We start from the raw sequence: 114,279 nt of genomic DNA, 5'->3' as shown, positions 1-114,279 counted from the left end.
TCTATTTGTTTTGTTCCCTCTTGTCGCACTGATCTTCCGTTTTAACTACTTCGAAGTGTTGAAAATGATTTGGGATTTGTTTTTAGTGGCCTTTTCTACTACAAGTACAGAAACTGTTCTTCCCCAGCTCATGTCACGGATGGAGAAATACGGCTGCCCAAAAAGAATCGTTTCCTTCGTCATCCCGTCAGGTCTTTCTCTTAATTGTGATGGTTCAAGTTTATATTTATCGGTTTCCTGTGTGTTTCTTGCACAAGCGTTTGGTGTCGATATGAGTTTATCACAGCAGCTCCTCATGATGCTTGTCCTTGTTTTAACAAGTAAAGGCATTGCAGCTGTCCCGTCTGGGTCACTTGTCGTTCTTTTGGCAACAGCTCATGCAGTAGGTCTGCCAGCAGAAGGTGTCGCTATTATCGCCGGTGTTGATCGGATTATGGATATGGCTCGAACAGGCGTGAATGTTCCTGGACATGCGGTTGCCTGTATTGTCGTTTCTAAATGGGAAAAAGTATTCCGAGAGTCTGCATGGGAAGTTCCAAAAGCAGGTGAAGAAACAAAAGGAATGTAATGTTTTTTATGAAGGAAAGGGGTCGCCCTTTCCTTTTTTTATGGCAAAAATGTCTGCTTCAGCACGGCTTTACCTTCTTGTTGCAACTGCACCTCCGCGTATGCTCCGTTAATGAGGGTCATTTGCGGTGGTACGTGTCCACAATCAATATCGTAAACAATCGGTATGTGTAATTCCTTATGCAATTCTTCATATAGATCCGTATATTCATATCCTTCCACAGGAGTGTCCACTGCACTCCTGCCAAACATGATGCCAGAGCAATGATCAAACCAGCCTGCTAGTTTTAATTGAACAAGAGACCTCTTCATGCTCGCAGCATTTAATTCACAGTTTTCAAAATACCATAGAATGGGTTCACCTTTCAGGTATGTTTCTTGAAAAGCTTTGACATCTCCAAAAGGCGTGCCAGCTAAGTGCCGGATCACATCAATACAGCCACCCATCAGTCTTCCCTTCATCGTCGTCTCTAAGTGATCAACAGTACGCCATGCGGTTGGCTCGGTTAAATGAAAGACATGAATGCTTGGATGGTCATACTGCCATTCCTTTTGATACATATCAGAAGAAAATTGAGTAACGTCCTTTTTCTCTGGAGTGGAAAGTATTTGTTCCCACATAGCCGTCACCTGATCAAGCTCTTCCCCCTGAAGATCCACCAGGTTCGGTCCATGCGCTGTTGCAATGCCTGTGTTTAATGTCAAAGCTAATAGAAGGAGACTTGTATCTGAATAACCAAGAATCCACTTTTTTTGCATCACTGAGAAATCAAGATGCTCTAACACTTCAATAAGCAGCTGTCCGCCCCATGGCGGGATGATGTGGTCAATCTCATGACAAGTCATCATCCGCTGTAACTCATTTGCTCGCTTGATTGCAGGAGCTGATTTCGCTTTTTCCTGTTGCCATACTGTCTCTCCACATATGACTTCATATCCTCTTTTTTTCATCCGATCGCAAGACAGTTGAAACATATCATGCAAAGAGGGCTGCACACCTGAGGAAGGTGCTGTCACCCCAATCGTTTGTCCTTTTTGCAAAAATGGATACTGGATCATCCCTGCTCACCTCCACCTTCTATGAAACTCTCATCTATTCATTGTAAAGAAAATTCCCCTTCTTCAAGGGGAATCTCATCTTACTCTCTCTGACGCAGGACAGTATATACACCTGCGAAAATACACAAAATCCCAACAAACGAACGTAAGCCCATCTCTTCACCTAGAAGCAGCCATCCAAGGACCGTGCCAACGATTGGTTGAAAGAAGAAAAATAGACCACCGCTTGAAGCGTCCATCAGTTGAAGCCCTCTATTCCACAAAAAGAAAGCAAGGGCCGTTGAGATGATACCTAGATACAGAATGCCGCCCCATATTTCCGGTCTTGCCATTTGATGCACATCAAGATGAGGCAAACGAAACAAGACAGGTGGTGTTAATACGATAAAGGCCACAATGATCGCATATGTTGTCGTCACTACTTGAGGATACTTTCCTGGAACTCGTTTCAAAAGAACAGACATCAGCGCCCATGTTAATGCAGCAATAACCAGTGAAAGACCGCCAACAAACTCATCCGTTTGAACAGCGACAGGCCCAATCATCGTCAGCACACCTACTGTAGCAAGCAGAATGGAGACACACTTTCTCATTGTGAAAGATTCTTTTAATAGAAAGAAAGCGAAAAGCACCATAAAAGCAGGTGTGGCCGATGTGATGACGGCACCCATTTGTGCAGACGTATACATTGTGCCAATTTCTTGGGTCACGATCGATAGAAAGTTGCCAATCAATCCAATCGACACAATCAGCGGGATATCCTTTTTGTCTAACCGAAAAGAGTAGCCCAAACGCCAAATCGTGAACACAAGAACGACTCCAGCTACTGCATATCTCATCCAGACGAGCTCAAGTGGCGGGACAACCGCAACTGTTACTTTGACCACTACATACATACCGCCCCAAATACTAGCAGCTAACGCTAAGTAGAGGGCTCCTATATATTTTCCATTCATTTTTTCCCCTCCGTTACTGGATATATTCACTGCGATATCCACAAACGGAGATCACTCTCCGTTATGGACGGAGGTGATTTGGTACATCATGTTCAAATAAAGGCTTCCATTGCATATCAGTCACCCCAATTGTGTTTATTTTCTGATTACTTTATAACAAAATCTGGTTCACTTCAATCCTTTTTATCGCCATGTTTCTTCATATAATAGAAGTTCAATAGGATTGACATGATGAATTCGTTTTCTTATAGTAAGTAAAACAATTGATGTTTACATAGAAAAGGAGTAGAGGTATTTGGATGTTGAAGCTAGGAAACACATTCCCACTGCCGGAAACGAACCGTTTCTTGAGGGAATAAAAGATTGTGTGCCAACCTTGCTTGGTTATATGAGCATTGGGTTTGCCTTTGGAATTGTTGGCATTAGTTCGCAGTTAAGTATATGGGAAATCGCGCTGTTATCTATCTTTATTTATGCTGGCGCTTCACAGTTTATCATCTGTGCATTACTTGTGACAGGAAGCCCTCTTTCCGCTATTATTTTCACCACGTTCATTGTCAATTTACGGCATTTGTTACTCAGCCTTACGCTTGCCCCCCATTTTACACGCTACTCTGTAAAGCAGAACATCGGGTTTGGTCTTCTGCTTACTGATGAATCCTTTGGCGTAGCGATGAATAAATTAGCACAGCAAGGAAAATTGAATAACAGATGGATGCATGGACTGAACATTACAGCTTATTTATGCTGGATTGCTGCGTGTACACTTGGCGGAATATTCGGACACTGGATTTCAAATCCAGAGGCGCTTGGTCTTGATTTTGCCCTATCCGCGATGTTTGCTGCGCTGCTCATTCTTTCTTTACAGACGGTGCCAAAAAATAAGCTCACCCATCGCTTATCACTTGTTTTATATATGTTTGTTGCGATGTTTGTGCTGCTTCATTTTGTTCCTTCACACGTGGCTGTTTTGTTGGCAACTGTGCTTGTTGCCACTATTGGGGTGGTGACAGATAAATGATTAGCAGTTTTATGTTATGGCTCATTCTTGGCTGTATGATTGTGACCATCATCCCAAGAGTCGTTCCATTTTTATTTGTAAGGAGTATCCAGATGCCAGAAGTGGTGCTCAAATGGTTATCATTTATCCCCATTTGTATATTTACTGCTTTGATTGCAGAGCATCTATTCATACATACTACAGCAGGCGTCACCATTCACTGGATGTATCTTGCTGTCTTGGTTCCAACTGTGTTAATCGCTGTTTGGACAAAAAGCTTGTCCCTCACCGTTCTAGTAGGCGTCATGCTGATGGGCACAGCTAGATGGTTTTTCTAATAGAAAAAGCTTAACCGGATGCGGTTAAGCTTTTTTTCATTTTACGATACCGTATACAAAGCCGTCATAGCCTTTTTCGCCAACAGTTTGAATAGCGGTTGCCTCAATTCTCGACTCTTGTTTGAGTAAATCGAAGAATTCACGAGTTCCCTTCACTCGCTCATCTTGATCAGAGGCATGAAGAACTGCTCCATTTCTGACCACATTGTCTGCAATAATGACTGTTCCCTTTTTTGAGAAGTGTAACGCCCACTTCAAATATTGCGGGTTGTTTGGTTTGTCTGCATCAATGAAAATCAAATCGAACGGGAGCGTATCCTGCTCTTTTAACTGAGATAAAGTATCTAACGCTTTTCCTTGTAAAATGGTGACACGTTCTGCTAGGCCTGCTCTGTCTATGTTTTGCTGTGCTGTTTCTGCATGATGACTGACAGCCTCTAATGTCATGAGTTCTCCATCCGCTTCAAGTGCACGGGCAAGCCAAATGGTACTATAACCGCCAAGTGTACCGATTTCTAAAATGCGCTTTGCACCCTTGGTTTTTGCTAACAAATAAAGCAGTTTTCCTTGGGCCGGCGACACATCTATTTCTGGTAATCCGGCTTGCTTATTCTTGATAAGAGTTTGCTCCAATACGTCATCTTTAGCCATCAATTTGTCTTTGATATACTCGTCAACTTTCCCCCATACTTGCTCCAAGTCATCCATCTCCCTTGTTCATGTCTTCTATTTAAAGTCTACATGACGGAAGCGAGAATTTATAATCAATTCTTTTCACACACCTATTCATTTTATTGATGAAAGGAATGTGATGATGGATACATGGGGCGAGTGTAAGTATACGCAAACTACTGATTCAGCTTATTTTTCACCTCACCTTTTTTATCTTGAAGCTTTCCTTTTACTTGATCTTTCTTTCCTTCTGCTTTCAGGTTTTCATGATCTGTCGCTTCGCCAAGTTTTTCTTTCACTTGACCTTTGACTTGATTTGTTTTTCCTTTCGCTTTATCCATATGTCCATTTTGTTCACTCATTTTGTTCCACCTCCACGTTTGATACTGTTTATTTATCCTTTTTGCACATGACAAAACATCTGAGTGTGCTGTGTGCGCGTTTCAGGTATGATAGACATAATGGAATGAAAGGTTGGTGGTCTGTTCAATGATCATTTCTGAAAGTATGTTCACTGTACGTGGTGTGACCTATCGTATTCGCTCTGCTGCATCAGCAGATGCCAAACAGTTATCAGCTCTCAGACTGAAAATCGATGGCGAAACCGAATATTTAGATCGTGAACCGGGTGAAGCTTTTATTGATGAGAAAGGGTTCGAGACGTTGATTCAAGAGGATTCCAAGGAATGCCGTCATCTCTTTTTAGTTGCAGATATTGAAGGAGACATTGTCGGTTTTTCAAGATGCGAAGGGCATTCTCTTAAGCGCTCTGCTCACAAAGTAATGTTTGGCGTCGCCGTACAGAAGGCCGCTTGGGGCTATCACATCGGGAAAGAACTTTTAGCTGCATCGATCGACTGGGCAGATCAGCAAGGCATTCAAAAGATGTCACTTCAAGTAATGGAAACCAATCAAAAAGCCATTCGTTTATATGAACACTATGGCTTTGAGATTGAAGGCTTGTTAAAAAAAGATAAACGGCTGGCGGACGGCATGTATTATGATACGGTTGTGATGGGCAGGCAGCGGCCAGTCTCCTGACCGCTTACATGACATAACTCCAGATCATCGAAATCGCACTATACATAAGCAGCAGCCCCATGACGAACTGGAACGGCCGCTGATAAAGAGTCAAAAAACGCTTGAATACAGAGCCAAATAAACTCCAGCTAAATGTGCCTAAAAAACCAATGATGGCGAGAATCAACGTCAACAACATGTATTGCATATTGGACTGTCCATACGGCAGAACAAAAGTGGAAATGACGGTTAACCCATACAAGATGGCTTTCGGATTAATAAATTGCAGCAGCATCCCTGGGATAAAATGATTATAGCGGTCTAGCGTTTCGTCATCTCCGCCTTTACTTTTCATGATTTTGACAGCTAAATAGATCATGTAACCGGCTCCGATGAAAGCCATAACCCAGCCGATTTTCGGCATGACTTGATAAAGAATCATATTGAAAAAACCGCTCAAACATAAAATGACCAAAAATCCGATCCCAACCCCTAAACAAAATCGAAATGTTTGCTTGACCCCATATTTATTCGTAAAGACCATCGCCATGATATTATTCGGCCCAGGGGTGAAGCTGGTAACAAAAGCATAAATCAACATGGAAACAATCAAATCGTTACCTCCTTTTCATACGTTATTTAGACTAAAAAGTCTTTATTGCGTATATTACGTTTCATTGTACTATTCGGTCGTTATAAAGTAAATAAAAGAAAGGAGTTTTTTGATGGAGGATGTACAATCAATTATTGCTAGAAATGTCAAACTGCTAAGAGAGCAAAAGAAATTAAGCCTAGAAAAGATGGCTGAGGTAACAAGTGTGAGTAAAACGATGATTGGGCAAATCGAAAGAGGAGAATCCACACCGACCATCACCACTCTGTGGAAAATCGCCAATGGGTTGAAGGTGTCTTTTAGTGAACTCATATACGCACCGCAGCCTGAGATTAAGTTTGTGCGAAAAGAAGACGGACAAGTTTTAACCGAGGACGAGGGAAGGTATCGGGTATATACGACGTTCCCATTTGATGACCTGAGAAAATTTGAAGTCTATCAGGTAGAAATTGATCCTCATGGGTCGTTAAGTACGGAAGAACATATCGGCGGTACAGAGGAATTGATTACCGTATTTGAGGGAGCACTTGATTTATCAATCGGTGATGAGCAATACACATTACAAGCTGGCGACTCGATTCGGTTTAAAGCTGACCGTGCCCATGAGTATAAACAATCAGGAGAACAGATGGTACGGATGCAAATGATTCTTTATTATCCCCATTAAAAAAAGCTGACAGGCTTGTCCACCTGTCAGCTTTACATTTTATTTAATTAAATCCTGGATCGCGTACAACCGTTCCAGTAAAGGTAACTCTATATTTTCCTAAACCTAACTCTTCAATTGACGATTGATAGAGAATACCGACCCATCCATCCTTTGCATATGTAATACTTGATGGGATGTTTGACGTCGTATATGTTCTCGTTTCCGAGACGGTTCGACTTGCTTGTACCGTAACTTCACTGTTTACTTTCCCCTTCGCTTCTACCGGGACAGCGGTGACACCCGCACCCGTTAAAACAATTGCTCCAACCAAAACAGAAGTTATGACCTTTTTCATACAAAAATCCCTCCCTTTTTTTGTTGAACATATTAACCATACCATAATTTAGAACTTTCGTAAGTTATTTTTTCATTTTTTTGAAAATTATGATATGATTGTCTTATGCTGGATAGAGGGTGTTACATACTTCTATGCTTTTATCCTCACCTCGTTCTAGTGAAGCAATTGATAACGGAGGTGATTTCATGAAAAAATGGCTTATCTGTTTTCAACTTGTTTTCCTCTTCACCTTGACGGCCACACCATTTGCTTCTGCTGCTTCATGCCCTACAGTGAAACCATGTGTTATTGATCCTTAAGCATAAGAAAAAGTCGATCAAGCCTATTCACTTGATCGACTTTTTTGTTATGCTTGTTCAGCTTCCCAGCGGGCAACCTCTTCTCTTACTTTAGGAGCCACTTCTTTTCCAAATAACTCAATAGCTTTCAGCACTTGATCATGCGGCATCGAACCGACCGGTACGTGCAGCATGAAGCGCGTAATGCCTACATTTTTTCGCAGATGTATCACTTTCTCTGCCACGGCATCTGGATCTCCTACATACAATGCACCTTCTAATGTTCTTGCTGCATCGAATGTAGAACGGGTATAAGGTCCCCAGCCTCGTTCTCTTGCTAATGTATTCATGACATGCTGTGTAGAAGGGAAGAATTGATCTGCTGCCAATTCTGTTTCCTCCGCAACAAATCCATGTGAATGGGATGCCACCGTTAATTTCTCAGGGTCATGTCCAGCGTGAATCGCAGCTTGCTTGTAGAGCTGCACGAGCGGTGCGAACTGTCTAGGGCTGCCGCCAATAATGGCAAGGACAAGTGGTAATCCTAATAATCCAGCACGTACGACAGATTCTCTGTTTCCTCCACTGCCAATCCAGATCGGAAGCGGATCTTGAACAGGTCTTGGGTATACGCCGACATCCTGAATGGAAGGACGATGCTTACCGCTCCATGTCACACGCTCTGACTGCTGTAATTTCAATAGTAAATCTAGTTTTTCTTCAAATAATTCTTCATAATCATCTAAGTCATAGCCAAAAAGCGGGAACGATTCAATAAATGATCCACGGCCAGCCATGATCTCTGCACGCCCGTTAGAAAGGCCATCTAATGTCGCAAAATCTTGAAACACACGAACAGGATCTGCCGATGAAAGAACAGTTACGGCACTTGTCAGACGAATATTCTTTGTTTGCGTTGCCGCAGCTGCTAATACGACTGCTGGATTTGATGCGGCGAAATCTTCACGATGATGCTCTCCTACACCAAAAACGTCGAGACCCACTTGATCTGCTAAAATAATTTCTTCTACTACTTCACGAATGCGCTGTGCGTGGCTGACTGTTTTTCCTGTTTGAAAATCAGGTGTTGTTTCTACAAATGTACTAATTCCTAGTTCCATGAATGGAACCCCCTATCTTATAAATATGTCACAAATTCAGAGACCGGCTTGCGGTAGCCTCTCGCTTGTCTGCTCTCTACTTTTTCTTTTCCAAGTGTAATCATTAATACAGGAACCAAATCTGATTCGATGTTTAACACCTTTTTCATTGCTTCGGGGTCAAAGCCGATCATTGGGCAAGTATCCCATCCCTTGTTTTTGGCGGCAAGCATAAATAGCATGGCAGATAATGAAGCATTTCGAATCGCCTCTTCTTTCTGAAAGTCTGATCCTCTCTGCACATAAAAACTCATCGTCTCTCTGACCATTTCCTCATATTGTTGCGCATTTAAGATGCCGAGCATTTTTAGGCCTTCATAAATGTTTCCTGCTTGCTCATAAGCTTTCGGATCGCCGAGCACAATGATCGCTGCTGAAGCGGAATGCACCTTATATTGTCCAAATGCAGCATCTCTTACTTGCTCTTTAAGCGCTTCTGATTGGACGACGACATATTGCGTATGCTGTAAATTAAAGGCTGAAGGTGCCAGCTTCACTTCTTCAAAGATACTATTAAGCTCTTCTCTCGAAATCGAGATATTTGGCAAAAAATTTGATGCTGATCGTCTTTCACGTACCAATGTATCAAAGCTGCGTGTCATCTTGTTTCCCCTTTTCGTGAAGTTGTTTTGCACCTAAACCGATTTTTTTCAACCATTCGATGAGCTGCTCTTTTTCCTCTGTTTCGATAAAGGACAGATTTTGTGAAATGACATCTGTATGTTTTGGGAAAATATCGTCAAATAGCTGCTTCCCTTTATCTGTCAGTAATACATGGAATACACGTTTATCAGAAGGTGCACATTGTCTTTTGACTAATTCTTGTTTTTCTAATTTGTTGACCACATAGGTGATGCTCCCACTTGGAATGGATAAAATCTCACTAATTTTTTGAACGGGATGCGGTCCCTTACTATACAGTAATTCAAGAATTTGAAAGTTTTCAAATCCGATATCATAACGTTCAATGTCTTTTTGGATGTTTGCAAAAAGGGCATGATAGGCTTTCATCCACACTCGGAAAAGCCTTAAGTCTAATTCCTGTTCTTGCTGCACCATGGCAACTACTCCTTTTTCAATAAATCCTAAAACTAGGATAAATTTATCCTAACACTAGGATATTTTCTTGTCAACGTGTTTGTTTGATTAAAAAAAAGACCCCTGTGAATTAGTGGTCTTCTTTTAACACAAAATGCATTTCAGCAATTTGTTTGTATTGATTCACTTGTTGTAATGAAAATCTAGATTCCTGTTCAGTTGGAGGGAAAAGAGGGATTCCTTTTCCAATCATGACAGGTGCGATTTGGAGATACAGCTCATCGACTAATTTTTCTTTTAATAATGCTTGAAGCAGTTCCCCGCCTCCTACTATCCAGATATGCTGGCCTTTTTCATTTTTTAAATTTTTGATAAACGAGAGAACATCTTCACGAACGATGTGGGTTCCTGTATGACTGTCTTGTAAAGTGCGAGAAACGATATAACACGTCTTGTCTTCATAAGGAAACTCATCAGGTGAAAGTTTGAGAACCTGTTCGTATGTGTTCCGTCCCATGATCAGCGTATCGACTGTTGCATAAAATTCCTCATATCTCGTATCCTCTTCGCCCTCTGTGCCTATGAGCCAATCTAAACGGTGATCATCCCTTGCTAAATATCCATCAATGCTCATTGCCCCATAAAATAGTAATTTCCTTTTCAATCTCACCACTCCCCGCCTCAAATAAGAACGTATATTCCCATTTTAACAGAATGAATAGAAAAATGATATATGATCAATTCGTTTCTTACGATTCCTGTTCTACCTTCATAAGAAGCTTGTACAAGATGTGCGCAAGCTGCCCCGCTTCGACTGTCATCCCTTCATGAATCCATTCCTCCAGTACACCAACAACACCAGACACAACAAATGAAGCCTCAATCTGTTCACGTTCCGTAATCTGACGCTGATCAAGTTGCCACTCTTTCATGATTTTTTCTTTAAAAAACGCTTTAAATTGATTCGTCGTTGGGCTATTCGGTTTGACAAATAACGTCATCATGAATTGTTTTTCTTTTAAATACTCAGTTGTTTTGTTTAAAAAGGACAGCATATCAAGCGGGTCCTGGCTTGGAAACGATTCATCGTATAGTCCGCCAAGCTGATTAAATAGTTCCTTCTCAAGCTGTTCATGCAAATCAAATACATCTTGGTAGTGCAAATAAAAGGTCCCTCTTCCTAAATCCGCTCTTCTAGATAGCTCTGATACTGTAATTTGTTGAACATCTTTTTCCTTTAAAAGCTCAAGAAAGCTTTCCCGTATCGCCTTTTTGGTTTTGATTGTTCGTCTGTCCTTCATCAAACACCCTCCATTTTTGAACAATCTGGCTATACCTGTCTATTTATGAACAAGAGATCATTCATTGCCGATGTTCGGTTTATTTTCCTCTTATTATAATGGACACATGTTCAATAATCTATATCTGTTCAAAAAAAGGAGGACCATCATATGTTTCAATTCAGACTTGCTAGAGAGGATGAACTGCCTCAAGTGGCAGCGTTGTTAGATGATTCATTTCAGAACTATTCATTTTTTGATTTATTATGCGAAAAGGTGACCAATCGTTCTGCTTTCGCCCGTCAGTTGCATTTGATCAATACAAAGGTATATTTTCAGCATCAAATCTGTTTGGTCGGGGTTGAGAACGAGAAAATTGTGTCTGCCGCCCTGTTAAAACATCCCCGTCTTCCTGAACCAGGACTCATGGATTATGTGTTATCTGGTGGGTTAAAGCTACTCTTTACTGGTGGCATATCGGCGATTCAGCATGTGTTCCGTATGTTAAAGGAGGCAAAAAAAGCGTGTTCTTCCTTAAAGAAACCTTACTGGTATTTAGAAGCTCTTGTCGTTGCAAAAGACCAACAAGGAAAAAAACTTGGAAGCCGTATGCTAAAGCAATGTCTTTTCCCCTTTATCGCCCGGCAAGGCGGCGGACTGTTCACACTGATTACACACAACGAGGCCAATCGTCATTTCTATCGAAAAAATGGGTGGACGGAGTTTGATGAGAGAGTACTGCACGGAGAAAACATGTCCCTAGAAAGCTGGAGTTATAAAACCGTGATCAAATAAGGTATCTTCTTCAAGGGATGATATAATAGAAGCAGTTCAAACAATGATCATACTTGGAGGAGAGACTGATGATACGACGACTTGATCATATCGTGTTGACTGTACAACATATGGAGGAAACCATTCGCTTTTATACAAACGTATTAGGAATGAAGGAAGAAACTTTTGGAGAAGGCCGTAAAGCCCTTCGTTTTGGCTTACAAAAGATCAACCTTCATGAAGCGGGTCATGAATTTGAACCAAAAGCTGCTCATCCCCAGCCTGGATCTGCTGACTTGTGTTTTATCACCGATTTAGATATAGACAGTTTATTGCTTCATCTTCGAAAGCAGGTTGTTCCAATTGAAGAAGGTCCGGTCAGACGTTCTGGTGCATTAGGTCCGATTGAATCCATTTATATCCGTGATCCTGATATGAACTTAATTGAAATCTCCCGATATATAGAGGAGGCTGATCCATCATGACTCGATTATTTTTGAGACCGATTGAAGAAAAAGATTATCCTGGTATTCATAGAGGATGCCAGCATGCAGAAACACTTTATATGACTGGCACACGCAAAACGTTCACACTAGAAGAAATTCGTTCAGCCTATACCCGTTTTCTGCAGGATGACAGTAGACGAGACTTTGCTATTTGTCTGCTAGACACGAAAGAAATGATCGGGGATGCGGCGATTGTGGATATTGATCCGATAAACCATACGGCAAGTTTCCGCATTGCGCTACATGGTCCAGAGCATTTTCACAAAGGATATGGCACTGAGGCTGTTCGGATGGTTCAAACATTTGCCTTTGAGACGTTAGAACTCAATCGGCTTGAGCTTGAAGTTTTTTCCCATAACCCACGAGCCTTTCGAAGCTATGAGAAAGCCGGATTTCAATATGAAGGAAAAAGACGTCAAGCGCTCTATTTCAACGGTGCTTATTCGGATGTCATCATGATGGGCATCCTTCGTGAGGAATACGATAGAATCAAATCATAAAGATGTCCCAGCCTACGAAGGGTCATCTTTTTTTAACAAATGAAGCCCTGTAACGATGATCAAACAAATGATAGAAGAGAGAACGATAGAGACGCTTGATATGCTGAGCGCCATCCCTTCCCATCTGCCAATGAAGAAACTGCCGATCAATAAGAGCAATCCAAACATAGTGATACATATCGGGACAATCAGCCTGGCATGGCGATGCCTACGTCTTTTTCCTGCCCACCACGAGAGACAGAGCACAATGACAGTAAAAATAGCGGTTTGCAGCCAGAACATATCGCATCCACTCCTTTTCTTTTTTATCCTATGACAACGGAGGTTTTTACAATGAATATTAGACCGATTCAAAAGCAGGACAATCCTTTTATCGCGGCCATTATCCGCCAGTCATTAGAATCAGCGAATCTTGCGATTGAAGGTACAGCCTACACAGACCCACACCTTGATCAGCTTTTCGAATACTATCAATCATTGACTCATGCAGCCTATTGGATTGCCGAAGAACATGGTGAAATTGTTGGTGGCGTTGGCATTGCCCCTTTCACAGATGGCATTTGTGAGCTACAAAAGCTTTATTTAAGCCCAAAAGCACAAGGCAAAGGTGCGGGCAAGAAACTGATGGATACGGCCCTCCAATATGCTGCTACATACTACGATGCTTGTTATTTAGAAACCCGCAGTGAATTAACAGCTGCTACTGGCCTTTATCAACGGTATGACTTTTCTCTTCTTCCTGCACCGATTGAAGGCTCAGAGCATTCTGCCATGGATGCTTGGTATCTCAAAACCTTTTCAGCGTGAGGCATAAAATAAGCGATACGTCTTTGTCCACTGAAAACCTAGCTTCTCTGCCAATTTGGCCGAGGTTGCATGATGGACATCGCAATCCCAATGCGGTGTCTTCCCTTTTTCAACACAGATGCTGATCATTTGCTGAGCTGCTAACAAAGCCAACCCTTTTCCACGGCAGGCTTCATCTGTCCAAATATCGATCTCCACACGTTTTTCACTTGAAAAAATAGAGATACATTCACTGACCACGTCTTCACCGTTTAAGATGGCAACTCCGACGCCATTAGATAAAAAGTGATCTACTCCTCCCCAATATGCTTCATAATAGCTGGATGGGAATACTTTGCTTGCGGCAATGACTTGTTCATTCGTGCGTTTAATCATTTCGTCTTGATCAGGCACAATCAGATCAGGAGAGGTCAAATCATAAGAATACGCATGTCTTTGCATTTCATTCAGTTGGGAAACGAAGCATTTTTTCATCATCTCATCTGATGCAGGATTTGCTGAAAACAAAGTGAACCGTCTGTTCTCTCTTTTCTGCTTTTTATAAACATCCACAATGAACGTTGAACATAATGAGAGTGCTGCTTCTGTCTTGCCTGCGACATAATAAATGCCGGTTGTTGTCCCTGCAAAATAGACACACGGGTGATCTCGGTGATCCACATATAAATCTCCTTGTATCACCCCATCGAGTATCGCATCTACGAACACTGGATAGGCAGGATCAATCCGCCGAATTTCCTCTTTTACCGCTCCTGTCCTTTGTTGATCTACAAGATACAACATCATTCCTCCATTCACGAACGAGTATCTTTTCATTATAAAGGAAAGCCGCAGACACGCGGTGAATCTTTGCAACAAAAAGAATTCTTCTGCATAAAAGTAACATTCCATCGCATTCGCTTTCATCTATTGCTATGCTCATTGTAAGAGGAGGTTTATGAATGAAATTTCGTTTTTTCTGGAATCAAGAAAAGGATGTGACGGAAGTAGACGTCATCAGCCATCCACATAATCAAGAACGTTTACAAAAAATTGTATCAATGCTGGAGACTAGTACATCTCTAACGGTCAAAGATCCAAAAAATGATCGGCAGTCTCTTTTACCATTAGAACAAATTGAAGCGATCTCTGCGCTTGGACATCTGTCAAAGGTGATCACGACTCAGGGAACGACGTATTTTCTCAGTAAACGGCTGAAGGATCTGAAGTCGTTAGAGCGTGAACATTTCTATCGTATCAACAATGCAGTCATTCTCAATTTAGCGCAAGTCGACAGCTTTGTCGCTGGTACGTACGCTCGCTTAGAGGTCGAAACCATCTCGAAAAACAGCTACACCGTCAGTCGTCATTACGCCAAATATATAAAGGAGCGATTCAAATGATCAAGGAACTAAAACATCAATTTATGCAAACAGCTTTTGTCTCTATCGTATGGCTGACACTCATCCTGTCCATCACTCAATGGTCATCCTCTATCCCTTTTCATTACGTGTGGCACATCATTGCCATCGGTACTTTGGCAGGCATCGTCTTTGGGGTCATGTATCCTTTACTATGGAACTACTTTACCTTTCCAGCACCCATCAACATTCTCATCTCCACTGTCGTCAATTTAGGGTTTCAAGTAGGAGCCGTCGCTTTATATTCGACTACACTGCTCGAATGGATCATGCCTTATTTTATCGGTATAGCCTTTCTCACATTAGTAGGCCATATCATCGCCTTTCTATTTTACAAAAAGCAACAAAATCAAAAACTGGCGCAGGCACTGAATCACCTGAAGCCGCAGCCTTAAAAAAAAGAGACCTTATTTGAAAGGTCTCTTGTCTATTATTCTGCTGCTAACTCATTCTCTCTAAAAATGAATCACCCCTAATTCCACTGCTGCTTTAATTGCCTCCGCTCTTGAAGTGACCTCCAGCTTTTGATAAATATTTGTTAAATGAGCTTTGACAGTTCTCTCGGAAATCCCCATATCAAATGCAATTTCCTTACTTCGATATCCTCTAGCCACTGCTTGCAAGACAAGCATCTCTTTTTCAGTCAGCATGTTTATTTCTTTTTTCAAATGGGTCGGAGTCACTTGATGCTCTGTTGATTCAAATACTTTAGCAGCGACGTTTGCTTGAAGAAGAATATCCCCTCTGATAGCTGCTTCAATTGTATAAAATAAATTTTCTCTGCTGGCATCCTTTAAAAGATAGCCCTTTGCTCCAAGTTGCAGCCCTTCAATCATTAATTTCTCTTCGTTATAGGTAGTGAGAATCAGGACCGGTACTTTTAATTGAAGAGACTGCATCTCTTTTAACATCTCAAGCCCACTCATGTTAGGCATGTTGAGGTCAAGTAATACAAGGTCTGGAGCCTTCTCTTTCAAGATATCTAAACCCTTTGCTCCATCTTCTGCTTCACCAACAACATCAAATCGTTGATCTGTCTCAAGAATTAATTTTAATCCTTCTCTAACAACAAAATGATCATCGACAATCACAATTTGATAAGACATTATTTTTTACTCCTTTTTCAAAGGTATGGTTACCGTCACTTGTGTACCTTCATTTTTTTCGCTTTTCAAGTGTAGCTGTGCATCAAGCAGTCGGGCACGTTCTGACATACCAATTAGACCGTAATGCCCGGAAGTGGATTCTTGTTTTTTCTCATCAAAACCCACTCCATTGTCTGTGATTTGCAAGGAGATGTGATCATCTTGTTGCTTCATCATCAATTCGACCTTACTTGCTTTGGCATGCTTGGCAATATTCGTCAAACATTCACTGACAATGTATACAGTATGTTCGATGAGGAAAGGGGACACTTGATAAGAGACAGCCACTTTTGTATGAACTGGAATATTCGTCGCCGTCATAAACCGATTCACTTCATCTTTCACAGAATCAGCTAAGTCATATTGATCCTGGCTGTATGTTCGAAGGTCGTCAATGACCAATCTCGCCTCACCTAATGTCGTCCGCGCATGGCTCATTGAACCTTTAATAATGCTTTGAGCACGCTCAACATTCTGATTCTCTAAATGGGCATGGACCGCTTCTAGCTGCATAATAATACCTGCCAGCCCTTGTGCAAGGGTATCATGTAAATCTCTCGCCATTCTTTGACGCTCATTTGCAAGTGTCAGCTCTTCCACTTGTTGATGTGCCAATTCAAGTTCCTTTAAAAATGTTTGTGTACGAATTCTAGCTTTGACTTGTCTAAAAAATAAAATGGAGTATGCGATGACTACAATCAGAATCAAAAACAAAATAGGAATGTATACGGTCAAATCATCTGTATCATTGACCAAAATAAGGGCAAGAAAAAAAAGAACATAAAAACTAAGACCTGTCAAAATCACCTTCAATGTATGATAATATACCCCAATACTTTGCGCTATTAGTACCGGTAACAGACCAATTAAGATCACAGGGGAAGCCGCCTGCATGACTGAAACACAAAGTAGAATCACTATTCCTTGAATCAGAAAATATACCCATGGATTCTGCTGAAACCAGTAAAATGACCACCAATGCAGAATCAGATGTATAGCAATAAGTGCAGAAAAAAACAGGCCAGAAAGTGCTAATGGGGTGGTTATAAACTGAAATATCATTGCTGCAATATAAACAAGAATGACCCATAATAAGGTTGGAATTCGCGAATAGATCATTTCATTAAAAGGGTCTACCCGTCGTTTCGCCATAAATATCACCATCCGAGCCTCATATTCACTCAAAAAATACCGCCCACCCTTTATCGAGGTAATGGCGGTATCATCAATCATACCATGTAAGACTATCAGTGACTAAATCACCTTCTCTTCTTTCTCATCCTTCTGAGAAATAGACTCACCTTCAATGTCTATACGTGGAAGCCAGCTTTCAAACCATTTGGGTAAGTACCAAGCAGCTCGTTCGATCAGCATCATACACGCTGGGATAAAAGTCATTCTTATGACAAATGCATCAAACAGAACACCGAATGCCAACGTTAACCCCATTGTTTTGATAATCAAGTCATCTGCAAAGATAAAACTAGCAAAGACGAGGATCATGATTAAGCCTGCGGCAGTCACTACTCTTCCACTATGCTTCAAACCTGATACAACGGACTTTTTCGCATCACCTGATAGAAGGAAATCTTCTCTCATTCGACTGACTAAAAAGACCTCATAATCCATTGCAAGACCAAATAATATTCCTGTCACTAGTACAGGCATAAAGTTTAACAATGGGCCATTTGCTGGTATTCCAAACAATGGCGCAAGGTGTCCATCCTGTAAAACAAAGACTGAAAAACCTAGTGTAGCGGTCAATGTCATAAGGAATCCTAAAACCGCTTTTAATGGAACAAGGAATGACCTAAACACAAGAATCATCAAAATCAAAGCAAATCCAATAATGACTCCTGCAAATTTCGGTAACGCTTCACTGAGTCTATCTGAAATATCTATATTAACTGCCGTAGACCCAGTAACAAGTAATTTCGTATCATACTTTGCAGCAGTCTGACTAGATTCATTTCGTATATCTTTGACTAATTGCTTTGTCGCCTTATCTTCTGGACCGCTTTTCGGTAAGATGGTCAGCATGGCGTACTTACCCGATGGATTAGGAACAGGCGGTGCCATTTGTTTGATGCCATCCATCTTCTCTAATACTGTTGTTGTTTTCTCAATAGATTTCATTGCGTTATTTGCATGGGAGGCATCAATGATAACAACCAGTGGCCCATTAAACCCTTTACCAAACCCTTCTGCTAACAGGTCATAGCCCTTACGTTCAGTTGTTTCCTTCCCCTTCATGCCGTTATCAGGAAGACCCAACTCCATATGAAGTGCTGGCCAACTGAGTAGACCAGTCAATACAATGACACCTAGGATGATCTTACCTGGATACTTCTTGATAAACCTTCCCCAAGCTGTGGCTTCTTCTTTTTGTTGAGATTGTAATTTAGAGAACAATTTATTCTTTCTTGAAGGGCTTACTTTATCACCAAGAATCCCTAGTATGGCAGGAACAATTGTGAGAGACACAAGCATAACTGATAGTACCATGAATGCAGCTACAAGACCCATAACGCCTAAAAATGGTATACCGACTAATACAAGTCCGCATAGTGCAATTACGACGGTAACACCTGCAAACAATACAGCGCTGCCTGCTGTAGCAACAGCTCTAGCAGCTGCTTCTTTCAATTCGTAACCCTCTGCTAATAACTGTCGATAACGAGAAATAATAAATAATGCATAATCAATTCCTACTGCAAGTCCAATCATCACAGCTAATGTAAGACTAAATGCAGACATCTCAACAAAATTTGAGGTAATTAATATGACCATCACGCCGATTATTAACCCAATGACAGCCGTCAAGATCGGTAGTCCTGCAATCAATAGTGAAGCGAAGGTAAAAGCTAAAATAAAGAAGGCCATGACAATACCTATGACTTCCGAAATCCCGCCCACCTCAATTTCTGAGAATGTGACGGAGCCGCCTAATTCTGTTTGGATGCCAGCTTTTCTTGAAATCTTAATACTATCTAATACTTTCTCTTTTGAGGATGTTTTTACCTCATCCGCCTTTACCCGGTATGTAATATCCGCATACCCTATTTTCTTATCCTTACTAATAGCAAATGTCTGATATAAATCCGTCACTTGCTTGACTGCTTTATCCTTTTTGACTTCTTTGATCGTTTCGTTCAATTTGTTTCTTACTTTTTTTGTTTCTAATGTTTCACCCTTAGGTGCTTTAAAGATCAGACGAATCGTCCCGCCATCATCACCTGCTGGGAACTTTTTCTCCAAGAGATCCATTGCCTTTTCTGACTTTGTTCCTGGAATCGACATATCGCCATTAAATGAAACACCTGTCCCTATTGTTGCCGCCACAACAGCTACTAAAACAAGTAACCAACCGATAATCATCCGTTTCGGCTTAGAAAAAGCACTTTTTCCTAAATGATATAAAAATTTTGCCATTCACTTACTCCTTTTTCTTCAACTTCGTGAACTTCATCTTTTTATTCTAAGCAATGAGATGGTCGATTGAAATTGTACTTTCGGGCAAGAAGCATTGTACTTTTAGGCAACAAAAAAAGGGCATCTTCTTAAGATACCCTTTAAAACGTTTATGAAGCGACTGTTTTTCGCCTCGTTCTGTTGATTTTACCGACAAACATATAGCCATATTTATAATGATTTGCTATCCGTGACAATAGGATAGGTCCAGCAATTGCAAGTGCTGATATGATGATTGTCCCTACAAAGAATGGATAATCTTTTAATTGTCCCCATAGTAACACAGAGATACCTAGAAAATACCCGTGAAGCAAATAGATGGTGAATGAATATTGACTAATGACAGCTACGAAAGGTGGAACGCTTTTCACTTTAGAAAACAAGAGAAAACATAAGAAGACAATACTGACTGTATAAAGAACAACGTCTGGTCTCTTAGAAGAAGACTCGAAAAAGCCTACATATGAATTACTTAGAAGGGTCGCTGCTGAAATCAAAACAAGTCCATACACGGCATACTTAAAACGATGAAGTCTTGTGATAAACTGCTGATAATTCGCTCCACAATAATAGGCTAAACAAAAATAGAACAACCACCCTGGAAATGGAATCCATTCTAAGCCGAACATTGGATTAGGTAATTGAGGTTGTGGGATTTTGACGAGGTTCATGACACTTAAATAACCAACTGTGATGATAAAAGAGATCGGCAATACCCATTTGGCTGAGGTACGCTTAGCCATTTTGTGAAAAAACATGTGCAAAAAGTAAAATTGAAAAATAATCAGAACAAAATAACCAATATAATTTCCCAATAAGACATTTGCTGAAGCTCTTTTAAAAAATTCAGCTGCCCCTCCATTTAACGATGCCGAATGCAAAAAACCATCGACAATCCCAATAAAAGCAAATGGGAAAAAGATGGCTTTCACCCTCTTCCACATAAATCCTTTAGGGGTACCATTCGGATAAGCATGAGCCAATAAAAACTCAGAAATGAAAATAAAACTCGGGGTACTGAACATGAGTAATGCTACAAGAATAGATGATGAATGGGGGCTAGATAAAATGGCTATTGCATGAATGAGCACAACACTCAAACACGAGATACACCGAATATAAAAAATCTCTTTAATTTGCATTGAACATCCTCCTCCTGCATTTTGGTAAAACATGTATTAGATTAACATGTATAACACCTTATCAACAGGGACCTTGTGATTATTTTTCAATCATCTATCCAAAAGGAACAAAAAAAAGAGCCCTAGTTAGAGCCCTTTATCTAATCAGATTCAACCGTCGCCTTCCCCTTCCAAATAAGGGTTAAGCCCAATCCAAGAAATAAGACAACACCTGCAAACAGGAATGGGAAATGAATATTTTGATCGAATAAAATGCCGCCAAGTGCCGGACCAAAAATCGTACCAAGGCTTGTGTAGGTAGAGTTCATCCCTGCGACAAATCCTTGCTGATTGCCAGCGATTTTTGATAAGAAGGTCGTGAGTGCAGGGCGCAATAAATCGAACGCAAGGAAAATCACACACGTCACGATCAGCACAACCATAAAGCCTGACACGACTGTAGAAACAAAAGCGAGAACTGCTCCAACAATCAAGCATAGTTGAATAACTCGTTTCTCCCCAAGCGCATTCACCATTTTACCAAACACGAGGACTTGGATGATGACGGCTACAATTGAACTGACGGTAATGATAATCGCAATATCCTTCGGACCAAATCCAAACTTGTGATTTGTAAACAAGCTAAAGACCGTTTCATATGCAGATAGTCCAAACGCCAGCACAAAGACAATGATGAAGGCGATGAGATAGCTTGGATGAATCGATTTTTTCAAGTCTTTAAAGAAGGTCGAATCCTTCACTTGATCCATTTGTTTCTCTCGCTCTTCTTTTGTTAATGGTTCCTTCAGCATAAACATAGATGAAATCACAGCAATAAATGCAATCCCTGCTGCAAAGAAAAACGGCAGGCGAACGCCATATTCTGCAATAAATCCGCCAATTCCCGGGCCGATGATAAATCCGGTACTAATAGCAGCGGATACATACCCCATTGCCTTGGATCTTTCTTGAACAGTCGTGATATCGGCGACATAAGCGGTGACAGCCGGCATAATAAATGCCGCACTAATACCACCTAGAAGCCTTGCAACATACAGGACGTACACGTGTGTTCCAAGACCAAAAACGAGTTCTGATAACGCGAATAGAAACAGCCCAGACACAATCATAATCTTTCTTCCGTAGCGGTCTACCCATCTCCCTGCAATAGGTGATGCGATGAGCTGGGCAACGGCAAACGCCGCCACAAGGTATCCCATCGTACTCCCTGTTAGATGCATGACATTCATGAATAGCGGCATGACAGGAATAATGAGACCAATGCCTAAAAACGCAATAAATATATTACTTAATAAAATCACGAGTACTGCTTTTTGCTCACGAATCGGTTTTTGCATGATGTTTGTTTCCCCTTTACTGACTCACTTGTTACTCATGATGGTTGATTCCGTGAATAAACAATGAGATCGCCTCTTTTTGTAATTCCTTTTTCTGCTGCATCGTGTCATTTTTATATAACACGTCTAATCCATAGAATACAGAAAGTAATATTTTCACTTTTGATTCAACATGCTGAATCGACCAGCTGCCATCTTCGTTTCCTTCAAGCAGGATGTCTCTCATCACATCATCAAAGTCTACATCAATCTTGTTCAGCCGCTCCATGACTTCATCTGATGTAAATGCACTGGCACAGAATTCTTCACTTGCTCTCATTAAAGGATAGTTAATCCCCATTTGACTAAGCAGCTCTGCAAACCCTGCGAGCTTATCAATGGCCCGGTGCAGCGTTTGTTTCTCTTCATGCCATGTCTCCATCATGAATCGATGATCCTCTTCCATAATATGAAGGAACAAAAACTCTTTTCCTTTAAAATGATGATAAAGGTTGCCTTTACTAATCTCAGCCGCCTCTAGAATATCTCGCACGGATGTTTCGGAATATCCTTTTTTCGCAAATAAATCACGTGAAGCGGTGACAATTTTCTGCTTCGTCTTTTCACTTTTTCCAGCCCCGCTCTGTGCACTTGTCATCTATGAACAATCCCTTCTACCTTACTTTTCATTGCATAGATAAATCAAAACCGACCAGTTGGTTTATTTTTTTATTATAAATGGAGATCGCCCATAATACAATGAAAAAGGCATCGACTTCCTAAGGAGTGAATCTAAATGAAAACAAACAAAATGATCATTTATGCCATCACCAAAAAGGACGTATACTTATTTTTCTTTTATGACCTATTCATTGCCACCTTAGCCTACTACCTGTTCAAAATCAAACCAACTATGTTGTATGAATGCTTAGGGATAACAGGAAGTATTCTTTGTCCATTGTTGATGAGAAAGTGGAGATAGAGGTCATTTTCTCATCAAGTCTATCCCTATTTTATTTAATTTTTCTTAACATTTAACTTCACTTAAATATTAAGATCGCATATAATATAGGAGAAAAGAGGTGATGTCATTGGATGAGGATATCATTCATTACAGCAAAAAAATCATTGAGTACTCAAACGCACTAGGTTCTATCTATGTAGAAGAGTATCAACGATTCTTAAAAAATGAGTATGCAGATTTAACAAGCAAACAAGAACTGACACTTGAATTGCTGCGGTCGAAGACGAGAACAATCAATGAACTGGCTGATTATTTCTCCATTTCATCTAGTGCCGCTAGCCAGCTCATATCAAAGCTTGAACAGCTTGGATATGTGAAAAGAGAGATTAATCCACATAACCGTAGAGAAATCATTGTTGATTTTGCTCAAAAGGGCCATGACTATCATAAAGATATTGAAAAAATTCAGCTGCATCTTATTCAAAAATACTATGCCCAGCTTTCAAAAGAAGATCTAAAAACATTATTATCGCTTTACGAAAAAATCTATCAAATTGCGAAAGAAACGCCTTAACCCGGCGTTTCATGCATGAATATGTAAGTTAGATAAACGATGAAAGGGATGATCAAATGGACAGGATTCATTTGCAAGATGGACGTCATATTGGTTTGTCTCAATACGGTGATCTTGAAGGATTCCCAGTATTCTTTTTTCATGGGACACCTGGATCGAGAGTGATGTTTTTAGATGATGATCCAATCTCAAAAGAGCTTGGCATTCGTCTCATTTCTTTAGACAGACCTGGTTTTGGTTTATCTGATCCGCAACCGAACCGCACTATTTTAGACTGGGCAAAAGACGTACAGGAAGTGGCCGATCATCTTGACATCTCCCATTTTTCAGTGATTGGTGTCTCTGGAGGCGGGGCATTCGCTGCTGGTTGTGCCTATCAATTGCCAGACCGCATTCTTTCAGCTGCTCTCGTCTCAAGTACCACCCCATTTCAGGATGGTAAACCGCCTAAAAGTATGCTAAAGGAGAACAAGATTGCCTTTTTCCTCAGTAAAAGAATGCCTTGGCTCTTAAAGGCAAGCTATCGCGCTCAGAAAAAACTCATTGAAAAGAAACCAGAGAAATTCAAGAAACTAACGAAAAAAGGGAACAAACATTTACATCCATCGGATCGGCAATTTCTTCAAACCGATGAGCAACTGGAGCTGATGATGCGGCATTTATACGAAGCTACTCGTCAATCGGTTGATGAATGTATTCATGAACCAGATTTACTCTCACGGTCATGGAAATTCGATATGAAAGATATACAAATCCCTGTGGATGTCTGGCATGGAAAAGAGGATCAGATGGCCCCTTTTGAAGAGATAGAAAGCATTGCTCCCAACATTCCAAACGCCAAAACGCACTATATCGAGCAAGCAGGACATTTTCTGACTGATATAGATGATGTTTGGAGAGACATTTTACTCTCTTTAAAAAAACGGGCTGAAGATCAGGTACACATATAAAAAAAGACCCAATGATACGTCGGGTCTTCTTCTTTTTAATACTGCTCGTAATAGGATTGAATTTTATCTGGATCTTTTGTTTTCGTCAGAGCCAGCATGAGTAAAATGCGTGCTTTTTGTGGATTTAATGAATCCGATGAGACAAAATGATGTTCATCATCCATTTTTTCATGTGTGACAATGCCATTTCCTGCACGGCTTGACCTCACGATCACCACGTCTTTCTTCACTGCATCTGTTGCCCCATTGATCGCTTCTGTTGACATCGTTCCATTTCCTGCGGCGGCAACGACAATGCCTTCCGCTCCTTCTTTAACCGCAGCATCATACACATACTTTTGATCATTTTGATAGCCGTATAAGATATCCACTTGCGGCAGCTCTTTTAGCTTGGAAATATCGAATTCACTGTCAGCTGTATGTTTTCTTGTCGGTTCGTTATAGAAAGAGACAACTTCACCCGCCACTTCTCCAATGTACCCTTGCTCAAGAGACTTGAACGAATCGGTTGTGGTGGTATTTGTCTTCGTAATAAAACGAGCAGAGGCAATTCGGTCATTTAATGTCACCATTACACCTTTGCCTTTGGCTTCTTTTGTCGAAGCAATTTTCACTGCATGATACAGGTTAAGCGGGCCATCCGCACTAATGGCAGATGCCGGCCTCATTGAACCCACAACCACCACTGGCTTATCACTTTTTACAACCAAATGTAAAAAATAGGCCGTTTCTTCTAATGTATCTGTACCATGTGTCACCACAATGCCATCCACTTGATCATCATTTAAAAGCTGATTGACTCGTTTCGCTAATTTTAAAAGCAGAGCGTTATCCACATTTTCACTGCCGACGTTCGCTACTTGCTCACCCGTGACATTTGCAATATCCTTCAGCTGTGGTACGGAAGCAATGACTTTATCGATTCCAAGTGCACCAGATTTATATCCAGTCGTATCTGTATTGCTGTCTGAACTACCGGCAATCGTTCCGCCTGTTGCCAGCACCTTAATATTGGATAAAGATTTATTCCCTGTCTCAACAGCCGTGTTTTTTTCTTTTGTTTCACTGGTAGTGCTTTCTTGATTACTTTGATTATTCTCTTGAGTGCTATCGTTCGCACAAGCTGCGGTCACCAATAGTGAAACAGTAAGAAGGGCAGCACCAAACCATTTTGTTACGTTCATAAGATCATCTCTTTTCTTAAATGTGATGAATAATTATCTGTCTATAGGGTTTACTTTATACCATTCCTTCATTCATCAGCATGAGGTGAAAGTCACAGAACCAAATAAAGGAAAAAGGACACTATTATCAAAATTTATTTATATCTTAATACCTAAATTGACTTCAGAAATTGTTCTCGACCCATTTATGATAAAATATAGGAAATCTTACAAAAAAGGAGTACATACAGTGCGTTCCGTTCAACCATTTTACAAAATCCTACTCACACTATTCTTCAGTTCCATTTTACTCAGCTTGTTCGTATGTTTATATCCACCGATTCAGGGCGAGCCTGCGTTTATGATGTTTTACACTCCCATCTTTTTTGTTTATTATTTCATCTTTGCGGTACCTTTACAGTTGTTGTTTTCTTTACAGCCCAAGGCTTTTCATCCTCTTTATTTAGCGGCTTACTTACTGATAGCAATGATTGTCATGCTTTTTGTTATGGATGGAATTGAGAGCTCAACATCCCTCCCGATCATAATTGTCAGCAGTCTCATCTACTGGACCTGCGATTCTTTCATTCATCAAAGAATGCATAAAAAAAACACCTAATGTGTAGGTGTTTTTATCTATTCTAGTATGTGTTGACAGTGCTCCACATTATCCAAGACATCTTTCAGCTCGGTGACCTGCTGATCACTAAGAGAATCTATCCTCAGTGATTGGAACTTTTTATTTCATGCTTGTGCCAGCGTGTGAAAAAATGGGGTCCTTCAATTCAAAATCAAATGTCTTCCCATCAACGATACCAACTGTTTTTGAACTGTCGTAAAGTTCAAGCAAGCACGCTGCCATTTCTTTTGATGTGTGATATTTCTTGATAGTGCCTTCATATTCGAATTGATCGACATCTAATGAACGCTTTGCAAATTCCGACTCTGTCGCAGCAGGCGCTAATACTTTTGCCTGTAATTTGGCTCCTTTTTCTTTCAATTCTAGGGCCAGCCCTTCTGTAAAGGCGCTCACATAAAATTTCGTTGCTGAATAAGTGACAGCATTTCCGACGACGGTATAACCCGCTCTTGAAGAGATATTGATTAGCTGCGTCCCCTCTTTTTGCTCATAATCACGGACATACAGAGTGGATAAAATTGTTAACGCTTCAATATTGAGATGAAGCATGTCCCCGATTTTTTTCACATCCTGCTCTCCTATTGAACCAAAATGGCCAAACCCAGCATTATTAATGAACGTATCCAGCTCATCACCAGCTAATGACTCATAGAAAGAATACACTTGCTCTCTGTCTGTTAAATCAACAGACTGGACTTTCACTTGAATATCGGGATATGTTTCTAGAATCTTTTCTTTCAGTTCTTGGAGTTTATCAAGCCGGCGTGCAGCTAAGATCAGATTTTTTCTCTTGCTGCAAAGACCAAAGCCGTTTCATATCCAATACCTGAACTTGCCCCTGTAATGACTGTATAGCCCATTGTATATCCCCCTATTCGTATCTTCTAGCTGTTTAAAGTATAGCGAGAGCATGTGACTCTAGTCAATTTTGAAGAGATTCAAAGAGACATGAACAACTGAACGTTCAGCATTTAATCGGTTTCTTTTGAATTATGTTGGAGGATAGCCTGCTGAGCTTTTTTTGTTAATTTGTGAAAAACCAGTTGATAGGAATGTTCAATTAGCTCTTCGACAAATGAAGATGGAATATCTGCATCAAGATAAATAGAATTCCAATGCGTCTTATTCATGTAATAGCCGGGAATAATTCCTTCATGCATTTCTCTTAATTCTTCAGCACGTTGCGGATCACATTTTAAAGTGATGACTGGCTTGCGATCGACGTCTCCCCCCATCATGGCAAACATCTTTCCACCTATATGATAACGATCTGCCTGCCACTCAGGTTGATAGTCGTGGGTTGCTCCTTGTAAAGAAAGACAAAATGCCTGTAGTGTCTCTTTTTTCATTCTATTAGCTCCTTTTTAGATGTCTTCTATCTTACTATTATATCGACTACTGCGATTGTTGTATCTACACTTCTTTTCAAGACGTCAGCAAGAACACAAAAAAAGCACAGAAAAAAAGTCTGTGCTTTTTACTGATATCCGAATATTTCTTATTCAAACGCCTTCTTAAGCTGATCGCTCATCAGATGCCAAGCCTCTTCAGCTATCTCTAAGTCTCCGGCATGAGTGAACGCATGAGGGACTCCTTTAAATTGTTTGTATGTGACATCTACCCCTGCTTCTTTTAACTTGTCCGCATAATGCTCAGCTTCTTCAGCTAGTGAATCCTTCTCAGCTGTGATAACAAGAGCTGGGGGCATTTGTGCTAACACTTCTCTCTCTGCAAAGACCGGAGAAACAAGCGGATTGTGCGGATCTTGACTTTGCAGGTAGAAGGCATTAAACAGTCTCGCCATTTCAACTGGAATTGCTTCTTCAAACGCTGGCTTTTGTGCTGGATCAGTAGCTAAATCAAGTGGCGGATAGTCAAGCACTTGATAGACAATCGGAAGTTTGTTCCCTTTTTGGATATCAAGCAAACAAACCGCTGTTGCCAAATTCCCACCTGCACTATGTCCACCAATGGCTAATCGATTTGGGTCTATTTGTAGTTCTTCAGGATGTTCATATAACCATTTCATCACATCGTAGCATTCATGAAGAGCGGCCGGGAAAGGGTGCTCCGGTGCCAGCTGATACTCCACATTGACGACGATACACTCCGCACGATCTGCTATGACCGGACACCAATGATTATCCATTTCAGCACTTCCAAGGATAAAACCGCCCCCATGCAAATTCACGAAAACAGGTAGGGGTTGTTTCAATGTTTTCACAGGTTTAAATACCCACACCTTTGTTTCACCAGCACCCGTTGGGATATCATATTCCATTTTGTTCACTTCAGGAGGGTGGACTGGCTTTAGTTCTGATTGACCAGCTAATGAATCTTCAGCTGGTTGACGTAATGACTCAGCCATTTTGATTTGTTCGTCTAAGTTCATGATCTCAGCTCCTATCTTATTCTTTTATCTCTATCCATTCGTTACGAATTTCGCCTTTTCCTTCAATGTCGTCAGAGAGTCGTTGCTTTTTATCTATCTCCCCATTTTCAGCTCCTTTGAAACAAACATTCCCCCTATGAATAAATAAAAAAAGCACTGCGGCGCTAAGTCCTCAGTGCTTTTCATATATTATGATACTTGTTGTTCGACTTTCACTCGTTTAATAAAGAAAGCAATCACCAAGCCAATCACTGTCATAATGACAGCAAAGATAAAGGCATGCTGGACGCCATTTGTAAAGGCGAGCAGCTGATTGACTGGATTTGCGGGATCAGCCACATTTTCCATAAAGCTGCGAGCTCCTGATGAAAGGATCGAGATACCAACCGCAGTCCCAATCGCTCCTGATACTTGCTGCAATGTATTCATAATCGCTGTACCGTGCGGATATAGCTCTGGCGGCAGCTGATTTAATCCATTTGTTTGAGCAGGCATCATGATCATCGCAATCCCAACCATTAACGTAATATGAAGCGTCACAATATAACCGATGGACGTATTCACACTTAAGTTCGTGAAGCCAAACATGGTCGCTGCAACGATGACAAGACCTGGGATGACAAGCCATTTCGGTCCAAATTTATCAAAAAGCCCACCCATGATTGGCGATAGCAGTCCATTGATAATTCCACCTGGTAATAGCATTAAACCTGCTGTAAATGTAGAAAGTGCCAAGGACGTTTGCAGATATAATGGCAAAATCATCATAGCAGACAGCATCACCATCATACACACTAAGATCAGAAGTAACCCGATCACAAACATTGGATATTTAAATGGGCTTAAATTCAACATCGGTTCTTTCATGTTTAACTGTCTTAGGGAGAACACAAGAATGCCAATGACACCTACAACAATCGCCACAATCACATGCATACTGCTCCAGCCGCCGCCTTCACCAGCACTGCTAAAGCCATACACAATTCCACCGAAACCGATGGTTGATAACACAATCGATAAAATGTCGATTTTCGGTCTTGTGGGTACCGTAATATTTTGCATAAAAATATACCCAAATACGAGTGCAGCAACTAATAACGGAAGCGAAATCCAAAAAATCCAATGCCATGTTAACGATTTAAGAATAAGACCAGAGACCGTTGGACCAACTGCTGGGGCAAACATAATGACAAGACCGATAATCCCCATTGATCTACCTCTTTTATGAGGCGGAATGATGACCAAAATCGTATTAAACATCAATGGAAGGAGCAAGGCTGTTCCTACTGCCTGCACCACACGTGCCACCATTAAAATACTGAAGACTGGTGCAACGGCCGCAATAAATGTACCGATGATCGAAAAGACCAGTGAGGTGATGAAAAGCTGTCTTGTTGTAAACCATTGAAGAATGAGGCCTGAAATTGGAACAAGAATCCCTAGTGTTAATAAATAGCCGGTTGTAAGCCACTGAGCAGTCGTTGCTTCAATACCAAAGTCTAATGTTAAACTTCTCAGCGCCATGTTGAGTGCCGTTTCACTGAACAGTCCAATAAATCCAGCTGTGATAAATGAAATAATAATGGGCAGCGTTCGAATGTCGGAAGCTGCTGTTTGCTGTTTGTTCATATTAAGTTGGCTCCTTTTCTTTTTCAATATTAAGCAATCTTAGGAAGTCAGGCTAGTCAGAAATGAGCCACTTCATTGTCGTTGAAAAACAGATAAAATTTGTTTTTCCGCAGCGAATTGTGCAATTTTTTCGATTGAGTAGCCGGATTCATGAATATAAAACATGAGTTCAGGCGTCATTGGAGAGGACATACATAATGTCGTCAACTCAATGTCTTGTATGTTCGCTTCTCCTTTTTCTTTCGCTTCCTCAAGCAAATCACGAATGATTTGTTTGAGTGATTGACTGTAATGGCAATCATATACTTTACTTGTCTGCTCTAAATTTCCAGAGATCGTCAGCATCCGAATCCAGTCTAAGTGATGACCAACGATGAGATGGATCTCCTCGAGAACATATTGCAAACGATCTTGAACCGGCTGATCACTGATTTTACTTAAGTAAAGATGCAACGCAGGGATCAGCTGTTCAAATCTCTCACCAAGAATAGAGAGACACAAATCACTTTTATTTGCATAGCGGCGGTAAAGGGTTCCTTGACCAACACCAGCTGTTTTTGCGATTTTATGCATGCTGACATTCTCTACACCAAACTCTTGAAACAAAGAGAAAGCGACCTCTTCAATTTCCTTTCCAATATCCTTTTCCATGCTACCTCACCTTCTCTAGCTTCATCCACATCACATCTATTTGTATGTTTTGATTCAAGGCTCTTTAGGTTTCATTTAGGACAATTGTCCCGGTATTATCTTACGGACAACTGTCCGCTTTGTCAATCATTCTTTTTTTGCGATTTTTACTATCATTTGACTGATCCACCTGTTGTAACTATAATGGTTACAAAAAGTGATAGAGGTGATTGGATTGAATACATTCCTATTCGTTCATGGTGCATTCCAAGGAAGCTGGTGCTGGGACCAAATAAAACCTTCTCTTCAACAGAAAGGTCATACAGTGATAGCAATTGATTTACCTGGCAGTGGCGAAGACGCCACGCCTCCACAGGACGTATCATTAGAGAGCTATGTAAACAAAGTCGTCACAACGATTGAAAAAATAGACGAACCCGTCATTTTAGTTGGACACAGTATGAGCGGGATGGTGATCTCACAAGTAGCTGAGAACATTCCAGACAAGATCAAAAAACTAGTATATGTCTGTGCATTTGTTCCTGAAAACGGACAAGCTATTAGTGATATCGCATCAGGCGGTCCTAAAGCAACGTTTGACGAAAAGAATCAGACCATCACATTAATGGAAGAATTCATTGCGGAGGATATGCTCAACGAAAGTTCGGAGGAAGATCTGCAATTGTTTAAAAAGAAGATACGTCCACAGCCTGTTCAGCCTTTTGAAGATCAAGTTTCATTAACCAATGAAAGATTTGGAAGAGTGCCCAGTGTCTATATTGAAACAACAAATGATCGCTCCATTCCGGTTGACTTGCAAAGACAAATGTATGCCACTAAACCTTTTGAGCGCATCTATACCCTTGATGCCGATCATTTCCCTTTCTATTCTAGAAAAAAAGAGCTTGTGGACTGTTTATTAGATATTGCAGTTACAGAAAGATAGTAAACAGCAAGAGATAAATATTTTGAGATGAAAAAGAGAAAACATATGTAAAGGATGAAAAACCCAATCATCACTACTGGCGTTTTTGATCCTTTTCTATTGATACCTCAATTCCCATGAAATAAGAGAAGATTCTATCAAACTCAACTGCTTAATATCAGAAATTAGACCGATTTTCCATTTTACAAGAATCATGTATGATCAATTAAGAAAGCGCTTCCAAAAAGGAGAGGAGAATGCTTATATGTCTTATCGTGTAAAACGGATGCTGATGCTGCTTGTCGCTGGGTTATGCTTGAGCTTGTCCACATTTACAGCTGGTGCCTCGGCACAAACTGGTGGATCATTCTATGAACCCTTTAACAATTACAATACCGGGTTATGGCAAAAAGCTGATGGGTACTCTAATGGAAACATGTTTAACTGTACGTGGCGTGCAAACAATGTCTCCATGACGTCGTTAGGGGAAATGCGGTTATCGCTCACAAGTCCTTCCTATAATAAGTTTGACTGCGGGGAAAATCGTTCCACTCAAACATATGGCTATGGGCTTTATGAAGTCAGCATGAAACCAGCAAAAAATGTTGGGATCGTGTCTTCGTTCTTTACTTATACGGGACCGACTGATGGTACGCCTTGGGATGAAATCGACATCGAATTTCTAGGAAAAGATACGACAAAGGTTCAGTTTAACTATTATACCAATGGTGTCGGAAATCATGAAAAAATCGTCAACCTTGGTTTTGATGCAGCAAACTCTTATCACACATATGCGTTCGACTGGCAGCCTAACTCGATTAAATGGTATGTGGACGGTCAATTAAAACATACGGCTACTACTCAAATCCCTCAAACACCTGGAAAGATTATGATGAACTTATGGAATGGTGCAGGTGTCGATGAATGGCTCGGCTCCTACAACGGTGTTACTCCACTTTACGCTCATTACAATTGGGTGCGTTACACAAAAAGATAACCACATCACAAAACCTGTGACAAGTCACAGGTTTTTCTTCATTTAAATAGAGTTCGTTTTTAATTGATGAACTAGTTTTTGTTCATAACTGTGGATAATATCTTCATAACTTTCGATCTTGTAATCTAACCGTTTAATCGTTTCTTCGATTTCCTTTTGTTTGTCTACGAGTCTTTCTCTCTCATTGACCAAAATACTCTTTCTTGAGGACAATGTACGCTCCTCTCCCTCGATAAATAAAGCCGTATATTCTCTAAGAGCATCAATTGACAGACCCGCATTTCTCATACATTTAATAAATTCTATCCACTGAATATCTTCTTCTGTATAATCACGAACACCATTTTCATCACGCCTGATCGGTCTAATTAAACCTATATTCTCATAATACCTGAGCGTAGCAGTAGATAAATCGAGCTGCTTGGCGGCTTGTGCTATTTTCATTGTTTTCACCCTTCTCTTCTTTCTCTTACTTGACGATCTCCCTTTTCCCATCATCTCTATTTTTATCGAGAAGACAAGATACTTTTGGCTCAAATCTTGATTCAAGGTTGATGCTAAAGCCTGAATTGAGGCGATCAGAGGGTTCTATGTTGACTTAAAGTTCACTTTAAGACGTACAGTATAGAGGAAGGACCGAATCTTACTTTTGAAAGGATGATCCAGAATGTGTCAGACGCACCAATCAAACGTTTTAAGTGTTTCCCATGCAAAAGCAAACTTTGAACGGACAACCATTGAACGAAGAGCACTTCGTCCACATGATATTTTAATTGATATTCAGTTTAGCGGGATCTGTCATTCAGATATCCACAGTGCCTTTGATGAATGGGGCGGCGGTATTTTCCCAATGGTTCCGGGTCATGAGATTACTGGAGTTGTTTCAGCTGTTGGGGATGCTGTCACGAAATTCAACATTGGTGATCGTGTAGGCGTCGGTTGTTTTGTCGATTCTTGCGGTACATGTGAATATTGCCAAAATGGAGATGAACAATATTGCAAGAAAGGAGTCGTTCAAACTTATAATAACCTGGATTATGATGGAGAACCAACTTACGGCGGCTACAGTCAGAAAATTGTTGTGACAGAACGATTTGTTGTCAATATTCCTGACCAGCTTTCCCTCGATGTCGCCAGCCCCCTTCTTTGTGCCGGCATCACAACGTATTCTCCGTTAAAACACTGGAAGGCTGGGCCTGGCAAAAAAGTGGCGATTGTCGGAATGGGCGGTCTAGGTCATGTCGCCATTCAATTTGCACGCGCACTTGGCGCAGAAGTGACTGTATTAAGCCGCTCTTTGAATAAAAAAGAAGAGGCGCTGTCATTTGGTGCAAAAGACTATTTTGCTACAAGTGACCCTGATACGTTTAAGACACTAGCCGGTCAATATGATCTCATTCTCAATACCGTCTCTGCCAATATCAACGTGGATGCCTATTTGTCCTTACTTCGTGTTGACGGAACATTAGTAAACGTCGGTGCACCACCAAAGCCAGACAACTTCCATGTGTTTTCATTAATTACGGGACGTCGCAGCATCGCCGGCTCACTCGTTGGCGGCATCCAAGAAACACAAGAAATGCTCGATTTCGCAGCTGCTCACAAGATCGCACCACAAATTGAAGTGATCAACGCAAACCAAGTCGATGAAGCATATGAACGTGTGCTAAATAGTGATGTGCGTTATCGATTTGTGATTGATATTTCAACATTATGATCGGATTCTATTTGGAAAGACCAGCTCAATGTCTGGTCTTTTTTTAATGATGGATATTCTGTTTTTCTTGTAGCAAGGATTCTTGAGGATATGATCAAAAACCACCCGAAATTTTCATGAAAAAATCTCACTTTTTTAGAACCAAATTTATTGACAGAAAATAAATAAACATGTTATTATTAAAAATTTGATTATTTTACCTCTAAATGTGGTACCCTTAAAGTAGATACATGATATGGAGGCGGATGATATGTTTCAAATTGGTGATAATATTGTTTATCCAATGCACGGAGCAGGTATAATTGAAGCCATAGAAGAAAAAGAATTCTCTGATGAAAAACAATCGTATTATGTCATTAAGATGGCCGTTAGCCATATGAAAGTGATGATTCCTACAAGGAAGATGTCAAGGTCAAAGATAAGACCTGTTACAGATATACTTGCCTTAAAGAACATCATACACACTTTCCAAAATGGAACATCAGATAAGTTATTGCCATGGAAAGAGAGATATAAAATCAACACCGACAAAATAAAAACGGGCCACATACTAGAAGGCGCTGAAGTGGTACGTGATCTCATGCGGATGAAGAAAGAAAAAAAACTGAATGCCAGCGAAAAGAAAATGCTTGACGATGCTCATGGTTATTTGCTTAGTGAGCTAGAAGTCATCAAAGGAATCACTGAAAAACAAATCAAGAGTTTCTGCTAATATTGTCTACCTGCTTCCCCATTTTTTGAATACATTTTCTCTACGAACAAATCCCCCTATCTTCGACCAGTAAAGAAAAAGAAATTATTTAGGGAAATTCCGCATTTTGTAAATCTAATATGATATACTGTTACTAACCTTTGAAGCATGAAATTTTTTACGAATACCTTGCACCATCTCCCTACTTGTACGCTAAGTAGGGTTTTTTCATGCAAAAAAACAGGCCCTCTGTAGAGAACCTGTTTTGAAAAAGGAAGATTAAGCAGTTTTTTGAACGTTAGCAGCTTGAGCTCCACGAGAACCTTGCTCTACGTCAAATGTTACTTTTTGACCTTCGTCTAAAGATTTGAATCCGTCACCTTGGATAGCTGAGAAATGTACGAATACATCGTCGCCTTCTTCACGTTCGATAAATCCAAAACCTTTTTCTGCGTTAAACCATTTTACTGTACCTTGTTCCATGATTGTTGCCTCCTCGTGCGTTTACCACACAATGTATTATACTATCCTTGCCCAAAGTACCCTCAAGACGAAAAGTCAATCTTCATACTATCCTTTACGCCGAACAAAAATAATTACTTTTTATTATAGCATGAATCGGAAATAATTGCAATTTGTTGATTTAAAAGCATATCACACATGATATAGTGACTCAAATAAGAGAGGTGGCTTGATGGTAAAAAGAATAATCTAGTTCCGTCTCACTCCAGTAAACTCTTATTGATAAATACTACACATTTTCCGGCTCAAGTCTATTTAACCAGTTATGTACTAATGAATGAAACACATCGGGTTGTTCAATCTGCAGGTTATGACCAGCCATATCAAGCACTGCAAAAGTGGCCCTTGGATAGTCTTCGATCAGCCGCCACGCATCGTGATATCCGACGACATGGTCTTGATGTCCTGTGATAATGAGCGTAGGATACTGAAATTCAGAAGAAATATCGAAGGTAAAGCCATATCCATTTTGAAGAATGTTATTGATGAATTCATGATTTGTTTGTTTAGAAGGAAGGTAAATTTCATCGCGGAATCTTTCCCATTCCATCTTTCCTTGCACAACGGCCATGGAGCAAAATTCATCCGCCTCTTCTGAAGACAGTTGTGAAATTAAGTGACTGTCATTTTTTAGAACGGTCTTCTCTGGCACGACTCTTTTATCAAATACAGGTATAGTCATTGGGGCCACAAGCAGTAATCCACGAACGGTTTCCCGGCGTGAATGAACAATACCTCTAGCTATGTACCCTCCATACGAATAACCACAAACAATAAACTGTTCATTAGGAATCATCTCGTCCAAAAGACGCAATACCGCTTCTAACATATCATCAGAATTCTGAATAGATGGATGCGGCTTGGAATGTCCCATCCCCGGTAAGTCTATGTATATTCTCTTCCAACCGCTTTGTTCTTCAAATACCGGTTCCAATGCATGTAACATCACTTGATGGTCAAGTGTCCAACCATGCAATATCACGATCGGAAATCCCTCTCCAATGACTTTATGGTAAATTGACATGTGTTTGCATCCCCTTTTCTAGCGCTTCCCTAGTAATCTCAAGATTTTTTGTTGTTTTTCTTCATCATAGCTTAAAGTGAATAAAATCTTTGTTAGGAAGCTATTGCTATGATTCCCCAACGAACTTCTCACGTATATGGATTTTACTATGACTTTGATTTTTCTAATTGGGTTTCACCCCATAAAAGAAGTTGTTCAAATATAGGGATCAGCTCTAGCCCTGCCCTAGTCAATGAATATTCTACTCTTGATGGAACTTCATTATACTGAACTCGTTGAACAATTCCGGTTTCAATCAGGTCCTTTAATGATTGATTGAGCATTGTTCCTGTAATTCCATACACTTTACGCTTTAACTCATTATATCGAATCTCATTGTAACTACATAGTACAGCTAAGATTTTTAAATTCCATTTTCCCGCTAATATATTTAATGCATAACTCGCTGGAGCTATTGCTTTATTCAGCTCACTTTCAGTCATATTTTATCCACCCCTTAGTCAGTTTTTCCTTCCTTAAGCAGTTTATATTGCGTACTTGTTAAATCAATTCCATTTATTATAATCAAATATGTAAACCGTGTCATCCATGTATTAGAGAGCCAAATTGATTATAAAAACCCTTCAAGTCATTACTTTTTAAGGAGATGGAGTGAGTAAATGAAAAATGAAAAGATGCGAGCTGCACAATACACTAATTATGGATCACCGAATGTTCTTTTTGAAGATTTTATATCAAGACCAGTTATAGAATCTGGAGAAGTACTCATTCGTGTACATGGGTCGAGTGTAAACTCTATGGATACACTGTTTCGATCAGGTAAGTTAAAACGATTAACGGGTAATCAATTCCCTAAAGGGACAGGTGCAGATTTTTCTGGAGAGGTTGTTGAAGTAGGGTCGAACGTAAAAAGTTATCAATTAGGTGATAATGTGTGGGGGGTTCTCCCTATTAGTTTAAGGAACCAAATTGGTAGTGCTGCTGAATATGTAGCTATATCACCTGAGAAAATATCTAAAGCTCCTATAAAGATTGATCTCATACAAGCCGCGGCATTGCCTGGCGTAGGTGCTACTGCAATTATTGCCTTAAAATATAAAGCGAACCTTAGAAAAGGCGAAAAGTTACTTGTACGTGGTGCAAGTGGAGGAGTCGGAAGCATTGCGATTCAAATTGGAAAAATGTTAGGTGCTCATGTAACTGCTCTTGCAAACGAAAAACATCTTACTTTTCTTCAAGAGCTAGGTGCAGACGAAGTATTTGATTATAAAGAAACATCTCCTACTGATCTTAAAAAGTTTGATGTAGTTATGGACACAGCAGGAACTGACCTTAAACATTATAGGCGCTTGCTTGCAAAGAACGGTAGAATGGTTACTATTGGATTTCCTAGTTTTTCGTCCTTCATATATATATTAACTTCAACTATTTTCGGTTCTCGTAGAGTTCGCACATTCAGCGCAAACCCCAAAAATGAAATTTTAAAAGAATTAGCATCTTATGTAGATTCCAACAAGGTCAGACCAGTTGTTGATAGCATTTATCTTTTATCTGATGTTGCCAAAGCTCATCATTCCTTAGAAACTGGAGGTGGACGAGGAAAACGTATCATAAATTTACTTGATAACAAATAAACCATCAAATGACATGACATTATTTAATTTTTCTGTTGCAAAAGGTGCATGCTTGGTAGCCATTTCAAATCTTCCAGCTCTTCTAAAGTATTCAGCTGCTTCTAATGCAAAGTCTTCAATATCACTATACATTTTCCTACTTTTTAAGAACCTAAAACATCGGTATAACAAATGCTTATCTTCTTTTAAATACAGACCTTGAAGAATATGAAATTTCGAAATATACTCGACATCCATAAAATTAAAATATTTTACATTTTATGATGAATTTGTAACAAAATCAAACTTAGGGGAAGTATAATATTTTAACACAGATCATATCATGCTCTTACTCGAGGAATATAATATTATACAAATTTTTCTCTCCAAAATAAGAACATTGAAAATAAAACAAAAAAACCAAAGGTCTACAACCTTTGGTTTCTTAGATGCGGCCGAGAGGACTTGAACCTCCACGGGTTATTCACCCACTAGGCCCTCAACCTAGCGCGTCTGCCATTCCGCCACGACCGCGTGTATGATGTGCTCATATATTCATAAGTGCACTGTTTGAAAAAACAATGCGGGTGAAGGGACTTGAACCCCCACGTCATAAAGACACTAGATCCTAAGTCTAGCGCGTCTGCCAATTCCGCCACACCCGCGTGACAATGGTGAGCCATGAAGGACTCGAACCTTCGACCCTCTGATTAAAAGTCAGATGCTCTACCAACTGAGCTAATGGCTCATCTGCTATGCAGAAAAACATATAAAAAAATGGCTGGGCTAGCTGGATTCGAACCAACGCATGACGGAGTCAAAGTCCGTTGCCTTACCGCTTGGCTATAGCCCAACGAATCAAAATAACAAAACATGACCCGTACGGGATTCGAACCCGTGTTACCGCCGTGAAAGGGCGGTGTCTTAACCGCTTGACCAACGGGCCATATCATAATGGCGGAGAAGGAGGGATTTGAACCCTCGCGCCGCTTGCGCGACCTACACCCTTAGCAGGGGCGCCTCTTCAGCCACTTGAGTACTTCTCCATTATGGCTCCGCAGGTAGGACTCGAACCTACGACCGATCGGTTAACAGCCGATAGCTCTACCACTGAGCTACTGCGGAATAATAAGACATGTTTCATTATATCTATGCCAGAAAAATGTGTCAAGAATTTTTAAACGTTTCGTTCCTGCTCCATTTACGACGGCTTTTATAATTTAACATATACTAATATAACAGTCAAGCCTTTTCCCCTTCCTTTTTTAACTTACCATGACAAATCCCGCAGACATATCGCGTGGTGTCAAATCGGCGCTTCCTCGTATAATGTCTTCCACAACCTGTGCACACATAGTAATGAAGCGTCACCGCTCTTTTTTTCTTTTGAACGGTCTTCAGCGGGGTACAAAAGCGCGGGGCTCCTACTTGCTGCAAGAGTTCACGAAAATCCCTGTCCCGATGCTGATAGCCCTTCCCTTCAAGGTGCAGGTGATAATGACATAGTTCATGCTTAATGATACCGATCAATTCGTCTCTGCCATGCTCCTCAAGATATCGGCGATTTAGCTCAATATGGTGTGTTCCAAGTAAATATCGCCCGCCTGTCGTTTTAAGACGGTCATTAAAAACAGCCTGATGGCGAAACGCCTTACCAAAGAACTGCTCTGAAATGTCTTCTGTTAACTGCTGTAACTCTCTCTCGTTCAATCAAGATCGTTCCTTTCTATAAAAACCTCGAACGGGACAATTTCCCCTTTGCATACATTGAAGGTACACCCACTGTTTTGATCAAAGGAGGAATGGGCGATGCCCAACTGGCTGAAAAATCAGATGCAGAAAGCATTTTATGAGAAAAATCATTATCAAATCAAATTGCTCAATCAATGCTGGTACTTCTATAGAAAAAAGCACTCAGTCACATCAAGGCACACCCCGTCCTAAGGTGCGCCTCGTTTTTTATTTAATCTGGTTTTAGCATCGATAGAGCGACCCGACCTTTTGCCTGGTCAACGGAGTCTACCCAAACAGTCACAATATCACCGACTGACACGACGTCAAGTGGGTGCTTCACAAAGCGGTTGCTCAGCTTCGAAATGTGGACAAGTCCATCCTGTTTTACACCAATATCAACAAATGCGCCGAAGTCTACGACGTTTCTCACCGTTCCTTGCAGCTCCATTCCTTGCTTTAAATCCTCTAATTTCAACACATCCGTTTTCAAAAGAGGTTTTGGTACTTCATCGCGCGGATCACGCTCAGGTCTTGTGAGCTGATCAATGATATCTTGAAGGGTGATTGAACCAATTTCAAGCTGTTCTGCTGCTTCGTCCAGCTTCACCTCTGCAATTTTCTCTTTTAACTGTTCTGTTCCAAGATCGTCTGGCGTCATGTTGATCATGCGTAAGAACTGTTTTGTTTCTTTATAGCTTTCAGGGTGAATACCCGTGCGGTCAAGTGGATCTTGTCCATCTGTGATGCGCAGGAAGCCGATACACTGCTCATAAGTCTTTGCACCAAGCCTTGGGATATCCTTCAGCTCTTTTCTGCTTGTGAATCTCCCAATCTCTTCACGGCGCTTGACGATGTTTCCTGCGACGGCTTTTGAAAGACCTGACACATATTGCAGCAGCGCCTGTGAGGCTGTATTAACGTTCACACCGACTTGGTTAACAACCGTTTCTACCACAAAGGTTAACGAGCTGTTTAATTGCTTTTGACTCACATCGTGCTGGTATTGTCCTACACCGACAGATTTTGGATCTATTTTTACGAGCTCTGCTAATGGGTCCTGCAACCTTCTGGCGATGGAAATGGCACTTCTTTCTTCCACTTGCAAGTCTGGAAACTCTTCTCTTGCCAGCGCAGATGCAGAGTATACACTTGCCCCTGCTTCATTCACGATCAAATATGAAACTGGCTGGTCCAGCTCTTGGATCAAGTCTGCGATGAATTGTTCGGTCTCTCTTGAGGCTGTTCCGTTTCCGATCGCAATGACTTCAATGTTGGATGATTGAATGATTTCTTTCACTTTTTGTTTGGCTTCCGCTTTTTTCTGCACAGGCGGGTGCGGATAAATGACGCCAATATGATGGACTTTTCCTGTATCATCCACGACGGCTAATTTACAGCCTGTACGAAACGCAGGGTCTACCCCAAGTACACGTTTTCCTTTCATCGGCGGTTGAAGAAGGAGCTTTCTTAAGTTTTCAGCGAAAATATGAATGGCTTGTTCCTCTGCTTTTTCTGTCAGCTCTTTTCGTATTTCTCGTTCAATTGATGGCTGAATCAGGCGTTTATATGCATCATCAATGGCCGCTTCAATGTAAGGTCTCGCCGTCGTTTGCTTGCCTTTTAAAACTTGTTTATCGAGGTAGAAACGAATATTTTCAGCAGGTGGTTCGATGGCTGCTTTCAAAATCCCTTCTTTCTCGCCTCGGTTGACCGCGAGTACACGATGAGGCACAATTTTTTTAATCGGCTCTTGATAGTCGTAATACATTTCATAGACGTTTTTCTCGTCGTTTTCAACGTCTTTTCCTGATGTGACAAGACTTCCCTTTTGGTACGTCTCACTGCGAATCCATTTCCGCATATCTGGATCATCAGCCAGCTGTTCCGCAATGATGTGCTGGGCGCCCTCCAGTGCTTCTTCTGCAGTTGTGACTTCTTTTTCTTCATTGATAAAAGCCGATGCTTTCTTTTCAATATCATCGTTTGGCAACTGCAGTAAATACTCCGCCAGCGGCTCAAGTCCTTTTGCTTTGGCTACATTTGCCTTCGTTTTTCGTTTTTGTTTAAATGGTCGATATAAATCTTCGACCTCTTGCAGCTTATGCGCCTGTTCGATCTTCTGTTTTAATTCATCTGTTAATTTGTCTTGTTCAGCGATTAAGCGAATCACTTCTTCTTTTCGATTCGTCACATTTTGGATATATGTATAGCGTTCAGAAATGGTTTGAATTTGCACCTCGTCTAGTGAGCCTGTCTGCTCTTTCCGGTAACGTGCAATAAACGGTACGGTGTTGCCATCCTCTAATAGCTGGATCACACTTCCAATTTGTTTTGTTGAAAGCTTTAATTCTGTCGCAATTTGTTTCAATAAAAAGTCAGATGTCTTCATACTTTGCATCCCCTCACTGTGTCTTCTCTTTTAGTGTATCAAAAAAACCGGCAAAACAGAAAAAAGGTCAGCTATTTCATGTAAGCTGACCAAGTACATAGGTGAGATCGTCCTTCTTGTCTTGTGTGTATGTTTCAAGTTGTTTGGCGATGTCTGCAACTGAATGGCTATGCTTTAAACACATTCGCATGTTTGGCACATTCAGTCCGTCGGAATACATAATGAATGTCGATCCTTTTTCGTAGGAATAGGTGTATGTTTTGTATTTTCTAGGTTTACCTGATAGATATCCTGATGTCGGAAGTGGATAAATATAGTCGCCAGAAGGTGCATTCAAGATAAATCGAATATTGCCAACCGAACAATAGGTAAACTGCTGCTGGGAAAAATTCACCTTTAATATGGCTACAGTGGCCCCACGTTTATTTTTCATGGCCTGATTGCATCTATCAATGAGGGTTGTTACATCCTCATGTCCATATTCTTCGACAATTTCGCTGACTAAAGAAGATGATTCATTGGCGAACTGGCCGCTGCCTAATCCGTCTGCTACAGCACAAATTAGTTCTTCATCATCTGCTTTAATAAAAAAACTGTCCCCGCAGCATGATTTTCCTTCTTTGTTCGATTGATAGATAATGGCGTTTACATGCTCATGCTGTTCGATCTGCTTCATTACCCTAGCTCCATAGACGCATCTTCTGACAATGCATCTCGTAGCTTTTTAACTGCCTTCCGCTGCAGCCTTGATACATGCATTTGAGATATGCCGAGTAAATCGCCTGTTTCTTTCTGGCTTTTATTTTGCAAATACGTGAGATTGATAATTTCTTTTTCTCTATCTGTCAGAACGTGAAGCACACTTTCAAGCATCATTTTTTGGTTTACACGTTCGTACCCTTCTTCTTGTGAGCCGACGACGTCTAAAATCGTCACAGTGCTTCCTTCAGAATCAGCCTCTACGCCTTGGTCAACAGACAGCGCTTGATAGCTTTTGCCCATCTCCATTGTTTCAAGAACTTCTTCTTCTGTTACATCTAGATATTCTGCGATTTCTTGTACTTTAGGTGACTTTTGCGTTTCCGTTGTCAGGTGATCAACTGCCATCTTGATTCTTGGTCCAAGCTCTTTAATTCGTCTTGGTACATGGACACTCCATGTTTTATCACGTAAAAAGCGTTTGATTTCCCCGATAATGGTTGGAATGGCAAATGCCTCAAATGATTTACCGACAAGTGGATCATAACGCTTAATTGCGCCGAGTAGACCAATCATTCCAACTTGTCTTAAATCCTCATGAAAGCTTTTTCCTTTGGAGTATTTCTTCGCGAGCATATCCACAAGATTTGTATAACACTCAACTAGTGTTAGCTGCGCCTGCTCGTCATGGTTGGATTGATAGCTTTGAATGAGGCGATCCACTTCATCTTTAGTTAGTTTCATAGTTTTGGATGGTTGTGTCATGGTCAACTCGCTCCCTGTTTAAAAACTTTGTCATCGCCACGGTAACTCCGGAGTTTGCTTGCACCTCGACTTCATCCATCAATGTTTGCATTAAGTATAAACCAAGACCTCCTTCTGCCAATTGATCCACCGTATGAGCAGATGTGTACGGCCCTAGGTCTTCCTGCTTTTGCTTAAAGTCAAAGCTACCGCCTTTATCAGCGACAATGATTTCTAGACGATCTTCATAGACAAGAAAGCGAACCGCTACCTCTCCATCTTCGCCATCTGCACCTTTATAGGCATGCTGAACTGCATTAGTACATGCCTCACTGACGGCAATTTTCAAGTCCTCAATCTCTTCGTAGGCATAGCCCATTCGGCTTGCAACGCCTGAAAGAGTCAGACGAATGATGCCTACGTATTCTGGTTTCGCCGGTATTTTCATCTCGATTAGATCTACTGATTCGTTCATTGTACCCCACCCTCTGACTTTGCAGAAATGTCAATGATGTCCTTTAGTCCAGTGATTTCAAACAATCTGACAAGCCGATCCGACAAGTTCTCAAGCTTTAATGATCCTCCTGCTTTTTGAGCCGCTTTGAACAGCCCAACAAACACACCTAAACCTGTACTATCCATGTAAGTAACATCTTTCAGACAAATGTCAAGATGCTCTCCTTTCTCTGCTTTGGGCATAAGGGTTTCTCTCAGCTCAGGAGCAGAGTACACATCGATTTCTCCGCTGACACTAATTTTCGTCTTATGATCTATTTGATGCTCTTTTACAGACATATTCATTATGCATTCACCTCGAAATTCTTGTTTCCTAAAGTTTTATATACCCGCATATTCACTTTCTAAACCTTTCTTTTAAGGACAAGTAAAGTAAAGTCATCGTGAAGCTGAAAATCTTGTAATTTGAGTAAGCTTGCATAGATAGCGTCGACCATTTCCTGTGCTGAATAGGAAAGATGCTCTGCTATGAGCGCTTTGATATCTTCGCGCTCTAAGAAGCCGTCCTCTGACTTGGATTCGGTGACCCCATCTGAAAATAAGATCACCATATCTCCTACGTCCAAATGCTGCTCATACTCCCTGTAATCAAAGTCTGGTGCGATTCCAAGGACAAGACCTTTTGCATCTAAATCGTAAAATTGATTCTCTTTTTTGCAATAGAAAAAGCCCGGCTCATGTCCAGCCGATGCGTACTTAAATTCATGTGTTTCTTTATTATAGCTGCCATAAAACATGGTGATAAACATGCTTGGGTCTACGTTTTGCTCGACCACACGATTAAGGGTTTTGAGCACTTTCGTTGGACCGCTGCCTGACTCTGGCAAGGAATCCATCGCATACTTAATCATCGACATACAGAGCGCAGCTGGAATGCCTTTCCCAATGACGTCTGCAATCGCGATATTGATTGTATCGTGATCTGTTACGAAATGGTAATAATCCCCACTCATCTGTTTTGCCGGCACACTGATGGCTCCGATATCAAATGTGTCTCCTTCTGGAATTTTCGTTTCCAGAAGGGTTTGCTGAACATTTGCAGCAATTTCAATTTCCGACTTAATTTCTTGCTGGATGCCTCTTAGTGTTAAATGCTCCTGGTAGGCAAGTCCGTATCCAATCATGACTTCAATTAAGAAGTCTAGTGAATGAAAGACATCTTCCGGCAAATCAGGGTAAAGCTCCTGAATCACTTTTCGGTGAACACTCACTATTTCTTCAGGAGGTATTTGATGCTCAATGGTTTTACGGCTAAATTTTTGAGCTTGATAAAGCGATGTTTCAGTTAAATCACTGATATAACGACTGAGCAGCTGATGATACCGCTGCTCCATTACCTCCTTAAAATCCATGGTTTCCCTCCTAGCGAAGCCACTTGACAGCTTGTATCTCAGTTCCTTGTTCTGGTGCGGAATCTAATTTAAATTCATCCATCAGTCTTCTGACGCCCGGCAAGCCTGCTCCGAGTCCGCCTGATGTAGAAAATCCGTCTTCCATTACTTTACGTATATCCATGATGCCAGGCCCCTCATCGGCTGCGATGACTTTGAGTCCACGCTTTCCGCGCTCCATCACTTCTTCTATACAAATCTGACCTTTACCAGCGTATAAATAGATGTTACGAGCTAATTCTGAAATGGCCGTCGTAATTCTTGCTTGGTCAACTGTTCCAAAACCAAGTTCTTTTGCAACATTGCGCCCCAATTGTCTTGCTGCGACTATGTCCCATTCCGTCAATATTTTTACACAGGATTGGTCTTTCATATCTATTCCCCCAATTCCCGCTTCAGTGTCTCAAGCCCTTGTTCAAGATCTAGTGCTGTCTGAATTTCTTCCAGTGAAATGCCAAGTTCAATAAGCGTCACAGCGACTGCCGGCTGTATTCCTGTTAATACAACTTTTGCCCCCATGAGCTTGGACATGGTGATCACATCGCCTAATACCTTTGCGATAAATGAATCAATCATATCGACGGATGTTAAGTCAATGACCACACCGTTTGCTCCTGTTTCATGAATTTTATTCAGTAAGTCTTCTTGAAAGTGAAGAGCTGTTTGATCATCAAGCTCCCACTGTATTGAAATCAGAAGACAATTATATAATTTTAAGATTGGAATCTTCGGGTGATTTCTCAATTGGTTATCCCTCCAATGAAACAATTTTTCGATTTGTCATTTCCAAAGCAGTTTGAATTCCTTTTTGAAGGGTATTCTTTGTTGTAACCTGAGATAAATCAATTCCAAGGTTAACGATTGTTTGGGCTATTTCTGGGCGAATACCGACAAGTAAACACTTCGCTCCTACTAATCTCACAGCCTCTGACGCTTGAATGATATGGTGGGCCACCATTGTGTCCACGACAGGTACACCCGTGATATCAATTAAGACGACCTGTGAGCGATGTTTGACGACACCATTGAGCAGGTTCTCCATAATTTTTTTCGCACGATCTGTATCAATTGTTCCAACAAGTGGCATGACGGTGATGTGCTCAAATACTGGGATTAGCGGGGCAGATAGTTCCTGCAGCGCAATTTTTTGAAGGCTGACGGTTTTTTCCCATGAGATGGAATACTGGTTTAAGATCTCATTATGGATGGGTGTGATGAATCGATCGATTTGCCAGATGAGGTCATGACTTTCTTGTGTTGTATCTTTGTCATCGTTCATTTTTTCATATAAATGTGTACGGATTTCTGTTAGACCGTTTGCCAGTAACTTAAGTGATATACCCATTTGAACAATTTTTAAAGCAAAATTTTGCACTTTTTCTTCAAAATCCTCATGATCCCCCTCTGAAAGAGATGTAATGATGAGTTGAACATATTCCGAACAGATGGTTTCATACATTTTGTCGTTCAGCATCATGTCCGTTTCTTTTTCTCCGAGTCGTTTTAAAATGTCCGTCCACTCTTTTTCTAATTCCTTTTGGTGCTTTCTTGCAAAAGCTAACACGATATGATTCGACATGTTTTACCCCCTACTTACATTTAAAGCTCTTCTTTAGTCTTTCTTCATTATAACGTTAAAAAAAATTGAACACAAAAAAAGTTGCTCCCAATAGAGCAACCAAGTATCACCATATTAAAAATCAATAAGAGCCAAACTAACTTGTAAGGCTTCATCAACCTTCTCCATCATCTCATCATCAAGATGTGTGATTTTATCTGTCAATCTTTGTTTATCGATTGTACGAATTTGTTCCAAAAGAATGACAGAATCTCGTTCAAAGCCGTAGCGCTTTGCATTAATTTCGACGTGAGTCGGTAATTTCGCTTTTTGTATTTGGGCTGTTATGGCTGCAACGATAGCAGTCGGGCTGAAGCGATTTCCAATGTCATTTTGAATCACCAATACCGGGCGAACCCCGCCCTGCTCGGAGCCAACAACAGGAGATAAATCAGCAAAGTAAACATCACCGCGTTTAACAATCAAATGTTTAACCCCCGCTGACTAATCGCTCAACTGTATTCTCAGCCTCAAATTCTGCGTATTGTGCCTCTGAAGAGATATTCAGATTAATTTTCGCCATCTCCATGTAGCCGCGTCTCATCGATTCACGATTTTGTCGAATATTACGTTCACGAATATACGTTTTTGTCGCTCGGTAGATCAATTCATTTCTTGTTACCTTATCCTGCTCTGCTACTCGTTCGATCTCAGACATTAAAGCCTCCGGCAGTCGAATCTTCATTTCGTTTGTTGCGCTGGATTCAGACAAAAAACATACACCTCCACAAAACTTACGGATACCGTTTCGATCCATTCCAAGACTAATCATACCATTATTCAATGCACAAGCAAAGCTGTTTTTTCATGATTTCTTATTAGAACATGAAGCGGCTCGCCACCCGTAAATCAAGATGATAATGGAGTTCCTCTTTCCCATTATACGCTTTTTTCCGAAAATCATACGGTATTTCCAAAATCTCTAAAAAAGGGAGAATGTTTATGATGCCTTTGTAGAATAAAAGAGAACGATGTCAGTTTGAACATCGTTCCCGTGGATGCTGTTTATAAAAAGCTTGGCCCGCCTTGAAGCAGCGGATTACGTACATGAACCCTTTCGCCGTCCTCTATATAGACTCTTGGGACGCGGTAGCCAACAGAACAAGTGATTTCGTAGTTAATGGTTTCAAGCCGTTTGGCTATTTCATCGACAGATATCCTGTCTTCGCCTTGTGTGCCGATGAGCACGACTGGCTCCCCTGCCGGAATATCCTTTTTCAAATCAACCATGAATTGATCCATACACACCCGTCCAGCAATCTTTCGGCGTTTTCCGCCAACGAGCACTTCTGTTCCGGCAAGCTTCCTGATCCAGCCGTCTGCATACCCGATTGGAATCGTACCAATCCATGTATCTTGATTCGCTGTATAAGTTGCACCATAGCTCACGCTCTCACCCTTTTGAATGGGCTTTACATGTGCAAGTTTTGTATGAAGAGATAATGCTTCTTCCAGTTGAAACGGCAATTCATCTTTGATTTCTTCCGACGGCGACAGCCCGTACATACTGATGCCAAAACGAACCATATTGAATAAAGTGTCTTTAAACCTTAGACCTGCTGCACTGTTGGCGCAATGAATGAGCAGTTTGTCCGTATGAAGCGGTTGAAGCAATGTTTTAAACGTATCAACCTGCATACCGAAGTAGTTTTCATCTTTTTCATCCGCTGTGGCAAAGTGAGTAAATACGCCTTCCAGCTGTAAAAAAGAATGATCGTGGACAAGCTCTTTTACTTCGCTCACCTGCTCGATTGTTTTCACACCTAACCGATTCATGCCGCTGTCGATTTTCAAGTGGAAACGAATGGGTTGTCCCATCTGCCCTTTCATCACTTTGACGACTTCTCTCAGCCAATCGATCGAGTAAGCGGTCATGATAACGTTGTATCTAACGGCGACTTTGACATACTCTGACGGTACTGCGCCGAGCACAAGAATCGGGGCTTTGATGCCTTTATTTCTTAAAGAAATGGCTTCATCTAAAAAAGCGACGGCTAACAGGTCTGCTCCTGCTTCGAGGGCAGCTCTTGCCACTTCTATATCTCCATGTCCATATGCATTGGCTTTCACAACAGCCATTAGTTGGACGCTTTGACCAATATGGTCTTTCATATGTGAAACATTATGCTTGATTGCTGTTAAATCAATTTCTGCCCATGTGTCTCTATAAAAGGCATTTGTGTCCATTCATCACACTTCCCTATTGAATGATTCAATACTTCATTATGATACTAAAAATCCAGAATAATGTGAAACAACTCAAAGAAAATCAGCCCCTGCACAGGGCTGATTTGTTGTTATGTTAAGAATCTCGCCTATTTCGCTGACTGTCCTTCTACACTTTTGGCGACCATTAAGAGTTCTTCTTTCGATAAATCACTTGAAGAAATTAAGTAGTCAACTCCATCAGATGTCCAAGAAAGAGATTTGTCTGTCAGAACACCCACTGTCATGCCAAGATCGACTGGCTCGCCATTCATCGTCACAGGCGTAGACGCTTCTGCTACCCGCGCTTTTTCCTGAATGAGCGTGAAGGATTTCTTTCCGCCATACGTCATCACATACCGCTTTCCAGCATCTGTTGTCATTTCTTTCTCTTCCATTTTCTTCACGCCCTCTGGCATATCCACAGGCGTTTTCACAGCAAAGCTGTCAGATGGATCTGCGCTTGTGGCAACATCCATTTGAGAAAGTGTCATATTTTTCTTCTCATCAAAGGCGTCTTTGTCAAAGGATTTGTTGAATTCAAAGTGAGAGAATTCTACTTTCACCATTGGCTTTTTATCGCTATCCAGTACTTTCACACTAGCAGGCGCCATTGTTTTTTTATGAAAGGTAATCTCTTGGGTCGGCAGCATTTGGTTGTGCTGATAGTTGGTTTTTGTTTCAAAAACGTACTTCGACTCTTTTGCTTTGAACTGAGCTGCACTGTCATTTTTAATGTCTTTCACAAGTGATTCAAATAAATACACCTGACTGCTGTTGTTCGGCCAATCACTATGGAAGCGGAAGCTTTTGTTTAATGAAGGTGTCAGCACAAATACACCATTGCCATTTCTTAAAATGACTTGACTCTGATCCTTCTTCGGATTTTCTAAATAGACACGGTAAAGCTCCGGCTTCTTGTACCAAATTTCCACATGGTATTCCTGCGGATCATTTCCTGTCTCAATGGTCATTTTTGCTTTGGCTTTGTATGATGTCATTTCCTCTGCCTTTTTGTTTAAATCTCCAACGATATCTTGTTGAGATTTTTGACCGCATGCGGAGAGAATCAATACAAAAAGGATCCCCGTTACAAGCAAAACAAAGCTTTTTCTCACCCTTTTCAACCCCTTCGTTAATTGTGTTAAAAGGAAGAAACCGCTTGTTTGACTTTAACAGTACGCCTCAAGAGTTAACTGCGTACCGCGAACCATCAAAGCCTGTTAGCAACTCGCCCTTCCTTATCGCACTACCCAATATATGAAGGGGGGACAAACAATATGCAGACTAGCTTGACAACCTTTCAATTAAAACTTGTGCTGCAGCATATTCTTTTGTGTGTGTAATGGATACATGAACGTAGTCTTCTTTTGTTTTCTCACTTTTGATGAGGGGTTTTCCGTTCGCATCTTTTTGTATCTCGATGTCGTGAAAGCTTATATACTGACCAATTCCCGTACCGTATGCTTTTGCGAATGCTTCTTTCGCCGCAAAACGCCCTGCCAGAAACTCCAGCTGTCTCTTTTCACTTAGTGTGTGAAAGACTTCCTGTTCACGTAAAGTCAAAATTCGTTCTGGTAAACGGGGCTGCCTGCTAAGAACTCGTGACAGCCGGCCGATCTCTACAATATCCATACCGATTCCTTTAATCATGAGGTACCTCCTATGATACTCGTACTAATTTGGATGTTCGCTTCATAAACGTGTTACTATAAACTTACCATTATCTAGTCAAAAGGGGTTTGTTATGTTTATTCGAACGGAGAGCTTTCAACAATTTATTAGATCGTATCCAATCGTAACAGCGATCCTTGCTTTGCAAATCGGCCTATGGCTTTTATTTGCGATCCCTATTCCAATGATCCAGCTTGGGCAGGACCATCTCGTTGGTTTTAATTATGGTGTTGCAGCAGGAGAATGGTGGCGGCTTTTAACGCCTATTTTTCTTCACGGAAGTCTGACACATATTCTGTTCAATTCCATGTCGCTCTTCCTATTCGCTCCAGCACTTGAGTATTTGCTTGGAAAGGTTCGATTTCTTGTGATTTATCTGGGTGCTGGATTCATTGGCAATCTCGGAACCTATTGGGTGGAGCCTTTAGAGTACGTACATGTCGGGGCTTCTGGTGCGATATTTGGTTTATTTGGCGTCTATCTTTATCTTGTCCTATTTAAACCGCATATGATGGACCGTGGTAATTCTCAGGTGATCTTAACGATTCTCGGCGTCTCTGTTATTATGACGTTCGTCAACTCGAACATCAACATCATGGCCCACTTATTTGGATTGATAGGCGGCATGATCCTAGCACCGATCACTCTATTCTTCCATTCAAAAAAACGACGCTATTAAGCTCATAAAAAATGTCGATCACTCCGTTTAACGGGAGCTGATCGACATTTTTTGTTTAAGTTGATTGATTCGTTTCATAGGAATACCAATCGCATACACGTTCAGCATCTTCCTCTTCAAGGTGATGCACACCAAAGGAATCAAGCAAGGCAGAGGACTTCACAAAGGTGTGAATACTTGCCACCCGCCCTTTCTTTTGAAAATAGGATTGGGTCATCGTATAGTTTTGCATTCGTTTTCTTAAAACAATTCCGGTGGTCTTGCCGATACCTCTTGTCGTTAATTGAATTAGTTGATCTTTGATCACATATCCTGATTGTTTATAGGCTAAATACCCAAAGAACAAGGCAAATGGTAATGGAATCAGCGCCAAATACCCCCATGGTGGAAAACGTACAGAAAGGATTATACCTACAAGTAATGGAACAAATCCGTAAGATATCAGATAACGTTTCAGTGAACGCTTCGGCACTTTTTTCAAATCACTTTCTGGTGCCAGCTGATATTGATCTGTAAATTGCGTTAACAATTCATTGATTTTTTTCTTCCGTATGAGTGGAAATAAGACAGAAGAGGTCTCTTTTTCTGTAATGGAACCTCCTGCGCTGACAAGCATGACCGTCGCAAAACCAAATGGTTCACGCAGAATATTTTCTTTGATTTTCACTGCTTGAATTCTCGCAAGCGGAATGGTCATTTGATGCCTTTCGATGAGTCCTCTTGTGATGATGATGTCTTTCCCTTTTCGTTTTGCGGTAAAATTCGCATATTGAAGGGCTGTTACCCCAACACTAAGAATCCACGCAATCAATACGGCAATAAATATGAGAATCGCATAAATCTCAACACTCGCATGACTTAAAAAAGAAAACCGTTTAAGGAATCCGTCCAAAGGTAGAATTTCATCTATTTGTGTGTAAATGGCGAGACACCCAGAAATAATGACGCCGATTCCGCTTGAAGTGGTCGCAGCCAAAAGCAGCTCTGGTATACCCATTCGGTAGGAAACACTGATTTCTTTTTCTACAGGCTGTTGCGCTGTCAGAGAATCAGGGAAATCTAAATTTTCATCAATCATTTCTTCTTGTTGCAAGCTTTTCTTCCGGTTGAAAATCGATTGCTTTAGTTGCTCAGCTTCTGCTTTTGTAATGGCCGTCAGGCTCACTTCAGGTCCATCCGTCCCGCCTGCCGTTTCGATTTGCACCCGAACCAAACCGAAAATCCGCTGGAAGATGCCTTCACTTGTATTCACCGTTTGAATTCGTTCTAACGAGATATACTTTTTCTTTTTGGTGATGACACCTGATTCTACTCGAAATTCATCGTCTTCCATTCGGTAGGTGAATCGTCTCCATGCTAAAACGGTTGAAACAGCTTTCCATAAAAGAAGCACCCCAAGAATAATGAACGCATAAAAACGAATACTTGAATTCGAGTTAACAAAAATAAGCACGAAAAAAGGGATAATGAAGTTTTTGATCATGGATACGGCATCTGATATAAAATCAATGAACATCGAGATTGGATGTACACGTTTTGGTTCAGACATCATCTTCCGTCACCCTTGCTAATCGAGATATGTAATCGCGAAGCTCATCTGCCTCTTCTAATTCCAGTGCCGGAATATCATGCACTGTCGCAGCCGTAGAAATTTGAACAGATGCCAACCGGTAGCGCCTTAAAAGCGGCCCTTGAGATGTATCCACATGCTGAACACGTACCATTGGCACAATGACACGTGTGACACGAATCAATCCGTGCTGTATTTCAATTTCGTTCTCAAATACTTCATAGCGCCAGATGTGATGGCGGATTTTCGGTATGAGCCAGATTCCGAAGATGACCTGTAAAATCCACAAACCGATGAGGATGGCTCCAATCCAATATGGCCATTGAAAATAATAACTAGCTACAAATACCCCAATGATGATGAATAAGAAAATCAATGAGATAATTCCATTTTGAAGACGCCATACTTTTAATCCATTTAAGCTGATTTGACGTTGCGGCTGTTTTCTCACATTCTTCCCCCATTCTCTTACTTTTCTATCAATATATTACGAAAGAAAGCCTAAAAAGTTTCATTAGGACTGTTAAAAAAAGCGAACCCTGCAAAGGATTCGCTTTTGAATTAGTTGTTATAAGATTTCTTTTGACGACGATCGTTAGAAGAACGATTGCGGTCATTTGAAGAACGCTTTTTATCACCGTAAGATGAACGGCTTTTTCCGCGATAGCCGCCACCACCGCCGCCGTCTCTGCGTTTAGAAGAGCTGCGGTTGTTACGATTGCGTTTTGAAATCATTGGTGCTTCATCTGTCAAACGAACAGGCGTTGCATCCGGCTCTTTTGTCATCATTTTGATGGCAGCCGCAACCACTGTAACAGAATCATGATCTTCTAACAATTCAGCAGCTGCTGTCATGTAGAAGTTCAAGTTGTTTTCACTAATGATTGTGCGTAGACGGTCAACTGTGACTTGTTGTTGTCCTTCAATTGCCTCGTCTAGAGTTGGTTCTTTCATACGATCCATTTTACGCTTAGTCGTTTGCTCAATCGCACGAAGCATATCTTTTTCACGTGGTGTGATGAATGTCATCGCCATACCTGTACGTCCAGCACGGCCTGTACGTCCAATACGGTGTACATAGCTTTCTGGATCTTGTGGTACGTCGAAGTTATACACATGTGTAACACCTGAGATATCAAGTCCACGTGCTGCAACGTCTGTTGCGACAAGCACATCGATTGAACCTTCTTTAAATTTACGAAGCGCAACCATACGTTTCGCCTGAGTCAAGTCACCATGAATTCCTTCAGCTGTATAACCTCTAAGGTTTAATGCTTCAGTCAATTCGTCAACGCGGCGCTTTGTACGGCCGAAAACAATTGAAAGCTCTGGTGATTGAATGTCAAGAAGACGAGTCAATGTATCGAACTTCTTACGCTCGTGAATATCCAAGTAGAACTGCTGGATGTTAGATACAGTCATTTCTTTCGCTTTTACTTTTACATGTTCTGGGTTTGTCATGAAACGCTCTGCAATACGCTTAATTGGTGCAGGCATTGTCGCAGAGAATAAAAGTGTTTGGTGTTCACTTGGTACATTTGAAAGGATCGCTTCAATGTCTTCGATGAAACCCATGTTGAGCATTTCGTCTGCTTCATCAAGCACGACTGTTTCAACATTTTGAAGACGCATTGTGCGACGATTAATGTGATCAAGTAAACGTCCTGGAGTTCCTACAATGATATGAGGATTTTTCTTGAGCGAACGGATTTGACGGCCGATATCTTGTCCACCGTAAATTGGAAGTACACGTGCACGCTTGTCTTGGCCGATTTTGTATAGCTCTTCAGATACTTGAATCGCTAATTCTCTTGTTGGCGCAATGATGATCGCTTGGATGTTAGGAGACGCTGGATCGATTTTTTCTACAAGAGGAATACCAAATGCTGCAGTTTTTCCTGTTCCTGTTTGTGCTTGTCCGATGACATCTTTATTCTGAAGACCGAGAGGAATCGTTTCTGCTTGAATCGGTGTTGCTTCTTCAAATCCCATGCGGTTAATAGCTTTCATGAGACTTTCGCTTAATTGAAAATCTTGAAACGTTATAGTCAATTTATTCAAACTCCTTCTAATTGCTGTTTCAGTAATCTCGTGAATGATCATTAAAAACTGCCCTTTGTATGAAAGGACAGGTCCATTATATACAAAGCCCGAATTACCCTACATTATATCTTACCATTACACTATTTGTTTTTCAACAAGACAGAAATGGATATATCTACTGCTCGACAATGACTGATTCACCTTCACTTTGATCTCCGTCCATCCATTTCCACTTTTCAAACAGTTGGATTTTCCCGTTATCCAGCTGCTTAGGGGTGGAATGACATGAACCGCTTCTCATGCTGCCATCCTTACTTACATGATGATATCTAAAATGAAGTGCTCCGTCTTTATTCACAGTTCCTACAAGTACGCCAGATTGAATACTGCCGCCTTGATATGTGCCCGTTAAAATATTCCCGTCCTGACGATATTGAAATATGGTTCCTTCCGATACTTCCCCATTGCTCGAATTAGACTGCGGGACAAAGGTTTTTCCGTCATATTGAAACAACCGAATCGACCACCTTTTCTTACCTATTGTAACATAGGCCTGTCACTCATTCGACAAAAATGATGCAAATTTTAACAAGTGGGATTCAATTTATATTAGTTTAGCCACATTTTAGCTTTTCTATAGATTAAATTGTTTTTTTAGAAATTGTTCGACTTTCTCAAACAATTGCTGTGCACAAGGCTCATGACAAACGTGATGTTTACAATCCGGTAAATAGAACATTTCTTTCTGACGGGACGGGATTTTATGATAAATGAATTCTGCACTAGAAGCGGGGACGATCCCATCGCTTTCACCTTGAACGATCAAGACAGGTAGATGAAGCTTTTCAAGAGAACCTTTCGTTTGCTTCACCAATTTCATAAATTCTACAGCAGCTGATAGCGGTGTACTCTTCAGCTTATGACGATATCGATCATACAATGGGTTCGTATCAATCAAACCAGACAAGGATTCCTTCACCATCTGCCTTGTGTCTTGAATCATTTGTTTTGGGTTAACATATTTAGCAGCAGCACTTAACAGAACAAGACGGGCCACTGGATACTTCGCTGCTAAATATGAGGCAATCATCCCGCCCATAGAAAAGCCGACCAAATAAATGGTGTCACATGTTCGGTAAAGGGATAAGAGTTCTAATTCAGCGGTGGCAATCCACTCCTGATAGAGAATGCCTTTGAGCTGAAGTTCCTCCCCATGCCCCGGAAGCGTGACAGATTGTACCGTCCAATCTGTCGTCTGCTTTAAATATTCCGCAAGCGGCTCTACTTCATACGGGGCACCAGTAAAACCGTGTATACATAGACAGCCAATCACCCTGTCACCTTCTTTGCCGATCTGATTTATAGTGCAGTAATCACGTCTTCCAATCTCATGCCACGGGAAGCTTTGACCAGAACGACATCGTCAGGTCCTGCCACATCCGCTAGTTTTTTCTTCAGTTCTTCTTTGTCCATATAAGAAGATACACGGTCGTCTCCAAATGCTTTCTTTGCTCCTTCAGCAATGAATGCGCCAAGACGGCCAAACGTTAAAACATGATCAATAAACTCAGGCTTGATGTACTCCCCTACTTCAAAATGATAGGTTTCTTCTTCACTGCCCATCTCCAGCATATCTCCGAGAACGAGTATGCGGTTAGCAAAGCCATCCATATCTCCTACAAGATCAATCGCTGCCTTCATCGACGTAGGACTCGCATTATACGCATCGTTGATAACCGTGATGCCCTTATCTGTTTTAAACAGTTCTAAACGCATGCCTGTCAATTTCGTTTGCATTAGCCCTTGGGCAATTTGCCTTTCATTCAGACCGAAATGCTGGCCGATTGCAATAGCTGCAAGAGCATTCTTTACATTGTGTTTCCCTAATACAGGAATGAGAAACCCTTGAGCATATCCCTCCACTTGAAATTCAGTGCCTTCAGCGAGTTGGTGGATGTGAATCACCTTGATATCACAGTCCTCTGATTCCCCAAATGTTTTTACGCTACGTGCAAGGGCATTTGCTCTTTGGCGGAGTAAAGGCTCGTCTCCTAAATAATAAAAAGTCCCATCCTCTTTTAACCCTTTTGTGATCTCACATTTTGCATCTGCAATGGCTTCTCTTGATCCTAGATCCTGCATATGAGATTCTCCAATATTGGTGATGACAGCTGCATCAGGTTCAGCGAGATTAGATAAAAATTCGATTTCTCCTTTTGCACTCATGCCCATCTCTAATACAGCAATCTCTGTTTTTTCTGGCATTGCAAGGATGGTCAGTGGAAGTCCAATATGATTATTAAAGTTGCCATCTGTTTTATGGACTCTGTATGTCGTTTGTAGGACAGAATGGATCATGTCTTTCGTCGTTGTTTTGCCATTACTTCCAGTAATACCGACAACTCGAGGGTTTTCCTCTTTTAAGTATGATTTCGCAAGCTGTTGGAGTGCTGTCAGAGTATCCTCTACAAGAATGACAGGTACACCGGATGGTGGGTTCGCTTCTGTTTCATTCCAAAGAACCGCTGCCGCTCCAAGCTCCACTGCTTTTGAAGCAAAAGTGTGACCGTTAAAATGTTCCCCGATAAGCGGGATAAATAGTGCGCCTTTTGATACTTTTCGTGTATCTGTTGTCACTCCGTGTATCTGTTCTTCGCCAAAAGCTTCATTCGATAATGTGCCACCAGCCATTTGGGCGACTTGTTTCACTGTACGTTTGATCATGTTTTTTCGCCTCTCTTTCTCATTTCACGTTTGAAGGAAAAGAGACACTACCTGTAGGATAGTGTCTGCTTGCTTCTTACATTAAAAAGTGGTTTTAATGGTTTGTTTTTCTTGATGGCGCTCAATTGCAAGTGACACCAGCTTCTCAATCAGCTCAGGATACTCTACACCAGTATGTTTCCAAAGCAGCGGGAACATACTAAAAGGTGTGAACCCTGGCATTGTATTCACTTCATTGATCAGCACTTCGCCTTCTTCTGTTAGGAAGAAATCTGCACGTACGAGGCCAGATCCATCAATGGCTTTAAATGCCTTAATCGCCATATCATGAATCGTCTTGTACTCTTCCTCTGACACACTCGCAGGAATGATCAAATCTGTATCGCCATCTTCATATTTTGCTTTGTAGTCATAAAAATCTGTTTTAGGTGCAATTTCACCAACAACTGAGCATTTCGGCTCGTCATTTCCTAATACACCAATTTCAATTTCTCGTCCTACAACGCCTTCTTCCACAACAACACGACGATCATATTGGAAAGCCAAATCAAATGCTGTTTGCAGCTCTTCTTTGCTGCGGCATTTACTAATTCCGACACTTGATCCCATGTTGGCAGGTTTCACAAAACAAGGATACCCGAGAACTGCTTCTACCTGTTCTAGACTGTCTGATATGGCTTTCTCATAATCCTTTTTATTGAAGGAAAGGTGCTTTGCCTGCGCAAGTCCAGCTTGAGCAAACACATCTTTCATCATGACTTTATCCATACCCGCAGCAGACGCGAGAACGCCGTTACCAACATACGGGATATTCAATAGTTCAAGTAACCCTTGCATGGTCCCATCTTCACCATTTGGCCCATGTAGCAATGGAAAGACAACATCAATCTTTTCATCAGCTGCTGCAGGCTGTGGAAACATGCTTTCATTTAAAGAAGTTGGTAAAAACGTCTTTGCATTTTGTTCAAATTGAAGCATTTTGACGTTTGATACTGGTTCAGTGAGTTTTTCTCCTCTTAGCCATTCGCCCTCTTCTGTAATATAAATTGGATGTATATCGAACTTCTCAGTGTTAAGTGCTTTTGTAACTGCAAGGGCTGTTTGCAGTGATACATTATGTTCGGCTGACTTTCCGCCGTAAACCAATCCTAAACTTATTTTCAATGGATACTCCCCCCACTAAAATTCATCTTTACTATCTTATCACTTTCAAGCAAAAATGCTCTAATTAATTTTTGTTGTTACGGAATTGAAATGATTTGTAAAGATTGTAAGCGCCCCCCCGAGCATTTGTATGTCATTCGCCTTTATTTTATATTAAAATGACAAAATGACATTGAAAAGGAGTTGTGACAAATTGAAAAAAATTACAAGCACTGAACAATTCAACGAAATCATTCAATCAGACAAAGAGGTCATCGTTAAATTCTTTGCGACATGGTGCCCTGATTGCACTAGAATGGACATGTTCATTCCAGACATCTTAGAGGCTTATGCTCAGAATGAATGGTTTGAAATAAACAAAGACGACTTTCCTGAGTTAGCGGAAACGTATCAGGTCATGGGAATTCCTAGCCTGTTAATTTTCAAAAATGGCGAAAAAACAGGTCATTTACACAGTGCCAACGCTAAATCACCTGAAGAAGTAACAGAGTTTCTTCAAGAACACGTTTCATAACTCATTTGAATGGAGACATCAGCCAACTCATGCTGGTGTCTTTTTTTATATCCTTTTAAATCAAATCTCTTCATAAGACGAGATGTGCGGCTAAAACGTTTCAACATCGGCAGGGAATGTTTGATCTGATTTCATGACAAGGTTTGACAGCGGATTATTTCCTGGGAAAGAATTCATCGTCGATATGGATGGGAATATGTCGGTTACGTGAATTTTCTGAATTGAATCTTTACTTATGACATTCTGCTTTGTATAATGGAGTTGCTAATTGAAAATGATTATCAATTTCATCTGTGTGAAATCTTATAGAATCCATTCTACCAAAGGAGCGTTGAGTTACATGTCTAAGAAGAAAATCAAAACGTATCAGCAATTGATTGAAGAAAACAAGGAAGCGATCATGCGAGACCCTAAGATGATGGAAAGTATATACGCAACCATCGACAAAAAGCACCAGAAGCAGCTTGCCGCTGCTGGACGTGAATCATAAACACAAGAAGAGCAGTCAAATAGATGGCTGCTTTTTTATTTGCCTGAAGAAAAGAAAAAGCCGATAAAATCTATTCTTCGATTTTATCGGCTTTTGTTTTAATGTGATTTCGCTACACGGTCTTGTTTCATTCCTAAATAGATGAGCATATATGTTAGATAACCCATTGTCATCGTTAAACCACCGAAGAAGAATTGTGAAAACACGGGTTCTTCAAATGTCGTAACGGCAGCAAGAACGATCCAGCTCGCATATAAATAGACCATGAACCATTTCATGTTTCTTTTAAGTGTATACAGAAAGAAAAGACCCGCTAATGAAAAGATCCCTAGCGCTAGTCTGAAATAAACAAGATGATCAAACTGGAAGGCAAAAGACACAAACGAAAACGACAACAGCAACAAAATAGGTAAAGCCGTAATAAAATTTTTCACGATAGTGCCACCTCCATGACTCTGTCTTATTATAAGACAAAATCAGCCGGTTATCGTGAAATACAGACTCGTTTTCACAAAGATGTCACGAATTTTTCTTGTTATTTGACACAATTTTTACACATTTACATCACGCTTCCAAAAAAGGAGCCAAGCAGCACCAACAAAGAAAACGAAATGCGCCCCTACAATGAATAGTGAAAACAGAGGGCTCATGCCCTGAAAGAGCGGCGGACCTTGAAAACTGTATTGTGTAAAGTCCGTATTAGCGAAAAGTAGAATCTTCCCCCACTGATTTTCTAACAGAGACATGATCGACACTAATGATTTCGCCGCGTATAAGACGAAAAATGAAGTCACAAGTGCAATCAGACTGTTTCTAAACAAACTTGAGCACAGAAAAGCAAAGCTTGCCATCATGACCACTTCCACCCACTGTGATCCAATCACAGCAAATGTGTGCAGAAATAATCGCCCAGTGCTTTCATCAAAATCAGTACCAAAGAAAATAAGGCCAAAAAGAAAAGCGAACACATAATAAAAAACAAACAGGTAAAGGACCATCAGCACAAGAGTGATGTATTTTGCCAAGAAAATATGAAGCCTTGTCTTTGGCCGGATCAACAAGAACTTGATGGTTCTTTTTTGAAACTCTGTTGAGATCAATGTGGCGCCAATCACGACAGCGAACACTTGTAAAATAAACACAACATTCGTGGAATAAGCAAAATAGTTCGCGACTGTATCTTGCCCGCCAAGCCCGGAAATGACTCGTTTCAATGCTAGCGCCATCGTCAATTGAAAGACAACAATCAGTCCAAGTGCAATGAATGTGATCTTTTGTCTCGTGATTTTTTTATGTTCATTCTTGATGAGTTGAAGCATCTGCCGTCCCACCTTCCGTCCATTTCATAAAGGCCTCTTCAATTGATTGTTTTTGAGGCGTCATTTCAAGTACATCAAATTCTGCTAAGACAAGCTGTTTATTCAGCTCCGGCACACGGTCTTTATTCAGTTGAACCAGCACATGCTGATCCCTTTGTTCATATGTATATCCTTGCGTATCTAGCCATGAAACTGCCTTTTCTACTGGCTGAATATTCATCAACACCTGCTCTTTTCCTTCCATGTCTCGAAGGTTTGTATTGGCTTTGATTTGTCCTTTTTGGATGATGATCATGCGGTCACAAAGCTCTTCTACTTCATGCAAAAGATGTGTAGCAAATAACACAGAGACACCTTCTTCTTGTACAAGCATTTGCAAGTGCTCTCGAAACTCCTTCATTCCTGCGGGATCAAGCCCATTTGTTGGTTCATCTAAAATGAGCAGATTGGGCTTATGCAAAATGGCTTGTGCAATCCCGAGCCTTTGTTTCATCCCTAGTGAATACGTTTTGACCTTCTGGTGAATGGCGTGCTCCAGACGAACTCTTTTTACCACTTCAAGAATGCGCTCTTCTGAAACTCCATCATGCATAGACGCATACAGCTCAAGGTTTTCAAAACCTGTTAAATATGAATAAAATTCCGGATTTTCTATGATCGCCCCAACAGATGACATCGCCTTTTGATGATCATCATCTTGAGAATATCCATTTATGATGATCCGGCCGTTGTTTTTTTTCATCAAGCCAACGATCAATCGAATCAAGGTCGTTTTTCCAGACCCATTTGGTCCAAGTAAACCGACAATTTCCCCTTGCCTAATGTCCATCGAAATATGTTGCAAAATTTGATGCCGGCCAATTTGTTTATCGACGTTCTCTATGTGTAAAACAGCAGACTGCAAAGTGGTTCCTCCTTCTAATGTAAAACCTATGGCGGCAGTTACGGCCGCTCATCCTGTAAAAAGTATATCACGCTAGACAAGCCGTTCCACGAAAAAAAGGGCTGATCCAGTCAGCCCTTCTTGTTGTTAAAGTGATAAATTAGGTGTTGGTGCTTCCTTCTCATGTTTCTTTTCGGTTTCAGAAACAATCACCGCACATGCTGCGTCACCTGTAATATTGACCACGGTTCTTGCCATGTCTAATAAGCGGTCTATGCCAAGGATCAGCGCAATGCCCTCAACAGGAAGATTCACGGAATTTAAAACCATGGCTAGCATGATGAGCCCTACCCCTGGGACACCTGCTGTGCCAATACTTGCTAGTACTGCTGTTAAGACAACTGTCAGCATTTGAACAAGGGTTAATTCAACTCCATACACTTGTGCGATAAAAATAGTCGCAACCCCTTGCATGATCGCTGTACCATCCATATTAATGGTCGCACCTAGCGGCTGCACAAAGCTTGAAATAGGTTCTGGCACCTTCAAACGCTTTTGAGCTGTTTCCATTGATACTGGCAGTACTGCGTTACTGCTTGATGTACTAAATGCCACAACCATCGCTGGAGAAAATCCTTTGAAGAATGCCATTGGATTTCGTTTAGCTAATAGGGCAACGGTTGACCCATAGGTCAGGAAGAAATGCAAGATCAGCGCAATTAAGACGACTGAGAAGTAAAGTCCCATCGCTTTCATGGCATCGAGCCCCTGACTGCCAATTGCCGTTGCGATCAAACCGAATGTCCCGTACGGTGCGAATTTCATCACAACACCGACAAGATACATCATTAATTCATTTCCTTGTTCAAACAGCTTCAGCAAACCTTCTGTTTTTTTACCGAGCAAGGCAATGCCAAGACCTAAAAATACACAGAAGACGATAATTTGAAGCATATTTCCTTCAACTAGAGATTGGACTGGATTGGTTGGAATAATATTGAGTAGTGTGTCTGCCATTGATGGGGCTTCCTCAGCGGAATATTCTGCCGCTTTCGTATCAAAATTGCCAAATGTGCCTGGCTTAATAAGTAAGGCCAATGAAATGCCAATAATGATGGCAAAAGTCGTAGTGAGTAGAAAGTAAGTAATGGTTTTTACGCCGATTCTGCCAAGTTTTTTCGGATCGCCAAGGCCTGCTACACCTAGTGTGATCGAAAAGAAGACAATCGGTACAACTAACATTTTAATCAGGTTTAAGAAGATTTGACCTAGAGGTGTAAATAGATAAGGGTCTAACACTTTGAATACATTTGGAGCAAAAATGTTGAGCAGTAGTCCTGTGATTGCACCTACAATTAAAGCAATAATAATTTTCGTCGCAAGCTTCAATAAAATCTCCCCTTCCTCATCAAAAAGGCCCACGAGAGAGTCTTCTCGTGGGCCTGCGTGTCCATACGTGTACCACTGTCTACTCTCTTCACGCTGATGAGGTTAGCTGACGGGTTAGGACGAAGAGATGTCCTTTTTTCTTAAAATAAGAAAAATTCACCCCAAAAACTTGGGTCCCCCATTCCTTTAGAAGGATTAAGCGTGTGGTAATATGATATTTTCATACTATTTATACCTTATTTTTAGAAAATTGTAAACAGGTTCATATGAACTTTTTAATTACTTTCTTCCTTATTCGTGACCTCTAAGATATCTAAGATAAACACAAAGATTGGGATGCCGATAATCAGTCCCCAAATGCCAATATAGTGTTCAGAAAAGATCAGGACAATAAACGTGAAGAAAATAGGGAGCTCTGTTTTAGCTGACATGAGCTTCGGATTTAAGAAGTAGGCTTCAATGGCATGGATGATCACAATCACCAGCACAATATATAGGACGTACATTCCGCCTCCAAGTGTATACGCAATGATGCTGAGTGGAACGAGGGAGATGACCACACCCGCTACCGGAATTAAACCTAACAAGAAGACCATGACCGCTAATCCAAATAATTGCGGGAAGCCCATAATGCCAAGCGCAATTGTCGTTAAGACACAGTTAACTGTTGCAATGATGAACTGTGCTTCAAGTACCTTACCAAATGTTCTGGAAAACTTACGTCCAAAGAAGGCAATTTCATGATAGAATACGGAGATTTTACTCGTTTTGAACTTATTCATGAATTGAATGAGGCGTTCCTTTTCGAACAGGAAGAACATGCTTAATATTAAGGACATAATGACCTGGATACTGAACGTGCTGAAATCTGTTAAGTATGTATAGAGGAAATTAAACCCTTTCTCGAAGAAAGAAGATATTTTGAAATCTCCGAACACATTGGTGACGACGTCAAAGAAGGGTAAATCTTGTGGATGATCTGCAATCTTTTTCCCTAAATGAAATAACTGTTCCACCTGTTTCGCGATGATGGGCACAAACACAAAGCCGCCAAACGTCAATCCACCAGCTAGAAGGATGTACAAAATGGTGATGACTGATTTCTGTCCTATTTTCAGGAAGCGATTTAAAAAGCCTCTTATGACCTCTTCTAACCGGTTCATTAAAAAGGTGAAAATGAAGGTCAGGAGAATTAAATTCATCATTCCTCTTAATAGATATAATGCTGTGGCTAATACTACAAATACTGAAAACCTCTTGACACCAGGTTTTTCGAACAATTTAAAAAATGCCGCCATACGTTACACACCTGCCAGGACTAAAGTCTATTTTTCGTTGGATCTCATATTCATTATATCGGATCTTTCTGTAAATTATATAACAAAAGGTCAATGAGGTCTTACGATTCGTCCTAAATTTATCAAGCTTTTATGTTTTTTCTTTTTTTACACAAGAAAAAACCGAACCCCATGTAGAACATAAGGTTTCGGTTTTTGGTTGTTTTTATACTAAACAGCCTGCTTGATATTTCGCATTTCCTGTAGCGCTGTTTTACTCTTCGCTTCGTCAAATTCCCCTTCACTTTTCGCTACAACAATTGTAGCAATTCCATTTCCAATCAGGTTCGTAATCGCTCTTCCTTCACTCATGAAACGGTCGACCCCTAATAGCAGTGCAAGACCTTCTAGCGGGATAACCTGAAGTGCAGCAAGTGTAGAAGCTAGCACGATAAATCCGCTTCCTGTGACTCCAGCTGCTCCTTTTGATGTGAGCATCAGAACAAGGATAATCGTGATTTGCTGTCCGATGGATAGGTCCACCCCAAACACTTGCGCTAAGAAGACCACGGCCATGGACAAGTAGATTGAAGTACCATCTAAGTTAAAGGAATAGCCTGTCGGAATGACAAGCCCAACAACCGACTTAGAGCACCCGTAGCGTTCCATTTTATCCATCATTCTTGGCAAGACAGATTCCGAAGAACTTGTGCCAAGAACAATTAAAATTTCATCTTTGATAAAACGGAGGTAACCGAACAGGCTGAAGCCATACATTTTACAAATGATGTTCAGCACGACGAAAATAAACAGGAACATCGTCATATAAACGGAAAGCATCAGACTAGCCAGTGGTTTAATTGAAGCTAAACCGAAGTGTCCGATTGTATAAGCCATTGCTCCAAATGCCCCTAATGGCGCGGCACGCATAATGTAACCAATGATTTTAAAGAAGACAAGCGACAGCTTATCAAGCCATTCGATGATGCCTTTCCCCTTCTCGCCAAGTGCAGCGAGCGCAACACCGAATAAAATAGAGAAGAATAAGACCTGTAAAATATCTCCCTTTGCAAAGGCATCTACCATGTTAGATGGCACAATGTGTGTGACAAACTCCATCCAGTCGATACCCTGTCCCCCATTTTGGGTATATTGCGAGACATCCCCTTTTTCAAGCTTACTATAGTCAAGACCCGCTCCCGGCTTCATGATATTGACCACAAACAGTCCGATGACAAGCGCAAGCGTCGTCACAACTTCAAAATAGATAAAAGCTTTTCCCCCAACTTTTCCAACCTTTTTCATATCCCCCATCTTGGCAATTCCAAGAACAATGGTTAAGAAAATAATGGGTGCAATGACCATTTTCACTGCATTAATAAATGTGTCACCAAGCGGCTTCATTTCTTTTCCGACGTTTGGCCAAACCATCCCAACAATGATCCCGATAATGACAGCTGCAATGACCTGAAATGTCAGGTTCTTCAATAGCCTCTTCATAAAAAATCAACTCCCTCACCCTTTGATGTAAACGCTTAACTGTTATCTGTAGGTAAATGATAGCGATTTCATCAAAGGCTGTGAAGCTTATGGACATATCGTACATTTTGGTCTTTTTGGTCTCTTAGTCAGAATGTACGATATATTTATTCACAGGGCGTCCGACCCCGCCATATTGCATATCTAATTTCAGCTCGCCTTCTTTTACAAGGAAATCTAAATAACGGCGTGCCGTGACACGTGCAATCCCAAGTGCATTGGCGACTTCCTCTGCAGACTGCGCTCCTTCTTGCAGACGCATATAGGCTTTAATTTCATTCATCGTATGCACATTCAGCCCCTTAGGAAGCCACGTCTCTTCAAGCTTAACAGCAGGCTTTCGTATGATATCATCGAGCATCTCTTGAGAAAATTCTGCTGCGGTACGAATTTTTGATTTGAACGCTTTATAGCTTTCAAGAGATTCTTTCATCCGTTCGAACTTAAATGGCTTAATGATATAATCTCGGGCACCATTTTGAAGCATGGTACCGATCGTCTCTTTGTCCTTTGCTGCCGAAATCACAATCACATCCACCTGCATCTTTTGCTTTCTGATGTCTTGCAGTGTTTTGACGCCATCTTTTTTAGGCATATACACATCGAGCACCACAAGATCTGGGCGAATGTCTTTGATCAGCTGGATGCCCTGCTCGCCATTTCCTGCTACAGCCGCAACTTGAAAGCCAGGGACACTCTTAATGAACTCTCTATTGACTTCTTGCACCATCGGGTCATCTTCAATTAATAGCACCTTAATCTGAGTCATCTGTCTCTCTCCTCTATTGTCATTGGGAATTCGATTGAGAAGGTGGTACCAATGCCGATGCTTGATGTGACTTCTACATTTCCCATTCCTTTGTCGATAATCGTTTTTACAATATACAGCCCGTAGCCTGTTCCGCCTTCTTTACCGTGAGTAAAGCCTTTATCGAAAATATGAGGAATCATGTCCTCTTCTATTCCAGATCCATAATCTTCAATTAAGATCGCGAGGACATCCTCTGTTTGATCAATACTAATAGAAATGAGTTTTGTGTCTCTTTCTACAGTATCATACGCGGCAAAGGCGTTCTCGATCAGGTTGCCAAGTAGCTTCGTCATATCATGCTGATCCAGCCGCTCTGGGAAATCGCGCAGACTGCTATTTTCATCTACTTCAACCTTGATTCCAAGCTCCTTGCCCCTTCTTATCTTGCTCATCAATAAACCAGCAACTGCATCATGCTGTATTACACGGTGGAGAAAGTCCATCACATGCTCCTGTTCTTCGGTCGTTTGGAACGCTAAATCGAGTGCTTGATCGGCTTTCCCCAGCTGAATTAAACCCGCAATTGTATGAAGCTTATTCATATGTTCATGATTTTGCACCCGCAGGCCATCAACGAAATTCTTCACCCCGGTTAATTCCTCCGCCAATTTGGCTGCCTCTGTCCGGTCCTGAAAAATCGCAACCGCTCCAATGATTTTCTTTTTCATCACAATTGGAATTCGGCTGCTCATGATCCGCTTTCCGCTCATATGAATTTCTTCATTGTAGACGGGTTCTGCGCGGTCAATGATTTCTGGAAGCCTTGTATCTGACAGCACATCCCAAATATTTCGGCCCACTACATCACCTGTCACGCTGAAAATTTGCTTCGCTTTTTCATTAAAAATGGTGATCATGTGCTGGTTATCAATGGCAATGACCCCTTCATTAATGGAATGAAAGGTAGCGGTGCGTTCCTCTAGCATTCTGACAATCTCATGCGGCTCCAGCTTAAACATTTGCTGTTTAATATGACGGGCGAGCAAAAATGAACCGACAAGCCCGAAGCTGAGTGTGAGCAGAAGGATCATGAGGATATCCTGCTTCATTTCTCCTAATATATCTGCCATACTCGGCAATGTTCTTCCGACTAGTACAACCCCTGTTTGGTTAAATTTTTCATCCTTTACTGGATAAAAGGCTCTAATGGCTGTGCCAAGCTCTCCCTGTGCTTCTGAGAAATAGATATGCTCTGCAAAGGCAGGTTCTTCATCTGTCCCCTCAGAGCGCTGGCCAATCCTTGTTTTCACTGGATGTGTCAATCGCACGTGTTCCATATCCATGACAACAATGTAGTCAGCATCTTGGATAATCCGAATCTCTTCAATGGCATGCTGTAATCGCGTACGCTCCTTTGTCTGATCATCCAATGCCTGCTTTACCTCATTCATCTCAGCTACTGTTCTCGCCGTGTTCATGAGCCTTTTTCGAAGTTCTCGTTCCTCTGTTTGCTGAATTCCCCCGACCAGAACAATTCCTCCGATTAAAAGGGCAAAAATGACAACGAAATATGTGAGGATGGTGAGTTTCCATCTAATAGATAATTGTTGTAATTTCAGTCGATTTCTCATCATTTTTTCACCTGTATCTTTACGAATTCTTCCTCTGTCAAGTATCCTTGACATAAGGGGGATCTGACGCATGAAGAATTTACTTGCCTATACGCTATTGCTCATCATCGGTTTTGTAACCGCTTTATACTTTGGTTTTTATCATATGATGCCTAAATCAGCGACGACCTTCGACGATGAACAGACAGGGCTGAAGGATCAGCTTGTGTTCAAATTCAGCCATGTTGTCGCAGATAATACCCCAAAAGGGCTGGCTGCAAAGAAATTTGCTGAACTTGTTCACGAAAAATCCGACGGCAGGATCAGCATACAAATCTTTTCAAACGGGAGTCTTTATTCTGATATCGAAGAAATTAATGCACTAAAAGAGAATCAAGTTCAATTTATTGCTCCGTCTACGTCAAAGCTCGGCATGCTGTCCCCTGAATGGCTGGCACTTGATCTGCCCTTTGCCTTTTCTAACTACGATGCTGTCCAAGAAGGGTTACATGGTGCGATTGGACAGAGACTGTTCGGCACACTGCAAAAAGACGGACTAAAGGGAATGGCCTACTGGACAAATGGCTTTAAGCAAATCACTTCGAATAAAGGCCCAATCAAGCAGCCTAGTGATTTAAAAAAACAATCTCTCCGTATTATGCAAAGTGACATGATTGAAAAGCAATTCAAGCTTCTAGGCGCAAAACCCTATCAGGAATCGTTTAATTCAACATTTCAGCTGCTAGAAACAAAAAAAGTAGACGGTGAAGAAAATACAATTTCAAATATTTATTCAAAAAAATTCTATCATATACAAGACTATATGACGATCAGTAATCACGGGTATTTAGGGTATGTCGTCTTGACGGATCAATCTTTTTTTGATCGTCAAACACCTGAGACGAAGCGAATTTTACTCGAAGCGATGGAAGAAACAACGGCATGGAACGAAAAACATGCCGAACAGATGAACAAGGATCAGCTGGAGGATATTAAACGCGAATCTCCAATTGCCATACACGAATTAACACCAGCAGAGCGGCAAAAATGGATGAAGGCGCTCGATCCTTTGTATGATGAAGCAGAAAGGATCATCGGTTCCACCTTGATCAAACAAATCCGCGAGCTCCGGGCACGCTATGAATATTCTCCGATTCAAGCGTTTGAAGAAGATGCTGAGACCAAATAAAAAATCCCTTTAGAAAGGGATTTTTTATGCGCCGGAGTCACGCTGTTCTTGCTGAGCGAGCTCCTCTAATCTTGATAATATTCTGCGCTTTCGATATTGCATGATGCCTGTTTCGGCAATTCCTTTTAACTGTGAGCGGTTGGACGCTGCACCAAACAAAATCCCCGCAATTGGGACAAGTTGAAACAGCTTCTTCCAGCCAAACGAATCACGGTAGTTATATACGACCTCACGCCATCCTTGAATTTGAGAGATCATGTTTTCGTGCTTCCCTTCTGATGCATGATAGCTCTTCAGCTCTTTTAATATTGATTTTTTCCCAACAACGTCAGCAGAATTCAACTGTAAACATTTAATGATAAAGACTCGTTCTTCTTTATTTTTCGGATCATAGCCATAGGTGACGGCGATATCCTGTAATGTTTTTAAAGAGAGACCGAGGACAGCTGGAATATCTGCCGCTAATGTAAACATACCTCCGACACCTGTTGTCGCACCTTGCACAGTGGCGAGGTTTGTTCGGTTTTTCCCCATCTGATCACTAATGGCATCCATGACCTCGATCGGAGCCGCCTCAATATCTTCAATACGCTGAATCGATTCATCGGCACATTTCTTTTGAAATTGATGAATAATGCCTTTCTCTGACGTCAAATAGACACCGCCTGATTGAATATAGTGCCCCATCTCATCTAATAACACACCGATTTTCTTTTGAATAAAGGCAGGGGTCAGCTTGTCCAGCATTTGAAATGGAAGCCGGCTAAGTTTCTCCCAAAACCATACCTTTTGCTGGTCTTTCTCCCACTTTTCAATCTCTTTTAATTGTGCTTTTAACCACTCTCTTTCCTCCATGCGATTTGCCTCCTTAGATGCCGTTCAAGTATATGTCTGTTATTATACACAATCCTTGTCCATCATACGTATCGAACATTGAAGCGGTTCCGAAAGGTTTTAATCTCTTTTAAAACGGTTATTGCTTAGTAAACAAACAAAAGAGGAGTGATCAACATGTTAGGATTTCTAATTTCATTAGTTGTGGCGATTGTCATTGGTCTCATTGGGAGTGCACTCGCTGGAGGCAGTGTACCAGGAGGCTGGATCGGTTCAATGATTGCCGGGCTTGCAGGTGCTTGGATTGGTCATGGATTACTTGGAACGTGGGGTCCTAGTCTGGCAGGATTTGCGATCATTCCAGCGATCTTAGGAGCAGCCATTTTTGTCATTATTTTAAGCCTGATCTTCCGCAGCGTTGGATCAAGGGTTTCTTAAAAAACGATACAAAAGAAGAGGAAGCAGAGGATGCACCGCCTAAGATTAGAGGCGGTGTTTTTTATGTTTTGATTGACAAGGTATCTATTTTTTTCACTTACATATGATAAACAAACCTATTAGTTCAGATAGTTGACTTTTCATGAAGATGGGCATATGATGATTAAAAATTGCATCGAGGAAACTTTTTGTGCCAAAGCAAAACTTTGTAGAATCTAGGTGATGACATATGACAAACAAATACATCGAGGCACAAGCCCACATGTCAGTGGCAGCGGAGCGTGCACTTGAAGGAAAGGTGAAAGGATTTAGAAGGCTCCTTCCTTTTCTCGGGCCTGCTTTTATCGCAGCCATTGCCTATATTGATCCAGGAAACTTTGCGACCAACATTGCGGCTGGTTCGAAATATGGCTACCTTCTGTTATGGGTCATTCTCATATCCAATCTCATGGCCTTACTCATCCAGTCTTTGTCTGCAAAGCTTGGAATCGCAACAGGGAAAAATTTACCTGAAATTGCTCGAGAAGAGTTTCCAAAACCAGTCTCGATTGGTTTATGGATTCAGGGCGAACTCGTCATTATCGCCACAGATTTAGCCGAATTTATCGGGGCTGCCCTTGGTTTATACTTACTCTTTCGTATCCCGCTGCTTGAAGCATCGATTATTGCAGCGATCGGTTCTTTTGCCATTTTAGAGCTCCAAAGACGAGGTTATCGAGCGTTAGAAGCAGGAATTACCGGCATGCTGTTTGTTGTCGTGATTGCTTTCGCTGTACAAACCTTTGTGGCTAAACCTGATCTTGCAAGTGTCGCCGGTGGACTGTTCATTCCAAGGTTTGAAGGGACAGACAGCGTACTGCTTGCCGCTGGTATTTTAGGCGCTACGGTGATGCCGCATGCGATCTATCTCCATTCAGCCTTAACGCAAAGAAGAGTCGTCGGCAGAACGGAAAAAGAGAAAAAGCTGATTTTTCGTTTTGAGTTTTTAGACATCCTCATTGCGATGGTAGTTGCTGGCGCCATCAATGCCAGCATGTTGATTGTAGCAGCTGCTTTATTTTTTAAAAATGGTCTTTTTGTTGAGGATTTAGATGTAGCATTTCAGCATTTTGGCACTCTCGCAGGTCCTGTATCAGCGATCTTATTTGGTGTAGGTCTGCTTGTAGCCGGACTTTCCAGTTCTTCTGTCGGTACACTGTCAGGCGATATTATCATGCAAGGTTTTATTCAGTACCGAATTCCGCTGTATGTCCGCCGGCTGATTACCATCATTCCCCCTATTGCGATCATTGCATCTGGGGTCAATCCGACATCTGCACTTGTGATGAGTCAAGTGGTCTTATCATTTGGAATAGCGTTTGCTTTAATTCCACTCATTTTGTTTACAAGTAAAAAACGAATTATGGGCGATTTGACGAATGCTCGCTGGGTGACAGGAATATCTTGGGTGATAGCAGCTCTTGTTGTCGCACTTAATCTGTTTTTAATTGTGGATTCGTTTATGTAAAAGACAGTGATCATGCTGTCTTTTATATCGGGTTGTGGTAGAATTTCCCTTGAGAGGATGTGATCACATGTTTTTTTATCAGGATCAAGATCTATCCATGCGGCTGCTTGAACCAAGAGACGCGAGAAGCCTGTACCTGCTCATCCAACGCTCAAGAGAGCATTTACGTGAATGGATGCTATGGGTCGATTCGACGCAGACAGAAGAAGATAGCATGGCGTTTATTCAAGGTGCCATGCAGCAAGCTTTGCAAAACAATGGTTTTCAGGCTGGAATCTGGTCACATGGGGAACTCGTTGGTATCATTGGCACCCACCAAATTCATTGGATTAACCGGACGGTTTCCATTGGCTATTGGCTCGGGGAAGGCTATCAAGGAAAAGGCATCATGACAAAAGCATGCAAAGCGGTCATTCACTATTTATTTGAAGAGTGCGGTCTGCACCGCATTGAAATAAGGGCCGCTGTTGATAATCAAAAAAGCAGACGCATCGCAGAGCGTTTATCTTTTTCACTTGAAGGCATATTAAGACAATGTGAATGGCTGGGCGACCACTTTGCCGATCACTGTGTGTACGCACTTTTACAGCCTGAATATATGAAACAAAAAACGAATTCGATCAATCAGCCTACTTAATTGTGTCGATTGGATGAACTATTTTACAAAGTGAAGCTTTGTAGTATCCGTTGTGATTGGCATCTGATAAAATAGAAGGAAAAAATCGAGGTATGATGTATGTCTCTTATTATTTTATTTTACTTATGGATTGTCCCTTTATTATTTGGCATTTTCTTCTCATTCCTAACAAAGAAAGCCACATACAAACGTCGCTTTGTTCCATCCTATAGCATGGCAGGACTCAGCATCGTATTTCTCATTCTGGCACTCGTCTTTTCAGCCAGTCATTTTCTATTCATTTGCGGTATGTTCCTATTCGCCACTACACTTGTCGGCACAGGCATCCCGTTATTTTTAGCCTTTACCAAAACACCCTCATAAACAAAACCACCTTTTCACGATGGAAAGGTGGTTTCTTTTTTACTGCTCAGGCATTCGATAGGTCATCGTACCATTTTGGTTTTTTTCAATTACTTTCACAATGTCTTGAAGGATCTCTGATGCTCGATCGCTTGAGTCATACTTGCCGAGCGTCTTGACCCAAGAATCACTGCCTGCGATAAACCCTTCAATCTTTTTACCGGTTACTGTGACTTCGTGAACATTAACGAAACTTTGTTCGTTTTGTGTGAAAATCCATAGCATGGTTTATTCCCCTTTTTTGTGGTGATTGGGTTAGTTTAACATATGATTCCCAATTATGTGTGGGGTGATTTGGTATGAAAGTGAATTTACAGTTTAAAAAACCTTGATTTTACCAGAAATATCAAGGTGAAATTTTCCATCTATGATAATCGTAATTCCTTCTACGAGTTCACCCATATTTTTATTTTCAAATTTCTCGGATATGATACTTATTTTATTGTCAATCTATGTTTTCACCGTTTCTTTCAAAATTTTATAAAATGATCCTATATATAACATTCCACGTAGAATTCAATCACCAAAGGACTTCTGCAATTCCATGAAAATCCCTATGCTCAAGAGAAAGGTCATTAGACAAACAATCTTATGTACGAAAAAACGATGGCTTATTTATCCATCGTTTTCTTTAAGTTCTCTACTTATTTAAAATCAATTGTTTTTCATTTTCTAAAAACTCTTCTACAAGTTCTTTCATTGTTTTTTGTGAATCATGGGGATAATAAAATGCGTCTGATACTTCTCTAAAAAAATCATACATATTTTCGGGCGTGTGAAAGACTGAGAAAATATGTTCAATTTCTTCAAAGATGGTATCATCAGTTGAGTGAGTATACGCTTCTTTCATAATACTATATAGCCACTTATGATATTCTCTCGTCATGTCTTCCGAAGAATTATCAGAGATTATGCTTTCAAGTATATCATCTACCTTTACTTCTTCTTGTTCCCACGCTAATTCAAGAATGAGCTCGTTATCATCATGAGGGTTATTTTCTAGATATTCCACTGCATAGTTTGTTACTTCTAAGGCAGGAATTAAATTATACTGTCTACCAACAAACAACGTAGCCCAATTACATTCAAATCCACTTTTCTTGATTATTTCAATTTTATACAATTTTTTATTTCCCCCATTGATTTATTTTTCCTGTAACTTTGCCGTCAGGTATAAAAGTTCTATGGGTTACTTTGTTAGTTGTTGGATCTACAACCCATTCAAACACGCCATTTCTTATCTCTTTCGACTGTATCATTTCAGGTGCATTATTCTTAATTTTTACAAACTTTGTCTCATACTTAACCATTGATCCCTCAATTTGATACAACGAATCCATATGTCCTCTTCTATTCGGCAAATCAAATCTTTTAGAATGAACTGCATAGTTGTCAATAATATCATTAAATCTATGATAAAAATCATCTTTTAATGCACTACCTACTCTTGGATTATCTAAAACCGGATGCTTAAGTTCACTCGTACTCTTAATCCCCATCTTCCCACGAAACCCTTTCGCCCCAAACGGTAAAAGCATCCCCAGCGCAGCACTCATACTCGCTTCCTGCTGTTCTTTCGAGACCTTGTTTCCAAACATATCTCGACCCGTAATCGCTTCACTGAAGCCGTTGGTCGCAGTAAGACCGTATAAGCCTTTTTGTGATGTTTTCAACGCATCGAAAGACTTCTGTGATGTCTTGTAAATGTCGACCGCTCTTACTGCGGCGGACGTGGCTTGAGTCGTTTTATAGACGGCTTTTCCGCCTTTGAAAATACGGCCCGCCCATCCGACTATCGGGATGTATCCTGCTGCAGCCATGCCTCCTGCGGCGACTCGCTGTCCTGCGGTGAGTTCTTCACCTGTGATCGGATCGACACCTGTTGCGGCACGTTTTGCATCGTTCACGCCTGTCAATTCATTGACAATATTTCCTCCGTAATCAAGAGTTTTTTCATACCACGGACGGTTGGCGAGCGCTTCCTGTTCCTTTGCGATCTCGCGGGCTTCTTCTTGATCTTTTTTGATTTTTAGATATTCAGAAGTTTGCTTCTCAATATCGCTTTTTGCCTTGTAGATTTCGCTATTTTGATACGCTTTCTTGTCAAAATTCATAGGCGAAATGGATTTTCCGTCATTTGTCGCATTCATCATTTCTGCGTACAATGCCATTGTAGCCTTTTCCTCAGTCTCTGACAAAGCATATTCATCTTTTAGATTTTGATCAAGTTCTATTAAATCTTTAACCGTTTTCTTCCGTTCATCTTCCGCATCTGCAATCTTTTCGTCAAAGGTTTTACTATCAAATACCTCCAGAGAAATGAGGTCGTCAATATCTTGAAAAATCGTTTTGAGTGCCTTTTTTTGATCCTTCACGATGCTTTTGGCATTCTTGATTCCCATATGTACAGCGTTGTCTAAAAAGTGTTCTTCTACAAAGGTGTCGCCGCCAAAATTTGTATCATCAAGTGTCCCAGAAACACCTTCATGAAAGGCTTTTTGTTTATCAATGAAGCTAATAAACATGTCCACATTTCCGGCGAGTTCTTTGTAGAAGCTTTTAATGTTATCGGCACCTTTTCCAGTGAAGTCGTCACCGAGGTTGGCAACACCTTGTAATGCCTTTTTTAAATCTATCATTTGTTCGCGGAGTTCCTGATAGTGTTTTGCCCTTGTATCCATGGCACTGGTTAGTGCTTTTGCATCAAGTATCTTGCCCAGATTAAGCCACTCCCTCCATTATTGATCATAAAGTCTATTTTACCTTTCTCACTGAATTGGAAAAATAGGCTTTAAGTTGCAAAAAAGCCAGTCTGTATATTTTTATACAGAAGAAAACAAGTGACAATTGAAATGTTTTTACCTATTCAACAAAAAAAGTCAGTCTCCCTAATTGGAAGACCGACTACCTGCTGTTTAGAAAAAGCGTTTAAGGCTTTTCTTGAGTGGAGGGATATCCAGCTCACCTTTTTCAAAGAATTTTTTCAATAAATATTTACTAAAGCCCGCTGCTTGTGTGTAAGTGATTTTACCAGGTAACGGTGGTTCATTGGTCACCGCAACATCAATGATCACAGGTTTCTCAGCTTGAAGTGCTTGATCAAAGGCTGGTGCTAGTTCTTCATGTGATGACACCGAGATTCCTTTACCACCGCATGCTTCTGCAAATTTTGCAAAATCAATATCTTCCAGCTCTATACCATAGTTGATGTTGCCTTTTACCTGTTGTTCATATTCAATCATACCAAGGTTGTTGTTGTTTAAGATCACAACGACAATTGGCAGTTTATATTTTACTGCCGTCACAAAATCTTGCATCACCATTGTGAAGCCTCCGTCACCACAGACAGCAATGGCTTGGCGGTTTGGTTCGTTTAATTTAGCTGATATTGCGCCAGGTAAACCACAGCCCATTGTGGCAAGCCAGCTGGAAATAATGAAATCCTGCTGCTTCATTTCGAAATGACGTGCCATCCATACCGTCACATTACCGACATCAACTGAAAGAATGGCATCATCATCTACCGCTTCTTCTAATCTAGCGATGACTTGCTGCGGTTTAAGCGGTGATGTGGCAATAGATTTCTCCTTACCCATTTCTTCTCGCCACTTCATCATGTGCTCTGTACAAGCTTCAAGGAAACCGCGCTGCTCTTTATATTCAATATAAGAGGTTAGTTCATGAAGACCAGTCTTACTGTCACTTACAATCCCCACTTCTACTGGATATCTTTTACCGATCTGATCCGGTTTGATATCCAATTGAATGGCAGGTGTGTCTTCCGGTAAGTAATCCCTATATGGGAAGGAGGTTCCAAGCATGATTAATAAATCGCACTCTTCCATCGCTTCATATGCAGGCTTCGTCCCGATCTGACCTAGGTTTCCTAAAAAGTATGGATGCCTGTCTGGAACAACACCTTTTGCAGGAAGTGTAATGACGATCGGTGCAGCTGCCTTTTCTGCAAACGAAAGAAGTTCTTCTTTAGCATTTCTTAATCCTTTTCCTGCTAAGATGACTGGCTTCTTCGCATTGTTAATGAGTTGAGCAGCCTTTAGCAGTTGATCTTTCTTCGGCCGCACATCTCCCTCTACATAAAGAGGTGATGTATAAACGGGACTCCGCTTAATTTTCTGAGAAAATAAATCATCTGAGACAGTGAGAACTGCCACCCCTTTATGGGTATAAGCAGCTTTGATGGCTTGGTTCAATAAGTCAGGCAGAGCTTCTGCTGTTTGTACTTGCTGATTAAAGACAGCAACATCGTCAAACATCCGCTCTAATTTGATTTCTTGAAATGCATCTCTGCCTACTTCAGTTGAGGCAACCTGCCCTGCTATCGCTAATACAGGTGCACCGTCCGCTTTTGCATCGTATAGTCCATTTAATAAGTGGACAGCACCTGGCCCAGCAATTGATAAACAAACACCAAGTTTGCCTGTTAGTTTCGCATCAGCTGCTGCTGAAAGTGCTGCCACTTCTTCATGTCTTGTTTGTATAAATTGAATTTTGCTTGATTCATGCCTTAGTTCTTCGATTAATTCGTTAATACTGTCGCCGGGCATTCCATAAATATGTTTCACGCCCCACTCTTCCAGTAGCGCTGTTACTTCTTTTCCTGCGGTTCTTTGCGGCATGTGAGAAAACTCCTTTTTTCTTACTCCATACCACCGCACCCTTTTGATCAAACGTTTCAACTTGCTCTTGTTACTTTTTAAAGTGATATGGAAGAGTGGCGACAACAATATCCCGTTTCCATAATAAACGGAATCTTAATAAGAAAGCAGATTGATTGTGCAAAATGGTATGCCATCTTTTTTTCGGAATAAATTGAGGGACGAGCACCATCACTCTATATTGATGTGCATTTGCTTTCGCTTCAATCGTTTCAAGAAATTTATCAAGCGGGTGAATGAGACTTCGATAAGACGAATGTAAAATCACCAGACGCACATCACTATTCAGCTTTTCCCAATCAGCTTCAATTTTCTTGTCTTTCTCTTTATCAAACGATACATGAACCGCTATGACCTGGTCTGATAAGGATTTTGCATATTGCACAGATTGTTCGACGACACGTGTGACACCTGCTATTGGGACGATGACCACATTTCCTTTGATTTCGACAGGCTCGGTTTCATTCAATAAACGTAATTGTTCTCCAACAGACAGATAATGTTTCTTAATAGAATGAAAAATAAATAGAACAATTGGCATGAAAACAAATACTGGCCATACAAGATGGAACTTGGTCAAAATGAGAATCATGAAAACCGTAAATGAAATAAGTGCTCCCACGATATTGATAGGCATTTTCACTTTCCATCCCTGTGGTTTTTCACGAATCCACTTTACACACATACCTGTCTGAGACAAGGTAAATGGAATAAACACACCGACAGCATAAAGTGGAATGAGGTGTTCCGTTTTCCCATCAAATAGCCAAATGAGCAGCATAGAAGCTACGCCTAAAAAGATAATACCATTGGAATAACCGAGCCGATCTCCTCTCACTGTAAACATGCGCGGCATATATTTATCTTTTGCTAAGTTGACAGCCAATAATGGAAAAGCTGAAAAACCTGTGTTTGCCGCTAATATTAAAATTAAAGCTGTGACAGCTTGAATGACATAGTAGAAAAATGTCCGTCCCAATGTGTCTGATGCAATCTGTGACACAACCGTTTCTTCTGGCTTTGGCGAGATGCCAAAACCAAACGCAAGCAATGTCACTCCTACAAATAGAACGGCCAGTAATCCCCCCATCATCAATAAAGTTCTCGCTGCATTTTGTGCAGCTGGTTTTTTAAAGGATGGAATTGTATTAGAAATCGCTTCAACACCAGTTAAAGCAGAACAGCCAGACGAAAATGCCTTTAATAAAAGAAATAACGTGATGCCTGATACATGTGTGCCAAATGCTGTATGTTCAGGTGCTGGCGGCACTTGCCCAGTTAATAGTTTAAATCCGCCCACCCCAATTAAAATGAGCAATGAAAAGACAAATAGGTACACAGGATAAGCCAAAATAGATGCCGACTCTGTCAGTCCACGAAGGTTTAACACCATAATCAATAGGACTAATACGATTGAGATCATGACATGATATGGATATAGAGCTGGAAAAGCCGATGTGATCGCATCGGTCCCAGCAGAAATGCTCACTGCTACGGTTAAAATGTAATCGACGAGTAATGATCCACCAGCAACCAGCCCTGGTTTTTCACCTAAGTTTCTGCTGGAGACGACATACGCCCCGCCGCCTTCTGGATAAGCATAAATAATCTGGCGGTAAGATAGAATCAACGCCATTAAAAGAATTAATACACAACCTGCAATCGGGAGTGAGTACCAAAACGCTGCCGCACTAACAACTGATAGAACAATCAAGATTTGTTCTGTACCGTATGCGACTGACGACAATGCGTCTGATGACAATAATGCCAAAGCTTTGATTTTTGATAGTTTTTGTTCTCCTGCTGCCTGTGATTTTAATGGTTTACCAATTAAAATACGCTTCATCAAACTGTACATGTGATGCCCGCTCCTTTAGTGTCAAACGATTTGAGTTACAAAATTTGGATCGCCAAAAAGACACAGAGGCAATAGAATGCCCCTGTGCCTATTGTTTAGATCACAGGTTGGTCTTTGCTCTCTTTAACGCTTACGAGGTTAGCTGACGGATTCGGGCGCATGAGATTTTGCCCTACCTTAAAAGGATTCACCCCACGTGGTGTTTTATACCACCACAATTGGTTCCCCCGCTCATCGAAATGATTCAGCGATTGGTCTTTTATAAAAGAGATCATACTCCCGTTTGACACCAAAGTAAAGAGATTTTTTCAAGGTCTTTTGATCGTTTAGAACTCAGTCTTTTTACGGTTTTTTCGTACGAAATAGACAATCATCACAAGCACAAAAAGGATGAGTGCAGCGATACACACAAAGTAAATCCAAGACTCGCTGCTGCTTTGTTTTTCACTTGTTTTCAGACTGTTCGATGTGCTGCTGACGGATTGATGATTAGAAAACACACCTTTGTTTTTACTCTCTATTGCAACTGTTGCTTTTTCTGTATTTGTTTGAAGAAATTGCATGACTTCATTTGACACGTTAGCTTCAGTTGCAGTCATTCCTGAAAAGACTGTCATTGTCTGTTCTTTATTCCAAACAGATGGCTGCGTCCATACAATTCGAGCCGTTGTTTCGTTGATCATGCCGAAAGAAGATACATCATACTGATCCTTTTTCACCGGAACAACGAGATCGGCTGCGTTTTCTTTCAGAAGAGAGAATGTTTGAATGCCTCCGATGAAAATGAGAGGGTGATTTTTCAATTGTTCATTTGTCACTTGAGAAGCTTTTATTAAATGATATTGAGCTACTTCTGGCTGACTAAAAGATTCCGTCAGCATGGCCATTTGATTGATTGTTTCACGCTTGATTTGATCTGGTATGATGATCAATGTATTTTTTGAAGTGAACGGGAGCGGCCATGCGGCTAAATCTGGCTTTTCACTCGTTGTTTCTTCTGGTATTTGTAAAGAGCTATTTTTGTCAATGAATATCCAGCCTTCTTCATCCGTATGTCTGCAAGATTCCATGTTTTTAAAACCACTTGTGACAAATTGCAAATCAATATATTCATTTTTTTGAAGTATCTTTGAATCTACTGGAATCGAGACATGATAGAATCCATTCGCATCTTTGCTGCCTAGTTTTGTTAATGGTACGTCGTGCGGTTCGTCATTGATCATAACAGTTAACCGTTCTGTTTTGCTTGCCGCTGTATCAGATTTTTTGAATGAAAGATTGAGCTTCGCACCTGATTTTTGGTTAGCCAGTAGCGCTTTCGGATAATAGTAGTGGTCGGATGCCGTCTTGTTGGTCCCAACCGTGACATCATCTCCGCCAAAATCTTTCAAACGAATCTTGTGAGATGGTTTAGACGTTTGAGCTGCAGCCTTTTGAAGCACTAGGTCTGTTCCAGTCAGTTGATCCGTTAATTCTGACTGAGTCAGAACATTGATTTTTTCAGCGATTGTCACAGGCTTTTCCGCTGTCACCAATAAAATGGGCTGTTCTGTTTTCTTTGCTGTCAAAGTTCTCATCACTAACGTAAGATGACTGCTTTTCGTTTTAATTCCTGCAGCTTGTTCAATCGTTTTCATCCGTCCATCCCAGCTTCCTATAGCTCCCACAGCAATCGTTGGGTGCGCCACTTGCTTGATGTCCTTTTCTTGGATAAGTTTGATCTCCTTTTGGCGATCTTTGTTTTTCAACGTACGGTATACTTTGATGGCTGCTTCTAATTCAGCTGCATCCGGTGAATTAGGAATGACAATGTCTGTCTGTTCTTTCTGATCACCTGTTTGAATAAAAGGTGATGGAAAGCTATCTAATGTGAAATCTTTCGTCTTGATTCCTTTGAATGTAAGTTCACTTTCAGGATACACTTTTAGCCAATTGGCAGGTGTCTCTTGGTTGATACACACGCCTTCTTTTAAAACACCATAAAATGTGACCTGAATGCGGTGAGTACCTTTTTTCAATTGTGATTTGTTCAACTTGATTTGAATCGACTTCTTCTGGTTTTTCCCTGATACAGGGATGGTCTTTTCGATCTCTCCATCAATCATAACAGTGAATGAGGAAGGTGAAATCAATAATGGTGAAGCCTCTATATTTAACGTCAATGTGCTTGACTCTGTTTTTTCCTGATCCACTTGATAGGTAAATTCAGTGCGGTCTTCTTGTCCATATAAGGTCACTACGTCTTCTGATAGATGCTGCGTTTTTGTTTTATTTTCTTTTGAAGAATGAATCCACTCATCTTTGACTTGAACTCGGTTGGATTGCGCCATTGCTTGACCTGCCATGAAAAAAGGCTGGATCGCTAAGGATAATCCTAATATATAAATCAACCATTTTAACGATTTCAATATGTCACCCGCTTTTCTTTTGTTGTTGATTGTAACGCTCGGTTTTGTACCATTTCACTTCTTGTTTCAATAATCGGCTTTTCGCCTCTACAAATAAGGAGTACACAACAAGCGCAATCCATACTTGGGAATAGGTAAAGTACATGAGAATCACAATGAGAATGTTTTGTTTGGTCAGCTCTGTTTTCTCTATGCTTAACGTAATCATCACTTCTGTTAAAAAGAGGAAAAAGGCTAAGCCCCATAGAATGAGTGCCACAGCTCCCACAGATAAGTGAAGATCAACGAATAAGTTTACGATAAAAATGCCGTTGGAGAGCAGTACACCAAAGAAAAATAAGAAATACGTAAAGAAAAAATAAAATAAATCAAAAATCATTCGTTTTCGTTTTAATTTCATAAACTGCCTTAAAAATTTGAGCACAACATATTGGTTGCCTCTAGCCCAGCGTGTTCGTTGCCGCCACCAGACTTTCCATGTTTCAGGCTCTTGTTCCCATGTAATCGCAGCAGGAAAGAACCGAATCACATAGCCCAAATTATACACACGAATTGTTAATTCAGTGTCTTCAGCTAGTGCATGGACATCCCAGCCGCCAAGCTCTTCTAAAATGTGCCGGCGGATCGCAAAGTTGGTGCCTGGTATTGTCGCAATGCCAAACCATTTCCATCTCCCGCCTTGCGCCATCCACTGGAAGCAGATCGTTTCTATGTTAATGAATTTTGTCAGGAGGTTTTTGGCTGCATTAATGACCCTGAATTTCCCGACAACAGCACCTGCTTTAGGATCATTCAATAATCCAAGAACCAAATGGTAGACGGCTTTCTTTTCAGGCATATTATCTGCATCGTATACACAAATAACGTCTCCTGTCGAAGCCTTCAAGCCTTCATTCAGTGCAGTAGATTTCCCCTTCCCTGCAAATGGCGGCTTTGTTTCAATCATATGGACATGATCGTATTGTTCACTAAATGATTGCACAATCTCCCCTGTACGATCAGAGGAATTGTCATTAATCACAATGATTTCAAGAAGGTGTTTGGGATAGGATAACTGGACCATGGCTTTTAGCGTCTGCCGAATGACCACTTCTTCATTATGTGCTGGAATGAGAATGCTGACGGTCGGCAGATCTTTCCCTTGTTTCGTCCATTTAGGCAGCACTTTTTCGTAAGTTAAATATTGCTGAAAGCCTCCCTGCATCAGAAACATATGATATAGGAGCATGATCCAAATCAGTATTAATGATAGGTAAAATAAGATATCAGCCACCTGATTTTCTCTCCTTAAAGATCCGTTTTTTCATGGTCAGCCTTAAATACAATGTGTAAAAAGCAAATGCCACAATAAAGAGCAGCACCACCATTGTGAGTATTCGAAGCATATTTTCCATCCCGCTTCGTTTGTGTGTTTTTGGTTCAGCTATATTGGATTGCTCTATTTGAATATGACCATTTCCTGCTGTTTTGATCTGGACATTCTGAGTTTGAACAGTCTGTTTTGTTTTCTTTAAATCTAGCCATTCACTAGAAGGGATCGCATCCATTTGTGTGATTACATCTTGCAGCCCATCTATCCCCGCTTCCACATCATAGGACAGCCCAATGGCGGCGGATTGGATATGTTGCATGGATTGAATTGTCTGCTCAGTCAGTATGTTTGCACCTTCTTGGTCAGACGCTGTATCTATAGACTGTTCAGGATATAAAGTCATGCCATGAAGCATGGCGGGTGTCGTCAAAAACGGTGATGCACTTCTTGTTTTCCATGTACGGTCTGAGAGCTGCACCTGTCCAAATAGACTGGACACATGGCGGGAAATCACTTCATAGCCTTGCAGGGATATGGCATCATTTGGTACTTCAAATGCAAGCGGATATAATCCCTGCTGCGCGAGCAGTTCAATGCCTTTTGTCAGCTTTTCTTCTGTATAGATGGCTTCTTGATGTTGATTGGATGTGATATACGTATTAAAATCTTTTTCATTCGAAAAAAAGCTTTTGTTCAGCTGCTGATCAGCTTTCTCTGGTTCATTTGACGTAACGGGCTGATCGTACTTTACATCCCAAAATTCAAAGCCTTTACCCGACTCCTCCGCTCGATACGTACGGCTAAACCCATGAAGAACGACACTAGCTCCATTGCTTTGCAATTGTTTTAACACGTGGACAAGTTTAGGCCGGTCACTGAGCGTCACTTCATCCCCTGTTGCTGGATCAATCCATATAGGGGTCACCGCCAGCAGAAAAGGGATATGGCGAGCTGTTACGTATCGTCCAAGTTCAAGCAACTTCTTCTCATCCGTGACGGGGTTAATCTTCCCAATCTGTAAGTACTTTGTCGTCGTTTGATTAGAAGCCGGCAGGAGACTTTCCAGCACCTCTGCAAGCAACTTGTCGTGCTGAAGGATATTTAGCATTCCGACATATGCCGCACCTTCTTTTGTTTGAATCACAAATGGCTGCTCAGCTTGATTTTTCTTCATTAAGAATTTACGTTGCAGATCTGTCCCTTGAACCGCCTGAGCTGTGATTCCTCTCTCTAGCTGACGGTATTCTTGATCATCAGTATCTTTGATTTGACTGATGTGATCTTGTTTGTGAAAAGTAAGCTTGGAGAATGGGCGAAGCTGTTCCGCATTGTATCCTATTGCAATTAAGCGTTTTGATTCGTTTATGAGACGAATGGTTTGTGCTTTCAACGTTCTCTTTTCTTCACCTATATAGATAACTAGCTGAGAGTCATTGAGGTTCTTTTCAGTGATTTGTTCATCAGATAAAATGGTCGTTCGTGTGGAAAAATGCCCCACAAGTACATCAAGCATATGAACAGTTGGCGTTGTCTCACCTGATTGTGTGGAATAGACGATGAGGGTCCTGGACTCTTTCTCAAGTGCACCAGCTGATGTACTGTCTTTGATCGAAAGCATAGAGAAAAGAACGAATAACAAACAACATTTCGTCAAAACATTAAAGTTCATTCATCATCATCTCGTTTTCTAGTTCTTCTAAAAATTGCTCTGGTGTCCGATAGTCCGAGCTGCTTGTTAAATGACAGACATGAAAAGTTAAGGTCACTTCACGACCATTTAGCAGGACATGCGTTTGCAGTTTATCCTTTAGCTTTTCAAGAACGATCGAGACGTTTTCTGCAGGTGTGTGAGTGAGCAGCAGCCCGATTCGTTCTTCGGATAATCGAAATTTCTTATCGGTTTCTCTCACACTTTCGCGAATCTTCATACTGAGTTGCTGGAAAAGATGCTGCATTTCTTTTTCTCCATATAATGTTTTGAATTCCGCTGAGTAGTGCATATGAAGAAGGATAAAGACGAATGGCTGTTTATATCGTTCTGCTCGTTTCATTTCCTCAGACAATTCGAGCCTCATTCGCTCTGCATTGTCAAATCCTGTGGTTGAGTCAATCGCTACAAATTGTTTGATGGCCCTCTTTTGTTGGTCAATGGTGTAACGCATCGTTTTTATTCGCTCATGTACGTTTCCAGCAGAAATAGCAAAAAAGAGAAGCGCCACGCCCCATATCACGACATCTTGCAAGGTTTGATTAGAAAAGAGTGAATTTGTGTGACCAAGCTCTGTAAAGAACATCCCGCTTCCTATAAAGAACAAAATCAACAAAGTAAAAACCAATGCTGGCAAAATACCAAATAAAATGCCGCATCCTATCACGACAAATGTGAGTGTGATGATCATGACACTCTCCGCATCACGTCCATTCAAGTAGCCCATAAATAAAATGAGTCCCGCAAACGTGAGGAGCAGCGTATAATACGTGCGATAGGTGTTACTGAATAACCTTTTCATTTAGAAGCTCCCTTTCTGCAATTAGAGGCAATAAATTATCAAATGAGTGTGTATCTTTTTCGTTCATATAGCCTCCGTAATAAGGCTTGAGAGGATCTTGGATTTGCAGCTCTTTCATTCGGTGATAGACGTCTTTTGCAAAATCATCTTCTCCTTGTTTGAGTGCATATAAGATCACCAGTGCATAGACTGAAGGCGATTCATACGTCACTGCTGGCTGTAATGTGCTCAGTTTATATCGTCCATACAGTTTTCCTTCCTTTTGGAAGTTGGTTTTCAGCCATTTCATGATGACTTTTGTATCAACCTGTGCACGTTCGGCATAAAGAGCCGTATAAAGCTGATCGATCAAGTTGATTTCCTGATCAAATGAGTAGACTTTCTTCGCTATGTCATAGGATTTTGGAAAAAATCCTTTTTGTCTCGGTGCATTTTTTAGAATGGCCAATTGGTTGTTCATCATTTGTTCTGTGAATAGGTGGAGGGATACTAGTTCTTTGATTGCTTTTGGGTCAAGATATGAAAGTGTGATTGTGTGTGAAGTTTGTTTTGTCGATGCATCATAATAGTCGGTCAACATACCCTTGAACATGTTTTTGTCTTTTAACGCTTTTGCGATTTTTTTGGCTGTGGTTTGATACACTGACTTCTGCCACAATTGATCTGCTTTTTGAAGTGCTGTTACTACACGTAAGTCATCAACTAAAGCATTGACTTTGCTTTTTTGATGAGATTCGATTTGCCAGCTAAGAAGATCATGTTCCAGTAAGAATTGAGTGCGCAGGACGTCTACCTGTTGATCAAAAGATGTTTGATCTTTTTTTCTAACAAGATAATCCATCCAAAGTCCGAGCGATTCTGATAAGTAAGTAGGCTGTTCCGCAAGCGAGGTTCGAATCATGCCTTGGTCTGTCATTAAGTGGTGAGTCATAAAGTACTCTCCTGACAATACTGGCTTTGCAGGTTCTGGTTGAGCTGAATGTTGCTGCTGTTTCCAGGTACATCCGCCTAGTAGAATGACAATGAGTATAGCGATAGCTGTACGATATATGGGTGTATCCATTCGTGTCCCCTTTCAATCCTTATTCTCTCTAAGCATCTAACGATTTATTATAGAGCGTTTCTGTTTAAATGAAAATAAATATTTTATACCAAATTACGAGTCTTTTCGCTTACATATTCCCATTTACAGAAAAACAACATGTCAAAATACTCGAACAAACAAAAAACCCATGCGAATTCACATGGGTTTTTACACAACTATTGATCTAATTTTAGTTTCTTCAATTGTTCTGCAAGTGCGTTATTGATTGGTTCTTCCACTTTCTTTTGTTTTTTCATATATTTAGACACATCGTGCTTACTGGCTCGTTTTTGATTGGATTGTGATTTGCGTTTTTCGAAAACAGACAGTTTCTCTCTATGACCACAAACACAGGCAAATATTTTGCCATCGCCTTCCCCGCGCAGCTCAAGCTTTTTATGACAGTTCGGGCAGCGTGCATTTGTTTTCTTTGCCACATTTTTTCGATGTCCGCATTCTCTATCCTGGCAAACAAGCATGGTGCCGTTTTTCCCGTTCACTTTTAACATGAGTTTTCCGCAGTCAGGACAATGTGTGCCTGTCATGTTGTCATGCTTAAAGGTTTGGTTCGTTTGTTTGATTTCAGATACGGCTTGTTTTGCATATGACTTCATTTCACTCATGAATTGAGAAGCTTTCAATTGACCTTTCGCAATTTTAGAAAGTTTTTGTTCCCATTCCGCTGTTAACGCAGGTGACTTTAAATCTTCAGGTACTAAAGAAAGAAGCTGCTTCCCTTTCGATGTGATGAAGATGTCTTTGCCTTTTTTCTCAATTAAGAAGCTGTTAAACAATTTCTCAATGATATCAGCTCTAGTTGCCACTGTTCCCAATCCACCCGTTTCGCCAAGGGTTTTCACTAAGTCCTTTTCCTTGTTCTGCATAAATGCAGACGGGTTCTCCATGGCAGATAAAAGGGTCGCTTCGTTAAAACGAGCAGGAGGTTTCGTTTCGCCTTTTGTCTCTTTTAATTGGCGTACGTCAAGTGACTGCCCCTCTGTTAATGCCGGCAAGTGCTGATCTGCTTCAGCTGATTCCTCGTCTTCATAGGAATCATCGTACACGGCTTTCCAACCGGCTGATTGCACAATTTTTCCTTTCGCTGTGAATGTCTCACTGCCGATCTTGGCGATCACTGTGGTTTCCTCATATTCAAAAGGGGTCATCAGTACAGCGAGGAATCGCTTGGCAATCAGGTCATATAATTTACGCTCTTTATCACTTAATGCACCCGGATACAGCTCTTCCTCGGTTGGAATGATCGCATGGTGATCTGACACTTTGGCGTCGTTGACAAAACCTTTATGTGCTTTAATGCCTGATTGTAGAATGCGATTCACATGCTGCGCGTAAGGTCTAACGTTCATTCCTTTGAGTCGATCTTTTAATGTGGGAACGATATCTGCCGAAATAAAACGTGAATCTGTACGCGGGTACGTCACAAGCTTATGCTGTTCATACAGACGCTGAAGTGTAGACATTGTTTCTTTTGCTGAAAAACCGTAGCGTTTATGGGCATCACGCTGCAATTCTGTCAGGTCATACAATCCTGGAGCAAAGGCTTTTTTCGCTGTTTTTTTCAGTGCATCAATCACTGCAGGTTTTCCTTTACAGGCTGCCAAGCGCTCCGTCACTACATCCTCTTGGAATGTACGGTTTTGTTTTGTCTTTGCATCCTGCCAAGTCAGCGTCAGTCCGTCTACTTGTGCCGTCAGTCCAAAGAACGGCTTCGGCTGAAATTGCTGAATGTCTTCCTCTCGCTTGGCGATCATAGCAATCGTTGGCGTTTGCACACGTCCACAGGATAACTGCGCATTGAACTTCGTTGTCAGCGCTCTTGTTGCGTTGATTCCTACAATCCAGTCGGCCTCTGCACGGGCCACCGCCGAGCGATACAGGTTATCATACTCTCTGCCGTCTTTTAATCGTTTGAACCCTTCTTGAATGGCTTTGTCTGTAACAGACGAAATCCATAGACGTTTTAGAGGCTTTTTCACATGTGCTTTTTCAAGAATCCACCTTGCCACAAGCTCCCCTTCACGTCCAGCATCTGTTGCGATGACAATGTCTTTTACATCTTTTCTCGCCAGCTGCGCTTTGACCGCTTGAAACTGTTTCCCTGTCTTTTTCATCACGACAAGCTTGAGTGGTTCTGGAATAATTGGTAAATCCTCTAGACGCCAGGATTGAAATTCTTTCCCGTAGCCTTCTGGATCAGCCAGTGTCACCAAGTGGCCCAGTGCCCACGTGACAATGTATTGATCTCCTTCTAAGAAGCCATTTCCTTTTTTATGACACTTCAGCACACGTGCAAGGTCACGTCCTACCGAAGGTTTCTCTGCTAATACAACTGTTTTTGACACTAGATTTCACATCTCTTTCTTCTATCCATCCTTTTATTATAGCAGACGTGGAGATGTGGTTCTAATGACGGATTATTTCTTCAATCGTTTAATGATTTCGTTTGTGACCTCTTGTGTTTGATAAGCTCCGCCGATGTCTGCCGTTAAAAAGCCGTCTGCTGTGACAGATTCAATCGTATCGAGAAGGTGTGTGCCTAATTCTTCCTCTCCGAAATGATCAAGCATGAGTTTAGCGGTCCAGATTTGTCCGATAGGGTTTGCGATCCCTTTTCCAGCGATATCTGGTGCTGATCCATGTACTGGCTCAAACATGGATGGATATTTGCCATTTACATTGATATTGGCTGCTGGTGCGACACCAATACTACCCATGATAGCGGCACCAAGATCCGTCAAAATGTCACCAAATAAATTGCTGGCAACAATCACATCGAATTTCTCTGGTCTTGTGACAAAGAAGGCTGAGAGTGCATCAATGTGCTGAGAATCTGCTGCCACATTAGGGTAGTCCTTTGAGACGTCTTGAAACACTTCATCCCAAAATGGCATGGTATGCACGATGCCGTTTGACTTTGTTGCACTTGTTACATGGTTTCGTCTCTTTTCTGCTAATTGAAAAGCAAAACGCATCGCACGTTCTGTCCCTTTTCTAGAGAAGACGGCATTTTGAATCGCAAGCTGATCCTCCCCTTGATAGATGCGGCCTCCAATTTCACTATATTCACCTTCACCGTTTTCTCTTACAACAAGAAGATCGAAATTCTTTGGGTGAGCAAGCGGGGAGCGAATGCCGCTCAGCTGTTTTGCCGGTCTAACGTTAATCACCTGCTCAAATTCACGTCTAATTTTAATGAGCAATCCCCAAAGTGATACATGATCCGGCACTAAATTGGCATCTCCGACTGCTCCTAAGAAAATGCTGTCAAAGGCTTTTAGTTGTTCCAATCCATCCTTTGGCATCATTTCGCCATGCTCTAAATAATACTCACAGCTCCACGGAAAGTCCTGAAAGGTGAAAGACAGACCGCCATGCACATCTGATACCGCTTTCAAAACTCGAATAGCTTCAGGCACAACTTCCTTTCCAACCCCGTCACCTGGTATCGCTGCAATTGAAACATGCTTCATTGATTTTTCCCCCTTTGTTATCGGTCGACCGTCGACCGTTTCATTTGAGTTTACTAAATAGTGCGTGTTCTTACAATGGACAAAAGACGCTTTTTTTGATCAAAGCGCCTTTTTATCCTGCATCAGCACATGGGGCTTCTGTTTCTTTCTTCCCGCACTTTTTTTATCTGAAAGCAGCAAACCTCCTAAGGTCAGTGCTGTTCCAAGCCCAGACATGAAGGTCAAGCTCTCGTGAAGAACGATCATTGAAATGATCATCGTGATAATAGGCACTCCATAAATATACACACTTGATTTCACCACTCCGATCGTCTTCACGGAAAAGCTCCATGTCAGAAAACAAATAGCAGATGCAAAGACGCCTAAAAACAGCAAGTGGAAGGCAAACGATGGATTGGTCAACCGCTCCCAGTCTAAACGAACCTTAAAATGCCAGATCAGTGGAATCATCCATAGCAGTCCGTAAAAGAAGACACGCCTTGTTACCTGAATGATATGGTAGCCATATTGGTTGATCATCTTCGATAAAATGGAATAGAATGCCCAGACGATGGTTGCTGTTAATGCTAAGGCATCACCGAGTGGATTCAATTGAAACGTCGTCATTCCATTCATGCTAATCAGCACGATTCCCGTCATCGCGATGAAAAAGCCTATGAAAAACCGGCTGTGCAGCGGCTCATCTTTTAATAAAAAATAAGCCAATAAAAAAGAGAAGCATGGGACAACGGAGCTGATGACACCTGCATTCGAAGCGAACGTATAAGTAAGTGCGACATTTTCTAAAAAGTAATATAAGACCACACCGCATAAACCTGCCAGCGCAAACATCCCTTCATGCTTTTTGCTTTGCACCTTCATCGTAAACGGATAGATGATCATCAGAGCCAAGTACCCTATAAAAAAACGGAAAAATAAAATCTCTGTTGGAGAAAAAGCCGTTAATAATATTTTGGTAGAGATAAAGGTAGATCCCCATAAAAAAATGGTGAACATGGCCGCTAAATGACCGAGCAGCTGTTTATTTATCATCAGCTGTTACCTGCTTTACAAAAATTTGCTGATACTGCCCTGGCGTGAGCCCAATAAATTCTGAAAAGAAATGACTCAAATGACTTTGATCAGAAAATCCAGCGGAGGCAGCCGCATCTACAGGCTTCACTCCTTGGGCGAGAAGTTCCTTCGCATAGTTCACCCTGATTGTCTGTAAATAACGATACGGCGTAATTCCTCTGAACTTTGTAAAAGCACGCAGCAATGAATATTTGTTCATGGACACAAGCTCACCTAAGTCATCTAACGATATATTTTCCGTGAGATGTGTTTCAATATATTGCTGTACGTCTCGGACTTTTTGTTCGTTGGCACGTGTGGCTGATGCTTTTTCCTCTGAGGTATCAGCATAGGCTTCAATCAATTGTTTCATAAAGAAATAGAAGGTTTCCTGTTTATTCAAAGCAGGAGCTTCTTCTGTGATCATTTGATGTAGATCATATAATGGCTTTGTTAGTTCACTTTGTGAAAACACAGGGGCTTTAAAATGCGGTTTGTGCTGAAAGACCTTCTCTAGCACACCTGCTTCAATATTTAAGCAACGATAATCAAGTGTCCTGTGATCAATTTGTTCACATGCGTGATTATCATACGGATTAAAAAGAAGGATATCACCTTTTTCAATGATGTATTCTTGATTTTGGCAGACCAAACGTCTTTGACCGTCTTCAATAAACCCAATCACATAATATGTATGAAAATGATTCGGGAACTTTTGCATGATGCCATGAAAGCGATATGCCTCTATTTGTAAGTCTTGATCAAAATGTACAGTTCGTTCCTCTTGTGTGTTCATGTCGATCCCTCTTTTCGCTGAACTGATCATAAGTGTAGCACACCCCTTTTCTCTTGGATTGTACGATATTGACTTTTTGATGCAGGCTTGCCTAGAGGGAAAAACTTGGATAACATGAGACAAAAGATGATGTATAAAAGAGGGAATGATGGGATGAATTCATTCGAGATGGAAAAACCAGCACCGTATCACATGCAATTTTATGAACAGCTGAAGCAAATGATTTTTGATGGCCAGTTTCAGCCAGGAGAGCGCATCAATGAAACACAGCTTGCCAAACAATTTGGCGTAAGCCGATCACCGGTCAGAGAGGCGATGAGGCTGTTAGAAAAAGACGAGCTTTTAATCGCAGATCATCGATCAGGCTATTCCGTCTATACGTTAACAGAGCGGGATGTCGAGGAACTCTATCAAGTCCGAATGGCTTTAGAAACGCTTGCCGTTAAGCTTGCCTGCAAAGAAGCCACAGATAGAGAGATAGATGACATTGAACAGGTGCTCACGAAGGCAGACGAAGCAATCAAACAGCAGCTGCCATCTCAGGATATCGTTCAGTTACACGAAGCGTTTCATCAAACAATCATACAAGCCAGTCACAATCACCGTTTATCTAAACAATTAAATCACGTGAATGCGCTCATTCATTATTGCCGCATCTTTCATTTTAGCGGCGGGGCTCGTGCTGAAACCATTCAAAGAGAGCATGCAGCCATCTATTCTAAAATAAAAAAGCGCCACTCCACAGAAGCCGTTCAAGCAATGACGGAGCATTTATTGCATGATGTGATGCACTTAAAGCAAGTACTCTCTGAAACAAACAAGGAGTAAAGGACTTTTCCCATTTTTTAAGCATTCCATGAACATATTTTGAATTTTTCGTAGATTTCAGCATGTCCAGACGATCTTTCGTTTATATTAGAAGATGAGAAACTAGCTTTTATACAGGAGGATTTGTATATGCATACAAGTATTAGCCGTCTGAGACAGGCGGGTTTTATTGAGGGTATGTCTCTTTTAACCCTTCTTTTAATTGCCATGCCTCTAAAATATTTTGCGGATATTCCGATGGCAGTCACTATTGTAGGCTCTCTTCATGGCGCATTGTTTGTCATCTATATGCTCGTTTTGGCATATGTGACCTTTAAAGTTCGCTGGCATTTGAAATGGTCCATCGCTGGTTTTTTTGCGGCTTTCATTCCTTTCGGTAACTTCGCCTACGATAAGGTGCTCCGCCAATATGATACAAAAGCTTAATCAAAAAGGGCTAAAACGAAATTCGTTTTAGCCCTTTTTTTCACGCTGGGGAACGCTTTTTTAAATCGATGCATATTTCACAATGGCTGCTTGACGCGTCATGTCGTGATACGCCACCCATAATTCATCACCAGGCAAGACGCTAGTGATTGGATCGATTGGCTGCTTCACTTCATACATGATGCCATCTCTCTCAACCTGAATGATCGCTAACGGCTGGTTGCCGATGACACCGGAAAATGTGACATGGGTCACTTTTGCACTTCCTTGTTTCTCTTGCATAAGACCCATTTCTCTATCCAGCTCTTCTTTCTTTGTCTGGATCGTGATTTGAGTGCCGGCTGCGACCTGCATATGATCAGGTATGAATTGGCTGACCGTTTTTGTGATGGATTGATCTCCGCTAGAAACCGTCACATCCAGCATAATAGGCTTCTGATCATGAATTGTGACTGGATATTGCTTCACCCGTTGGATCGTTCCTGTCAATGTCACGTCTTTCCCCGAACGATTCCGCACTTCATGCCCATAGGCTGCCATTTTCAGCTGACCACTGATGTCGACGAGATCGGCTTTTTCTCCTGTTCTAAATTCAAAACCAGCGGCTTGAATCATCGGAATGGTATACCTTTTCTGATCTGCTTCAAATGTAAGTGATAAGACGGTGCCTCGTCCTACGGTTCCATATGATTCTATGTTTCTTAAAATAGCGCCTTTGATGAACTTTGGCTCGCTTGGCTGCGAGAAGTCACCTTCTTTTAAGAGCATCGCTTTTTTCTTTTTCGGATTGTAGAGAATGGCGATACGCTGACCCGGTTGCGGTATCTGAGTATAGGATACAATCGTTTTAACCGCCTTTTCGATATTTTTCCCATCATATTGAAATTGAAGTTGCATGTTGACCAGCGGCTGTTCGTTGATGTAGGTACCCGTTTCTTTGACTGATACAATATTGGCTTCTAATGTGACACTGTCTTTTATCTTGTTCTTTCTCACAAGCCTCAAAATCGGTGGCAGGAAGATCGCTAGCACAAATAACAACAGTGGGATAAAGAGCCATATCGCCCAGTTGAGAATAAGTGGTCCGCCCTGCATGACATATTGCATAAAGGTGTCAACAGACGTTTGGTGGGCTGGACTGGCATTTTCGATTGAGATGACCTTTTGCAAAGGAAATTCCTTTAGCTGTTTGCTTTTCGCCTCAAATGCCCCCGTTAATTGGTTGCCAAGTGAATAATAGAGCCAATTGCTCTTCACATTTTTATGAAAAGAGAGATCTTCTTTTTGTAAAGTTTCATATGACAACGACTGAGACAGCTTGCTGGCAGACGTCGCCTTATTCGTGCGATGATTATAAATATAACCAGTTAGCTTGCCTTGTGCTTCGTCCTTTGCTGTAGAGCCTAAAAGAAGAACTTCTTCTTCATTCAGCTGGTAGATAAAGGTTTGGTACATCGGTTTTGGTGTTGGGACGACTTCCCCAAGCCTTCCCTCTGCATCCACTTTCCTTGGTCTTTTTGGATAGTTGGATTCGACAGCGACAGCAACGTTTTGTGATGATCCGATCGTTTTTTTCAGTTGCTGCACGACTTTATCTTCAATGAGGCTAAACGGTTCTGCACTTTTGGAGACATAGACCCCAAGCTGATGCTTCTCGTTTGAGATTCCGCTGACATACGCCTTCTGGTCATTTTTCAAAGTCAATTCAAACATAGGGAATGGGGTCTGCCCTCTAAAAGAATTCATGACGACATCGATGGAAACAGGTCTTGCTGGCAGCTTCAGCTCGCTGAGATTGTGGACATGAAACTGACCATTCTTTAGCTCACCGAGGACCGCAGCAGCGCCTTCCATTTCTCCTGTAAACACGAGACGTCCATTCCATTGATATGTATTCGTTTTTAAAAATGAGGGAATCTGTAAGTTTTGCTTGACGAGTTCTTTCTTTGCTCCGCTTGGAGACAGTTTTTCGATCAACAGCTGATCGTCTTTATTTTTTAAAGCAAGTAAGAGATGGTTCCCTTGAATAGATGGCAGCATTTCATTAAACGTATCGCTTTCCGTTATCCATTCACTGATTCTTTTTCCTGATTGAGGATCATACATTGCAAAATGGAGCTGCTGGTTTTTTGATACAGCACTCACCACTCGTTTCCCTTCATCGAATGTAAATATTTGTTTGACGTCATATTGCGTCGCTTTCCCTGCGGATAAATCATCTTGGTAATGGTTCCACACCAAAATACTAAGAATGATTGCTGGAATAAAGAAGACAATATACCTGAGGAAAATCACTGGTATTCTTTTCACTTGATCGCTTCCTTTCATGGAGTTCCTTTTTCTTATACGTCAGTGCAGCGAGAATGTTTCATGCTAGAAGAATACCATTCCAACTTTCTAAATCCATATTTTACATATTTGATTGTTTACGATAAAATCCAATCAGATTCAAAAAAAGGATGTTATCTCAATGGATAAGCTATCATCGATCATTCTAGCGGCTTGGCTGCGTGTTCCCCGTTGGTTCAAGCAAGGGGTGCTCGTATCTATTACCATTTTCTTTTTTTATATGTGCTTTGTAAAGGGGCTGACTAGCTGGTACACCTTGCCGCCTGTCACTTTGCTCGCATGCGCCATTTGTTCCTTTTTCATCTGGATGGTGTGGCTAAACAGTCAAAAAAACAAGTGAAAAGGAGAATTTCATGAAAGAATCCATCTTTTATTTTGCTATCTCTTTTGTTCTTCAATGGGTTTGGTTTGGGGTTGTGCATCCAGATAGAGGCGTGACACTGCTGGACATGTTGATCTTCTCTATTTTGTTTACGGTGATGTTCTTTTTTATTGGCCGGATTTGGAGGTATCAGAAGAAAGGGCGAAGTGAGTGATGATGAAGCATTTCCTCTTTCTGTCGATGAGCAGTTCTATTGTGAGCGGAGAATCCTGTTAAAGGTGATGTCATGCGGACGGTGTCCGCTTTTTTTCTTCCTTTTTCCTATTTTATTGTTTAAAACGTAAAAAGGCTGCCAAATAGATGGCAGCCCGTTTCTTACTCTTTTCATGCAAATAAATAATCAATGTTTAATCTCCGTCACGGAGTGTATGAATTAAGATTCGATCATATCAGTGTGTCATATGTGTTCCGAGTGAACCTACGTTTGAAAGTAAACGCCATGGAAGTTCTGGATAACAAGACAACGAAAGCCCTACCTCTCATTCGTCCTTACGGCTCCGAAGCCGTGCCAGTGTGAATTGTAAATCAAAACGTCTTTTTTCCATTCTTCCGCTTTTATAGGGGGGCGGTTGCAGAAGGAAAAGAATAAGTTTGTTCGCTTTGACAGCGTCTCGTTCTTATCAAGTAGAAGCTCTATTGCTTCTCATTATGTCATAGAAAAAAGAAAGTTTACTTTCTTTATTTATTTGCTATTTCAACACTTAATATAAAACTATAACACGTTCCCCCAACTTACGCAAGTGTTAAAGTGATAATTCTGCTGGTGTCCGGTTTCCTTCGTTCATATAACGAATGGAGGTTGGGTCAATCTTAAGGATTACTAGGTTTGGATCATCTTTTCCTTTAAACCATTTCTCCATCTCATCAGACCAAAGCTTGTCGATCAGTTCTGGATCATCAGTTAATGTGGCTTTACCTGCGATTTCTGCATATGTGTCCCCAAATCCTTCACCTGAATAACCAATGAGAATATGAACATTCGGATTTTTTTCAATCTCATCAGCTTTATGTGTTTCTTTGCTTGTTGGTGTATATAATGTCAGCCCTTCATGAAAAAAAGTCATATAGCGGGTATGCGGCTTATCTTGTTCAACAGTCGCCAATGTTCCAACTTTTTGTTCGTCTAATAAGTTCATTACCTTTTGCTTTAACTCTTCTTGTGACATGTATCTTCACTCCTTCAAAATGTCATCCGTACTCTTAGGTTTCCACGACAATCCATTCATTAAACAAAGAAATGTGTTTTTCATAAAAAGACATCTTCTAGCTGATGCTATAAAAAACGGACACATTGAAAGGGGAAGTTGAACATGCATCATGAAACGATGTTCCATTTGAGTTCACTTGTTATTGCAGCGGTTGTTGTGGGCATTATCATATGGTCTGTCTCATCTGTACAGAAGAATCGGAAGAAATACTAAATACACCGCCCAATCAAAGCTGGGCGGCGTGTTTATTGATCATGTATTCATAAAGGAACCGCCGTTGACGTGAAGTGTCTGTCCCGTCATATAAGACGATTCGTCCGAAGCAAGCAGTACATAGCAGCCTACATGCTCCACAGGCTGTCCTGGTCTTCCCATTGGCGTCTCGGCCCCGAAGCTTTCGACACTGTCTTCATCAAATGTAGATGGAATGAGCGGCGTCCAAATTGGGCCGGGCGCTACACCGTTTACCCGAATACCATCTTTCACAAGCGACTGTGCCATAGAACGAGTAAAGCCGTTGATGGCCCCTTTTGTCGCCGTATAATCAATGAGCACTTTGTTGCCTCGATACGGGTTAATAGATGTTGTATTAATAATGGAACTTCCCGGTTTTAAGTAATCGAGTGCCTTCTTCGTAAAATAAAAATAAGAATAGAAATTGGTTCTAAAGGTTTGGTGAAGCTGTTCACTAGAAATATCTTGAATACGTTCTTTCGGATGCTGTTCGGCCGCATTATTGACTAAGATGTCCAGCTGTCCAAAGGCTTCAACTGTCTTTTCTACCGCTTTCTCGCAAAAGGCTTCGTCCCCGACATCCCCTGCAATTGTTAAACATTTGACGCCTTCCTGTTCTACACGTTTTTGCGTATCCTCTGCATCCTCATGTTCATTTAAGTATACGATCGCGACATGAGCTCCTTCTTTGGCATACGCAACAGAAACGGCACGTCCAATTCCGCTGTCTCCACCTGTAATCAGCGCTACTTTTCCTTTTAGCTTACCAGACCCTTTATACGATTCATCCTCATAGATCGGCGCAGGATTCATTTCTCTTTCACTGCCCGGCTGCTGATCCTGCGTTTGGCGCGGAATGCCATTTGTTAAGTATTCACGTAAATCCATGTGTAAGCTCCTCCTTGATTTGTTGATGTATCCTTTCATTACCACTTCATTTTTTTACTCAAACATCCCTATGCGTCATCAATGCGTTTTGAAAACTGACAGGTTTCAGGATGGGAAAAATCGGTTACATAAACATGAAAAAGGAGCGTTCTCACATGCTATCAACCATTTCTAAAACCTTTAGCAGACCAAAAGGTTGGCTCGGAAGCATCGCAGGTTTTATTATGGCAAATGAAAATAAGGCACTGAATCAATGGGCGATCCAGCATTTAGATTTATCAGATGGTGAAAACATTTTGGAAATAGGCTACGGCCCCGGCTATAGCATCAAACATATGCTCAAGCATTATGACGATCTTCACATTGATGGACTAGATGCTTCTTCAACTATGAAGGAACAGGCGCATTCGCGTATAAAGAAACGATCCAAAGAGAAGCAGGTCCGGCTGTATGTCGGGAAAATTGAAAAAACACGCCTGCCGGCGGATCAGTATGACAAAGTACTTTCTGTTAACAATTATACGATTTGGGATGACCCAAAGGCTGGCGCACTCAACCTTTATCACACCTTGAAACCTGGCGGAAAACTCGTCATTGTGATGCAGCCAAGAGAAAAAGGAGCAGACGCCAATCGGACAAAAGAAATGGGCGAAAGCATCCTCAATGATTTAGAATTTGCTGGATTTGATCAGTTTTCTGTTGAATATGAAGAGATTCGTCCCACCCTCGCTGTCTGTGTCACAGCAAAAAAGCCGAGAAGCGAATAAGCTCTCGGCTTTTTCTTACCATTTTGCCTCTTTGACAAATTGATAAAAAAGTTGATGTAATTTCTGTTCAATCTCTTCCTTTGTTCCTTGTCCATAAAGCGCCATGCTTTCTTCGCTTTCAATGATGGATGAACTGATCAGGCTAAACATTTCAGACCCTTCTTTGCCAAGCTCTAGCGGCGCCAGCATGAGGAGCATTCTGGACATGAGCTGTTGCCCGCCATCCATGCTTTTGATCTCGTATGCCTCATCAAGATCATAGATATGAAAGACCGGTTTCTTAATGAGATCATGCTTTAAGTGAAAAAGAGCAAACTCGGTTCCTGGAATGCCTAAACCACCTTGCTGCTCACGCTCAAGTAAACCGGCTGTCACTTCGTCTGCACGTTCTAAATAGCCTTGACTTTCAACCTGACGCATCAGCTCTCTCATTGTTGTCTCATGCTGCTCCATTGTCTTCTTTTTTTCTATTGTAAAATGGGACAAGATGCTGCGAATCACTGACATATAATTCGTGATTTGCTCTGCCATTCCTATCATATCAACCGTTTCCTCCACCGATTCTTTTGCAGATTCCTGCGCTCTTTTTTTCTCAATCAGATAAGGAATTTTTCGTTTAATATGAGACTTGACCCGCACTGCGTCATCCTCGTTTAAGAGCGGGCTGACCATAATGTAATCAATATGCTCATATGGGATCGGAACGGTTGATACGATCATGTCATAGCTCGCCGCGTCGATTTCCTTTAACTCCATTAAGGAAGATAGATCGAATTTGGCGATCTCAGGCAGTTCTTTTTTTAATCGTGATGCGAGCATTTTTGACGACCCGATACCGCTTGAGCAAACGACCAATGCATGAATCTTTGTTTCTTCTTTTTTAATTTCAAGCACCGAACCAAAATGAAGTACGATAAAGGCAATTTCATCCTCTGGAAATTCGATCTCAGGAAAGAAGCGCTCCACACCTTCTTCAATCGCCATGAACAGCAAGAAGTAGTCTTTTTTTATTTGTTGTGTGAGCGGATTGTAAATCCGCATCTTTTCTTTTAAACGGTTCATAGCTGGTTCAAGATGAGACACGAGTCCCTCATACAATGAATCGTTTTCATTTAAATGGTAACCTGTTTTATGAGAAATAAAGTCAATGAGTTTCTTCGTTCTCAGCGCGATATCTAACTCAATCTCATCAATGCGGTATTCTGCCGTAAAGCTTCGATTTGCACTGCGCAAATGGATGGTCATGTAGCCGACCTCCGCTTCAGGAATCTCTACATTAAACATGCGTTCTAATGCTCGTGCGATTCTGAGTGAAGATTCAAATTCCTTCGTCCGCTTTAATTCAAGCAATTCTTCCTCTTCCATCCGAATGGTTTCACCGATTTGAATGCGTTCAATGGCATAGGTTAAGTGAACGACAAGTGCAATATAGGCACTATCTGACAACGAGAGAGAGAGTCTGTTTTTCAAATGAAAGAGCAGCCTTTCTACCTTGAGCAGCTGTCCTCGACTGACTACCCCAAATACCTTTTCAGTCGCTTTCGTTCGATGTTTAATATTCATCTCAATCGTTTCGAGAAATAATTGAATGTCGAGACGGTCAACGATCAGGTTCCCGACAATTTTTCGTTTGGCTTCCTCCGGCCCTTTTAATTCAATGCCGTACCCACGCTTGCGGATAAGCAGTAAACCGTAGGGAGCGATCCAGTCCGTCAGTTCATCTAAGTCGTAGCTGATGGTCGCATTTGTAACCTGCAAGTCGGCTGCAAGTGTATATAATTTCACCGGTTCCTTTGCTTCGAGCAGGGCACACAGGATTAAGAGCTTCCGTTCATCAGAACTATATTCAATTTGATCTTCATTTGAAATATGAGACAGAAGCCGCTGTTTGTCTTCCTGTTCACCGACCGCCTTCAAGCCCTTCCCCGGCTGTTTATCAAGTGATAGGTTGTAATTCTTTAAAATAGGTTTAATGGATTTAAGTTCTCTATGAATGGTTCTTGTACTTACCTGAACAGAATCGGCGATCTCACGAATGGTGACATAACGATTTTGCTGAATCATATATTTGATCACTTTCTGTTCTCGTGCCGTTATGTACATGAAATGCCTCCTTCTGCTTAAATAGGTCTATTGTCACACTTTAATATAAAACGCTTTCACTAATTGATGCAACCTGAAGTTGATCTAAATTTGGCACACAGGCTGTGACAAAATGAAAGACTCACACGTTTCTCCAAAATGATGGTCCATAATCCTTTTGATGAAATTGAATCGTTTGTTCATGAAATGGCAGTGTGCCCCCGACCTTTAATGAATAGGTAGGATGATAGACGGGAGAGCCAAAGCAATACTCCATCGTCCCTTCCTCCGGCCGAAACATGACGGTTCGCATCGTCCCAAACAGCTCTTCATAATTGTGCACAGTCAGACCAGCAGGGTATTCTGCCTGAAATAGTTCCGTAAGAGACTCGCTTGACGGCTGTTCTTCTAAAGCTTGAATTAACATGTCGTACCTGACAACAGAATGATGTTTCGTCAACCCTTTTGCCGTGTGATCAGCAAGCGGATGGTTCGTAGCCGCAATAAATCCACGCTCCGGCCTTCTCACCTTTTTTTGCCCATCAATCATTTCAATCACAGCCGCCTCTCCCTGCCGGTCGGCAAGCATTAGGTGAACATTTGACGCGACGGGCATTTCCTGTACCAAACGGACGGCATCCTCCACCATTTTACAGGACTCTAGCACAGCACGAATGACATGATATACTTGCAAGCCAGCAACAGCCGGCGGCTTTAAGCCTGGTTCGTTGCCAATAGGCGGACCGCATGCAGAAAATGTGACCGATAGACCATGCTCATTCATCCCATCAGATCTGCCAAATAAGATTAATGATGAGCCTGTATGGACTGCTGAGCCCTTCACATGTGTAGATACAAGACGCATATCATCAAACAGCGGAGAAAAATCATAGTTGCGAAGCATCACCGTTTGTTGATTGGCAGCCTCATTTCCCTGCATCACACAATGGGAACAGCCTGGCTGAAGATGCGAAGAATAGAAAAAGGTCAAATTGCTTTCATCTATTTGCATTTCATCACAAAATCCCGTGAGCTCTTCCTCTAACTGAGGAAGAAACGGTCGAATCAGCTGCTTCGTTTCCTTCACAGCCTCTTTTGATAACGGTTCTGATTGAATATATTGTTTTTTAAGCAAAGGGTGCTCCTTCAGCCAGACAGCCTGCTGCTTTCCTACCTCATAAGCTGTTCCTTTCAATTCATGAAAATACGCGCTCATCTCCTGCATGCATACACCTCTTTTGTCTTGTTTCTTTTATCATATCGAAACAGCCCTTCATTTAAAAGAATGAAAAAAACTGCAATCCCGCGGGATCACAGTTGCTTAGCGGATTGTTGAAACAGCGCTTCTGCCATTGCTTCATATCCTTTGTGATTCGGATGAAATTGATCAATCGATAAGTATGCGCTTTGATGACCTTCAAATACATCGTAAATATCCACTACTTCTACATGTGGATTCGCAGCAAGCTGGCGAAGGTGATGGTTGTATTGCTTCAGCCATCTCTCTGCGATCGGAATCTCAGGAAAAGGATTATATAAATTCAATAAATATACGCAGTATGGATGATGCTGCCCTCTTTTTATCAGAGCGATTTCTTGAACCATTTTGCTAAAATTCGCCTGACAATGCATAGACGCTTGCAGCAGTGTCTTTTCATCTTCCCCTTTTTCATACTGCAGAACAGCTTGAACTAGATCATTCCCGCAGCCTGTGATGGTGATGATGTCAGCATGAGCAATCGCCCGTCTTACATCAGACCGCTGAAAAAGCTGCAAGATCTCTTCCGTTGTTAACCCTGATTTCGCAAATACGGACAGTTTCACCGGTATATGCAGCTTCTTTTCAAGCTTCGCCGCATATCGCTCCGTAAAACCGCCGCCAAATAAACGTGCCCCCACCCCAACCGTTAAGGAATCTCCAATCGCAACATAGGATCGTCCCACTCTTATCCCTCACTCTCTCCTGCCTTCTCTTATATATACGAAAAAGAAGAACAAATGCTTGTAGCAGATGGCTTAAAGGCATCCACCTTTTTTTCAAAGACGCAGGATGAACGCATTTACAAACACTTTACTTGCGATATCGATCCATTTTTTGTTCAATGGGAGTAGGGTTTTTTTGCTTAAATCGCAGCTTTGAAGCGTTTCAGAAAAATTTACAAACTTTTTATCTTGATTTCAAGACTTTATACCTTGACTTCAAACTATATAGTGATTACAATGAAAATATCAGTTTTTATGTAACTGTGCTTGTTACATCTTTTTCATAGCATTCCAATATGATTAAAGATGCCACATATTCAGTGTATCTTTGGGATACGCTAAAAAAATCATTGAAACAGGAAGGATTGAATGAACATGGCAAAAGTTTTATACATCACTGCACATCCGCATGATGAAACAGTTTCTTACAGTATGGCTACTGCTAAAGCATTTATCGAATCTTATAAGGAAGCAAATCCAAGTGACGAGGTTGTACATATCGATTTGTACAAAGAAAACATTCCTCACATTGATGCAGATGTATTCGCTGGATGGGGCAAGCTTCAATCTGGTGCTGGCTTCGATACACTTTCAGCTGAAGAGCAAGCGAAAGTTGCTCGCCTAAACGAATTAAGCGATCAATTCGTTTCTGCTGACAAATACGTATTTGTTTCACCACTTTGGAACTTCTCATTCCCACCAGTTCTTAAAGCATACATCGACTCTGTTGCTGTAGCTGGTAAAACATTCAAATACACTGAGCAAGGTCCTGTTGGATTACTAACAGACAAAAAAGCGCTACACATCCAAGCACGTGGCGGATACTACACTGAAGGTCCTGCTGCTGAACTAGAAGCAGGTCACCGTTACCTTGGAACAATTGCAAACTTCTTCGGTATTCCTTCTTTCGAAGGTCTTATTGTTGAAGGTCACAATGCTGAGCCTGCAAAAGCAGAACAAATTAAAGCAGATGCGATCGAACGTGCAAAAGCTTTAGGTAAAACTTTCTAATCATGAACACGCAAAAAGCCAATGATCTTAACGGTCATTGGCTTTTTATTTGTTCAGATGCAAAACCTAATTCTTTTGAAATGCCGCTGGCCGCTTTTTTGACCTGCTCAATTAAATAAGGAAGCCGTTCCTTTTGATAGCCGGCCTCAAACCCTGCAATACTAATGCCTGCTGCCACTTCTCCGTGATGATTGAAAATGGGCGCTCCAATAGCCGCAGTATAGTTTTCAAGCTCTGAATAGCTTAACGTATAGCCACGTCTGTTTGATTCTTCGATCATGTTTCGCAGGACATCTTTATCGGTAATGGTTCCGATCCCGATTTTCCCGAGCTCTACCGAATCAATATAGGCAAGTCTCTCTTCCTCTGGCAAAAAGGAAAGAATACTTCTCGCACAAGCTCCCGCATATAATGGGGATCTTCTTCCGACAGCGGTATAGAGCCGGACAGGCTGCGTTCCTTCCATTTTCTCCACATAAATCGCTTCATCTCCTTCACGAATAATGAGCTGAACAGCCTCACCTACCTCATCACGCAAGTTTTCCATAAAGGGCCTTGCAATTCTACGGATATCGAGGCGGTCGGCGACAAGCTGACCATATTCAAGGAACATCAAGCCTAATCGGTAAACACCTGAAGGATGCTTTTCTAATAACCCCATATCGGCTAACGAGTTGGCCATTCGGTGTACAGATGTTTTGGGCATGCTCGAGAGCTCAATCATGTCATTTAACGTTAATTGTTCGTGTGTGATAAAAAGCCGTAATATCTCCATTGATTTCACAACGGTTTTATTTGTGTTCTGCATGTTTCTCACCTTTTCTAAAACGAAAATGCTTCGAGTTTTAATCTTGCCGTCAGGTCCTTCATTTCTGCTTCTTGTGTGAATAAGGCTTGCTCTGCTTCTTGGTGGTCAATTTGTTGAAACGTGAGATTCGCTCCAGGCATCGCCTGCGCAATGAGCGGCAAATCGACTGTTGCCACCTCACCAATTCGGGGATATCCACCTGTCGTCTGGCGATCTGCGAGCAGAATAATCGGCTGGCCGTCAGGAGGAATTTGAATAGAGCCAAAAGCAACCGCTTCTGAAATCAATTCAAGCTTTTGCTTTAAACGAATCGATTCCCCTTTCAATCTGCATCCCATACGATCAGATTGGGGAGTGACCTGATAAGACCGTTCGAAAAAAGCCTGCTGCGATTCTTCCTGAAAATGAGATAGATGTCTGCCTGCCAGCACCCGAATGACTGGTGATTTCCCGAGAGGCAAAAAATGAGCATGATTGACTGTCCAGTCTGGCGCACGTTCCCCTTTGCTTTTTAACATGTGAACGAGGCTCACCGCCAGTGGTGACGGTTCTCCAATCGGCAGGACGTCTCCTTTTTCTAGCGGACGCCCTTCTACCCCGCCTATCTTCGCTCTGACATACGTACTTTTACTTTTCATCACCGGCTCAACATCAAATCCACCGGCTACAGCGAGGTAGGAGCGGCATCCCCTCTTACAAGGGCCAAAGGTGATCGTGCTTCCTGCTCGAATGAAGAGCGGTTTCCATAGAGGCGCTTGTTCCCCGTCAATCTCAATCTCCACATCAGCACCGGTCACGGCGATCAGCTGATCCTTCTGACATGTCAACACTGGACCGGGCCCCATTAATGTGATTTCCAGCACCGCTTCGTTTTCTTGATTCCCGGTGAGGATGTTGGCGATTCGGAGCGAGAGCGGGTCCATGCTGCCGCTCGTTAACACACCGTACTTCTGATAGCCTATCCTCCCTTTATCTTGAATGGTGGTGAACATTCCTGGCTTGATGACATGCATACTCAACGATCTTCCTCCTTCATGCTGAAAAATTCCTTTTCAGACAGTTGAACAAATCGAACCTCGTCCCCTGCCTTTAGAAGACTAGGTCTCTCAGCATTCGGCCGAAATAAGGACAAAGGGGTTTGTCCAATGAGCTGCCAGCCTCCCGGTGTAGATATCGGATAAACCCCTGTCTGCTTCCCCGCAATACCCACAGACCCTTTTGGAATCGACATTCTTGGTGTTTCTCTACGCGGAGCTGCAATTTTTTCAGAAAGTCCGCCTAAAAACGGGAACCCAGGAGCAAACCCAATCATATAGACAAGATACCTCCCGGATGTGTGAATGCGTACAACTTCTTCAGGCGTCAAACCATTGATACGGGCGACTTCTTCTAAGTCAGGACCGAGCTCTCCTCCATAACATACAGGAATGTCGACGATCCGGCGCTTTGCCTGATTCCCCTCCTGCCAGTTGTCTTCAAGGAGGTTTTCAATATAGTCTTTGACCCATTCATACGGAGAGATCGCACGTTGCTTAAGCTGAGCAGATTGATACACCTTATAGGGCTCATAAAAGACGGTCACGTTTGTAAAGGCTTGAACAGCTTCCACATATCCGTCAAATGGATGCTGTTCAATACATAAAAACAGCTGCTTCACACGCTCATGAATGTCTTCACTTATGTCAGTCCCGGCTTGGATGACAATGGCTGCGTCTCCTAGCGGGTGGAACGTGATCGTATCTTTTATCGTTGAAAATGCCACTTTTATGACACCTCTCTTTCTACAGGACACCGAGCTTTTGATCTCTTACATCTGTGATAAACATATGACCGGGTGCATGGGTGATCGCAATGTCTGGCTTAGTGTGCATGACGATGGCTTGCGGCGTCACACCACATGCCCAAAACACCGGGACTTCCCCTTCTTTGATCACAGATGGTTCTCCAAAGTCTGGTTGATCTACATGTTCAATGCCAATCACAGCTGGATCACCTATATGGATAGGACCGCCATGTACAGATGGGAATCTAGACGTCACCTGAACACTTCTTGTGACTTGATGTGCTGGGATCGGCCTCATGCTGACAACCATCGGACCATGGAATACACCTGCCCTTTCACATGAAATGTTCGTTTGATACATTGGGACATTATGACCGTCTTCAATATGGCGGACAGGAATGTCATTCAGCATCAGTGCATGCTCAAACGTAAAGCTGCATCCGATGAGAAAGCCCACCATATCATCCTCCCAATAGGAAGAAATATCTGTTACCTCTTCTTGAAGAACCCCTTTTTTGTAAACACGATATTTAGGGAAATCCGTTCGAATATCCGCATCAGGTGCTGAACGCCTTGGCACTGGATCACCTGGGTCGAGCACATCAAGCAAAGGGCACGAAGCCGGATTCCGTTGACAAAATAAAAGAAAATCGAAGGCTAGCTCTTTTTTGACGATCATTAAGTTGGCTTGCGCAAATCCCTCAGCAAAGCCAGCCGTTGGGCCTGTGATCTTCTGCTTACGAATCAATTCCCTGATTTGTGACGGCTTATAGGTTTGATATGCTTTCATGTGATCAGCTCCATAGTTTTGGAATTTCATTCATGATGGTATATCCGCCCATGATTGCCATGATGACAACAACAAACGCACCTGTTGCTGTCAAAAAGAATGGATGGCGATAATCACCGACAATTTCTTTTTTATAGGCAGCAATCAGCAATGTTCCGAGTGCAAGCGGCAAGATCAATGCATTGATGGCCCCAACCAAAATCAATATGTTCACAGGTCTTCCAATCGTGATAAAACAAATGGTCGAGAGCGCAATGAAACCAACGATAATGCCTCGTTGATTTTTCTCGATTTTTGGTGAGAAGGTTTTAAAGAAGGAAACGGAGGTGTATGCCGCTCCAATGACTGAGGTAATGGCAGCAGCCCACATAATAATCCCGAACATTTTATATCCAACATTTCCAGATGCTAATTGAAAAACAGACGCAGGCGGGTTCGACGGATCAATCTGCAAGCCTTTTGAGACAACTCCTAGAACGGCTAAAAATAAAGCCACACGCATCACGGATGTGATTAAAATACCGAAAATGGAACTTTTCGTCACTTGCGGCAATGCTTCCTTCCCCTTAATGCCAGCATCCAGCAGACGATGACCACCAGCAAAAACGATATAGCCGCCAACCGTTCCGCCGACAAGTGTGACAATTGATAACATGTCAATTTTCTCTGGCACGAAAGTTCTCATGACAGCTTCTCCAACTGGCGGTGCTGTGGAAATAGCCACATACAGCATCAGACCAATCATGACAAAACCAGCGATTTGTGTGAATCGGTCCATCGCTTTTCCTGCCTCTTTGATGACAAAAATGAGAATGGCAATGACTGCACTGACCCCAGCCCCTATGCGGGGATCGACGCCGAATATGACCTGAAAACCGAGACCCGCACCGGCGATATTTCCAATATTAAAGGCAAGACCCCCAATGACAATCAAACAGGCTAACACATATCCAAGACCCGGCAGAACCATATTGGCAATGTCCTGTCCTCTTTTTTCCGAGACGGCAATGATACGCCATACATTTGTTTGCGCAAAAATGTCTAGCAAAATGGAAATCAAAATGACAAACCCAAAGCTAGCTGCGAGCTGCTGTGTGAACACCGTTGTTTGTGTTAAAAATCCCGGTCCAATGGCGGACGTTGCCATTAAAAAGGCTGCGCCCATCAGCATAGAACGGTTCCCTTTTGGAGCTTTCATCTGTTTGGCTTTCTCTCTTTTCATGCTGTTTCCCCCTTTGATGACGATTTATCGAAAGGCCTTGAGTTGAATAGTGGCTTCTTTTAGCTTCGCTGTAATGGTTTTTGCAAATTGAAGCGCGTGACTGCCATCCCCGTGGATGCACACCGTATCTGCTTTGAGCTGAACATCTTCCCCTTGCACTGTCCGCACTTTCCCCTCTCTTACCATACGGATGACCTGCTGAACTGCCCTTTCATCCTCTTCAATAAGTGCATGAGGTTCACGGCGTGATGTCAGTGTCCCGTCTGGTTGATACGTCCGATCAGAAAAAACTTCATGTGCCACTTGAAGACCGATTCTTTCCCCTGCTAACGCAAGTTCACTGCCTGACAGCGCAAATAACACAAGGTTAGGATCAATATCATACACAGCCTTCGCAATCGATTCAGATAATTCAGTATTTTTAGCCGCCATGTTGTAAAGGGCGCCATGTGGTTTGACGTGCTGCATCGTACCGCCTTCTGCTTTCAGAAAGGCTGATAGTGCACCAATTTGATAGATCACAAGATCATAGGCTTCCTCTGCTGAGATCGCGATTGGACGTCTGCCAAAACCGACTAAATCTTGCAGACCTGGATGTGCACCAATTTGAACCCCTTTATCCAGTGCCATTTTAACCGTCTTTCTCATCACAGTTGGATCTCCCGCATGAAAACCGCATGCAATATTGGCTGAGGTAACATATTCAAGAATTTGTTCATCTGAACCGATGGTGTATTGACCAAAACTTTCTCCCAAATCACAGTTAATATCCACTTGATACATAGGACCCCTCCTTGTCGTTCCGAATTGCGGAATAGAAAGTCCGAATATTCGAATTTATATTGATTATACCAACTTTGGATAGACTGCACATGAAATTGTCAGAAAATATAACAATAGAACTAGGAGAAAACAAAAAAAGTGAGAGGTCATATCCTCTCACTTTTTCTACTCGTTTATTTAGACAGCACCCAATGCTGGATGGCTTTTGCTACCCCGTGCTCTGTATTAGGAGCCGTAATCCAATCAGCGGCTTCTTTCACAACTTCTTGTGCATTGCCCATTGCGATGCCTAATCCGGCTTCTTGAATCATCGCCATATCATTCAGACTGTCGCCAAGTGACATGACGTTGTCCATTGTACAGCCAATGCGTTCTGCAACTTTTGCAAGAGCTGCCGCTTTGTTAATGCCTGCTGCATTGACTTCAATATTGGTTGGACTGGAATTCGTGATTTCTAGCTGTCCATTTGTTTTCAATGTATGGAGGACTTCCTCACGTACAGCATCGTCATGAATATCAAAACCAAATTTCAACCATTCGTGGTCATGAATGCGTTCTGGGAATTCTCCCCTCCACACCTTATCCACAGTAGATGCCCAGTAATCGGTTTCGTATCTGTTTTTTAGATCCCACATCATCTGAACGTGATCGGGATGCAGCAGTTCCCGTTCAATCAACTGGAAGTTTGAATCCCAAATTTCACTTCCATTCGCTGTGACAAGATAGGAAGAGAGTTTCAGCGGCTCGACCAGCTCTTTGCATGTCATCAGCGTACGTCCTGTACTAATCACCACATGGACCCCTTTGGCTTCTGCTTCTTTAATGGCTTGTTTATTTTCCTCAGGAATGACGTGCTCACTGTTTAACAGCGTGCCATCCATATCAATGGCAATCAATCGGATGTCTTTCTTATCAGCTTGTGTTGACAAATTGAGTACCCCACTTTGTATCATTTTTTGAATCTATCTTTATTTTAATATAAAGATGAAGATGGCACAAAGGGACGAGTTTGATCCCATAGAAAAAAGACCTTGTGACAGGTCTTTTTTCTTCTTCTTAACGTTCACACGCAATGCCGTCTTTATCACGGTCAAGGTGTTTATTTTTTAAGTAAAGTGCTTTTGATGCATAAGGCTTGTACTTCGTTTTTCCACCTTTGTTTTTCGTATTTTTGCTTTTTGCCACGCCGCCTTTATACACTTTGTTGAGTGCTTTGCAGTTTTTGTACTTGACTGTCTTTGCATCCGCTGTGTGAGTGTCAACTTGTGTAAAGCTAAGTAAAAGACCGAATGATATGACAGCCACCATGATTTTTTTCAACATGTAAGTTCCCCCCTATTTTTTCTCATTTTACATTTTTATCATATGTCACCACATTTTGTTTTTCAAGACGATTGAGGTGAAAATATTGTTTTTTTTGGAATTTAATAATTCTTATGACCTATATGTTAAAATGAGTGGGAAACCTTTCCGGTTTTGACACGTATATGAAGAGAGGAGCTTTCCATATGAAAATGAAATATACCATTCTATATGTAAACGATGTTGAAGCAAGTATTCAGTTCTACCATCATACCCTCGGTTTCCCGATTAAATTAAGAGTTGAATCCTATGTTGAGTTTGATACAGGAGAAGTGACCTTATCGATTAATTCACGCCAAGATGTGAAAGAGGCACTTGGTCTACCTGTTCCAGAGGCAGTTAGCTCGTCACAAACGTTTGAGATTGGCTTTGTTGTGGATGATGTGAATGAAACCATTGCGTCCTTGAAGGAAAAAGGAGTATCTGTCATCAAGGAACCTGCCAAGAAGCCGTGGGGGCAAACGGTTAGTTACGTGTCTGATCCTGATGGACATTTCATTGAAATATGTGATGCGGTCTCCTAATAGCTGTCCGAAGGAGTGAAGCGTAATGAGAAAGAAACATGCTTTTTTTGTTGGTGTTTGCTCCATGCTGGTGATTTGCAGTGCGGCGCTCATATTACAGCACCATGAATGGATTGGATTCGTCAGTGGTGGAATCTCTATTATTGCGTTCGTTGCATCTGGATTTCTTATGGGTGCATGGACCAACGGGGAAGAGGCAAGAGCGGCCTATCACTCTGAAACAAAAGAACACCGGATGTTTCGTCTTGATACGGCGTTTCTTTTCATCATCTTTGCTCTTCCGCATATGGGTGCAGCACTGTTATATGTTTTTATGTAAATAGTTGATTTGGTTCAAAGGAGTAATTAACATGGCTGTTTTTGTCTTATTCGTTGTATTTGGTTTACCTATGATCTCTGTGCTGATTGGTATTTTCGGTACATTGTTTTTAAAGAACATTTGGTTTCCCACCTTGATTGTGCTGGTAGCGAGTGTGATTCTGATGTTCACCTCTATTGGTGGAAATAAAACCTTTCTCATTTGGGTCATCATCTACACAGCCTGTGCATTTCTCGGTGCATTCATTACAAAGCGATTCCAAGCTGTTTCATAAATACTCATCAAAAAAAGAACAGTTTGCACTGTTCTTTCAGATTGTTGACAAAGGGCTAAAATGATTCTTTATTTTAGCCCTTTGTCTTCTTTTCAGCGTGATAGAAAACCTTTGCAGCCCTAGGAAGGACGAGTACTGGAGCGGAGCGAATTTGACATTCGTGAGCACCAGCACGCAGGACTGACAAAGAATGCGAGGGTTTGGCTACACGCTGAAAGAACAGTTTGCACTGTTCTTTTTTTGATTAAATATCGGCACACCATAGCTCTATTTCGATTTTCAGCTCTGGCCACCCTAATGCAGTCACATAGGCAACGGTCATTGATGGATATGCCGTTTTGAAGATTGCATCCCACTGTGGATATAGATGATCCCAATCAATTTCTTCTGTTGCCCAAATATTGACTTTGATGACGTGTTCTTCATTCAATCCTTCTGATGCAAGGATTCTCTTTATATTTTCAAACGTATTGGTGACTTGGTCGTTTAAGCTTGATGGGATCTGTCCATCCGCTCCTGTCCCTACTTGACCTGATGTCACAAATAACCCCGCACCCTTTGGCACCCTTGTGATATGACTGTAGTTGCCAACGGGTTTCGGCATACTTTCTGGGTTTTTTCTCGTAATTTTCTCCATGTAAATCCCTCACTCACTATGA

General features: G+C 41.4%; 126 protein-coding genes, 7 tRNA genes, 1 pseudogene and 2 riboswitches (1 of these 136 running past the window's edge). Of the genes and pseudogenes, 37 read left to right on the top strand and 97 right to left on the bottom strand.

The features are described 5' to 3' along the window. On the top strand, window positions 1-568 hold the end of the coding sequence (gene gltP, locus NST01_RS02895; RefSeq protein ID WP_024719154.1) for a glutamate-aspartate/proton symporter GltP. The gene continues 683 nt to the left of window position 1, outside the view; 568 of the gene's 1,251 nt are visible here — the last part of the coding sequence; its start codon lies beyond the left edge, outside the window; it ends in the stop codon at window positions 566-568. A 38-nt stretch (window positions 569-606) separates the two neighbouring features. On the opposite strand, the gene NST01_RS02890 is transcribed toward gltP, so the two are convergent. Both NST01_RS02890 and NST01_RS02885 read right to left on the bottom strand, forming a co-directional pair. Then, a complete protein-coding gene (locus tag NST01_RS02890) occupies window positions 607-1,626 on the bottom strand; it encodes a S66 family peptidase (protein WP_046342787.1) in 1,020 nt (339 codons plus the stop codon). Between the two features lie 80 nt (window positions 1,627-1,706). Continuing rightward, a complete protein-coding gene (locus NST01_RS02885; RefSeq protein ID WP_017358425.1) occupies window positions 1,707-2,582 on the bottom strand; it encodes a DMT family transporter in 876 nt (291 codons plus the stop codon). Window positions 2,583-2,877: 295 nt separating this feature from the next. Between NST01_RS02885 and NST01_RS02880 the strand changes: the two genes are divergently transcribed. Then, a complete protein-coding gene (locus NST01_RS02880; RefSeq protein WP_007496390.1) occupies window positions 2,878-3,603 on the top strand; it encodes an AzlC family ABC transporter permease in 726 nt (241 codons plus the stop codon). Continuing rightward, complete coding sequence (locus tag NST01_RS02875; RefSeq protein ID WP_008346681.1) at window positions 3,600-3,920, top strand: AzlD domain-containing protein; 321 nt, start codon at window positions 3,600-3,602, stop codon at window positions 3,918-3,920. The genes NST01_RS02880 and NST01_RS02875 overlap by 4 nt, the downstream gene beginning before the upstream one ends. 36 nt (window positions 3,921-3,956) lie before the next feature. On the opposite strand, the gene NST01_RS02870 is transcribed toward NST01_RS02875, so the two are convergent. Next, window positions 3,957-4,619 carry an O-methyltransferase gene (locus NST01_RS02870; RefSeq protein WP_008346684.1) on the bottom strand — a complete coding sequence of 221 codons (663 nt, stop codon included), beginning with the start codon at window positions 4,617-4,619 and terminating at the stop codon, window positions 3,957-3,959. Window positions 4,620-4,768: 149 nt separating this feature from the next. Beyond that, a complete protein-coding gene (locus tag NST01_RS02865; RefSeq protein ID WP_041092893.1) occupies window positions 4,769-4,954 on the bottom strand; it encodes a CsbD family protein in 186 nt (61 codons plus the stop codon). Between the two features lie 127 nt (window positions 4,955-5,081). Between NST01_RS02865 and NST01_RS02860 the strand changes: the two genes are divergently transcribed. Next, the gene (locus tag NST01_RS02860; RefSeq protein WP_326115394.1) at window positions 5,082-5,633 is read left to right on the top strand and encodes a GNAT family N-acetyltransferase; all 552 of its coding nucleotides are present in this window, start codon (window positions 5,082-5,084) and stop codon (window positions 5,631-5,633) included. Window positions 5,634-5,637: 4 nt separating this feature from the next. Here the strand turns inward: NST01_RS02860 and NST01_RS02855 are convergent, their stop codons facing one another. Then, window positions 5,638-6,225 carry a LysE family transporter gene (locus NST01_RS02855; protein ID WP_113747448.1) on the bottom strand — a complete coding sequence of 196 codons (588 nt, stop codon included), beginning with the start codon at window positions 6,223-6,225 and terminating at the stop codon, window positions 5,638-5,640. Window positions 6,226-6,337: 112 nt separating this feature from the next. Between NST01_RS02855 and NST01_RS02850 the strand changes: the two genes are divergently transcribed. Beyond that, window positions 6,338-6,892, top strand: coding sequence for a helix-turn-helix domain-containing protein (locus NST01_RS02850; RefSeq protein WP_081114936.1), 555 nt, complete (start codon window positions 6,338-6,340; stop codon window positions 6,890-6,892). 43 nt (window positions 6,893-6,935) lie between these two features. Here NST01_RS02850 and NST01_RS02845 read toward each other — a convergent pair whose 3' ends face one another. The 6 genes from NST01_RS02845 to NST01_RS02820 form a co-directional block, all read right to left on the bottom strand. Beyond that, window positions 6,936-7,229, bottom strand: a complete 294-nt coding sequence (locus NST01_RS02845) for a hypothetical protein (protein WP_008346693.1) — start codon at window positions 7,227-7,229, stop codon at window positions 6,936-6,938. 349 nt (window positions 7,230-7,578) lie between these two features. After that, window positions 7,579-8,631: an LLM class flavin-dependent oxidoreductase gene (locus NST01_RS02840; RefSeq protein ID WP_024719164.1), complete on the bottom strand. Its 1,053-nt coding sequence runs from the start codon at window positions 8,629-8,631 to the stop codon at window positions 7,579-7,581. 17 nt (window positions 8,632-8,648) lie between these two features. Then, window positions 8,649-9,272, bottom strand: a complete 624-nt coding sequence (locus NST01_RS02835) for a nitroreductase family protein (RefSeq protein WP_008346699.1) — start codon at window positions 9,270-9,272, stop codon at window positions 8,649-8,651. Beyond that, window positions 9,256-9,729 (bottom strand): MarR family winged helix-turn-helix transcriptional regulator, encoded by a 474-nt coding sequence (locus tag NST01_RS02830; protein ID WP_017358433.1) that lies wholly within the window; start codon window positions 9,727-9,729, stop codon window positions 9,256-9,258. Before NST01_RS02830 ends, NST01_RS02835 begins: the two co-directional genes overlap by 17 nt. Before the next feature lie 109 nt (window positions 9,730-9,838). Beyond that, window positions 9,839-10,342, bottom strand: a complete 504-nt coding sequence (locus NST01_RS02825; protein ID WP_046344935.1) for a dihydrofolate reductase family protein — start codon at window positions 10,340-10,342, stop codon at window positions 9,839-9,841. 115 nt (window positions 10,343-10,457) lie between these two features. Continuing rightward, window positions 10,458-11,009: a TetR/AcrR family transcriptional regulator gene (locus NST01_RS02820; RefSeq protein ID WP_035704289.1), complete on the bottom strand. Its 552-nt coding sequence runs from the start codon at window positions 11,007-11,009 to the stop codon at window positions 10,458-10,460. A 150-nt stretch (window positions 11,010-11,159) separates the two neighbouring features. Here NST01_RS02820 and NST01_RS02815 point away from each other — a divergent pair, with 150 nt between their 5' ends. The 3 genes from NST01_RS02815 to NST01_RS02805 all read left to right on the top strand — a co-directional run bounded on the left by NST01_RS02815 (window position 11,160) and on the right by NST01_RS02805 (window position 12,768). Next, window positions 11,160-11,783 (top strand): GNAT family N-acetyltransferase, encoded by a 624-nt coding sequence (locus NST01_RS02815; protein WP_048001231.1) that lies wholly within the window; start codon window positions 11,160-11,162, stop codon window positions 11,781-11,783. A gap of 68 nt (window positions 11,784-11,851) precedes the next feature. After that, on the top strand, window positions 11,852-12,247 hold the full coding sequence (locus NST01_RS02810) for a VOC family protein (protein WP_008346708.1): 396 nt from the start codon (window positions 11,852-11,854) through the stop codon (window positions 12,245-12,247). Further along, complete coding sequence (locus tag NST01_RS02805) at window positions 12,244-12,768, top strand: GNAT family N-acetyltransferase (RefSeq protein ID WP_008346711.1); 525 nt, start codon at window positions 12,244-12,246, stop codon at window positions 12,766-12,768. The genes NST01_RS02810 and NST01_RS02805 overlap by 4 nt, the downstream gene beginning before the upstream one ends. A 12-nt stretch (window positions 12,769-12,780) precedes the next feature. Here the strand turns inward: NST01_RS02805 and NST01_RS02800 are convergent, their stop codons facing one another. Then, window positions 12,781-13,050, bottom strand: coding sequence for a YesK-like family protein (locus tag NST01_RS02800; protein ID WP_017366688.1), 270 nt, complete (start codon window positions 13,048-13,050; stop codon window positions 12,781-12,783). A gap of 51 nt (window positions 13,051-13,101) precedes the next feature. Here NST01_RS02800 and NST01_RS02795 point away from each other — a divergent pair, with 51 nt between their 5' ends. Beyond that, entirely contained in the window at window positions 13,102-13,575 is a 474-nt protein-coding gene (locus NST01_RS02795; protein ID WP_008346715.1) for a GNAT family N-acetyltransferase, read from the top strand. Here NST01_RS02795 and NST01_RS02790 read toward each other — a convergent pair. After that, window positions 13,567-14,355 carry a GNAT family N-acetyltransferase gene (locus NST01_RS02790; RefSeq protein ID WP_326115501.1) on the bottom strand — a complete coding sequence of 263 codons (789 nt, stop codon included), beginning with the start codon at window positions 14,353-14,355 and terminating at the stop codon, window positions 13,567-13,569. The two genes, NST01_RS02795 and NST01_RS02790, sit on opposite strands and share 9 nt — an antisense overlap. 161 nt (window positions 14,356-14,516) lie before the next feature. Between NST01_RS02790 and NST01_RS02785 the strand changes: the two genes are divergently transcribed. Both NST01_RS02785 and NST01_RS02780 read left to right on the top strand, forming a co-directional pair. After that, window positions 14,517-14,957 (top strand): LytTR family DNA-binding domain-containing protein, encoded by a 441-nt coding sequence (locus NST01_RS02785; RefSeq protein WP_326115399.1) that lies wholly within the window; start codon window positions 14,517-14,519, stop codon window positions 14,955-14,957. Next, entirely contained in the window at window positions 14,954-15,370 is a 417-nt protein-coding gene (locus NST01_RS02780) for a hypothetical protein (protein WP_035390341.1), read from the top strand. Before NST01_RS02785 ends, NST01_RS02780 begins: the two co-directional genes overlap by 4 nt. A 60-nt stretch (window positions 15,371-15,430) precedes the next feature. On the opposite strand, the gene NST01_RS02775 is transcribed toward NST01_RS02780, so the two are convergent. The 6 genes from NST01_RS02775 to NST01_RS02750 all read right to left on the bottom strand — a co-directional run bounded on the left by NST01_RS02775 (window position 15,431) and on the right by NST01_RS02750 (window position 22,707). After that, complete coding sequence (locus NST01_RS02775) at window positions 15,431-16,081, bottom strand: response regulator (protein ID WP_017358441.1); 651 nt, start codon at window positions 16,079-16,081, stop codon at window positions 15,431-15,433. A gap of 6 nt (window positions 16,082-16,087) precedes the next feature. After that, window positions 16,088-17,272, bottom strand: coding sequence for a sensor histidine kinase (locus tag NST01_RS02770; RefSeq protein ID WP_241215642.1), 1,185 nt, complete (start codon window positions 17,270-17,272; stop codon window positions 16,088-16,090). Window positions 17,273-17,374: 102 nt separating this feature from the next. Beyond that, on the bottom strand, window positions 17,375-19,552 hold the full coding sequence (locus NST01_RS02765) for an MMPL family transporter (RefSeq protein WP_341041446.1): 2,178 nt from the start codon (window positions 19,550-19,552) through the stop codon (window positions 17,375-17,377). Between the two features lie 149 nt (window positions 19,553-19,701). Beyond that, entirely contained in the window at window positions 19,702-20,733 is a 1,032-nt protein-coding gene (locus NST01_RS02760; RefSeq protein ID WP_341041444.1) for an acyltransferase family protein, read from the bottom strand. Between the two features lie 140 nt (window positions 20,734-20,873). Further along, entirely contained in the window at window positions 20,874-22,070 is a 1,197-nt protein-coding gene (locus NST01_RS02755; RefSeq protein WP_341041442.1) for an MFS transporter, read from the bottom strand. A gap of 31 nt (window positions 22,071-22,101) precedes the next feature. Continuing rightward, on the bottom strand, window positions 22,102-22,707 hold the full coding sequence (locus NST01_RS02750; RefSeq protein WP_017358446.1) for a TetR/AcrR family transcriptional regulator: 606 nt from the start codon (window positions 22,705-22,707) through the stop codon (window positions 22,102-22,104). Window positions 22,708-22,845: 138 nt separating this feature from the next. Between NST01_RS02750 and NST01_RS02745 the strand changes: the two genes are divergently transcribed. The 3 genes from NST01_RS02745 to NST01_RS02735 all read left to right on the top strand — a co-directional run bounded on the left by NST01_RS02745 (window position 22,846) and on the right by NST01_RS02735 (window position 24,537). Then, window positions 22,846-23,031 (top strand): hypothetical protein, encoded by a 186-nt coding sequence (locus NST01_RS02745; RefSeq protein WP_081114932.1) that lies wholly within the window; start codon window positions 22,846-22,848, stop codon window positions 23,029-23,031. Window positions 23,032-23,134: 103 nt separating this feature from the next. Next, entirely contained in the window at window positions 23,135-23,587 is a 453-nt protein-coding gene (locus tag NST01_RS02740) for a MarR family winged helix-turn-helix transcriptional regulator (RefSeq protein ID WP_007496431.1), read from the top strand. A gap of 56 nt (window positions 23,588-23,643) precedes the next feature. Beyond that, window positions 23,644-24,537 (top strand): alpha/beta fold hydrolase, encoded by an 894-nt coding sequence (locus NST01_RS02735; protein WP_056703435.1) that lies wholly within the window; start codon window positions 23,644-23,646, stop codon window positions 24,535-24,537. 35 nt (window positions 24,538-24,572) lie between these two features. Here the strand turns inward: NST01_RS02735 and NST01_RS02730 are convergent, their stop codons facing one another. The 6 genes and pseudogenes from NST01_RS02730 to NST01_RS02700 form a co-directional block, all read right to left on the bottom strand. Further along, entirely contained in the window at window positions 24,573-25,721 is a 1,149-nt protein-coding gene (locus NST01_RS02730) for a type II asparaginase (protein ID WP_268390934.1), read from the bottom strand. 718 nt (window positions 25,722-26,439) lie between these two features. After that, window positions 26,440-27,200, bottom strand: a pseudogene (locus NST01_RS02720) (SDR family NAD(P)-dependent oxidoreductase). Between the two features lie 111 nt (window positions 27,201-27,311). Then, window positions 27,312-27,689 carry an MmcQ/YjbR family DNA-binding protein gene (locus NST01_RS02715; protein ID WP_048001239.1) on the bottom strand — a complete coding sequence of 126 codons (378 nt, stop codon included), beginning with the start codon at window positions 27,687-27,689 and terminating at the stop codon, window positions 27,312-27,314. A gap of 149 nt (window positions 27,690-27,838) precedes the next feature. After that, window positions 27,839-28,732 carry an alpha/beta hydrolase gene (locus tag NST01_RS02710; RefSeq protein ID WP_283931234.1) on the bottom strand — a complete coding sequence of 298 codons (894 nt, stop codon included), beginning with the start codon at window positions 28,730-28,732 and terminating at the stop codon, window positions 27,839-27,841. Between the two features lie 189 nt (window positions 28,733-28,921). Further along, window positions 28,922-30,361: a DHA2 family efflux MFS transporter permease subunit gene (locus NST01_RS02705; protein ID WP_050826996.1), complete on the bottom strand. Its 1,440-nt coding sequence runs from the start codon at window positions 30,359-30,361 to the stop codon at window positions 28,922-28,924. A gap of 72 nt (window positions 30,362-30,433) precedes the next feature. After that, on the bottom strand, window positions 30,434-31,012 hold the full coding sequence (locus tag NST01_RS02700) for a TetR/AcrR family transcriptional regulator (RefSeq protein WP_046527096.1): 579 nt from the start codon (window positions 31,010-31,012) through the stop codon (window positions 30,434-30,436). Window positions 31,013-31,226: 214 nt separating this feature from the next. On the opposite strand from NST01_RS02700, the gene NST01_RS02695 reads away from it, so the two are divergent. After that, window positions 31,227-31,937: an alpha/beta fold hydrolase gene (locus tag NST01_RS02695; protein ID WP_017358455.1), complete on the top strand. Its 711-nt coding sequence runs from the start codon at window positions 31,227-31,229 to the stop codon at window positions 31,935-31,937. A 244-nt stretch (window positions 31,938-32,181) separates the two neighbouring features. Next, a complete protein-coding gene (gene bglS / locus NST01_RS02690; RefSeq protein ID WP_017358456.1) occupies window positions 32,182-32,913 on the top strand; it encodes a beta-glucanase in 732 nt (243 codons plus the stop codon). Window positions 32,914-32,955: 42 nt separating this feature from the next. Here bglS and NST01_RS02685 read toward each other — a convergent pair whose 3' ends face one another. Then, complete coding sequence (locus tag NST01_RS02685; protein WP_341041439.1) at window positions 32,956-33,357, bottom strand: MerR family transcriptional regulator; 402 nt, start codon at window positions 33,355-33,357, stop codon at window positions 32,956-32,958. Window positions 33,358-33,580: 223 nt separating this feature from the next. Between NST01_RS02685 and NST01_RS02680 the strand changes: the two genes are divergently transcribed. Continuing rightward, on the top strand, window positions 33,581-34,630 hold the full coding sequence (locus NST01_RS02680) for an NAD(P)-dependent alcohol dehydrogenase (protein WP_052320373.1): 1,050 nt from the start codon (window positions 33,581-33,583) through the stop codon (window positions 34,628-34,630). Between the two features lie 250 nt (window positions 34,631-34,880). Further along, window positions 34,881-35,342, top strand: a complete 462-nt coding sequence (locus NST01_RS02675) for a CarD family transcriptional regulator (protein WP_050826994.1) — start codon at window positions 34,881-34,883, stop codon at window positions 35,340-35,342. A 258-nt stretch (window positions 35,343-35,600) separates the two neighbouring features. On the opposite strand, the gene NST01_RS02670 is transcribed toward NST01_RS02675, so the two are convergent. The 3 genes from NST01_RS02670 to NST01_RS02660 all read right to left on the bottom strand — a co-directional run bounded on the left by NST01_RS02670 (window position 35,601) and on the right by NST01_RS02660 (window position 37,349). After that, window positions 35,601-35,804, bottom strand: a complete 204-nt coding sequence (locus NST01_RS02670; protein ID WP_003214229.1) for a cold-shock protein — start codon at window positions 35,802-35,804, stop codon at window positions 35,601-35,603. Window positions 35,805-36,072: 268 nt separating this feature from the next. Beyond that, complete coding sequence (locus NST01_RS02665) at window positions 36,073-36,867, bottom strand: alpha/beta fold hydrolase (protein WP_326115412.1); 795 nt, start codon at window positions 36,865-36,867, stop codon at window positions 36,073-36,075. Window positions 36,868-37,013: 146 nt separating this feature from the next. Next, window positions 37,014-37,349 carry a winged helix-turn-helix transcriptional regulator gene (locus NST01_RS02660; protein WP_326115413.1) on the bottom strand — a complete coding sequence of 112 codons (336 nt, stop codon included), beginning with the start codon at window positions 37,347-37,349 and terminating at the stop codon, window positions 37,014-37,016. A gap of 177 nt (window positions 37,350-37,526) precedes the next feature. Here NST01_RS02660 and NST01_RS02655 point away from each other — a divergent pair, with 177 nt between their 5' ends. Beyond that, window positions 37,527-38,501: an NAD(P)-dependent alcohol dehydrogenase gene (locus NST01_RS02655; RefSeq protein WP_341041434.1), complete on the top strand. Its 975-nt coding sequence runs from the start codon at window positions 37,527-37,529 to the stop codon at window positions 38,499-38,501. Here NST01_RS02655 and NST01_RS02650 read toward each other — a convergent pair. The 9 genes from NST01_RS02650 to NST01_RS02610 form a co-directional block, all read right to left on the bottom strand. Further along, on the bottom strand, window positions 38,484-38,633 hold the full coding sequence (locus NST01_RS02650) for a hypothetical protein (protein ID WP_189337200.1): 150 nt from the start codon (window positions 38,631-38,633) through the stop codon (window positions 38,484-38,486). The two genes, NST01_RS02655 and NST01_RS02650, sit on opposite strands and share 18 nt — an antisense overlap. A 297-nt stretch (window positions 38,634-38,930) precedes the next feature. Next, window positions 38,931-39,014: transfer RNA gene (locus tag NST01_RS02645), tRNA-Leu, on the bottom strand. A 48-nt stretch (window positions 39,015-39,062) separates the two neighbouring features. Continuing rightward, window positions 39,063-39,145: transfer RNA gene (locus NST01_RS02640), tRNA-Leu, on the bottom strand. Between the two features lie 7 nt (window positions 39,146-39,152). Next, a tRNA-Lys gene (locus tag NST01_RS02635) sits at window positions 39,153-39,228 on the bottom strand. A gap of 30 nt (window positions 39,229-39,258) precedes the next feature. Further along, window positions 39,259-39,333, bottom strand: a tRNA-Gln gene (locus tag NST01_RS02630). 21 nt (window positions 39,334-39,354) lie between these two features. Next, window positions 39,355-39,426 (bottom strand) — tRNA-Glu (locus NST01_RS02625). 9 nt (window positions 39,427-39,435) lie between these two features. Next, window positions 39,436-39,526, bottom strand: a tRNA-Ser gene (locus NST01_RS02620). A 4-nt stretch (window positions 39,527-39,530) separates the two neighbouring features. Beyond that, window positions 39,531-39,605 (bottom strand) — tRNA-Asn (locus NST01_RS02615). Window positions 39,606-39,722: 117 nt separating this feature from the next. After that, complete coding sequence (locus NST01_RS02610) at window positions 39,723-40,190, bottom strand: SprT family protein (protein ID WP_007496463.1); 468 nt, start codon at window positions 40,188-40,190, stop codon at window positions 39,723-39,725. A 99-nt stretch (window positions 40,191-40,289) separates the two neighbouring features. On the opposite strand from NST01_RS02610, the gene cmpA reads away from it, so the two are divergent. Further along, entirely contained in the window at window positions 40,290-40,424 is a 135-nt protein-coding gene (cmpA, locus tag NST01_RS02605) for a cortex morphogenetic protein CmpA (protein ID WP_008346893.1), read from the top strand. Window positions 40,425-40,443: 19 nt separating this feature from the next. Here the strand turns inward: cmpA and NST01_RS02600 are convergent, their stop codons facing one another. From NST01_RS02600 to acpS, 14 genes are all read right to left on the bottom strand, one after another. Beyond that, window positions 40,444-42,603, bottom strand: a complete 2,160-nt coding sequence (locus NST01_RS02600; protein ID WP_341041432.1) for a Tex family protein — start codon at window positions 42,601-42,603, stop codon at window positions 40,444-40,446. A 76-nt stretch (window positions 42,604-42,679) separates the two neighbouring features. Then, window positions 42,680-43,279, bottom strand: coding sequence for a PP2C family serine/threonine-protein phosphatase (locus NST01_RS02595; protein ID WP_008346897.1), 600 nt, complete (start codon window positions 43,277-43,279; stop codon window positions 42,680-42,682). Beyond that, complete coding sequence (sigB, locus tag NST01_RS02590; RefSeq protein ID WP_025206796.1) at window positions 43,279-44,067, bottom strand: RNA polymerase sigma factor SigB; 789 nt, start codon at window positions 44,065-44,067, stop codon at window positions 43,279-43,281. Before sigB ends, NST01_RS02595 begins: the two co-directional genes overlap by 1 nt. Further along, window positions 44,033-44,521: an anti-sigma B factor RsbW gene (rsbW, locus tag NST01_RS02585; protein WP_007496471.1), complete on the bottom strand. Its 489-nt coding sequence runs from the start codon at window positions 44,519-44,521 to the stop codon at window positions 44,033-44,035. Before rsbW ends, sigB begins: the two co-directional genes overlap by 35 nt. Continuing rightward, entirely contained in the window at window positions 44,518-44,847 is a 330-nt protein-coding gene (locus NST01_RS02580) for an anti-sigma factor antagonist (protein WP_008346902.1), read from the bottom strand. Before NST01_RS02580 ends, rsbW begins: the two co-directional genes overlap by 4 nt. 59 nt (window positions 44,848-44,906) lie before the next feature. Further along, on the bottom strand, window positions 44,907-45,914 hold the full coding sequence (locus NST01_RS02575) for a PP2C family protein-serine/threonine phosphatase (protein ID WP_008346904.1): 1,008 nt from the start codon (window positions 45,912-45,914) through the stop codon (window positions 44,907-44,909). A 10-nt stretch (window positions 45,915-45,924) separates the two neighbouring features. Further along, window positions 45,925-46,326, bottom strand: a complete 402-nt coding sequence (locus NST01_RS02570; RefSeq protein ID WP_003214085.1) for an anti-sigma regulatory factor — start codon at window positions 46,324-46,326, stop codon at window positions 45,925-45,927. A 2-nt stretch (window positions 46,327-46,328) separates the two neighbouring features. Then, on the bottom strand, window positions 46,329-46,697 hold the full coding sequence (rsbS, locus tag NST01_RS02565; RefSeq protein ID WP_003214235.1) for an RsbT antagonist protein RsbS: 369 nt from the start codon (window positions 46,695-46,697) through the stop codon (window positions 46,329-46,331). A 4-nt stretch (window positions 46,698-46,701) separates the two neighbouring features. Then, on the bottom strand, window positions 46,702-47,532 hold the full coding sequence (locus NST01_RS02560; RefSeq protein WP_007496484.1) for an RsbT co-antagonist protein RsbRA: 831 nt from the start codon (window positions 47,530-47,532) through the stop codon (window positions 46,702-46,704). Window positions 47,533-47,646: 114 nt separating this feature from the next. After that, entirely contained in the window at window positions 47,647-47,997 is a 351-nt protein-coding gene (gene ndoA, locus NST01_RS02555) for a type II toxin-antitoxin system endoribonuclease NdoA (RefSeq protein ID WP_003214169.1), read from the bottom strand. A gap of 4 nt (window positions 47,998-48,001) precedes the next feature. Further along, a complete protein-coding gene (locus tag NST01_RS02550) occupies window positions 48,002-48,283 on the bottom strand; it encodes a hypothetical protein (protein ID WP_003214273.1) in 282 nt (93 codons plus the stop codon). Window positions 48,284-48,576: 293 nt separating this feature from the next. After that, a complete protein-coding gene (gene alr, locus NST01_RS02545) occupies window positions 48,577-49,758 on the bottom strand; it encodes an alanine racemase (RefSeq protein ID WP_144741116.1) in 1,182 nt (393 codons plus the stop codon). 128 nt (window positions 49,759-49,886) lie between these two features. Further along, a complete protein-coding gene (locus NST01_RS02540) occupies window positions 49,887-50,903 on the bottom strand; it encodes an outer membrane lipoprotein-sorting protein (protein ID WP_007496489.1) in 1,017 nt (338 codons plus the stop codon). Between the two features lie 160 nt (window positions 50,904-51,063). After that, window positions 51,064-51,429, bottom strand: coding sequence for a holo-ACP synthase (gene acpS, locus NST01_RS02535; RefSeq protein WP_017358398.1), 366 nt, complete (start codon window positions 51,427-51,429; stop codon window positions 51,064-51,066). A 94-nt stretch (window positions 51,430-51,523) separates the two neighbouring features. On the opposite strand from acpS, the gene NST01_RS02530 reads away from it, so the two are divergent. Beyond that, entirely contained in the window at window positions 51,524-52,129 is a 606-nt protein-coding gene (locus NST01_RS02530) for a rhomboid family intramembrane serine protease (RefSeq protein ID WP_007496491.1), read from the top strand. 55 nt (window positions 52,130-52,184) lie between these two features. Here NST01_RS02530 and NST01_RS02525 read toward each other — a convergent pair whose 3' ends face one another. The 7 genes from NST01_RS02525 to NST01_RS02495 form a co-directional block, all read right to left on the bottom strand. Then, a complete protein-coding gene (locus NST01_RS02525) occupies window positions 52,185-53,681 on the bottom strand; it encodes a PH domain-containing protein (RefSeq protein ID WP_206114208.1) in 1,497 nt (498 codons plus the stop codon). Next, complete coding sequence (locus tag NST01_RS02520) at window positions 53,671-54,150, bottom strand: PH domain-containing protein (RefSeq protein ID WP_008346922.1); 480 nt, start codon at window positions 54,148-54,150, stop codon at window positions 53,671-53,673. Before NST01_RS02520 ends, NST01_RS02525 begins: the two co-directional genes overlap by 11 nt. A gap of 110 nt (window positions 54,151-54,260) precedes the next feature. Then, complete coding sequence (gene cshA, locus NST01_RS02515) at window positions 54,261-55,751, bottom strand: degradosome RNA helicase CshA (RefSeq protein ID WP_017358400.1); 1,491 nt, start codon at window positions 55,749-55,751, stop codon at window positions 54,261-54,263. A gap of 166 nt (window positions 55,752-55,917) precedes the next feature. After that, window positions 55,918-56,256, bottom strand: coding sequence for a hypothetical protein (locus tag NST01_RS02510; protein ID WP_017366661.1), 339 nt, complete (start codon window positions 56,254-56,256; stop codon window positions 55,918-55,920). Window positions 56,257-56,376: 120 nt separating this feature from the next. Then, window positions 56,377-57,075: an alpha/beta hydrolase gene (locus NST01_RS02505; protein ID WP_017366660.1), complete on the bottom strand. Its 699-nt coding sequence runs from the start codon at window positions 57,073-57,075 to the stop codon at window positions 56,377-56,379. Between the two features lie 26 nt (window positions 57,076-57,101). Further along, window positions 57,102-58,466, bottom strand: coding sequence for a UDP-N-acetylmuramoyl-tripeptide--D-alanyl-D-alanine ligase (locus NST01_RS02500; RefSeq protein ID WP_025206792.1), 1,365 nt, complete (start codon window positions 58,464-58,466; stop codon window positions 57,102-57,104). Window positions 58,467-58,547: 81 nt separating this feature from the next. Then, on the bottom strand, window positions 58,548-59,630 hold the full coding sequence (locus NST01_RS02495) for a D-alanine--D-alanine ligase (RefSeq protein ID WP_007496503.1): 1,083 nt from the start codon (window positions 59,628-59,630) through the stop codon (window positions 58,548-58,550). 193 nt (window positions 59,631-59,823) lie between these two features. Here NST01_RS02495 and NST01_RS02490 point away from each other — a divergent pair, with 193 nt between their 5' ends. Together NST01_RS02490 and fbpB are read left to right on the top strand one after the other, a co-directional pair. Continuing rightward, window positions 59,824-60,144 carry a thioredoxin family protein gene (locus NST01_RS02490; protein WP_008346934.1) on the top strand — a complete coding sequence of 107 codons (321 nt, stop codon included), beginning with the start codon at window positions 59,824-59,826 and terminating at the stop codon, window positions 60,142-60,144. Window positions 60,145-60,484: 340 nt separating this feature from the next. Beyond that, window positions 60,485-60,634 (top strand): Fur-regulated basic protein FbpB, encoded by a 150-nt coding sequence (fbpB, locus tag NST01_RS02485; protein WP_017366658.1) that lies wholly within the window; start codon window positions 60,485-60,487, stop codon window positions 60,632-60,634. Between the two features lie 98 nt (window positions 60,635-60,732). On the opposite strand, the gene NST01_RS02480 is transcribed toward fbpB, so the two are convergent. The 8 genes from NST01_RS02480 to NST01_RS02445 all read right to left on the bottom strand — a co-directional run bounded on the left by NST01_RS02480 (window position 60,733) and on the right by NST01_RS02445 (window position 69,426). Further along, window positions 60,733-61,068 carry a hypothetical protein gene (locus NST01_RS02480; RefSeq protein ID WP_017366657.1) on the bottom strand — a complete coding sequence of 112 codons (336 nt, stop codon included), beginning with the start codon at window positions 61,066-61,068 and terminating at the stop codon, window positions 60,733-60,735. A 117-nt stretch (window positions 61,069-61,185) separates the two neighbouring features. Next, window positions 61,186-61,953 (bottom strand): ABC transporter permease, encoded by a 768-nt coding sequence (locus NST01_RS02475; protein ID WP_046342723.1) that lies wholly within the window; start codon window positions 61,951-61,953, stop codon window positions 61,186-61,188. Continuing rightward, entirely contained in the window at window positions 61,931-62,857 is a 927-nt protein-coding gene (locus tag NST01_RS02470; protein ID WP_035390386.1) for an ABC transporter ATP-binding protein, read from the bottom strand. The genes NST01_RS02475 and NST01_RS02470 overlap by 23 nt, the downstream gene beginning before the upstream one ends. 126 nt (window positions 62,858-62,983) lie before the next feature. Then, on the bottom strand, window positions 62,984-64,225 hold the full coding sequence (locus NST01_RS02465; RefSeq protein WP_026050049.1) for a dicarboxylate/amino acid:cation symporter: 1,242 nt from the start codon (window positions 64,223-64,225) through the stop codon (window positions 62,984-62,986). 77 nt (window positions 64,226-64,302) lie between these two features. Further along, a riboswitch (cyclic di-AMP (ydaO/yuaA leader) is annotated at window positions 64,303-64,437 on the bottom strand. Between the two features lie 63 nt (window positions 64,438-64,500). Next, window positions 64,501-65,523, bottom strand: coding sequence for an AI-2E family transporter (locus tag NST01_RS02460; RefSeq protein WP_007496515.1), 1,023 nt, complete (start codon window positions 65,521-65,523; stop codon window positions 64,501-64,503). A gap of 210 nt (window positions 65,524-65,733) precedes the next feature. Then, window positions 65,734-67,002, bottom strand: a complete 1,269-nt coding sequence (gene dctP, locus NST01_RS02455; RefSeq protein ID WP_007496516.1) for a C4-dicarboxylate transporter DctP — start codon at window positions 67,000-67,002, stop codon at window positions 65,734-65,736. Between the two features lie 124 nt (window positions 67,003-67,126). Further along, window positions 67,127-67,810: a response regulator gene (locus NST01_RS02450; RefSeq protein ID WP_341041427.1), complete on the bottom strand. Its 684-nt coding sequence runs from the start codon at window positions 67,808-67,810 to the stop codon at window positions 67,127-67,129. Further along, a complete protein-coding gene (locus NST01_RS02445; RefSeq protein ID WP_445662193.1) occupies window positions 67,807-69,426 on the bottom strand; it encodes an ATP-binding protein in 1,620 nt (539 codons plus the stop codon). The genes NST01_RS02450 and NST01_RS02445 overlap by 4 nt, the downstream gene beginning before the upstream one ends. Window positions 69,427-69,493: 67 nt before the next feature. Between NST01_RS02445 and NST01_RS02440 the strand changes: the two genes are divergently transcribed. Beyond that, on the top strand, window positions 69,494-70,591 hold the full coding sequence (locus tag NST01_RS02440; RefSeq protein ID WP_025206786.1) for a TRAP transporter substrate-binding protein: 1,098 nt from the start codon (window positions 69,494-69,496) through the stop codon (window positions 70,589-70,591). Window positions 70,592-70,615: 24 nt separating this feature from the next. Here the strand turns inward: NST01_RS02440 and NST01_RS02435 are convergent, their stop codons facing one another. Next, window positions 70,616-71,446, bottom strand: a complete 831-nt coding sequence (locus NST01_RS02435; protein WP_007496524.1) for an EcsC family protein — start codon at window positions 71,444-71,446, stop codon at window positions 70,616-70,618. Between the two features lie 156 nt (window positions 71,447-71,602). Between NST01_RS02435 and NST01_RS02430 the strand changes: the two genes are divergently transcribed. The 4 genes from NST01_RS02430 (at window position 71,603) to NST01_RS02415 (ending at window position 74,370) form a co-directional block, all read left to right on the top strand. Further along, on the top strand, window positions 71,603-71,863 hold the full coding sequence (locus tag NST01_RS02430; RefSeq protein ID WP_003214275.1) for a GlsB/YeaQ/YmgE family stress response membrane protein: 261 nt from the start codon (window positions 71,603-71,605) through the stop codon (window positions 71,861-71,863). A 229-nt stretch (window positions 71,864-72,092) separates the two neighbouring features. Then, window positions 72,093-73,370: an Nramp family divalent metal transporter gene (locus tag NST01_RS02425; protein WP_341041426.1), complete on the top strand. Its 1,278-nt coding sequence runs from the start codon at window positions 72,093-72,095 to the stop codon at window positions 73,368-73,370. A gap of 67 nt (window positions 73,371-73,437) precedes the next feature. Next, the gene (locus NST01_RS02420) at window positions 73,438-74,007 is read left to right on the top strand and encodes a GNAT family N-acetyltransferase (RefSeq protein WP_008346964.1); all 570 of its coding nucleotides are present in this window, start codon (window positions 73,438-73,440) and stop codon (window positions 74,005-74,007) included. Between the two features lie 99 nt (window positions 74,008-74,106). Further along, on the top strand, window positions 74,107-74,370 hold the full coding sequence (locus NST01_RS02415) for a hypothetical protein (protein ID WP_008346966.1): 264 nt from the start codon (window positions 74,107-74,109) through the stop codon (window positions 74,368-74,370). Window positions 74,371-74,409: 39 nt separating this feature from the next. Here the strand turns inward: NST01_RS02415 and NST01_RS02410 are convergent, their stop codons facing one another. The 14 genes from NST01_RS02410 to NST01_RS02345 form a co-directional block, all read right to left on the bottom strand. After that, window positions 74,410-74,634 (bottom strand): hypothetical protein, encoded by a 225-nt coding sequence (locus tag NST01_RS02410; protein WP_061418014.1) that lies wholly within the window; start codon window positions 74,632-74,634, stop codon window positions 74,410-74,412. Window positions 74,635-75,049: 415 nt separating this feature from the next. After that, a complete protein-coding gene (locus tag NST01_RS02405; protein ID WP_024720474.1) occupies window positions 75,050-75,532 on the bottom strand; it encodes a DUF2247 family protein in 483 nt (160 codons plus the stop codon). A 4-nt stretch (window positions 75,533-75,536) separates the two neighbouring features. Beyond that, complete coding sequence (locus NST01_RS02400; RefSeq protein WP_341042515.1) at window positions 75,537-77,129, bottom strand: ribonuclease YeeF family protein; 1,593 nt, start codon at window positions 77,127-77,129, stop codon at window positions 75,537-75,539. Window positions 77,130-77,324: 195 nt separating this feature from the next. Beyond that, window positions 77,325-79,046: a pyruvate oxidase gene (locus tag NST01_RS02395; RefSeq protein ID WP_025206783.1), complete on the bottom strand. Its 1,722-nt coding sequence runs from the start codon at window positions 79,044-79,046 to the stop codon at window positions 77,325-77,327. 70 nt (window positions 79,047-79,116) lie between these two features. Beyond that, a complete protein-coding gene (locus NST01_RS02390) occupies window positions 79,117-80,943 on the bottom strand; it encodes an APC family permease (RefSeq protein ID WP_341041425.1) in 1,827 nt (608 codons plus the stop codon). A gap of 112 nt (window positions 80,944-81,055) precedes the next feature. Then, a riboswitch (cyclic di-AMP (ydaO/yuaA leader) is annotated at window positions 81,056-81,203 on the bottom strand. Window positions 81,204-81,269: 66 nt separating this feature from the next. Beyond that, window positions 81,270-83,351 (bottom strand): cellulose biosynthesis cyclic di-GMP-binding regulatory protein BcsB, encoded by a 2,082-nt coding sequence (locus NST01_RS02385; protein ID WP_341041424.1) that lies wholly within the window; start codon window positions 83,349-83,351, stop codon window positions 81,270-81,272. A 4-nt stretch (window positions 83,352-83,355) separates the two neighbouring features. Next, complete coding sequence (locus NST01_RS02380) at window positions 83,356-84,579, bottom strand: glycosyltransferase family 2 protein (protein ID WP_445662199.1); 1,224 nt, start codon at window positions 84,577-84,579, stop codon at window positions 83,356-83,358. Window positions 84,580-84,616: 37 nt separating this feature from the next. Next, window positions 84,617-86,332, bottom strand: a complete 1,716-nt coding sequence (locus NST01_RS02375) for a DUF2334 domain-containing protein (RefSeq protein WP_341041422.1) — start codon at window positions 86,330-86,332, stop codon at window positions 84,617-84,619. Then, the gene (locus NST01_RS02370; RefSeq protein ID WP_035703799.1) at window positions 86,322-87,173 is read right to left on the bottom strand and encodes a GGDEF domain-containing protein; all 852 of its coding nucleotides are present in this window, start codon (window positions 87,171-87,173) and stop codon (window positions 86,322-86,324) included. Before NST01_RS02370 ends, NST01_RS02375 begins: the two co-directional genes overlap by 11 nt. Then, window positions 87,154-88,236, bottom strand: a complete 1,083-nt coding sequence (locus NST01_RS02365; RefSeq protein ID WP_060780786.1) for a glycosyl hydrolase family 8 — start codon at window positions 88,234-88,236, stop codon at window positions 87,154-87,156. Before NST01_RS02365 ends, NST01_RS02370 begins: the two co-directional genes overlap by 20 nt. Before the next feature lie 197 nt (window positions 88,237-88,433). Beyond that, window positions 88,434-90,620 (bottom strand): DNA topoisomerase III, encoded by a 2,187-nt coding sequence (gene topB, locus NST01_RS02360; protein WP_060780785.1) that lies wholly within the window; start codon window positions 90,618-90,620, stop codon window positions 88,434-88,436. Window positions 90,621-90,692: 72 nt separating this feature from the next. Further along, the gene (locus tag NST01_RS02355) at window positions 90,693-91,748 is read right to left on the bottom strand and encodes a tartrate dehydrogenase (RefSeq protein ID WP_098680872.1); all 1,056 of its coding nucleotides are present in this window, start codon (window positions 91,746-91,748) and stop codon (window positions 90,693-90,695) included. 99 nt (window positions 91,749-91,847) lie between these two features. Then, window positions 91,848-92,780, bottom strand: a complete 933-nt coding sequence (locus NST01_RS02350) for a DMT family transporter (protein ID WP_098680871.1) — start codon at window positions 92,778-92,780, stop codon at window positions 91,848-91,850. Further along, window positions 92,770-93,597, bottom strand: a complete 828-nt coding sequence (locus tag NST01_RS02345; RefSeq protein WP_098680877.1) for an AraC family ligand binding domain-containing protein — start codon at window positions 93,595-93,597, stop codon at window positions 92,770-92,772. The genes NST01_RS02350 and NST01_RS02345 overlap by 11 nt, the downstream gene beginning before the upstream one ends. Window positions 93,598-93,750: 153 nt before the next feature. On the opposite strand from NST01_RS02345, the gene NST01_RS02340 reads away from it, so the two are divergent. Both NST01_RS02340 and NST01_RS02335 read left to right on the top strand, forming a co-directional pair. Further along, window positions 93,751-94,425 carry a GntR family transcriptional regulator gene (locus NST01_RS02340; protein WP_176544685.1) on the top strand — a complete coding sequence of 225 codons (675 nt, stop codon included), beginning with the start codon at window positions 93,751-93,753 and terminating at the stop codon, window positions 94,423-94,425. 129 nt (window positions 94,426-94,554) lie between these two features. Continuing rightward, window positions 94,555-94,851 carry a DUF3817 domain-containing protein gene (locus NST01_RS02335; RefSeq protein WP_034664017.1) on the top strand — a complete coding sequence of 99 codons (297 nt, stop codon included), beginning with the start codon at window positions 94,555-94,557 and terminating at the stop codon, window positions 94,849-94,851. Between the two features lie 60 nt (window positions 94,852-94,911). On the opposite strand, the gene NST01_RS02330 is transcribed toward NST01_RS02335, so the two are convergent. Then, the gene (locus tag NST01_RS02330) at window positions 94,912-97,161 is read right to left on the bottom strand and encodes a hypothetical protein (protein WP_255290878.1); all 2,250 of its coding nucleotides are present in this window, start codon (window positions 97,159-97,161) and stop codon (window positions 94,912-94,914) included. A 160-nt stretch (window positions 97,162-97,321) separates the two neighbouring features. Between NST01_RS02330 and NST01_RS02325 the strand changes: the two genes are divergently transcribed. Together NST01_RS02325 and NST01_RS02320 are read left to right on the top strand one after the other, a co-directional pair. Then, window positions 97,322-97,540: a hypothetical protein gene (locus tag NST01_RS02325; RefSeq protein ID WP_024720228.1), complete on the top strand. Its 219-nt coding sequence runs from the start codon at window positions 97,322-97,324 to the stop codon at window positions 97,538-97,540. Window positions 97,541-97,553: 13 nt separating this feature from the next. Continuing rightward, window positions 97,554-97,736: a hypothetical protein gene (locus NST01_RS02320; protein WP_008347162.1), complete on the top strand. Its 183-nt coding sequence runs from the start codon at window positions 97,554-97,556 to the stop codon at window positions 97,734-97,736. Window positions 97,737-98,325: 589 nt separating this feature from the next. Here the strand turns inward: NST01_RS02320 and NST01_RS02315 are convergent. Together NST01_RS02315 and NST01_RS02310 are read right to left on the bottom strand one after the other, a co-directional pair. Then, entirely contained in the window at window positions 98,326-98,748 is a 423-nt protein-coding gene (locus tag NST01_RS02315; RefSeq protein ID WP_048002381.1) for a pyridoxamine 5'-phosphate oxidase family protein, read from the bottom strand. Between the two features lie 294 nt (window positions 98,749-99,042). Continuing rightward, window positions 99,043-99,912: an SDR family oxidoreductase gene (locus tag NST01_RS02310; protein ID WP_024720227.1), complete on the bottom strand. Its 870-nt coding sequence runs from the start codon at window positions 99,910-99,912 to the stop codon at window positions 99,043-99,045. 155 nt (window positions 99,913-100,067) lie between these two features. On the opposite strand from NST01_RS02310, the gene NST01_RS02305 reads away from it, so the two are divergent. After that, window positions 100,068-100,679 carry a class I SAM-dependent methyltransferase gene (locus NST01_RS02305; RefSeq protein WP_017358489.1) on the top strand — a complete coding sequence of 204 codons (612 nt, stop codon included), beginning with the start codon at window positions 100,068-100,070 and terminating at the stop codon, window positions 100,677-100,679. Between the two features lie 15 nt (window positions 100,680-100,694). On the opposite strand, the gene NST01_RS02300 is transcribed toward NST01_RS02305, so the two are convergent. The 3 genes from NST01_RS02300 to NST01_RS02290 all read right to left on the bottom strand — a co-directional run bounded on the left by NST01_RS02300 (window position 100,695) and on the right by NST01_RS02290 (window position 104,705). Beyond that, window positions 100,695-102,782: a BglG family transcription antiterminator gene (locus NST01_RS02300; RefSeq protein ID WP_035390426.1), complete on the bottom strand. Its 2,088-nt coding sequence runs from the start codon at window positions 102,780-102,782 to the stop codon at window positions 100,695-100,697. A 121-nt stretch (window positions 102,783-102,903) separates the two neighbouring features. Next, window positions 102,904-103,986 (bottom strand): C45 family autoproteolytic acyltransferase/hydolase, encoded by a 1,083-nt coding sequence (locus tag NST01_RS02295; RefSeq protein WP_098680868.1) that lies wholly within the window; start codon window positions 103,984-103,986, stop codon window positions 102,904-102,906. An 86-nt stretch (window positions 103,987-104,072) separates the two neighbouring features. Beyond that, the gene (locus NST01_RS02290) at window positions 104,073-104,705 is read right to left on the bottom strand and encodes a GDSL-type esterase/lipase family protein (protein WP_098680867.1); all 633 of its coding nucleotides are present in this window, start codon (window positions 104,703-104,705) and stop codon (window positions 104,073-104,075) included. A 414-nt stretch (window positions 104,706-105,119) separates the two neighbouring features. On the opposite strand from NST01_RS02290, the gene NST01_RS02285 reads away from it, so the two are divergent. Next, entirely contained in the window at window positions 105,120-105,755 is a 636-nt protein-coding gene (locus NST01_RS02285; RefSeq protein ID WP_024720223.1) for an FMN-dependent NADH-azoreductase, read from the top strand. Window positions 105,756-105,789: 34 nt separating this feature from the next. On the opposite strand, the gene NST01_RS02280 is transcribed toward NST01_RS02285, so the two are convergent. The 8 genes from NST01_RS02280 to NST01_RS02245 all read right to left on the bottom strand — a co-directional run bounded on the left by NST01_RS02280 (window position 105,790) and on the right by NST01_RS02245 (window position 112,449). After that, entirely contained in the window at window positions 105,790-106,563 is a 774-nt protein-coding gene (locus NST01_RS02280) for an IclR family transcriptional regulator (protein ID WP_007498093.1), read from the bottom strand. 14 nt (window positions 106,564-106,577) lie between these two features. Next, a complete protein-coding gene (locus tag NST01_RS02275; protein WP_098680866.1) occupies window positions 106,578-107,582 on the bottom strand; it encodes a 5-oxoprolinase subunit C family protein in 1,005 nt (334 codons plus the stop codon). After that, window positions 107,579-108,325, bottom strand: a complete 747-nt coding sequence (pxpB, locus tag NST01_RS02270; RefSeq protein WP_098680865.1) for a 5-oxoprolinase subunit PxpB — start codon at window positions 108,323-108,325, stop codon at window positions 107,579-107,581. The genes NST01_RS02275 and pxpB overlap by 4 nt, the downstream gene beginning before the upstream one ends. Before the next feature lie 19 nt (window positions 108,326-108,344). Then, window positions 108,345-109,136 carry a putative hydro-lyase gene (locus NST01_RS02265; protein WP_017366631.1) on the bottom strand — a complete coding sequence of 264 codons (792 nt, stop codon included), beginning with the start codon at window positions 109,134-109,136 and terminating at the stop codon, window positions 108,345-108,347. Window positions 109,137-109,140: 4 nt separating this feature from the next. Next, a complete protein-coding gene (locus NST01_RS02260) occupies window positions 109,141-110,358 on the bottom strand; it encodes an NRAMP family divalent metal transporter (RefSeq protein ID WP_007498097.1) in 1,218 nt (405 codons plus the stop codon). 24 nt (window positions 110,359-110,382) lie between these two features. Next, window positions 110,383-111,141, bottom strand: coding sequence for a LamB/YcsF family protein (locus NST01_RS02255; protein ID WP_017366630.1), 759 nt, complete (start codon window positions 111,139-111,141; stop codon window positions 110,383-110,385). Window positions 111,142-111,314: 173 nt separating this feature from the next. Continuing rightward, window positions 111,315-112,094 carry a Cof-type HAD-IIB family hydrolase gene (locus NST01_RS02250; protein WP_375831194.1) on the bottom strand — a complete coding sequence of 260 codons (780 nt, stop codon included), beginning with the start codon at window positions 112,092-112,094 and terminating at the stop codon, window positions 111,315-111,317. 103 nt (window positions 112,095-112,197) lie between these two features. After that, a complete protein-coding gene (locus NST01_RS02245; RefSeq protein ID WP_396484135.1) occupies window positions 112,198-112,449 on the bottom strand; it encodes an excalibur calcium-binding domain-containing protein in 252 nt (83 codons plus the stop codon). 200 nt (window positions 112,450-112,649) lie between these two features. Between NST01_RS02245 and NST01_RS02240 the strand changes: the two genes are divergently transcribed. From NST01_RS02240 to NST01_RS02230, 3 genes are read left to right on the top strand one after another with little or no spacing between them, the layout of a single operon-like run. After that, the gene (locus tag NST01_RS02240) at window positions 112,650-113,027 is read left to right on the top strand and encodes a VOC family protein (protein ID WP_098680864.1); all 378 of its coding nucleotides are present in this window, start codon (window positions 112,650-112,652) and stop codon (window positions 113,025-113,027) included. Window positions 113,028-113,052: 25 nt separating this feature from the next. After that, on the top strand, window positions 113,053-113,346 hold the full coding sequence (locus NST01_RS02235; protein WP_017366628.1) for a DUF5316 family protein: 294 nt from the start codon (window positions 113,053-113,055) through the stop codon (window positions 113,344-113,346). A gap of 31 nt (window positions 113,347-113,377) precedes the next feature. Beyond that, entirely contained in the window at window positions 113,378-113,620 is a 243-nt protein-coding gene (locus NST01_RS02230) for a DUF2651 family protein (protein WP_098680863.1), read from the top strand. Window positions 113,621-113,864: 244 nt separating this feature from the next. On the opposite strand, the gene NST01_RS02225 is transcribed toward NST01_RS02230, so the two are convergent. Beyond that, window positions 113,865-114,257: a RidA family protein gene (locus NST01_RS02225; RefSeq protein WP_007498112.1), complete on the bottom strand. Its 393-nt coding sequence runs from the start codon at window positions 114,255-114,257 to the stop codon at window positions 113,865-113,867. Window positions 114,258-114,279 lie beyond the last annotated feature (22 nt).

It is taken from the genome of Bacillus sp. FSL R7-0166 (genome assembly GCF_038008935.1).
Lineage (GTDB): Bacteria > Bacillota > Bacilli > Bacillales > Bacillaceae > Bacillus > Bacillus altitudinis.
This window is presented reverse-complemented; position numbering and strand designations above follow the sequence as displayed.

Bases quoted from the DNA above. Each gene is read 5' to 3' on its own strand.
- NST01_RS02890 (WP_046342787.1), bottom strand. From the start codon at position 1,626: ATGATCCAGTATCCATTTTTGCAAAAAGGACAAACGATTGGGGTGACA.
- NST01_RS02885 (WP_017358425.1), bottom strand. From the start codon at position 2,582: ATGAATGGAAAATATATAGGAGCCCTCTACTTAGCGTTAGCTGCTAGT.
- NST01_RS02875 (WP_008346681.1), top strand. From the start codon at position 3,600: ATGATTAGCAGTTTTATGTTATGGCTCATTCTTGGCTGTATGATTGTG.
- NST01_RS02865 (WP_041092893.1), bottom strand. From the start codon at position 4,954: ATGAGTGAACAAAATGGACATATGGATAAAGCGAAAGGAAAAACAAAT.
- NST01_RS02860 (WP_326115394.1), top strand. From the start codon at position 5,082: ATGATCATTTCTGAAAGTATGTTCACTGTACGTGGTGTGACCTATCGT.
- NST01_RS02850 (WP_081114936.1), top strand. From the start codon at position 6,338: ATGGAGGATGTACAATCAATTATTGCTAGAAATGTCAAACTGCTAAGA.
- NST01_RS02845 (WP_008346693.1), bottom strand. From the start codon at position 7,229: ATGAAAAAGGTCATAACTTCTGTTTTGGTTGGAGCAATTGTTTTAACG.
- NST01_RS02840 (WP_024719164.1), bottom strand. From the start codon at position 8,631: ATGGAACTAGGAATTAGTACATTTGTAGAAACAACACCTGATTTTCAA.
- NST01_RS02835 (WP_008346699.1), bottom strand. From the start codon at position 9,272: ATGACACGCAGCTTTGATACATTGGTACGTGAAAGACGATCAGCATCA.
- NST01_RS02830 (WP_017358433.1), bottom strand. From the start codon at position 9,729: ATGGTGCAGCAAGAACAGGAATTAGACTTAAGGCTTTTCCGAGTGTGG.
- NST01_RS02825 (WP_046344935.1), bottom strand. From the start codon at position 10,342: ATGAGCATTGATGGATATTTAGCAAGGGATGATCACCGTTTAGATTGG.
- NST01_RS02820 (WP_035704289.1), bottom strand. From the start codon at position 11,009: ATGAAGGACAGACGAACAATCAAAACCAAAAAGGCGATACGGGAAAGC.
- NST01_RS02815 (WP_048001231.1), top strand. From the start codon at position 11,160: ATGTTTCAATTCAGACTTGCTAGAGAGGATGAACTGCCTCAAGTGGCA.
- NST01_RS02810 (WP_008346708.1), top strand. From the start codon at position 11,852: ATGATACGACGACTTGATCATATCGTGTTGACTGTACAACATATGGAG.
- NST01_RS02805 (WP_008346711.1), top strand. From the start codon at position 12,244: ATGACTCGATTATTTTTGAGACCGATTGAAGAAAAAGATTATCCTGGT.
- NST01_RS02800 (WP_017366688.1), bottom strand. From the start codon at position 13,050: ATGTTCTGGCTGCAAACCGCTATTTTTACTGTCATTGTGCTCTGTCTC.
- NST01_RS02795 (WP_008346715.1), top strand. From the start codon at position 13,102: ATGAATATTAGACCGATTCAAAAGCAGGACAATCCTTTTATCGCGGCC.
- NST01_RS02785 (WP_326115399.1), top strand. From the start codon at position 14,517: ATGAAATTTCGTTTTTTCTGGAATCAAGAAAAGGATGTGACGGAAGTA.
- NST01_RS02780 (WP_035390341.1), top strand. From the start codon at position 14,954: ATGATCAAGGAACTAAAACATCAATTTATGCAAACAGCTTTTGTCTCT.
- NST01_RS02775 (WP_017358441.1), bottom strand. From the start codon at position 16,081: ATGTCTTATCAAATTGTGATTGTCGATGATCATTTTGTTGTTAGAGAA.
- NST01_RS02770 (WP_241215642.1), bottom strand. From the start codon at position 17,272: ATGGCGAAACGACGGGTAGACCCTTTTAATGAAATGATCTATTCGCGA.
- NST01_RS02765 (WP_341041446.1), bottom strand. From the start codon at position 19,552: ATGGCAAAATTTTTATATCATTTAGGAAAAAGTGCTTTTTCTAAGCCG.
- NST01_RS02760 (WP_341041444.1), bottom strand. From the start codon at position 20,733: ATGCAAATTAAAGAGATTTTTTATATTCGGTGTATCTCGTGTTTGAGT.
- NST01_RS02755 (WP_341041442.1), bottom strand. From the start codon at position 22,070: ATGCAAAAACCGATTCGTGAGCAAAAAGCAGTACTCGTGATTTTATTA.
- NST01_RS02750 (WP_017358446.1), bottom strand. From the start codon at position 22,707: ATGACAAGTGCACAGAGCGGGGCTGGAAAAAGTGAAAAGACGAAGCAG.
- NST01_RS02745 (WP_081114932.1), top strand. From the start codon at position 22,846: ATGAAAACAAACAAAATGATCATTTATGCCATCACCAAAAAGGACGTA.
- NST01_RS02740 (WP_007496431.1), top strand. From the start codon at position 23,135: ATGTCATTGGATGAGGATATCATTCATTACAGCAAAAAAATCATTGAG.
- NST01_RS02735 (WP_056703435.1), top strand. From the start codon at position 23,644: ATGGACAGGATTCATTTGCAAGATGGACGTCATATTGGTTTGTCTCAA.
- NST01_RS02730 (WP_268390934.1), bottom strand. From the start codon at position 25,721: ATGAACGTAACAAAATGGTTTGGTGCTGCCCTTCTTACTGTTTCACTA.
- NST01_RS02715 (WP_048001239.1), bottom strand. From the start codon at position 27,689: ATGAAAAAAGAGACACTACAGGCATTTTGTCTTTCTTTACAAGGAGCA.
- NST01_RS02710 (WP_283931234.1), bottom strand. From the start codon at position 28,732: ATGAACTTAGACGAACAAATCAAAATGGCTGAGTCATTACGTCAACCA.
- NST01_RS02705 (WP_050826996.1), bottom strand. From the start codon at position 30,361: ATGAACAAACAGCAAACAGCAGCTTCCGACATTCGAACGCTGCCCATT.
- NST01_RS02700 (WP_046527096.1), bottom strand. From the start codon at position 31,012: ATGGAAAAGGATATTGGAAAGGAAATTGAAGAGGTCGCTTTCTCTTTG.
- bglS (WP_017358456.1), top strand. From the start codon at position 32,182: ATGTCTTATCGTGTAAAACGGATGCTGATGCTGCTTGTCGCTGGGTTA.
- NST01_RS02685 (WP_341041439.1), bottom strand. From the start codon at position 33,357: ATGAAAATAGCACAAGCCGCCAAGCAGCTCGATTTATCTACTGCTACG.
- NST01_RS02680 (WP_052320373.1), top strand. From the start codon at position 33,581: ATGTGTCAGACGCACCAATCAAACGTTTTAAGTGTTTCCCATGCAAAA.
- NST01_RS02675 (WP_050826994.1), top strand. From the start codon at position 34,881: ATGTTTCAAATTGGTGATAATATTGTTTATCCAATGCACGGAGCAGGT.
- NST01_RS02670 (WP_003214229.1), bottom strand. From the start codon at position 35,804: ATGGAACAAGGTACAGTAAAATGGTTTAACGCAGAAAAAGGTTTTGGA.
- NST01_RS02665 (WP_326115412.1), bottom strand. From the start codon at position 36,867: ATGTCAATTTACCATAAAGTCATTGGAGAGGGATTTCCGATCGTGATA.
- NST01_RS02660 (WP_326115413.1), bottom strand. From the start codon at position 37,349: ATGACTGAAAGTGAGCTGAATAAAGCAATAGCTCCAGCGAGTTATGCA.
- NST01_RS02655 (WP_341041434.1), top strand. From the start codon at position 37,527: ATGAAAAATGAAAAGATGCGAGCTGCACAATACACTAATTATGGATCA.
- NST01_RS02650 (WP_189337200.1), bottom strand. From the start codon at position 38,633: ATGTATAGTGATATTGAAGACTTTGCATTAGAAGCAGCTGAATACTTT.
- cmpA (WP_008346893.1), top strand. From the start codon at position 40,290: ATGCCCAACTGGCTGAAAAATCAGATGCAGAAAGCATTTTATGAGAAA.
- NST01_RS02600 (WP_341041432.1), bottom strand. From the start codon at position 42,603: ATGAAGACATCTGACTTTTTATTGAAACAAATTGCGACAGAATTAAAG.
- NST01_RS02595 (WP_008346897.1), bottom strand. From the start codon at position 43,279: ATGAAGCAGATCGAACAGCATGAGCATGTAAACGCCATTATCTATCAA.
- sigB (WP_025206796.1), bottom strand. From the start codon at position 44,067: ATGACACAACCATCCAAAACTATGAAACTAACTAAAGATGAAGTGGAT.
- rsbW (WP_007496471.1), bottom strand. From the start codon at position 44,521: ATGAACGAATCAGTAGATCTAATCGAGATGAAAATACCGGCGAAACCA.
- NST01_RS02580 (WP_008346902.1), bottom strand. From the start codon at position 44,847: ATGAATATGTCTGTAAAAGAGCATCAAATAGATCATAAGACGAAAATT.
- NST01_RS02575 (WP_008346904.1), bottom strand. From the start codon at position 45,914: ATGGATTTTAAGGAGGTAATGGAGCAGCGGTATCATCAGCTGCTCAGT.
- NST01_RS02570 (WP_003214085.1), bottom strand. From the start codon at position 46,326: ATGAAAGACCAATCCTGTGTAAAAATATTGACGGAATGGGACATAGTC.
- NST01_RS02560 (WP_007496484.1), bottom strand. From the start codon at position 47,532: ATGTCGAATCATATCGTGTTAGCTTTTGCAAGAAAGCACCAAAAGGAA.
- alr (WP_144741116.1), bottom strand. From the start codon at position 49,758: ATGGACACAAATGCCTTTTATAGAGACACATGGGCAGAAATTGATTTA.
- acpS (WP_017358398.1), bottom strand. From the start codon at position 51,429: ATGATTAAAGGAATCGGTATGGATATTGTAGAGATCGGCCGGCTGTCA.
- NST01_RS02530 (WP_007496491.1), top strand. From the start codon at position 51,524: ATGTTTATTCGAACGGAGAGCTTTCAACAATTTATTAGATCGTATCCA.
- NST01_RS02525 (WP_206114208.1), bottom strand. From the start codon at position 53,681: ATGATGTCTGAACCAAAACGTGTACATCCAATCTCGATGTTCATTGAT.
- NST01_RS02500 (WP_025206792.1), bottom strand. From the start codon at position 58,466: ATGATCAAACGTACAGTGAAACAAGTCGCCCAAATGGCTGGTGGCACA.
- fbpB (WP_017366658.1), top strand. From the start codon at position 60,485: ATGTCTAAGAAGAAAATCAAAACGTATCAGCAATTGATTGAAGAAAAC.
- NST01_RS02475 (WP_046342723.1), bottom strand. From the start codon at position 61,953: ATGCTTCAACTCATCAAGAATGAACATAAAAAAATCACGAGACAAAAG.
- NST01_RS02460 (WP_007496515.1), bottom strand. From the start codon at position 65,523: ATGGCGGCATTTTTTAAATTGTTCGAAAAACCTGGTGTCAAGAGGTTT.
- dctP (WP_007496516.1), bottom strand. From the start codon at position 67,002: ATGAAGAGGCTATTGAAGAACCTGACATTTCAGGTCATTGCAGCTGTC.
- NST01_RS02450 (WP_341041427.1), bottom strand. From the start codon at position 67,810: ATGACTCAGATTAAGGTGCTATTAATTGAAGATGACCCGATGGTGCAA.
- NST01_RS02445 (WP_445662193.1), bottom strand. From the start codon at position 69,426: ATGATGAGAAATCGACTGAAATTACAACAATTATCTATTAGATGGAAA.
- NST01_RS02440 (WP_025206786.1), top strand. From the start codon at position 69,494: ATGAAGAATTTACTTGCCTATACGCTATTGCTCATCATCGGTTTTGTA.
- NST01_RS02435 (WP_007496524.1), bottom strand. From the start codon at position 71,446: ATGGAGGAAAGAGAGTGGTTAAAAGCACAATTAAAAGAGATTGAAAAG.
- NST01_RS02430 (WP_003214275.1), top strand. From the start codon at position 71,603: ATGTTAGGATTTCTAATTTCATTAGTTGTGGCGATTGTCATTGGTCTC.
- NST01_RS02425 (WP_341041426.1), top strand. From the start codon at position 72,093: ATGACAAACAAATACATCGAGGCACAAGCCCACATGTCAGTGGCAGCG.
- NST01_RS02420 (WP_008346964.1), top strand. From the start codon at position 73,438: ATGTTTTTTTATCAGGATCAAGATCTATCCATGCGGCTGCTTGAACCA.
- NST01_RS02415 (WP_008346966.1), top strand. From the start codon at position 74,107: ATGTCTCTTATTATTTTATTTTACTTATGGATTGTCCCTTTATTATTT.
- NST01_RS02410 (WP_061418014.1), bottom strand. From the start codon at position 74,634: ATGCTATGGATTTTCACACAAAACGAACAAAGTTTCGTTAATGTTCAC.
- NST01_RS02395 (WP_025206783.1), bottom strand. From the start codon at position 79,046: ATGCCGCAAAGAACCGCAGGAAAAGAAGTAACAGCGCTACTGGAAGAG.
- NST01_RS02390 (WP_341041425.1), bottom strand. From the start codon at position 80,943: ATGTACAGTTTGATGAAGCGTATTTTAATTGGTAAACCATTAAAATCA.
- NST01_RS02380 (WP_445662199.1), bottom strand. From the start codon at position 84,579: ATGCTCCTATATCATATGTTTCTGATGCAGGGAGGCTTTCAGCAATAT.
- NST01_RS02375 (WP_341041422.1), bottom strand. From the start codon at position 86,332: ATGAACTTTAATGTTTTGACGAAATGTTGTTTGTTATTCGTTCTTTTC.
- NST01_RS02370 (WP_035703799.1), bottom strand. From the start codon at position 87,173: ATGAAAAGGTTATTCAGTAACACCTATCGCACGTATTATACGCTGCTC.
- NST01_RS02365 (WP_060780786.1), bottom strand. From the start codon at position 88,236: ATGGATACACCCATATATCGTACAGCTATCGCTATACTCATTGTCATT.
- NST01_RS02355 (WP_098680872.1), bottom strand. From the start codon at position 91,748: ATGAAGCATGTTTCAATTGCAGCGATACCAGGTGACGGGGTTGGAAAG.
- NST01_RS02350 (WP_098680871.1), bottom strand. From the start codon at position 92,780: ATGATAAATAAACAGCTGCTCGGTCATTTAGCGGCCATGTTCACCATT.
- NST01_RS02345 (WP_098680877.1), bottom strand. From the start codon at position 93,597: ATGAACACACAAGAGGAACGAACTGTACATTTTGATCAAGACTTACAA.
- NST01_RS02340 (WP_176544685.1), top strand. From the start codon at position 93,751: ATGAATTCATTCGAGATGGAAAAACCAGCACCGTATCACATGCAATTT.
- NST01_RS02335 (WP_034664017.1), top strand. From the start codon at position 94,555: ATGCATACAAGTATTAGCCGTCTGAGACAGGCGGGTTTTATTGAGGGT.
- NST01_RS02325 (WP_024720228.1), top strand. From the start codon at position 97,322: ATGGATAAGCTATCATCGATCATTCTAGCGGCTTGGCTGCGTGTTCCC.
- NST01_RS02320 (WP_008347162.1), top strand. From the start codon at position 97,554: ATGAAAGAATCCATCTTTTATTTTGCTATCTCTTTTGTTCTTCAATGG.
- NST01_RS02315 (WP_048002381.1), bottom strand. From the start codon at position 98,748: ATGTCACAAGAAGAGTTAAAGCAAAAGGTAATGAACTTATTAGACGAA.
- NST01_RS02310 (WP_024720227.1), bottom strand. From the start codon at position 99,912: ATGGATTTACGTGAATACTTAACAAATGGCATTCCGCGCCAAACGCAG.
- NST01_RS02305 (WP_017358489.1), top strand. From the start codon at position 100,068: ATGCTATCAACCATTTCTAAAACCTTTAGCAGACCAAAAGGTTGGCTC.
- NST01_RS02300 (WP_035390426.1), bottom strand. From the start codon at position 102,782: ATGTACATAACGGCACGAGAACAGAAAGTGATCAAATATATGATTCAG.
- NST01_RS02295 (WP_098680868.1), bottom strand. From the start codon at position 103,986: ATGCAGGAGATGAGCGCGTATTTTCATGAATTGAAAGGAACAGCTTAT.
- NST01_RS02285 (WP_024720223.1), top strand. From the start codon at position 105,120: ATGGCAAAAGTTTTATACATCACTGCACATCCGCATGATGAAACAGTT.
- NST01_RS02280 (WP_007498093.1), bottom strand. From the start codon at position 106,563: ATGCAGAACACAAATAAAACCGTTGTGAAATCAATGGAGATATTACGG.
- NST01_RS02265 (WP_017366631.1), bottom strand. From the start codon at position 109,136: ATGAAAGCATATCAAACCTATAAGCCGTCACAAATCAGGGAATTGATT.
- NST01_RS02260 (WP_007498097.1), bottom strand. From the start codon at position 110,358: ATGAAAAGAGAGAAAGCCAAACAGATGAAAGCTCCAAAAGGGAACCGT.
- NST01_RS02255 (WP_017366630.1), bottom strand. From the start codon at position 111,141: ATGTATCAAGTGGATATTAACTGTGATTTGGGAGAAAGTTTTGGTCAA.
- NST01_RS02250 (WP_375831194.1), bottom strand. From the start codon at position 112,094: ATGATACAAAGTGGGGTACTCAATTTGTCAACACAAGCTGATAAGAAA.
- NST01_RS02245 (WP_396484135.1), bottom strand. From the start codon at position 112,449: ATGGTGGCTGTCATATCATTCGGTCTTTTACTTAGCTTTACACAAGTT.
- NST01_RS02240 (WP_098680864.1), top strand. From the start codon at position 112,650: ATGAAAATGAAATATACCATTCTATATGTAAACGATGTTGAAGCAAGT.
- NST01_RS02235 (WP_017366628.1), top strand. From the start codon at position 113,053: ATGAGAAAGAAACATGCTTTTTTTGTTGGTGTTTGCTCCATGCTGGTG.
- NST01_RS02230 (WP_098680863.1), top strand. From the start codon at position 113,378: ATGGCTGTTTTTGTCTTATTCGTTGTATTTGGTTTACCTATGATCTCT.
- NST01_RS02225 (WP_007498112.1), bottom strand. From the start codon at position 114,257: ATGGAGAAAATTACGAGAAAAAACCCAGAAAGTATGCCGAAACCCGTT.